The 113,114-nt window shown below is 63.8% G+C and carries 103 protein-coding genes (1 of these 103 running past the window's edge); 54 read left to right on the top strand and 49 right to left on the bottom strand.

Features of this window, described 5'->3' with window-relative positions:
• On the top strand, positions 1–547 hold the 3' portion of the coding sequence (locus IVB46_RS44315; protein ID WP_247315158.1) for a LysR family transcriptional regulator. The gene continues 359 nt to the left of window position 1, outside the view; only the last 547 of its 906 coding nucleotides appear in the window; the start codon falls outside the window, past its left edge; its stop codon occupies positions 545–547.
• Between the two features lie 303 nt (positions 548–850).
• On the opposite strand, the gene IVB46_RS44310 is transcribed toward IVB46_RS44315, so the two are convergent.
• Entirely contained in the window at positions 851–1,600 is a 750-nt protein-coding gene (locus IVB46_RS44310) for a DUF4239 domain-containing protein (RefSeq protein ID WP_247315161.1), read from the bottom strand.
• 33 nt (positions 1,601–1,633) lie between these two features.
• Positions 1,634–2,971, bottom strand: coding sequence for a TAXI family TRAP transporter solute-binding subunit (locus IVB46_RS44305; RefSeq protein WP_247315163.1), 1,338 nt, complete (start codon positions 2,969–2,971; stop codon positions 1,634–1,636).
• A 355-nt stretch (positions 2,972–3,326) separates the two neighbouring features.
• Here IVB46_RS44305 and IVB46_RS44300 point away from each other — a divergent pair, with 355 nt between their 5' ends.
• The 3 genes from IVB46_RS44300 (at position 3,327) to IVB46_RS44290 (ending at position 5,523) form a co-directional block, all read left to right on the top strand.
• Positions 3,327–4,664: a metallophosphoesterase gene (locus tag IVB46_RS44300; protein WP_247346172.1), complete on the top strand. Its 1,338-nt coding sequence runs from the start codon at positions 3,327–3,329 to the stop codon at positions 4,662–4,664.
• A gap of 62 nt (positions 4,665–4,726) precedes the next feature.
• Complete coding sequence (locus tag IVB46_RS44295) at positions 4,727–5,161, top strand: hypothetical protein (protein WP_071909693.1); 435 nt, start codon at positions 4,727–4,729, stop codon at positions 5,159–5,161.
• Positions 5,158–5,523 carry a DUF1446 domain-containing protein gene (locus IVB46_RS44290; RefSeq protein WP_247315169.1) on the top strand — a complete coding sequence of 122 codons (366 nt, stop codon included), beginning with the start codon at positions 5,158–5,160 and terminating at the stop codon, positions 5,521–5,523. Before IVB46_RS44295 ends, IVB46_RS44290 begins: the two co-directional genes overlap by 4 nt.
• A gap of 91 nt (positions 5,524–5,614) precedes the next feature.
• Here IVB46_RS44290 and IVB46_RS44285 read toward each other — a convergent pair whose 3' ends face one another.
• The 6 genes from IVB46_RS44285 to IVB46_RS44260 all read right to left on the bottom strand — a co-directional run bounded on the left by IVB46_RS44285 (position 5,615) and on the right by IVB46_RS44260 (position 10,412).
• A complete protein-coding gene (locus IVB46_RS44285; RefSeq protein ID WP_247346277.1) occupies positions 5,615–6,292 on the bottom strand; it encodes a hypothetical protein in 678 nt (225 codons plus the stop codon).
• A 181-nt stretch (positions 6,293–6,473) separates the two neighbouring features.
• Positions 6,474–7,037, bottom strand: coding sequence for a hypothetical protein (locus IVB46_RS44280; protein WP_247315172.1), 564 nt, complete (start codon positions 7,035–7,037; stop codon positions 6,474–6,476).
• A gap of 20 nt (positions 7,038–7,057) precedes the next feature.
• Positions 7,058–8,644: a hypothetical protein gene (locus IVB46_RS44275; protein ID WP_247315173.1), complete on the bottom strand. Its 1,587-nt coding sequence runs from the start codon at positions 8,642–8,644 to the stop codon at positions 7,058–7,060.
• A 202-nt stretch (positions 8,645–8,846) separates the two neighbouring features.
• A complete protein-coding gene (gene greA, locus IVB46_RS44270) occupies positions 8,847–9,329 on the bottom strand; it encodes a transcription elongation factor GreA (RefSeq protein WP_063985411.1) in 483 nt (160 codons plus the stop codon).
• Between the two features lie 92 nt (positions 9,330–9,421).
• Positions 9,422–9,907: a hypothetical protein gene (locus IVB46_RS44265; RefSeq protein WP_247315174.1), complete on the bottom strand. Its 486-nt coding sequence runs from the start codon at positions 9,905–9,907 to the stop codon at positions 9,422–9,424.
• Positions 9,908–10,073: 166 nt separating this feature from the next.
• Complete coding sequence (locus IVB46_RS44260) at positions 10,074–10,412, bottom strand: hypothetical protein (protein WP_247315177.1); 339 nt, start codon at positions 10,410–10,412, stop codon at positions 10,074–10,076.
• Between the two features lie 254 nt (positions 10,413–10,666).
• On the opposite strand from IVB46_RS44260, the gene IVB46_RS44255 reads away from it, so the two are divergent.
• Together IVB46_RS44255 and IVB46_RS44250 are read left to right on the top strand one after the other, a co-directional pair.
• Positions 10,667–10,900, top strand: coding sequence for a DUF3551 domain-containing protein (locus tag IVB46_RS44255; protein ID WP_028151247.1), 234 nt, complete (start codon positions 10,667–10,669; stop codon positions 10,898–10,900).
• A gap of 337 nt (positions 10,901–11,237) precedes the next feature.
• On the top strand, positions 11,238–12,776 hold the full coding sequence (locus IVB46_RS44250) for a heme peroxidase family protein (RefSeq protein ID WP_247315179.1): 1,539 nt from the start codon (positions 11,238–11,240) through the stop codon (positions 12,774–12,776).
• A 95-nt stretch (positions 12,777–12,871) separates the two neighbouring features.
• On the opposite strand, the gene IVB46_RS44245 is transcribed toward IVB46_RS44250, so the two are convergent.
• Together IVB46_RS44245 and IVB46_RS44240 are read right to left on the bottom strand one after the other, a co-directional pair.
• Positions 12,872–13,390, bottom strand: a complete 519-nt coding sequence (locus IVB46_RS44245; protein WP_247315181.1) for a hypothetical protein — start codon at positions 13,388–13,390, stop codon at positions 12,872–12,874.
• A gap of 38 nt (positions 13,391–13,428) precedes the next feature.
• A complete protein-coding gene (locus IVB46_RS44240; protein ID WP_247315183.1) occupies positions 13,429–14,976 on the bottom strand; it encodes an acetolactate synthase large subunit in 1,548 nt (515 codons plus the stop codon).
• Between the two features lie 270 nt (positions 14,977–15,246).
• On the opposite strand from IVB46_RS44240, the gene IVB46_RS44235 reads away from it, so the two are divergent.
• Positions 15,247–15,825, top strand: coding sequence for a L,D-transpeptidase (locus tag IVB46_RS44235; protein ID WP_247346169.1), 579 nt, complete (start codon positions 15,247–15,249; stop codon positions 15,823–15,825).
• 84 nt (positions 15,826–15,909) lie between these two features.
• Positions 15,910–16,725 (top strand): DUF2927 domain-containing protein, encoded by an 816-nt coding sequence (locus tag IVB46_RS44230; protein ID WP_247315184.1) that lies wholly within the window; start codon positions 15,910–15,912, stop codon positions 16,723–16,725.
• Positions 16,726–16,774: 49 nt separating this feature from the next.
• Here the strand turns inward: IVB46_RS44230 and IVB46_RS44225 are convergent, their stop codons facing one another.
• Positions 16,775–17,902, bottom strand: a complete 1,128-nt coding sequence (locus IVB46_RS44225; protein ID WP_166349612.1) for a threonine synthase — start codon at positions 17,900–17,902, stop codon at positions 16,775–16,777.
• Between the two features lie 383 nt (positions 17,903–18,285).
• Between IVB46_RS44225 and IVB46_RS44220 the strand changes: the two genes are divergently transcribed.
• Genes IVB46_RS44220 through upp form a run of 3 tightly spaced genes read left to right on the top strand, consistent with a single transcriptional unit; the run spans position 18,286 to position 21,475 of the window.
• Positions 18,286–19,542, top strand: a complete 1,257-nt coding sequence (locus IVB46_RS44220) for a GTP cyclohydrolase II (RefSeq protein WP_014492301.1) — start codon at positions 18,286–18,288, stop codon at positions 19,540–19,542.
• A gap of 7 nt (positions 19,543–19,549) precedes the next feature.
• Entirely contained in the window at positions 19,550–20,788 is a 1,239-nt protein-coding gene (locus IVB46_RS44215; protein WP_247315186.1) for a URC4/urg3 family protein, read from the top strand.
• Positions 20,789–20,845: 57 nt separating this feature from the next.
• On the top strand, positions 20,846–21,475 hold the full coding sequence (gene upp, locus IVB46_RS44210; protein ID WP_014492299.1) for a uracil phosphoribosyltransferase: 630 nt from the start codon (positions 20,846–20,848) through the stop codon (positions 21,473–21,475).
• 66 nt (positions 21,476–21,541) lie between these two features.
• Here upp and IVB46_RS44205 read toward each other — a convergent pair whose 3' ends face one another.
• Entirely contained in the window at positions 21,542–22,654 is a 1,113-nt protein-coding gene (locus IVB46_RS44205) for a M48 family metallopeptidase (RefSeq protein ID WP_247315189.1), read from the bottom strand.
• A 3-nt stretch (positions 22,655–22,657) separates the two neighbouring features.
• Complete coding sequence (locus IVB46_RS44200) at positions 22,658–23,803, bottom strand: YjgN family protein (RefSeq protein WP_247315870.1); 1,146 nt, start codon at positions 23,801–23,803, stop codon at positions 22,658–22,660.
• Between the two features lie 399 nt (positions 23,804–24,202).
• On the opposite strand from IVB46_RS44200, the gene IVB46_RS44195 reads away from it, so the two are divergent.
• Together IVB46_RS44195 and IVB46_RS44190 are read left to right on the top strand one after the other, a co-directional pair.
• The gene (locus IVB46_RS44195) at positions 24,203–25,468 is read left to right on the top strand and encodes a cytochrome P450 (protein ID WP_247315191.1); all 1,266 of its coding nucleotides are present in this window, start codon (positions 24,203–24,205) and stop codon (positions 25,466–25,468) included.
• A gap of 54 nt (positions 25,469–25,522) precedes the next feature.
• Entirely contained in the window at positions 25,523–26,797 is a 1,275-nt protein-coding gene (locus tag IVB46_RS44190; protein ID WP_063985423.1) for a cytochrome P450, read from the top strand.
• A 237-nt stretch (positions 26,798–27,034) separates the two neighbouring features.
• On the opposite strand, the gene IVB46_RS44185 is transcribed toward IVB46_RS44190, so the two are convergent.
• On the bottom strand, positions 27,035–27,955 hold the full coding sequence (locus IVB46_RS44185; RefSeq protein ID WP_247315193.1) for a LysR substrate-binding domain-containing protein: 921 nt from the start codon (positions 27,953–27,955) through the stop codon (positions 27,035–27,037).
• Between the two features lie 125 nt (positions 27,956–28,080).
• Here IVB46_RS44185 and IVB46_RS44180 point away from each other — a divergent pair, with 125 nt between their 5' ends.
• The 4 genes from IVB46_RS44180 to mdlC all read left to right on the top strand — a co-directional run bounded on the left by IVB46_RS44180 (position 28,081) and on the right by mdlC (position 32,992).
• On the top strand, positions 28,081–29,250 hold the full coding sequence (locus IVB46_RS44180; protein ID WP_014492293.1) for an acyl-CoA dehydrogenase family protein: 1,170 nt from the start codon (positions 28,081–28,083) through the stop codon (positions 29,248–29,250).
• Between the two features lie 9 nt (positions 29,251–29,259).
• A complete protein-coding gene (locus IVB46_RS44175; protein WP_247346166.1) occupies positions 29,260–30,363 on the top strand; it encodes a CaiB/BaiF CoA-transferase family protein in 1,104 nt (367 codons plus the stop codon).
• A gap of 15 nt (positions 30,364–30,378) precedes the next feature.
• A complete protein-coding gene (locus IVB46_RS44170) occupies positions 30,379–31,230 on the top strand; it encodes a MaoC family dehydratase N-terminal domain-containing protein (protein ID WP_247346162.1) in 852 nt (283 codons plus the stop codon).
• Positions 31,231–31,369: 139 nt separating this feature from the next.
• Entirely contained in the window at positions 31,370–32,992 is a 1,623-nt protein-coding gene (gene mdlC, locus IVB46_RS44165) for a benzoylformate decarboxylase (RefSeq protein WP_247315202.1), read from the top strand.
• Positions 32,993–33,165: 173 nt separating this feature from the next.
• On the opposite strand, the gene IVB46_RS44160 is transcribed toward mdlC, so the two are convergent.
• On the bottom strand, positions 33,166–33,942 hold the full coding sequence (locus IVB46_RS44160; protein WP_247315205.1) for a glucose 1-dehydrogenase: 777 nt from the start codon (positions 33,940–33,942) through the stop codon (positions 33,166–33,168).
• A gap of 75 nt (positions 33,943–34,017) precedes the next feature.
• Here IVB46_RS44160 and IVB46_RS44155 point away from each other — a divergent pair, with 75 nt between their 5' ends.
• Positions 34,018–34,479: a MarR family winged helix-turn-helix transcriptional regulator gene (locus IVB46_RS44155; protein WP_247315208.1), complete on the top strand. Its 462-nt coding sequence runs from the start codon at positions 34,018–34,020 to the stop codon at positions 34,477–34,479.
• Between the two features lie 123 nt (positions 34,480–34,602).
• Here the strand turns inward: IVB46_RS44155 and IVB46_RS44150 are convergent, their stop codons facing one another.
• The gene (locus tag IVB46_RS44150; protein ID WP_247315210.1) at positions 34,603–35,397 is read right to left on the bottom strand and encodes an SDR family oxidoreductase; all 795 of its coding nucleotides are present in this window, start codon (positions 35,395–35,397) and stop codon (positions 34,603–34,605) included.
• Positions 35,398–35,490: 93 nt separating this feature from the next.
• A complete protein-coding gene (locus tag IVB46_RS44145; protein WP_247315212.1) occupies positions 35,491–36,186 on the bottom strand; it encodes a hemolysin III family protein in 696 nt (231 codons plus the stop codon).
• 179 nt (positions 36,187–36,365) lie between these two features.
• Between IVB46_RS44145 and IVB46_RS44140 the strand changes: the two genes are divergently transcribed.
• The 4 genes from IVB46_RS44140 (at position 36,366) to IVB46_RS44130 (ending at position 39,812) form a co-directional block, all read left to right on the top strand.
• The gene (locus tag IVB46_RS44140) at positions 36,366–37,835 is read left to right on the top strand and encodes a YcjX family protein (RefSeq protein ID WP_247315214.1); all 1,470 of its coding nucleotides are present in this window, start codon (positions 36,366–36,368) and stop codon (positions 37,833–37,835) included.
• Entirely contained in the window at positions 37,832–38,857 is a 1,026-nt protein-coding gene (locus IVB46_RS44135; RefSeq protein WP_063985433.1) for a TIGR01620 family protein, read from the top strand. The genes IVB46_RS44140 and IVB46_RS44135 overlap by 4 nt, the downstream gene beginning before the upstream one ends.
• Positions 38,858–39,443: 586 nt before the next feature.
• On the top strand, positions 39,444–39,578 hold the full coding sequence (locus IVB46_RS45005; RefSeq protein WP_256461605.1) for a hypothetical protein: 135 nt from the start codon (positions 39,444–39,446) through the stop codon (positions 39,576–39,578).
• A 27-nt stretch (positions 39,579–39,605) separates the two neighbouring features.
• Positions 39,606–39,812 (top strand): hypothetical protein, encoded by a 207-nt coding sequence (locus IVB46_RS44130; protein ID WP_247315215.1) that lies wholly within the window; start codon positions 39,606–39,608, stop codon positions 39,810–39,812.
• A 295-nt stretch (positions 39,813–40,107) separates the two neighbouring features.
• On the opposite strand, the gene IVB46_RS44120 is transcribed toward IVB46_RS44130, so the two are convergent.
• A complete protein-coding gene (locus IVB46_RS44120; RefSeq protein ID WP_166081584.1) occupies positions 40,108–40,350 on the bottom strand; it encodes a hypothetical protein in 243 nt (80 codons plus the stop codon).
• 257 nt (positions 40,351–40,607) lie between these two features.
• Complete coding sequence (locus tag IVB46_RS44115) at positions 40,608–42,137, bottom strand: glycosyltransferase family 39 protein (RefSeq protein WP_247315873.1); 1,530 nt, start codon at positions 42,135–42,137, stop codon at positions 40,608–40,610.
• A 416-nt stretch (positions 42,138–42,553) separates the two neighbouring features.
• On the opposite strand from IVB46_RS44115, the gene IVB46_RS44110 reads away from it, so the two are divergent.
• From IVB46_RS44110 to IVB46_RS44095, 4 genes are all read left to right on the top strand, one after another.
• On the top strand, positions 42,554–44,284 hold the full coding sequence (locus tag IVB46_RS44110; RefSeq protein WP_247346159.1) for an adenylate/guanylate cyclase domain-containing protein: 1,731 nt from the start codon (positions 42,554–42,556) through the stop codon (positions 44,282–44,284).
• 217 nt (positions 44,285–44,501) lie between these two features.
• On the top strand, positions 44,502–45,701 hold the full coding sequence (locus tag IVB46_RS44105; RefSeq protein ID WP_028151513.1) for a molybdopterin-dependent oxidoreductase: 1,200 nt from the start codon (positions 44,502–44,504) through the stop codon (positions 45,699–45,701).
• 12 nt (positions 45,702–45,713) lie between these two features.
• Positions 45,714–46,022 carry a sulfite:cytochrome C oxidoreductase subunit B gene (locus IVB46_RS44100; RefSeq protein WP_071917135.1) on the top strand — a complete coding sequence of 103 codons (309 nt, stop codon included), beginning with the start codon at positions 45,714–45,716 and terminating at the stop codon, positions 46,020–46,022.
• A gap of 208 nt (positions 46,023–46,230) precedes the next feature.
• On the top strand, positions 46,231–46,431 hold the full coding sequence (locus IVB46_RS44095) for a cold-shock protein (RefSeq protein WP_008134691.1): 201 nt from the start codon (positions 46,231–46,233) through the stop codon (positions 46,429–46,431).
• Positions 46,432–46,601: 170 nt separating this feature from the next.
• On the opposite strand, the gene IVB46_RS44090 is transcribed toward IVB46_RS44095, so the two are convergent.
• On the bottom strand, positions 46,602–47,063 hold the full coding sequence (locus IVB46_RS44090; RefSeq protein WP_038954741.1) for an Lrp/AsnC ligand binding domain-containing protein: 462 nt from the start codon (positions 47,061–47,063) through the stop codon (positions 46,602–46,604).
• Positions 47,064–47,177: 114 nt separating this feature from the next.
• On the opposite strand from IVB46_RS44090, the gene putA reads away from it, so the two are divergent.
• From putA to IVB46_RS44075, 3 genes are all read left to right on the top strand, one after another.
• Complete coding sequence (gene putA / locus IVB46_RS44085; RefSeq protein ID WP_247346156.1) at positions 47,178–50,177, top strand: bifunctional proline dehydrogenase/L-glutamate gamma-semialdehyde dehydrogenase PutA; 3,000 nt, start codon at positions 47,178–47,180, stop codon at positions 50,175–50,177.
• A 116-nt stretch (positions 50,178–50,293) separates the two neighbouring features.
• Positions 50,294–51,499: a CoA transferase gene (locus tag IVB46_RS44080; RefSeq protein WP_247315221.1), complete on the top strand. Its 1,206-nt coding sequence runs from the start codon at positions 50,294–50,296 to the stop codon at positions 51,497–51,499.
• Positions 51,500–51,839: 340 nt separating this feature from the next.
• On the top strand, positions 51,840–52,487 hold the full coding sequence (locus IVB46_RS44075) for a glutathione S-transferase family protein (RefSeq protein ID WP_247346152.1): 648 nt from the start codon (positions 51,840–51,842) through the stop codon (positions 52,485–52,487).
• 11 nt (positions 52,488–52,498) lie between these two features.
• Here IVB46_RS44075 and IVB46_RS44070 read toward each other — a convergent pair whose 3' ends face one another.
• The 6 genes from IVB46_RS44070 to IVB46_RS44045 all read right to left on the bottom strand — a co-directional run bounded on the left by IVB46_RS44070 (position 52,499) and on the right by IVB46_RS44045 (position 57,924).
• On the bottom strand, positions 52,499–52,666 hold the full coding sequence (locus IVB46_RS44070) for a hypothetical protein (protein ID WP_014492272.1): 168 nt from the start codon (positions 52,664–52,666) through the stop codon (positions 52,499–52,501).
• Between the two features lie 80 nt (positions 52,667–52,746).
• Positions 52,747–54,297: a hypothetical protein gene (locus IVB46_RS44065; protein ID WP_247315225.1), complete on the bottom strand. Its 1,551-nt coding sequence runs from the start codon at positions 54,295–54,297 to the stop codon at positions 52,747–52,749.
• Positions 54,298–54,390: 93 nt separating this feature from the next.
• Positions 54,391–55,362 carry a hypothetical protein gene (locus IVB46_RS44060; protein WP_247315228.1) on the bottom strand — a complete coding sequence of 324 codons (972 nt, stop codon included), beginning with the start codon at positions 55,360–55,362 and terminating at the stop codon, positions 54,391–54,393.
• 397 nt (positions 55,363–55,759) lie between these two features.
• The gene (locus tag IVB46_RS44055) at positions 55,760–56,257 is read right to left on the bottom strand and encodes a TPM domain-containing protein (protein WP_247315233.1); all 498 of its coding nucleotides are present in this window, start codon (positions 56,255–56,257) and stop codon (positions 55,760–55,762) included.
• 5 nt (positions 56,258–56,262) lie between these two features.
• The gene (locus IVB46_RS44050) at positions 56,263–57,183 is read right to left on the bottom strand and encodes a YgcG family protein (RefSeq protein WP_247315236.1); all 921 of its coding nucleotides are present in this window, start codon (positions 57,181–57,183) and stop codon (positions 56,263–56,265) included.
• Positions 57,184–57,315: 132 nt separating this feature from the next.
• Positions 57,316–57,924, bottom strand: coding sequence for a LemA family protein (locus IVB46_RS44045; RefSeq protein ID WP_063985447.1), 609 nt, complete (start codon positions 57,922–57,924; stop codon positions 57,316–57,318).
• 171 nt (positions 57,925–58,095) lie between these two features.
• Between IVB46_RS44045 and IVB46_RS44040 the strand changes: the two genes are divergently transcribed.
• From IVB46_RS44040 to IVB46_RS44030, 3 genes are read left to right on the top strand one after another with little or no spacing between them, the layout of a single operon-like run.
• On the top strand, positions 58,096–58,950 hold the full coding sequence (locus IVB46_RS44040; protein ID WP_247315239.1) for an enoyl-CoA hydratase: 855 nt from the start codon (positions 58,096–58,098) through the stop codon (positions 58,948–58,950).
• 4 nt (positions 58,951–58,954) lie between these two features.
• Positions 58,955–60,094: an acyl-CoA dehydrogenase gene (locus IVB46_RS44035; protein WP_247315242.1), complete on the top strand. Its 1,140-nt coding sequence runs from the start codon at positions 58,955–58,957 to the stop codon at positions 60,092–60,094.
• Positions 60,095–60,109: 15 nt separating this feature from the next.
• Positions 60,110–61,306, top strand: a complete 1,197-nt coding sequence (locus IVB46_RS44030; RefSeq protein WP_247315246.1) for an acyl-CoA dehydrogenase family protein — start codon at positions 60,110–60,112, stop codon at positions 61,304–61,306.
• A 211-nt stretch (positions 61,307–61,517) separates the two neighbouring features.
• Here the strand turns inward: IVB46_RS44030 and IVB46_RS44025 are convergent, their stop codons facing one another.
• From IVB46_RS44025 to IVB46_RS44015, 3 genes are all read right to left on the bottom strand, one after another.
• The gene (locus IVB46_RS44025; protein WP_247315249.1) at positions 61,518–63,842 is read right to left on the bottom strand and encodes a xanthine dehydrogenase family protein molybdopterin-binding subunit; all 2,325 of its coding nucleotides are present in this window, start codon (positions 63,840–63,842) and stop codon (positions 61,518–61,520) included.
• 227 nt (positions 63,843–64,069) lie between these two features.
• Entirely contained in the window at positions 64,070–64,948 is an 879-nt protein-coding gene (locus IVB46_RS44020; protein WP_063985452.1) for a dihydrodipicolinate synthase family protein, read from the bottom strand.
• Between the two features lie 64 nt (positions 64,949–65,012).
• Entirely contained in the window at positions 65,013–65,978 is a 966-nt protein-coding gene (locus IVB46_RS44015; RefSeq protein ID WP_247315252.1) for a VOC family protein, read from the bottom strand.
• 200 nt (positions 65,979–66,178) lie between these two features.
• Between IVB46_RS44015 and IVB46_RS44010 the strand changes: the two genes are divergently transcribed.
• Both IVB46_RS44010 and IVB46_RS44005 read left to right on the top strand, forming a co-directional pair.
• A complete protein-coding gene (locus IVB46_RS44010; protein WP_247315254.1) occupies positions 66,179–67,045 on the top strand; it encodes a S1C family serine protease in 867 nt (288 codons plus the stop codon).
• Positions 67,042–67,413 (top strand): helix-turn-helix transcriptional regulator, encoded by a 372-nt coding sequence (locus tag IVB46_RS44005; protein WP_166349534.1) that lies wholly within the window; start codon positions 67,042–67,044, stop codon positions 67,411–67,413. The genes IVB46_RS44010 and IVB46_RS44005 overlap by 4 nt, the downstream gene beginning before the upstream one ends.
• 12 nt (positions 67,414–67,425) lie before the next feature.
• Here IVB46_RS44005 and IVB46_RS44000 read toward each other — a convergent pair whose 3' ends face one another.
• The 4 genes from IVB46_RS44000 to IVB46_RS43985 all read right to left on the bottom strand — a co-directional run bounded on the left by IVB46_RS44000 (position 67,426) and on the right by IVB46_RS43985 (position 72,530).
• Positions 67,426–68,502 carry a HAMP domain-containing sensor histidine kinase gene (locus IVB46_RS44000; protein ID WP_166349531.1) on the bottom strand — a complete coding sequence of 359 codons (1,077 nt, stop codon included), beginning with the start codon at positions 68,500–68,502 and terminating at the stop codon, positions 67,426–67,428.
• Positions 68,489–69,181: a response regulator transcription factor gene (locus tag IVB46_RS43995; RefSeq protein ID WP_063985457.1), complete on the bottom strand. Its 693-nt coding sequence runs from the start codon at positions 69,179–69,181 to the stop codon at positions 68,489–68,491. Before IVB46_RS43995 ends, IVB46_RS44000 begins: the two co-directional genes overlap by 14 nt.
• Before the next feature lie 100 nt (positions 69,182–69,281).
• Positions 69,282–69,851 (bottom strand): hypothetical protein, encoded by a 570-nt coding sequence (locus tag IVB46_RS43990; RefSeq protein WP_247315257.1) that lies wholly within the window; start codon positions 69,849–69,851, stop codon positions 69,282–69,284.
• A gap of 342 nt (positions 69,852–70,193) precedes the next feature.
• Positions 70,194–72,530, bottom strand: a complete 2,337-nt coding sequence (locus IVB46_RS43985) for a Tex family protein (protein WP_247315259.1) — start codon at positions 72,528–72,530, stop codon at positions 70,194–70,196.
• Between the two features lie 247 nt (positions 72,531–72,777).
• Between IVB46_RS43985 and IVB46_RS43980 the strand changes: the two genes are divergently transcribed.
• Together IVB46_RS43980 and IVB46_RS43975 are read left to right on the top strand one after the other, a co-directional pair.
• Positions 72,778–73,896, top strand: coding sequence for a ring-opening amidohydrolase (locus IVB46_RS43980; protein ID WP_247315260.1), 1,119 nt, complete (start codon positions 72,778–72,780; stop codon positions 73,894–73,896).
• Positions 73,897–74,008: 112 nt separating this feature from the next.
• On the top strand, positions 74,009–75,478 hold the full coding sequence (locus IVB46_RS43975; RefSeq protein WP_247346148.1) for an amidase: 1,470 nt from the start codon (positions 74,009–74,011) through the stop codon (positions 75,476–75,478).
• 38 nt (positions 75,479–75,516) lie between these two features.
• Here IVB46_RS43975 and IVB46_RS43970 read toward each other — a convergent pair whose 3' ends face one another.
• A complete protein-coding gene (locus IVB46_RS43970) occupies positions 75,517–75,834 on the bottom strand; it encodes a hypothetical protein (protein ID WP_028151536.1) in 318 nt (105 codons plus the stop codon).
• A 161-nt stretch (positions 75,835–75,995) separates the two neighbouring features.
• On the opposite strand from IVB46_RS43970, the gene IVB46_RS43965 reads away from it, so the two are divergent.
• Positions 75,996–76,904, top strand: coding sequence for a PaaI family thioesterase (locus IVB46_RS43965; protein WP_247315262.1), 909 nt, complete (start codon positions 75,996–75,998; stop codon positions 76,902–76,904).
• A gap of 68 nt (positions 76,905–76,972) precedes the next feature.
• Complete coding sequence (locus IVB46_RS43960; RefSeq protein ID WP_247346145.1) at positions 76,973–77,338, top strand: hypothetical protein; 366 nt, start codon at positions 76,973–76,975, stop codon at positions 77,336–77,338.
• Here the strand turns inward: IVB46_RS43960 and poxB are convergent.
• The 3 genes from poxB to IVB46_RS43945 form a co-directional block, all read right to left on the bottom strand.
• A complete protein-coding gene (gene poxB / locus IVB46_RS43955) occupies positions 77,335–79,071 on the bottom strand; it encodes a ubiquinone-dependent pyruvate dehydrogenase (RefSeq protein WP_247315264.1) in 1,737 nt (578 codons plus the stop codon). The two genes, IVB46_RS43960 and poxB, sit on opposite strands and share 4 nt — an antisense overlap.
• Positions 79,072–79,151: 80 nt before the next feature.
• Entirely contained in the window at positions 79,152–79,784 is a 633-nt protein-coding gene (locus IVB46_RS43950; RefSeq protein WP_247315266.1) for a 2-dehydro-3-deoxy-6-phosphogalactonate aldolase, read from the bottom strand.
• A 13-nt stretch (positions 79,785–79,797) separates the two neighbouring features.
• Entirely contained in the window at positions 79,798–80,712 is a 915-nt protein-coding gene (locus IVB46_RS43945; protein ID WP_247315268.1) for a 2-dehydro-3-deoxygalactonokinase, read from the bottom strand.
• Between the two features lie 240 nt (positions 80,713–80,952).
• On the opposite strand from IVB46_RS43945, the gene IVB46_RS43940 reads away from it, so the two are divergent.
• A complete protein-coding gene (locus IVB46_RS43940) occupies positions 80,953–82,050 on the top strand; it encodes an LLM class flavin-dependent oxidoreductase (RefSeq protein WP_063985464.1) in 1,098 nt (365 codons plus the stop codon).
• 57 nt (positions 82,051–82,107) lie between these two features.
• The gene (locus IVB46_RS43935) at positions 82,108–82,662 is read left to right on the top strand and encodes a flavin reductase family protein (RefSeq protein WP_176400474.1); all 555 of its coding nucleotides are present in this window, start codon (positions 82,108–82,110) and stop codon (positions 82,660–82,662) included.
• A 205-nt stretch (positions 82,663–82,867) separates the two neighbouring features.
• Here IVB46_RS43935 and IVB46_RS43930 read toward each other — a convergent pair whose 3' ends face one another.
• The 4 genes from IVB46_RS43930 to IVB46_RS43915 form a co-directional block, all read right to left on the bottom strand.
• A complete protein-coding gene (locus tag IVB46_RS43930) occupies positions 82,868–84,724 on the bottom strand; it encodes a sigma-54-dependent Fis family transcriptional regulator (protein ID WP_247315270.1) in 1,857 nt (618 codons plus the stop codon).
• Positions 84,725–84,819: 95 nt separating this feature from the next.
• The gene (locus IVB46_RS43925) at positions 84,820–88,122 is read right to left on the bottom strand and encodes a carboxyl transferase domain-containing protein (protein WP_247315272.1); all 3,303 of its coding nucleotides are present in this window, start codon (positions 88,120–88,122) and stop codon (positions 84,820–84,822) included.
• 127 nt (positions 88,123–88,249) lie between these two features.
• Complete coding sequence (locus IVB46_RS43920) at positions 88,250–88,426, bottom strand: hypothetical protein (RefSeq protein ID WP_346016167.1); 177 nt, start codon at positions 88,424–88,426, stop codon at positions 88,250–88,252.
• A gap of 97 nt (positions 88,427–88,523) precedes the next feature.
• Positions 88,524–90,206, bottom strand: a complete 1,683-nt coding sequence (locus IVB46_RS43915) for a cache domain-containing protein (RefSeq protein WP_247346142.1) — start codon at positions 90,204–90,206, stop codon at positions 88,524–88,526.
• A gap of 297 nt (positions 90,207–90,503) precedes the next feature.
• On the opposite strand from IVB46_RS43915, the gene IVB46_RS43910 reads away from it, so the two are divergent.
• Positions 90,504–91,004, top strand: coding sequence for a hypothetical protein (locus IVB46_RS43910; RefSeq protein WP_247315278.1), 501 nt, complete (start codon positions 90,504–90,506; stop codon positions 91,002–91,004).
• An 11-nt stretch (positions 91,005–91,015) separates the two neighbouring features.
• The gene (locus IVB46_RS43905; RefSeq protein WP_247315282.1) at positions 91,016–91,489 is read left to right on the top strand and encodes a hypothetical protein; all 474 of its coding nucleotides are present in this window, start codon (positions 91,016–91,018) and stop codon (positions 91,487–91,489) included.
• A 142-nt stretch (positions 91,490–91,631) separates the two neighbouring features.
• Here the strand turns inward: IVB46_RS43905 and IVB46_RS43900 are convergent, their stop codons facing one another.
• Complete coding sequence (locus IVB46_RS43900; protein WP_247315286.1) at positions 91,632–92,231, bottom strand: TetR/AcrR family transcriptional regulator; 600 nt, start codon at positions 92,229–92,231, stop codon at positions 91,632–91,634.
• A 171-nt stretch (positions 92,232–92,402) separates the two neighbouring features.
• On the opposite strand from IVB46_RS43900, the gene IVB46_RS43895 reads away from it, so the two are divergent.
• The gene (locus IVB46_RS43895) at positions 92,403–92,780 is read left to right on the top strand and encodes a tautomerase family protein (protein WP_247315289.1); all 378 of its coding nucleotides are present in this window, start codon (positions 92,403–92,405) and stop codon (positions 92,778–92,780) included.
• Between the two features lie 121 nt (positions 92,781–92,901).
• Positions 92,902–93,297, top strand: a complete 396-nt coding sequence (locus IVB46_RS43890) for a GFA family protein (protein ID WP_071917132.1) — start codon at positions 92,902–92,904, stop codon at positions 93,295–93,297.
• Positions 93,298–93,345: 48 nt separating this feature from the next.
• Here the strand turns inward: IVB46_RS43890 and IVB46_RS43885 are convergent, their stop codons facing one another.
• Together IVB46_RS43885 and IVB46_RS43880 are read right to left on the bottom strand one after the other, a co-directional pair.
• The gene (locus tag IVB46_RS43885) at positions 93,346–94,275 is read right to left on the bottom strand and encodes a GTP-binding protein (protein ID WP_247315292.1); all 930 of its coding nucleotides are present in this window, start codon (positions 94,273–94,275) and stop codon (positions 93,346–93,348) included.
• 3 nt (positions 94,276–94,278) lie between these two features.
• On the bottom strand, positions 94,279–95,769 hold the full coding sequence (locus IVB46_RS43880; RefSeq protein ID WP_247315296.1) for an amidohydrolase family protein: 1,491 nt from the start codon (positions 95,767–95,769) through the stop codon (positions 94,279–94,281).
• A 185-nt stretch (positions 95,770–95,954) separates the two neighbouring features.
• Between IVB46_RS43880 and IVB46_RS43875 the strand changes: the two genes are divergently transcribed.
• The 3 genes from IVB46_RS43875 to hflX all read left to right on the top strand — a co-directional run bounded on the left by IVB46_RS43875 (position 95,955) and on the right by hflX (position 99,901).
• Complete coding sequence (locus tag IVB46_RS43875; RefSeq protein WP_247315298.1) at positions 95,955–97,049, top strand: tetratricopeptide repeat protein; 1,095 nt, start codon at positions 95,955–95,957, stop codon at positions 97,047–97,049.
• A 956-nt stretch (positions 97,050–98,005) separates the two neighbouring features.
• On the top strand, positions 98,006–98,335 hold the full coding sequence (locus tag IVB46_RS43870) for a hypothetical protein (RefSeq protein ID WP_247315302.1): 330 nt from the start codon (positions 98,006–98,008) through the stop codon (positions 98,333–98,335).
• A 162-nt stretch (positions 98,336–98,497) separates the two neighbouring features.
• Complete coding sequence (gene hflX / locus IVB46_RS43865) at positions 98,498–99,901, top strand: GTPase HflX (RefSeq protein WP_247315303.1); 1,404 nt, start codon at positions 98,498–98,500, stop codon at positions 99,899–99,901.
• 157 nt (positions 99,902–100,058) lie between these two features.
• Here hflX and IVB46_RS43860 read toward each other — a convergent pair whose 3' ends face one another.
• The gene (locus tag IVB46_RS43860; RefSeq protein ID WP_247315306.1) at positions 100,059–101,081 is read right to left on the bottom strand and encodes a class I SAM-dependent methyltransferase; all 1,023 of its coding nucleotides are present in this window, start codon (positions 101,079–101,081) and stop codon (positions 100,059–100,061) included.
• A 693-nt stretch (positions 101,082–101,774) separates the two neighbouring features.
• Between IVB46_RS43860 and IVB46_RS43855 the strand changes: the two genes are divergently transcribed.
• From IVB46_RS43855 to IVB46_RS43845, 3 genes are read left to right on the top strand one after another with little or no spacing between them, the layout of a single operon-like run.
• Positions 101,775–102,884, top strand: a complete 1,110-nt coding sequence (locus IVB46_RS43855) for a GNAT family N-acetyltransferase (RefSeq protein ID WP_247346139.1) — start codon at positions 101,775–101,777, stop codon at positions 102,882–102,884.
• Positions 102,862–103,272, top strand: coding sequence for a hypothetical protein (locus tag IVB46_RS43850; protein ID WP_247346134.1), 411 nt, complete (start codon positions 102,862–102,864; stop codon positions 103,270–103,272). Before IVB46_RS43855 ends, IVB46_RS43850 begins: the two co-directional genes overlap by 23 nt.
• On the top strand, positions 103,253–103,831 hold the full coding sequence (locus IVB46_RS43845) for an ATP-binding protein (RefSeq protein WP_249807814.1): 579 nt from the start codon (positions 103,253–103,255) through the stop codon (positions 103,829–103,831). The genes IVB46_RS43850 and IVB46_RS43845 overlap by 20 nt, the downstream gene beginning before the upstream one ends.
• Here the strand turns inward: IVB46_RS43845 and IVB46_RS43840 are convergent.
• Positions 103,784–104,323, bottom strand: a complete 540-nt coding sequence (locus IVB46_RS43840; RefSeq protein WP_247346123.1) for a GNAT family N-acetyltransferase — start codon at positions 104,321–104,323, stop codon at positions 103,784–103,786. The two genes, IVB46_RS43845 and IVB46_RS43840, sit on opposite strands and share 48 nt — an antisense overlap.
• A gap of 2 nt (positions 104,324–104,325) precedes the next feature.
• Complete coding sequence (locus IVB46_RS43835) at positions 104,326–105,366, bottom strand: hypothetical protein (protein ID WP_247346120.1); 1,041 nt, start codon at positions 105,364–105,366, stop codon at positions 104,326–104,328.
• 313 nt (positions 105,367–105,679) lie between these two features.
• Between IVB46_RS43835 and IVB46_RS43830 the strand changes: the two genes are divergently transcribed.
• The 3 genes from IVB46_RS43830 to IVB46_RS43820 all read left to right on the top strand — a co-directional run bounded on the left by IVB46_RS43830 (position 105,680) and on the right by IVB46_RS43820 (position 108,590).
• Positions 105,680–106,747, top strand: coding sequence for a DUF4062 domain-containing protein (locus tag IVB46_RS43830; protein ID WP_247346117.1), 1,068 nt, complete (start codon positions 105,680–105,682; stop codon positions 106,745–106,747).
• A 32-nt stretch (positions 106,748–106,779) separates the two neighbouring features.
• Positions 106,780–107,760, top strand: a complete 981-nt coding sequence (locus tag IVB46_RS43825) for a DUF4238 domain-containing protein (protein ID WP_247346114.1) — start codon at positions 106,780–106,782, stop codon at positions 107,758–107,760.
• Between the two features lie 128 nt (positions 107,761–107,888).
• Positions 107,889–108,590, top strand: a complete 702-nt coding sequence (locus IVB46_RS43820) for a recombinase family protein (RefSeq protein WP_247346111.1) — start codon at positions 107,889–107,891, stop codon at positions 108,588–108,590.
• A 1,476-nt stretch (positions 108,591–110,066) separates the two neighbouring features.
• On the opposite strand, the gene IVB46_RS43815 is transcribed toward IVB46_RS43820, so the two are convergent.
• Both IVB46_RS43815 and IVB46_RS43810 read right to left on the bottom strand, forming a co-directional pair.
• The gene (locus IVB46_RS43815) at positions 110,067–111,779 is read right to left on the bottom strand and encodes an IS630 family transposase (protein WP_247346108.1); all 1,713 of its coding nucleotides are present in this window, start codon (positions 111,777–111,779) and stop codon (positions 110,067–110,069) included.
• A 53-nt stretch (positions 111,780–111,832) separates the two neighbouring features.
• A complete protein-coding gene (locus tag IVB46_RS43810; protein WP_247346105.1) occupies positions 111,833–112,447 on the bottom strand; it encodes a glutathione S-transferase N-terminal domain-containing protein in 615 nt (204 codons plus the stop codon).
• A gap of 242 nt (positions 112,448–112,689) precedes the next feature.
• Here IVB46_RS43810 and IVB46_RS43805 point away from each other — a divergent pair, with 242 nt between their 5' ends.
• Entirely contained in the window at positions 112,690–112,875 is a 186-nt protein-coding gene (locus IVB46_RS43805) for a hypothetical protein (RefSeq protein ID WP_247346103.1), read from the top strand.
• Positions 112,876–113,114 lie beyond the last annotated feature (239 nt).

The raw sequence follows: 113,114 nt of genomic DNA, 5'->3' as shown, positions 1-113,114 counted from the left end.
GGCGCTGCGCATGGAGGTCGGCAACTGGGTGCAGTTGCTGGAGAGCTTGCGTACCGAAAGCATCGAGTTCTTTGCTGCCGATGTCCGTGACATGCCTGGGGATGCCGCGCTGGACATCCAGTTGATCGGGGGGCAGCAGGCCGGCCTGTATGTGCGGGCAGGACATCCGCTGGCCGGGCGCGAGCACATGCTGCAGGACGTCTGGGCGTACGGTCTCGCCGCACCGAAGTTGCTGAGCCCCTCAAAGGTGGAGCTCGCCGCCCTGCTGGGCCTGCCTGCGGGCCAGGAGGCCGCCATTGCGCTCGAGTGCGACAACTACGGCCTGCTCAAGACGGTCGCGCTCACCACGGATACCGTTCTGGGTGCGACGAACGCGGCGGTACGGGGGGAGCTGGAATCCGGCGCGCTTGTCCGGCTTGTCGTACATGGCTGGCAGTCGCCGCCGTCAAGCACGGGCATCGTGTGTTTGCGAGGGAGAACCTCGTCGCCGGCAGCCAAGGCAACCGTGACAGCGATTGTGCAGGCAGCGGCCGAGATCAACGTCTAGGCGCCTTGTCGCACTCGACGCATCGTCCGGTGCGGATTACCGGCCTGTCCATTATGACGACTGTTTCGAAGTGATCGACCAGACGCCGGAGTCTGCTTGTGGCCCTTAGCGGACCTCGCTAATTTCCCAAATGTCCGCTTTGCCCTCGCAAGCAGAAATCAGGCAGCCGACCGACATGGGCCAGATTCGGACATCGCAGCACAATGCGCATCTTGATCAACTCGAACAACCGCTGCAGCAGGTCGCGACGACCACGATAGCAGTCGGGGCTCGCTCTGGCCGGCAACCTCGATCATGCGAACGTCAGGGACCGAGCGGCGTGAGGGCGCTGCGCAGTGGCGCGCTGGAAATCTGCATCAAACCCGCAAATGGCTGCCCCAGCTCCAGGACCAGGTAGATCGCCCCGGCGGCCGACAGTGCAAAAACGAACAGCGAGCCGAAAACGGTTGCGCTGGGTTTGGCAAACAGGCCGAAGCTTCCAAAGATGATGGTGAGCCAGAAAATCAGCACCACCAGGAACGGCATAGGGATCGAGTTGTTCGTCTGTGCGAACAGCGACAGGCGGGTTTGCGCAATGTCGGTGGCGATCTGTATGGCCCTGGCTTGCAGGGAGCGCTGGGAATCGTTCTGCGGCGAAAGCTCCTGAAGCTTCGCAAAGAATGCTTCGCTTACCGCGCTGGCCTCGAAGGGGTTCGCCTTGGCAACCTCGGAACTTTTCTCGCGCCACATTCGATCGGCTAAAACAACGATGGCGCGCCGCAACAGATTGCGTTCGCCATTCGCCTCCGGTCCGTACTGCGCCAGCAGATTGTCGAGCAGGACAACATTACTCGTCATCTGCGTGACTTGAGTGCTCTGCGTGTCGTAGGAGCCCTTCGCCGAGGCGATCAGCAGACCGAGGACAAGCGCGGCTATCGTCCCGATGAGGCCCGTGCCCAGCCTGACCACATCCTTGTCATCCGTGCTCAGGTGATGCCCAGGAAGGAACATACCGAGCAGGGCACCGCCTGAGATGCATAGAAACGTGATGCACGATAGCGCGATTGCATTCATGATTCACCACTGTGTTGCGAGGCGTGTCGTGACTTAGCGCTGTGTCGCCTTCGCCGCGGAGGCAACTGCGGGTCCCTTGGCGATCAATGTGCGTCGGTCGTGAATCAAGCTCTCCAGCCGGTGGGCTGCCACGTTCAATGTGGCATCATCCACCGCGCTCTCGTCTCCAGCAGCGGATTTGGCGAGCTCCGCCTTTAGAATGCGGTCGATTTCGTCTTCGATATCCGAAAGTTCAGCCTCTGTATCGACTTTCCGAATCCGGCGCGCCAGGGCGTAGAGAGAATCGAGCGGGCCTTCGGCTGCGCGGCTGCCGAGGCCCAGGAATTTCCACGCCGCCGCAAGCATGGTGGCAGCGCCACCCAGTACCATCGGCGTCAAATAGATCCAGTTGCCGTATTCATCCATGAAGCTTTGCGTGGTGCTGTTGTAGACGGCTGCCGCGCCAGGATGCAGCGGAAGGTAGGCATCCTGGTCGGTGCTGGGCGCGGTGATCTGCGCGAAAATCGGCTGCTCGCGCAGCAGATTCCTGCGCGCGCTCATGATCGCCTCCGTGAGGTCGGTTACCAGATCAGTGCCAAGCTTCTTTTGCGCAACCAGGTATAGCGAGGTCCTCAGGGTCGTCAGGTCATCTTCCGGGACCGGCGGCGATCCCCGCAGCGTGCCCTTCGGGACGTCGAAGCTTTCAAAAGCGCGCTCATTCTCTGCAATTGCCCCCGCGGACTCGATTGGGATCAGTACCGGGGTCTTTTTACGGTCAAGCTGAAAAAATCCGCGAACGAGCGAGAGGTATTTTTCGGCGAGCGGGATCACGACAAGCAGGACGCTGACTTGCTTTGACTGAATGGCTTGCCGGACATCCGTCAAAGCAAGGTTCTTGAAGACAACTTTTGCGCCCGCCAGATCGTATCCCTTGGTCAACACATCGACAATTTTGGCGTTCACTGCTCCGCCGACCACGCCGACCGTGCGTCCCTTCAGGTTGGCAATGCTGTCGATGGACGATCCCGGCGGCGCGATGATCAGTACGGCCATATGGCTGACGACGACGACGGCTTGCGCCTGCGACAAGTCGCCGACATCGCCGCGAACCACAGCGAGATCGACCTTACCCGCGGAGAAAGCCGCAGCGGCCTCGAGCGCGGTGCCGCTGTCGATAACCTTGAGCCGGACCGGCGCGTTCGCTGAAACGAACTCGCCTGCTATCGCTGACATTGCCTTCGCTGCCTCGCCGTCGAGCGACCCGACCGCCACAGTCAGCGTTACCGGGCGGCTGTAGTACCGATAGGCAAGGAGACTTGCGCCTGCTGCAAAGGCGACGACGCCGACGAGCAGGAAAAAGCGAAGCCACAGCGGCAATTTCATCGACATCATGCTCGCCACTCCAGACGCGTCGGCCGATGGACATCGCTGCATGCCCTAATTGCAGCGCGTATAACCGCAATACCAAAGCCTCGTAGCTCCAACTATGCGAAAGCCGGCGGGCTCCTGTGTGAGTTTGCCACGTCCTTGCCGCTGTATTTCTGCGGACCTGCGATGCCCGCAAACGTCCGCGGCCAGAATAGCTGCCAGCCGCCGCTCTACGTGCTCGCTGCTACGGCAGGTGAAGACGTTGATCTATATCAAGCTTACCCACCGCTGAAGGTCTACGGGAAACGGCCGGCAAATTGGGCTGTTTGCGCGCCCGATACGGCGGCTCATTCCCTCTCCTCGATCAGGGGTGATCATCATGCAATCCTCTTGGCCTAACGAGCCCAGTCGTCGCCTGGTTCTAGGCGCACTCGCAGCACTGCCCGCATTCTCCGTGCCACTCGTTGCCGATGCCCAGACACAGACAACGCCCGCGCAAGCACCGCTTCCCGCAGCCGGTTTTTCATTCGCTGCGGTCGGCGATACCCGACCGATGATGTACCTCCCATTGAAAGAGGGACAACCGGACCTCAGCAAGTTCTTCGTCGAGATGTTCGGATTGGTCATGCCGGAAAAGGTCGCCGAGGCCGTCGTAGCGAAGGATGTGAAGATGATCTTCGATCCGGTCACAAAGGACCTGATCAAGGTCGTCATGCCGTTTACATCCAAGACGGAAGTGATGACCCTGACGGTAGATAAAGGTTGGGTCACTGAGGCATCCGTTGAAGACGTGAAACTGCTTCCCGGAGTGCATCGAACCATGTTCCGGCTTCAGGGCGGCGAATGGGTGACGCGCGAAATCGTCAAGGACGTTCAATCCGGTCGCGCCAAATTCGTGGTCAATAGCGGTGACGCTGTGTGGTGGGGCAATCAGGGCTTGACCGTGAGTGACAGCCCATACTGGAAGCGCGTGAACGAAACAATGTTGAAGAAGCTACCCGCGCCGGATGACGAGATGCGCGCGGCCGGTCTGGATGGGCGCTTTTTCATGAGTGTGGGGAATCATGAGGTGTGGGCCGACCCAAAGATTGAGGGCGTACTTTCGGCTGTGCCGTATCTGAAAAAATTCGGCGTCACGCCGGAAAACCTCATCTACAAATTCGACTTCAAGGGCACCCGCTTCATCTATCTCTGGAGTGGCAAGTACGATTACCGTTCGCCGTCGCTGTGGGACGCTGATCGGCCAAAATATGCCGAGCAGATGACCCAGCTTCAAAAGTGGATGGACGAGGCGAAGGCCAACGGCATTCGGAAGGCGTTTATCGTCTTCCACTATCCCGTGTTTGCGCGGTCAGGCTTAGGCCCGATCCCGGCTCCCGATAACCCGCACAAGGTGATTGCGTCGTATGCCAAGGACATGGAGGTGATCGTGTTGAACGGGCACGTCCACACCACGGAAATCTACGATGTAGATGGGGTAAAGTATCTTCTGTTGGGCGGTGGGGGCGCAGAACAAGACCCAATCCTGCCGGGGCGAACCAGCATCAAGGTGCCCGCCGACTATCCGCGGGACCTTTACTGGAAGGGCCAGCCTCCGCAAGAGGAGTACAACTACGTGCTGGTGGACGTTGAACCCGGCCAGAAGACGAAGTTCACCCTCAATCGCTTCCGGCCGTGGTCGGCGGAGCCATTCGGGACTGAGGAACTCTTCACGTGACAGCAAGCGGGCAATAGGCCGGGAGTGAGGTTCTGGCGACAGTACTCCTGATTATTCACGGCTTGGTCGCCGTTGCACTGCTTGGCGCGATTACGCACCAGACCTTGGCGACGTGGGCGACTGTGGGAACGCGCCCCAGTTCGTTTTTCGGCCGCTTTCGCTCCGTGTCATCGGCCCGGTTCGCCGACGCCGTCGTCGTCTTGTATGCCATCTCCATCCTGCTCGGTGGGATCATCTATCTGTATTTTCGCGTCGACATCAGGCCAGAGTTAGAGCGCGCCGGTCATTGGCCAGCCCTGGGCTTCTTCGACCTCAAGGAGCACTTCGCCGCTATCGGTTTTGCGTTGCTACCAGCCTACTGGGTTTGCTGGCGACGGCCGCGTGCCGACGAGCCTGCTCAGACGCGCACTATGCTCACCTCGATCCTCGCCTTTGTCATCTGGTGGGGCTTCCTAACTGGCCACGTCGTAAACAACATCAGGGGTTTCGGCGCATGACGTTATCGGCTGCGTTCCGCCGCTTTGCATTCACGTTCGGGACGACATTTGGCTTCCTCTACGTGGTTGCACTCGCAAAGGACCTTGCTCTTTTCACCGTTTTCCCGTCGCTCGGCATCGTGCTGGCGGGCACGCATCATTCGCGAGACGTTGCTGACCCTGCGATGGGATTTCTAGCTCCAGCGATGTACTGGTACGGGTGGGCCGCGACGGCCGCGCTCGGGGCACTGATCGTCGCCCTCGTTGCTGCGTCGTTACCCGGACGTTCAGTGCGAAACCTCTGGTCGGGATGGGTGTGGGTAATTCCCATCCTCTCGATGGTCGCTTGCGTCTATCTCACCCTGCCTTGGTTTAGGCTCTGATTTGGGTGCTTCCGCACATGGATCATGACCGACCAAGCTCAAAGCAAGGTCTCGGTTCGGAAAACCGCTTCGCGCTCTTCCGGATCAAGCTTCAAGCAGCCCGATCCGGCCGCAAGGCCGCGTAGAGACCGACGAGGGTCCCGATGGCGACCAGGCCTGCCGCCAGCAGCACCTGCAATTCCCCGTCATCGGTGGCGCCTGCGGACGACACCAGCCTGGTCACGACGACGAACAGAATGCCCACGGAAGCCGCTGCACCCACGCAAAGATGGGCAAGCTCTCGCGTCAGGTTCCGGCCGAGAAGTCCGAGCGCCGTGAAATACATCGCGCAAGCGTTGGGATGAACGAACAAGGCAACGCGCGCATAAGGACCATAGGAGTCAAGGAGGGACTCACATCGGCTCAGTGCCGCTTTTGAGGCAACCCGCTGCAACATCGGTCTGAAAAAGCGAGCCTGTCCGTAACTCAGAACGGCGCCCACGATGATGGCCGCCCACGCCACGATGAAAACGGAGACATCCGCAGGCTTCGGATTGAGCGCCACGGACATCAGGATGAGGGCGGTTCCGGGAAAATAGCCAAAATACGGAAAGACCGACTCCAGGAGCACACAGGCGAACATGAAGACCGGAAACCATGCCGAACCGGTCGCACCCTGGACGATGGCGTTCAAGTCGAACAGGTTCGTCTTGTACAGGACGAGGTACATGCACATGGCCAATCCGGCCAGCGCGTAGAACGGCAACGCCCCCGACAAAAACCGTCTCATCCAGCCGCCGCGCTTTGTTTCGCGGACACGGCGGAGACCTTCGATATCGGGACAAGACAACGGAAACGCATGGCTCATGTTTAGGCGAATGAGATTGCCCCTGTCGATAGCAATCCTTGCCCCAGCTGCGCGGGCCATTCGCCGCATTGAAAATGCTCGCTGATCGGGAAGGACCGATCAATCACAGACCCAGTGTGACCTCAGCCCAGTGCATCGCGGTGCTCCCGCCCAGAAACTCGATCACGCGGGGTTCGATGGTTTCCGGCCGATCGTGGCCAATGACAGCGGTCGCCGCGATCATGTCGCAACGTTCGTTGTAGACGACCGACACCAGCGTTTTGCCGGGAGCGCCACGTGAGTTGAGCGTGTAGGCGCGGCTGCGACCGTTCATCGACGCAATCCTGACGGGATGGCCGGAACCGCGTGGAGAGACCTCGCCCAGGAGAACGGTATCGCCCATACGATCGAGGTCCTCGTCATCGGCGACGCCCGTCGTGCAATTGCAAAAACCTATCTTGGCGCGCAGGTACAGCGTCACCTCGACGCCGCAGTCGGCCGCCTTGCAGCGGAACGCCTTTCCATTGCCCCATTGGTCAATCGAGAAGGGCCAGGTCACCTCGTGCCACACCGGCGTGGCGGAATTCGCGGCGGCATGCCGTGGCACATGGAGCCACACGAGCGATGCCGCCAGCGCGCTTCCCAGCACGATAGCTGCGACGGCGATGGCGGCTGCCCTTCTCATCATTCCACCGTTCTCGTTCCGGGTCAGTTGCTGGCGAGGTATTGCTTCGCCGCCGCGACCTCGGGGCGTTCCGAATCGGCACTGGCCGTCAGCGTTACGAGCTGCTGACAGTTCTGTCGTGCCGCTTCCCTGTCACCAAGGGCTTCGGCCGCCTTGGCCGCTCCCGCGAAAGCGTGCAAGCGGTTCGGCTCCTTCGCCTTGGTTGCCTCGAATGCAGCAAGCGCCTCCCTGGCCATGCCGCGATCGAGCAGCATGAAGCCGTAAAGCTCGCGCGCCGGCGCCAGCGGTCCGGGCGTGATCACGTGCTTTTCCGTCTTGTCCTCTGCATCCGCCGCGGCACTCATCGCATTGAGTGCCTCGTCATACTTGCCCTCGGCGTAAAGCACCCAGGCGACGGCGACCTGACGCTGGATGTCGACGATTCCGGACCAATAATTGTCCTTGGCGTCCTGCAGCTTGTCGCGCAATTCCGCCAGCTTCTGGATGTCGGCCTTGGCGGCTTCCGGTTTGCCGGAGCGCGCCGCGCCGAGAGCCCGGGCGAAATGCGTTACCGCCATCGCAAAGTTGAGGTTGCTCGGCCTGACCGGCAGCTGCGAGGCCCCCTCCCAATCGCCACGGTCGATCGCATAACGCGCCGGCGAAGCCGCCAGCGCGTAGTCTGCCGCCGCGACCGTCGCCTTGAAGTCGGTCTCCTTGATCATGTCGTCGATGACGGCACGCGCCTGCTTGTCCTGGCCGAGCTGCAGGTAAGCATAGACCATGTAGTCCTGCGCATGCAGGTAGTTGCCGACCGACTTTTCGGCCATCGCGGCTTTCACGGAAGCGACGTTGGAGTCGATCGATTCCTTCCAATAGCCGACGCGCGTGTAGATGTGGGAGGGCATGTGCTGGGCGTGCGGCGCGGCCGGCGCGATCTTGGCGTAACGATTGGCGGCATCGAGCCCTTTCTGCGCCAGCGCCGGGTAGTCGTAGAGATGGATCAGATAATGCGTCACGCCCGGATGCATCGGCAGCCGCCTGGAGATCGGCTCGAGAATCGCCGCGCCCTTAATTTGCTGCGCGTAGGTCTTGTCGTTCAGATCCGCCGACGTATTGAGCGTAATGGCGTAGGCGATCTGGGCTTCGTCGTCGTCTGGATATTTTGCCGCGACGCGCGCCTGCGCGTCACGCAGCATGCGCATCCGCTGGACGTGAGGGATCTTGTCGTAATCGGCATACATCACCATCAGCGCATCGATGTAGTCGCGTTCCCGCTCGGTCGCGGCGCCGATCTCCTTGGCCTTCATGATCGCGGCGAGGCCCGGCGCCAGGTTCGGCTTTGGAATCGCATTGTGCGGATTGTCCATGTAGGTGAGCGCAATGCCCCAATAGGCCATGCTGCATGTCGGGTCAGCCTTGATGGCTTCCTCGAAGATCTCCTTGGCGTTGGCGTACCAGTAGGAATGCTGATAGCGCATCCCGCGATCGAAACGACGCTGGGCCACATCGTTGCAAGAGGTCTGGAAATGAACGCTGCCGAGCTGCTGATCTACATCGTCTTGCGCGACCAGAGCTTGTGGTCCTGATAGGCCGAGACCGGCTGCGATGACGAAGTATAGGGACTTCCGCATGGATCGCTCCCTTGGCCTGACACGCAATGAATTGGTCTTGATACCCCCTCACTATATGACCTTCGCGGCTTTTGAACAGCGAAGTGAATCGCGGCAGCGCAACTGACCCAGCGGCGCCTCGAAGTTGGCGAAACCAATCCGAAGCCAGAGCCGTCGGAGTTGGATCCTCACGCGCGCATCATTCTGGCCTCGGATCGCATCGCTACGCGATCGACAGAATCTCGATCTCTTGCGCGCCCGAACCCACGACATCTCCGACCGCCTTCCCGATCAGCGACTTCGCGACCGGCGCCACGAACGAGATCGATCCGGCCTTTGGATCCGCTTCGTCCTCGCCGACGATGCGATAGGTCTGCACGCGGCCGTCGGTGCGGCTGAAGGTCACGGTGCTGCCGAAAGCGACGACATCGGTCGACGCCGGATCGGGAATGACCTGCGCCGTGCGCAGCCGTTCGGTCAGATAGCGAGCATCGCGCAAGGGCACCGCCGACTGCCGGCGCTTTTCGTTGACGTCCTCGATGGCTTGCGCGGCTTCATAGGCCTCGCGCGCTTCGCGAAGCTGCGCCTGCAGCGCCTGCAAGCCGGCTTCCGTCACGAGGTTTGGATGCGGCGAGATCGGGCGATCCGGCAGCAGCGTCTCGGACGCGGTTTCGGCGCTTTCTTCCTTGGTAAAGGCGACGCTCAATTCAAGATCCTGTCGAACTGTTTCGGACACCCGCTCGCGCCTCGCCCCACAACGGGGAATCGCGCCGAACAGCAGCCGGTGATTGTCCCGGACTATATCTCAAGTTCGACGAAACGGCGCAGCTTGAAGACCAGGTCCGGTACGGCCTGGCGGAACCGCGTCGCGTTCTGGAACGTGGTCGAGAACGGCGCGAAGGTGATCATCGCATTCCAGTGCTTGTAACCGTAGACCGTGACGGAGGCGCCGGTCGCCGGAAAATTCTCCAGCTTGCGCAGCTCGCCAAGCACCAGATCGGCAATCGCCTCGGCGGGAAGCAGCTTCTTGCCATCAGGCGTCGTCGTGATTTTCGCCGGCCGCTCGACCGGCTTCGCGGCAGCCGGCACGGCATCGGGCGCAGCGTCGGGTTCGGCCGGTGCAGGATCGGGGGTGGACGGCTCGACCAGGTCGAACCCGTTCGTCGGCGCTGTCGGCGGAACCTCGGTGAGCGGCGGCGGAGCACTGCTGTCTGCGCGCTTGTTGCCTCCCAGGATGCTGCTGATCATGGCCACAAGGCCAGCATCCTTCACGTCGTCGCTCATTTCTCCCCCCGGGGCTTCGGCCTACTCTAGCACCGCTCTCGCAGACCGCCACTGGGGATGTATGGCCGGATTCCGCCTGGCCAAGGCGCTACGACAAGGCGTCACACCAAGGCCACGATGGCACCGGCGGCCCGACGTCCGATCACGTCGCCCGCCGTGAGACCCGTCACCGCTTATCGAACGGAATGTACTGCTGGTACTGCCTGGGCACAGAGCTGCGGTAGCGCGCGGGCACGGTGCCGCTGTCGACCGAATGATCGATTTCCTGCTGCCGCGTCATCTTCTTCTTCGCCGGCTGCTTCGATGCGCTCTTCTTGGAGTCGGCCGGCTGGCTGGAGGTGTCGCCGGTCGCGGCCGGCGTTGTCGTCGTCGCTGCCGGCGCAGTGGTTGTCGCGGCCGGCGCTGCGGTTCCACCGGCGGCCGGCGCACTCTGGGCCAGCGCGAGCGGTATTTGCATGAAAAGCGCCAGCGCTGCTGTCGCAGCCAGCAAATATGACCTTTGCATTAGAACCTCCAAAATACCTGATCCGAATGAGACAAGCCTAGTTCTCCGGGATCGACGCGCGCAAGTCGGCCACGATAGGCCCGGACCCCCACCGCGAACTGTGGCGTAGATCACATTGCTGGCCGCCGGCTGCGTCATGATGTGCCACGTCGCGAACGCACGGCATTCCGCCGACACCAAGATAGGCATGACATGCCTCAGACGAGCCTTGGCTCGCTGACGTTCCCGTCCACCCGCTCTCGAAGGAGATTGAAATGCGTCGCATCATCCTCACTCTCGCATCGTTCGCCGCCCTGGTCGCCGTAGCATCCCCGGCCGCCCAGGCACATCCTGCAAACGATCGATATTGCCTGCAGGGACGCATGTGGGGCTATCCCGGCAACTGCCAGTTCGCGAGCTATCAGCAGTGCCTCGCCACCGCCTCCGGCACGTCGGCCTCTTGCGGCATCAATCCGCGCTACGCGTTCTCGCAGCAGTATGCCTACTGACGACATCGCGGCGTGCGCGCATGACGCGCACGCCGCCACACTTATTACGTGAAGACGATCCGCTTCGCCGACAGTCCGGCGAACTCACTTGCGCGAAGCCGCTTTGCGCACGCCGATGACGAGAATGTTATCCGTCATCGCTTCGGGAAAAATTTGCAAAGCGCGGCCGCAGCTTGCTCGTAACGCTCCCTCCCGGAACAACATTGATGTCGCGCAGTGTGTGAAGCAGATCGCTTGTGGCACCCAATCGCCTGATCTAGCGTCGCATGCATATTCTGTTGCGAACAACTTTAGCTTTATTCGTTGCACGTCGTGACTTTTCAGGGAGGTGTTTTCAATGAGCAGCCGCCACAGCATTGTTCCGCGCGGTCTGAACGCAACGCGTTCGCCGCTTTCCCAAGGCCGCTTCGGACGCATGTTCCGCAAGCTCACGCCGGCGAAATTCGGTCCGAACGACGCCGACAATGTTGCGAACCTTTCGGCGCTGGCCGACAAGATGGTCGCCGACTTCGATGGTCCGAAGGACGGGCCGGACGCGGAGGAGAGCGGCATTCCCGCGCTCTACACCTATTTCGGCCAGTTCATCGACCACGACATCACCTTCGATCCGGTCAGCTCGCTGACGAAACAGCAGGATCCCGACGGGCTCGTCGACTTCCGCACGCCGTCGCTCGATCTGGACAATCTCTACGGCCGTGGTCCGAACGATCAGCCCTACATGTATGACGGCATCAAGTTCCGCCTCGGCGAGAAGCTGACCGGCGCGGGCGTACCCGATGCCAGCGACCTGCCGCGCTTCAAGGGCCGCGCCCTGATCGGCGACCCCCGCAACGACGAGAACAGCATCGTCTCGCAGTTCCAGGCCTTGATGCTGCGCTTTCACAACCGCATGGTCGACGATAACGACAGCCTGTCGTTCGAGGACGTGCAGCAGCGCGTCCGCTTCCATTATCAATACGTCGTGCTGAACGACTTCCTGCCGCGAATCGTTCACGCCAGCGTGCTGGACGAGTTGAGGACCGCGGGCCAATACGACCGCAGCAAGCTCGCTCACTACCACTGGAAGACCTATCCGTTCATGCCGGTCGAATTCTCGGTTGCGGCCTACCGTCTCGGCCATTCCATGATCCGCCCCGGCTATCGGCTGAACGATGCGGACAACATGCTGTTGCAGATCTTCCCCGACCCCCACAATCCCGACAAGAACGCGCTGACCGGCTTCCGCGCCATGGGCCCGGGACGCGCCATGGACTGGGGCCGTTTCATCGATCTGGACACGCGCCCCTATGGCGTCGAGGACGACGACACCAATCCCGACAACAAGAAGCGGCTGCAGTTCGCCTACCGCATCGACGCCTCGCTGGTCGATCCGCTGCGCAAGCTGCCACCGGAGGTCGCCTCCAATCCGTCGTCGCTGGCGTTGCGCAATCTCGAGCGCAGCTGGCGGCTCGGCCTGCCCTCAGGCCAGGCCGTCGCCAAGGCGATGAACCTGACGCCGCTGACGGATGATCAGATCATCATCGGCAAGGCCGTCGACGAGCCCGGCGCGGGCGATCCGCAAACTGGGATCGCGACCATCGCGAACGGCGTGTTTGCCGGCAATTGCCCGCTCTGGACCTACATCCTGGCCGAGGCGCGGCAATTCCAGACCGCGGTGACGATCCCGGCCACCGGCGCGCCGGCGGCCGGAATCAACACGCCGCAGCTCGGCCCCGTCGGCGGTCGCATCGTGGCCGAGGTCTTCCTCGGCATGATGTTCGGCGACCATTCCTCCGTGCTGTCGCTCGACCCGCAATGGACGCCGGTGACCGGCTCCAGCTTCGCGCTGAAGGACCTCGTCGCCTACGCGCTCGGCCAGGGCGATCCGCTGCACTGAGCTTGATACGATGAGGCTGGACTGACGCTTAGAAAAAAGTGCGTTCCCTCCCTGCAAGGGGGGAGGGAACGGAGAGAGCGGTGCTCGTGACCGCTCTAATGCGCAGTCCCTAGACCGCTCTCCTCCAGCCGCGCCGCAAACCATAGCGACAGCGGTTGATCAACGACGCCGCTGACATAGACTTCCGAAATCGTCACATGCTGCCTGTCCAGCACCAGGAGCAAGCCGATCCAGTACGCGAACCAGACATGCGCGTCGGTCAGCGCCATCAGCTTGTGCTGGTCGTGGTCGAGCGAGGTGTGATTGCTCGCCTTGCGGATCTCGACCGCGAGCAGATTGTTCGGGATCTCGCGCTGATGCACGACGACGTCGGGGTAGATCGATTTTCCCAGATGATCGTCGGTGGAGACGATCGTGCCGTGCGGCAGATGCAGCGTGCGCTCGCCGAGGCGATCGTAGTTGCAATCGACTGACCAGCCGGAGAATTGCCGCTCCAGATAGACGGCGAAGCGGTGCGTCACCGCCCGCTCGCCGACGTCCTTCTCGAACAAGAATCCTTCGTGGGCGTAGAAGTCCCGAAGCGCCGCGATCACCTTGTTCAGCTCGGTCTGCATCTTGCCCCCCGGCTCTCGGCGCTCCCAGATGCTGCGCCCTACATCTGGACTTCGATCAGCCGCGGCCCGGGCTCCGCGACGGCTTCCGCCAGAGCCTTGTTGAACTCTTCGGCATTGGTGACGGCGCGGCCGGGCACGCCCATGCCCTTCGCCAGCGCGACGAAGTCTAGCGTCGGACGGTCGAGCCGCAGCATGTCGTTGGCGCGCTGGCCGGGCTCGCCGGCGCCGACATTGTCGAACTCGCCGCGCAGGATCTGGTAGATGCGGTTGGCGAACACGATGGTGACGATGTTGAGGTTCTCGCGGGCCTGCGTCCACAGCGACTGGATCGTGTACATCGCGCTGCCGTCGCCGACCATGGTGATCACCTTGCGGTCCGGACATGCGATCGCGGCGCCGATCGAAAGCGGCGTGGAGAAGCCGATCGAGCCGCCCATGTTCTGGAGCCAGTCGTGCGGAGCGGCCGCCGCCGTCGGCGGGAAGAAGCCGCGGCCGGTGGTCAGGGATTCGTCGACCATGATCGCGTTCTCGGGGATGGCGCATGCGATCGCCTGCGCAATCGAGGCGAAGGTCAGCGCGCCGGTCGGCTTCACCAGCTCAGCCAGGGCCTGCGGCTTGACGTCCTTCGCGCTCGCCTTCACCGCGCCGGCCAGTGCTTCGAGCGCCGCGACCGAATTCTCGCCCCAGGAGGTCATGCGATGCACCTCGCAGCCCTCGGGCTTGAGCATGCTCGGCTTGTTCGGATAGGCGAAGAACGCCACCGGATCATCGGACTCGACCAGCACGATGTGCCGGAACTTCGCCAGCATCGGCAGCGCGTTCTCGATCACGTAATGAATGCGGTCGATCGAATAGCGGCCGCGGCCGCGCGCCATCTTGGGACGGAAGGTCGGGCCCATCACCGTGCAGCCGGTCTTGCCGGCGATACGCTCGGCCAGCGCCAGGCCCTGTTCGCTCAGCGCGCTGCCGGTCATCAGCAGCAGCGTACCCTCGCCGTCGCCGTGCAGGATCTTCGCGGCCCGCTCGACCGCCTGCGGCGAATAGCTGGCGCGCTGCTGCTCGGCCGGTACCTCGGCGATGCCATCGGCCTCGTTCCAGGCGGTGTCGGCGGGCAGGATCAGGGTCGCGATCTGTGGCGGTGCGCTCTTGGCGGCGGCGATCGCCGCGGCGCCGTCAGCTGCAACCGATTTGGAGTCCGGCGAGGTGCGGACCCAGGACGACATCGGCCGGGCCAGGCCCTCGATGTCGGAGGTCAGCGGCGCGTTGTAGTCGATGTGGTAGACCGCATGCTGGCCGACGATGTTGATGATGCCGGAATTCGCCTTCTTGGCGTTGTGCAGATTGGCCAGGCCATTGGCCAGGCCAGGGCCGAGATGGAGCAGCGTCGAAGCCGGCGTGCCCTTCATGCGGAAATAGCCGTCAGCGGCGCCGGTCACCACGCCTTCGAACAGGCCGAGCACGCAGCGCATGCCCGGCACGCGGTCGAGCGCCGCGACAAAATGCATCTCGGAGGTGCCTGGGTTGGTGAAGCAGACATCCACCCCACCCTTGACCATCGTCCGCACCAGGCTTTCCGCACCGTTCATCCCAAAGCTCCCTGCAACCGGCAATATTCAAATGTCCGCTCGATCAATCATTGTTCGCCGCCTCCGTCAAAGCAATAGCCGGCATCGCCGGCCTGCCCCGCGCGACGATCCGCTTGTTTGGCTAATGCTTTCAGGCAAATTAGCGTGGTTGCCGGTTTGGTAACGCCAGACGTTAAGGATGATCTCCCTCACGGGCCCGTGGCTTGCGAAATGCCCGCAAATATGGCCTGTGACTTCAGTTGAATCCGATTTTTTTACTGGGGGAAACAAATGATCCGATTTTTTGCCGCGCCGATTGCCGCCATCGCATTGCTGTCGGCCACCGCCGGCGGCGCATTCGCCGAGGGGTTCGACTCGCGCGAGATCATGGGCTTCGGCCCGAGCTTCTTCCGCGGCGGCTCTAGCCCGATCCCCCGCACCACCATTATGTACAACGGCAATTACGCCCCCGGCACGATCGTGGTGAACACGAGCGAGCGCCGCCTGTATCTGGTGCTCCAGAACGGCCAGGCGCTGCGCTACGGCATCGGCGTCGGCCGCGACGGCTTCCGCTGGGGCGGAGTGCACAGGATCACCGCCAAGAAGGAATGGCCGGACTGGACGCCGCCGTCGCAGATGCTGGCCCGCCGGCCCGACCTGCCGCGCCACATGAAGGGCGGCATCGAGAATCCGCTCGGCGCGCGCGCGATGTATCTGGGCTCGACGCTCTACCGCATCCACGGCTCCAACGAGCAGGAGACGATCGGCCAGGCCGTGTCCTCGGGCTGCTTCCGCATGACCAACGAGGACGTCAGCGATCTCTACAGCCGCGTCTCGGTCGGCACCAAGGTGGTCGTGCTCAACAACTAGCCGTCGGCGAACTGCGGGAACCCGCAGGGCGCGTGAATATGCGGTCTTGTGCGTCGCTGCCGAATACGGCAGCGTCGGGTCGTAATGAGCGCATTGGCCCCGCCTTCGTCAGGCTTTCGCATCGCCCTGCTGGCGCTCGCCACTTTCGCGTTCGCCCCTGACACCGCTATCATCGCCGTCGCGGGCGAATTGCCCGCGATCGCCTCGCGCCAGCGCGCCGAGAAGAAGAGCTTTACCGACGGCGAGATCGTCGAAGGCTTTCTGAAGACGGCGTTCGGCGCCGAATACCACCTCGCCGGCCGCGTCGACCGCATCCGGAAATTCGACGGGCCGGTGCGCGTCTACGCCGAGAGCGAGCGCGCCGACCGCAAGACGCAGCTCGCCAAGGTCGTGGCCGACATCGGCAGGCGCGTGCAGCATCTCGACATCGCCATGATCGACACCAGCGAAGCCGCGAACGTGCGGGTGAAGCTGGTTCGCGACCGCGACCTGTTTCGGACGATTTCCAGCTTCTACGGCGCGGAGAAGGCGCGCGAGATCCGCACCTCGCTCGATCCGCAATGCCTGTCCGGCTTCCGCAAGAATGACAATTTCGAGATCGAGCATTCCGACGTGATTCTCACCGTCGACAACGGCGATTTCACCTTCCTCGACTGCGCCTATGAGGAACTGCTGCAATCGCTCGGCCCGATCAACGACACCGCGAGCGTGCCGTGGACCATGTTCAACGACAATGTGTCGATGGGCTATTTCGACGTCTACGACCAGTACATCCTCAACCTGCTCTACGATCCCCGCATCAAGCCCGGCATGACCGTGCAGGAGGTCAGGGCGGTGCTGCCCCAGGTGCTCGCCGATGTGCGCGCCTGGGTGAAGCGCGTGAATGATCTGAAGGAATGAGGTACTGCTTACCCTCCCCTGGAGGGTAAGCGGCGCGCCTCCTCCGCCTCTACTGCACGAGATCGGCGACGGTGGTCGCGGCTTTCAGGCCCGTGCCGGTGAGGACCGCAACCGTGGTCTCGTTCGCCTTGATCGATCCGGCGCCGGAGAGTTTCTCAAGCGCAGCGGCAGCGCTGGCGCTGGTCGGTTCGGCAAACAATCCCTGCCGCGCAAGACGCCGCAACGCGGCGACGATCTCGTCCTCGGTCAGCGCAACGGTGCCGCCGCCGCTCTCGCGCAAGCTGCCGATGATCTCGCGCAGGCGCAGCGGATTCTTGATGGCGGTGCCCTCGGCGACGGTCTTGTTCACCTCGCGGGCGACCGGCGTGTCGACACCCGCCTTGAAGCTGGCATCGATCGGCGAGCAGTTCAGCGGCTGCGCCGCGAACAGGCGCGGCAGCTTCGCGATCTGCCCGGCCTTCAGAAGCTCGCGGAAGCCGAAGGCGCAACCGAGCAGGCTGCTGCCTGCGCCAACGGGAACGATGACATTGTCCGGCGCGCGAAAACCGAGGTCTTCCCAGATTTCATAGGCGAGCGACTTGGTGCCCTCGAGGAAAAACGGCTGCCAATTGTGGCTGGCATAGAAGGTCTCGCTCGACTGGCGGATGGCCTCGGCCTCCGACTCCTCGCGCGGGCCCTCGACGAGTTGAACCGTCGCGCCATAGGCCCGCACCTGCGCGATCTTGGCCGGCGACGTCGAGGCCGGCGCCAGGATCTTCACCCGCATGCCGCCGGCGGCACCTAACCCCGCCATCGACGAGCCGCCATTGCCGGAGGAGTCCTCCAGTATCGCGTCGACGCCGATCTGCCGCAGGAACGACAGCATCACCGCAGAGCCCCTGTCCTTGAAGCTGCCGGTCGGGTTGAACCATTCGAGCTTGAAGAACGGACGCAAATCGCCCCAGTCCTGCTGGACCAGCGGCGTGCAGCCTTCGCCAAGCGTGATCGGCTTCTTGATCTCGACCGGCAGCGCCGCCCGGTAGCGCCAGAGCGAGCGCGTGGCGCCGTCGATGTCCGCGCGCGATATGCCTGGTCCCGGCGTCACCAGCAGCGGCGTGCGCTCGTCCGAGCACCAGCGCGGCTGGTCCAGCGGATAGAGCTGTCCGTTGCGGGGGTCGATGTAGCTGGCGGTGGGCATGGCGTTCTCCAGGCGAGAGGCGACCTATTTGTCCGATTATGTGGGTCCGGTCCAGCCCACGGCACCGCGGTGGCGCAACTTGCGGGACACCCTCTTGAAAACATAAAAAATAAAACTATTTCAAATCCTTAGACCTATCGCGCGGATCGAATAGCAAGGTTCGGCCGGGGCGAAGGCGCGGCATCCAGGCGAGCCGGACCGGCCCATCGGCGACGGGAATTTGGCCAGGGTCGCCTGCCCGGCGGGGAACCATTAACTTGTCTGTCGTCGCCAGCCGCTACAATATGTTGGATTGAGCTCGCGTCGCCGGTGTTCGGCACCGGTAACGCAAGTGAGCCAGGCCCGTCCGAGCGGCGGGCCGTCGGCTTTTTGGGAGCCTGGACATGAGCCGCGCGAACCGTACCGATCACATCCGCCTTACCTCCCATCCGGAGCCGGGCAAAAAGGCCGCGTTTCCAATTCACTGGGGCGCAGCCGACGCGCGCGCCCGGGGGCCGATCATCGGCACGGTATCGCGCGCTGGGGATCGCAACGTGATCGGCAGCCATGGCGGCTCCTACGCGATGTACCGGGCTCTCGCGGTGTCCGCAGGCGCGCTCGATCCGATCCGCCGGCCCGACCTCACCAACACCTTTCCGGCCGCGACCATCGGGCCGTTCGAGCAATGGCGCGATCCCGACAAGATCGTCGCGCTCGATCCCTGGGGGCATCTCGTCGCGGAGAATTTCGGCAAGGACATCGCCGAGGGCGTCGACATCCGCCCAAGCATCGCGGTGACGCGCGCGCGGCTCGACCTGCCTGAGATCCGCGAGGCGCTCGCCGCAAAACGGCTGCGCGCCGACGGCGAGGTCGTGCACGCCAATGGCAGCGTGTCGGTGGTGAAGATCGCGATCGATCCGGTCTGGTACCTGCCGGGCCTTGCGACGCGCTTCGGCACCGGCGAGACCGAGCTGCGGCGCACGCTGTTCGAGCAGACCGCCGGCATGTTCCCCGAGTTGGTCACCCGGCCGGACATGAAGGTGTTCCTGCCGCCGATCGGCGGCACCACCGTCTACATGTTCGGCGACGTGACAAAACTGCCGGACCACCGCACCAAGATCACCTGCCGCGTGCATGACGAGTGCAACGGCTCCGACGTGTTCGGCTCCGACATCTGCACCTGCCGCCCCTATCTCATCCACGGCATCGAGGAATCCGCGCGCGGCGCGCAGGAGGGCGGGCTCGGGCTCGTCATCTACAACCGCAAGGAAGGCCGCGCGCTCGGCGAGGTCACCAAGTTCCTGGTCTACAATGCGCGCAAGCGCCAGGAGGACGGCGACGCGGCGGCCGCCTATTTCGAGCGCACCGAATGCGTCGCCGGCGTCCAGGACGCGCGCTTCCAGCAATTGATGCCGGATACCATTCACTGGCTCGGCCTGAAGCGCATCGACCGTTTCCTGTCGATGAGCGACATGAAGCATGACGCACTGACCTCGCAGGGCATCGACATCGTCGAGCGCGTGCCGATCCCGCCGGAGCTGATCCCGGCCGACGCCTATGTCGAGATCGCCGCGAAAAAGGCTGCCGGCTATTACTCGACCGACATCGCGCCGGAGAAGGACGTGAACGGCGTGGTCGGGCGCTCGCTGGAAAAGTACTGATCGCGCGATGGCGGAGGCTTTGGAACAACAAGCCCGCTCCCTGCTCAGCGCAGGAGCGGTTCGCGCGCGTGCCGCAAAAATGCTCGAGATCGGCCTCGCCGGCGGGCTCCGGCACTTCACGATCGACCTCGACCGCATGGATGGTGTGGCGGAGGCCGTGATCGCTGTCACGCGCAAGGCCTATCCGACGCTGGACATCCCCTTCCATGCCCGATGGCGGCATTTCGTGCTTGGCGGCGTCGATCGCTGGGCGGGCCTTGCCGACGAGGTATCGTGGCCGGATCGCGCGGCACGTGCGCGCGCCGAGTTCGACCTCGCCATCGTCAGCGTGCTGCTCGACGCAGGCGCGGGAGCCATGTGGCGCTACCGCGACGCCCGGACCGGCGAACGTATCGGCCGATCCGAGGGACTTGCCATCGCAAGCCTCGACATGTTTGCAGGCGGCCTGTTCTCCGGCGATGCGCGTGCGCCGTTCAGGGCCGATGCAGACGTGCTGGCGAAACTACCGCTGGCCTCCCTCATCTCGGCCTTTCAGGCGAGCGATGCCAATCCGCTGCTCGGTCTCGACGGACGCACTGATCTGCTGCGACGTCTGGGCAAGCTGGTTGCCGAGCGCGCGGACATCTTCGGCCTGCACGATACGCCGCGGCCAGGCGGCCTGTTCGATCACATCGCGGCACAGGCTGTGGGCGGCGCGGTCGCCGCGCCCGCCATCCTGTCGGCAGTGCTGAACCAGCTTGGACCGATCTGGCCGTCACGGCTCGAGCTCGCCGGGATTCCGCTCGGTGATTGCTGGCGTCACCCGGCGATCGACGCGGACGACGCAACGGCAGGCCTCGTACCCCTGCACAAGCTGTCGCAATGGCTGAGTTATTCGCTGATCGAGCCGCTGCAGCGCGCCGGCTTTGACGTCACCGACATCGACGGCCTCACCGGGCTCGCCGAATACCGCAATGGCGGCCTGTTCGTCGATCACGAGGTACTGCGCCTGCGCGATCCCGGCGATGCCGAGCGCGCGCATGCGGTGGATTCCCTGCTCGTCGTGGAATGGCGCGCGCTCACCGTCGCGCTGCTCGACCGGCTTGCGAGCAGCATCCGCGCCAGGCTCGGCCGCACGCCCGAGACCTTGCCCCTCGCGAGCATTCTCGAAGGTGGCAGCTGGGCTGCCGGCCGCGCCATCGCCTTCGCGCGCCGGCCGGACGGCGCACCGCCGCTCAAGGTGATCAGCGACGGCACGGTTTTTTAATCCATTCGTCCGCAGCGTAACCCATTGCGTATCGATGAATTTCAGGAGCATCCCATCATGGAAGGCGTCACGATCGTCGATCATCCGCTGGTGCAGCACAAGCTGACGCTGGTGCGGGACAAGTCCATCTCGACCAAGTCCTTCCGCGAGCTGATCAAGGAGATCGGCATGCTCCTGTGCTACGAGATCACGCGGGATCTGCCGCTCGCCGATACCGTCATCGAGACGCCGCTGGCGACGATGCATTCGGCCAAGATCGCCGGCAAGAAGCTGGTGTTCGTGCCGATGCTGCGGGCCGGCACGACCTTCGTCGACGGCATGATGGATCTGGTGCCGACCGCGCGCGTCGCCCATATCGGCCTCTACCGCGAGCCGCACAGCTTTGCCGCGGTCGAGTATTTCTTCAAATCGCCGTCCGATCTCAGCGAGCGCCTGGCGATCGTGGTGACCCCGGTGGTCGCCACCGCCAACACGGCCGTCGCCGCAATCGACCGGCTGAAGGAGCGCGGCGCCAGGGACATCCGCCTCGCCTGCCTGATCGCGGCCCCTGAAGGGCTCGAACGGCTGCGCGGACTGCATCCCGACGTTCCGATCTGGACGGCTGCGGTGGACGAAGGTCTCGACGAGAACGGCTTTATCCTGCCGGGCCTCGGCGATGCCGGCGACCGCGCTTACGGGACGCGGTAGGCGAAAAGCTCTTTTTTTGACGCGTTTTCTTCACGCGAACCGGTCGCCACTTCGCTCGAAAACGCTCTAGATCTTCCCGCTGCCGCAAATCAGCTTGAGCGACTGCCATTCCTTGTCCGTCAGCAGCGGCGGGCCGCTGGCGGGACGATCTTCCCTAGTCATGCGCGCGAGGCGGTCTTCGGTGAGCGGGTGGCTCGCCAGGATCGTGGTGAGGCCGGAGCCGCCTTCCTTGCCGGTGATGCGGAACATCAATTCGGCCGCGGGTTTCGGCGAGCGGCCGAGCTTGTGCATGATCTCGATCGCAAACGTATCCGCGGCGGTCTCGGCCTCGCGCGAATAGGAGGCCTCGACCACGCTGCGCGAGGCGAAGATCACGGCGCTCGAGCCGGTGACGTCGCCGAACAACAGGCCGATCAGGAACGATGTGCCGCCGTTGTAGATCAGCCCGCGCATGTTGTCGTAATGCTTGAGATGGCCGAGCTCGTGGGCAAGGATGCCGGCGAGTTCGTCGGGGTTTTCGGCCTTGTCGACCAGGCCCCTCAGCACGTACACCTTGCCGCCGGGCAGTGCGAATGCATTCGGCACCGAGGTCGGCAGCACGCCGGCCGTCATGGAATCGTCGTCGAGGCCGGCGGCATCGCGCAGACGATTGACCAGTTTTGTGAACGCGGCCTTGCCCGCGGGGTCTTCGCACGCTTTGCGGCCGAAGATGGTTTTCACCTGGACTTCGGAGGCGTCGCCGATGCGCCGTTCGATCGGCTTGGGCACCAGCGGCGCGAGCCGGTCCGCAGCGAGCGGTACACCGAACAGCACGACGCAAACGATGGAGACGGCGGCGGCCACCGACCAGCCGACGATCTTTGCGACACCGCGGCGCGACGTCTGGTGCTCGTCGAGACGCATGCAGCGGGCGGTCACGTCGGCGGCGAGCGCGGCGTCGCGAATTTCAAGCCGCGCCAGCGGCGGTGCGGATGTCGAGGCCAGGCGCAATATTCCTGCCGGACTGTCGGCGCGGCGAATGTCGGCATAGGTCCAGCGAACCGGCGCTCCGCCCTCCTCGACGATATCGAGCGCGTCACCGAGCGCCAGCGACACCTCCCGCCTGCGGCTCGACACGCCGTCGAAGAAGATCGTCGGCTTGGCGGACTGCGCCGGAACCTCGGTGGACAACTCACTCACAGATCAGAATCCCGCGACATCGAGCCCATCGGCAAAGCCTTCGCCGAGCGCGCTCGCAAGCTCACCGCTGCCGCGGACATCCGCCGCGGCCCCGATGTTGTGCACCTCGACGGTTTCCAGCACCTTGGCCCAGAGATCGCGCTGCAGATAGACCCGCATGACGATGTTGATCGCTAGCGCCACGGCGAAATAGCCGATGACCATCATGACCAGCATCGGGATGCTCTTGCCGGCATTTCCGGGGCCGAACACCTGATCAGCCGGAACGCCACTCAGCTGGACGATGAGCAAGGCGCCACCGCCCATATAGGCGGCGAAAATGGTCGAAAGCAGCATCCACCAGCCGATCACTTTCCAGTACAGGCCGTAGAACGCGTTGTGCGGCAACTCCGAGGACAGGCTGACACCACCGATGCGGATGCCGTCGAGCCACCAGCGCCATTCGCGCGCCTTGAACTCGGCATAGAAGAACGGAGCGAGCGGGAAGATCACGATTGCGATCGGGCTCAAGAGCCACAGCCACCAGCCGCGCTTGAAGAAGGTCCAGCCGTCGCCTTCGAAGTCGCCGGAGAGATCGCCGTAATGGGTGTGCCGCATCTTGTAGCGTTCGAGCGACGCCTCGCGCCAGGGCAGCGCCAGGCCGAGGGTGAGGAACACCAGCAGGCCCCACGCCATGGCGCGGAACGAATAGGCCCAGCCCGAGCCGTCCATCCAGAACCGGACGCCGCGCCAGACCGTGCGCGTCAGGCGATAGCGCCGCGCGCGAAAAATCGCGAACTGGCCGAAGGCATAGAAGCTGATGAACAGCGGCGTCGAGGCAAAGCCCTGCCAGCGCTCGAACTCGATGCCGATGAGAAAATAAGCGAGGTAGATCGGCACCAGGATCGCGAGCGCGAACAGGAAGCCGACCAGCAGCTCCTTGGCTCGCCCGGTGTATTCGGCCGCATCGCCGTCGACCGCGGTGTTCGTCCACAAATGACGGCGGATGTCGGTGACCAGCCAGAACCGGTAGAAGCCGAAGGTGACGAGCTCAAGCATGGCACCCTTGGTGACCAATTTGCGGAACTCGGAGCGGTTGCCGGTGAAGTCGACCCGCGTGGGCGGCAGCGGCGGGGGTAAGGGTTCGGACCCGATGGGGGCCCATTGCATGTCGTTCACGGCGGCAACCTCGGGGTGCGGACCTGATACGGTCAAACTATAGATCAGAGATTTGGTCGATCCCCAAGATGGCTGGGTTCGATTTACCTCGATTTCTCGCATGATTCCGCAGGCGCGGGGGTGCGGGAGATCACGTTGACACATCTGCGTGACGGTTGCTGATCCGTAGCCCGGATGGAGCGGAGCGTAATCCGGGACAGCGCCAATGGAGGCCTGAATCCCGGATTTCGCTCCGCTCCATCCGGGCTACGCATCTAGCCACCTCTCGCAAAGGTTGGATGTGGCAAAAGTCTCCCTTGCTCCGACGCAGACAACCGGCTGTAATTGCAAATCAAATACCGCAGCGCAGAATTCAACGAGAACGCGCGGTTCATGTCAGGGAGAGCGGTCATGCATGGGACCATCGAGAGCGCGGCGAAGCTCGACGAGCTACGCGCGCGCGCCACGTCACTCCCGCTGGAGCAGTTCGATCCGGGCGATCCCGAGTTGTTCAGGACCGATACGTTCTGGCCGTATTTCGATCGGCTGCGCCGCGAAGATCCCGTGCACTATTGCAAGGACTCGATGTTCGGGCCGTACTGGTCGGTGACGCGCTACAACGACATCATGGAGATCGAGACCAACCATTCGGTGTTCTCCTCGGCCTCCGCGCTCGGCGGCATCACCATCCGCGACATCGACCCGGACCTGCGCCGCGAGAGTTTCATCTCGATGGATCCGCCGCGCCACGCGGCGCAGCGCAAGACCGTGGCGCCGATGTTCACCCCGACGCATCTGGACAATCTCGCGCTCAGCATCCGCGAGCGTTCGGCCGAGTGCCTGGACAATCTGCCGCGCGGCGAGGTGTTCGACTGGGTCGATCGTGTCTCGATCGAGCTCACCACGCAGATGCTCGCGGTGCTATTCGACTTCCCCTGGGAAGACCGCCGCAAGCTGACGCGCTGGTCCGATATCGCCACCACCATTCCCGGCCCCGACGGCCTCGTCGCGACCGAAGACGAGCGGCAGGCCGAGCTGACGGAATGCGCGGGCTATTTCGCGCGGCTGTGGAAGGAGCGCATCGAGCAGCCGCCGAAGAGCGACCTGCTCTCGATGATGGCGCATGGCGCCGCGACGCGCGACATGGATGCAAAAAACTTCCTCGGCAATCTCATCCTTTTGATCGTCGGCGGCAACGACACCACCCGCAACACGATGTCGGGATCGATCTACGCGCTGAGCCAGCATCCGGAGCAGTATCGCAAGCTGCGCGAGAACCCCGGCCTGCTCGACAGTTTCGTGCCGGAGGTGATCCGCTGGCAGACGCCGCTGGCGCATATGCGGCGCACCGCACTTGCCGACTTCGAGTTCCGCGGCAAGCAGATCAAGCAAGGTGACAAGGTCGTGATGTGGTACGTCTCGGGCAACCGAGACGAGGAAGCGATCGAAAAGCCCTACGATTTCATCATCGACCGCGCCCGCCCGCGCACGCACCTCTCTTTCGGCTTCGGCATTCACCGTTGCGTCGGCTTGCGGCTTGCCGAACTTCAGCTCAAGATTATCTGGGAAGAGATCCTCAAGCGCTTCGACCATATCGACGTGGTCGGCGAACCCAAACGGGTCTATTCGAGTTTCGTAAAGGGACTTGAAACCTTGCCGGTGAAGATCACGGCGTGAGATCACTCCCTCTCCCCGCTTGCGGGGAGAAAGAGAAACACTGGAGCTACGACCATGAACATCCAGACTCCGGTCAAAACCGACAACGCCGAACGCATGCGCAGGGCCCGCGAGGAGGCCTATGCGACGCCGCTGGCGCAATTCCACCCCGGCGCACCCAGGCTGTTCCAGGACGACACCTTGTGGCCGTGGTTCGAGCGGCTGCGCAAGGAAGAGCCGGTGCATTACTGTACTAATGCGCCGATCGAGCCGTACTGGTCGGTGGTGAAGTACAACGACATCATGCATGTCGACACCAGTCACGGCATCTTCTCCTCGGACTCTACGCTCGGCGGCATCGGGATCCGCGACGTGCCGCAGGGCTATGACTGGCCGAGCTTCATCGCGATGGACCAGCCGCAGCATTCGGCGCAGCGCAAGACGGTGTCGCCGATGTTCACGCCGACGCATCTGGACGAGCTGGCAAAACTGATCCGCCAGCGCTCGCAGACCGTGCTCGACAATCTGCCGCGCAACGAGACCTTCAATTTCGTCGAGCGCGTCTCGATCGAGCTGACGACGCAGATGCTGGCGACCCTGTTCGACTTCCCCTGGGAAGAACGCCGCAAGCTGACGCGCTGGTCCGATGTCGCGACCGCGCTGCCCAAGAGCGGCATCGTCGCCTCGGCCGAAGAGCGCCGCCGCGAGATGGACGAGTGCTACGCCTACATGTCCAAGCTCTGGAACGAACGCGTCAACTCCGCGCCGCGCAACGATTTGCTGTCGCTGATGGCCCATAACGACGCGACGCGCTTCATGGACCCCGACAATCTCATGGGCAACATCATCCTGCTCATCGTCGGCGGCAACGACACCACGCGCAACACCATGAGCGGCTCGGTGCTGGCGCTGAGCGAGAACCCGGACCAGTTCGACAAGCTGCGCGCCAATCCGGAGCTGATCGATTCCATGGTGCCCGAGGTGATCCGCTGGCAGACGCCGCTGGCGCATATGCGGCGCACCGCGCTCGCCGACACCGAGATCGGCGGCAAGCATATCAAGAAGGGCGACCGCGTCGTGATGTGGTACGTCTCGGGCAACCGCGACGAGGAGATGTTCGAGAAGCCGAACGACTTCATCATCGACCGCCCGCGGCCGCGTACCCACCTCTCCTTCGGCTTCGGCATCCACCGCTGCGTCGGCATGCGGCTGGCCGAGCTGCAGCTGCGGATCGTCTGGGAGGAGATGCTGAAGCGCTTCGACCGGATCGAGGTGGTCGGGGAGCCGAAGCGGATCTATTCGAGCTTCATCAAGGGGTATGAGTCGTTGCCGGTGAGGATTCCGGGGTAGGCCCCACTGTCATGCCCCGCGAAGGCGGGGCATCCAGTACGCCGCGGCTTCTCGGTTCTAGCCGCGCCGCCTCTGGAATACTGGATCGCCCGCCTTCGCGGGCGATGACACTGAGGGTGAGGCTGGGAGCGCACGCTCCTCACTCTTCATCCGGTCCAGCTATAGAATTCCGGCATGACAGGTCGCGCCAGATGCGAAGGCAAGTTGGCGCGCGACTGTTCTAGGACACGCGTGCATCTAACTCAACTTGATGTCCCACAGGCCTTCCTTGCGGCAGGCCGCGACTTCCTCGCGCAGAAGCGTCGTGACGGCGAGCGACGCCGTCGAGGCCGGGCGGTCGATCGGAGAGGCGAAAATGAGCTCGCGCGTCATCGGCTTGGATACGGGCGCGGTCTCCAGCCGTCCGTCGGCGACCTCGCCGTGGACCGACGAGGGCGGCAGCAGCGCGAAGCCGAGGCCTTCCTCGACGAGGCTCGTCAGCACGCGGAACGAATCCGCCTCGAGCTGGACGTCGAGCTTGATCTTGCGCTGGGCGGCGGCGTGCTCGATCAGCGCGCGGAGACCGTGGGAATGACTGGGCAGCACCAGCCGCTGGCGCAGCAGCCAGCCGACATCGACGCTCTTCTTGCGCGCGAGGCCGCAGCCGCGCGGGCCAACCGCGACGATGTTGTCGCGGCCGAGGCTCTCCACGTTGAGATGCAGATCGGCGGAGCGGCCGTAGAGAATGGCCAGATCCATCTCGCCGCGATGCAACCATTCGACGAGATGGCCGCTGTAGCTCTCGACGATGCGCAACGAAATGCCGGGAAACTTTTCGACGCAGCGCCGCGCGAAGCGCGCCGACAGCACGCAGCTCACGGTCGGAACCAGGCCGAGCACGACCTGGCCGGACGGCGGCCCCTTGGTCGACTGGATGTCGTCGCGGATCTGGTCGATCTGCCGCACGATGCCGGAGGTGCGGGCCAGCAGGAGACGGCCGGCTTCCGTCAGCACCATGCCGCGACCATTGCGCGTGAACAATTCGGTACGCAGCTCGTGTTCCAGCAGCTTGATCTGCCGGCTCAGCGCCGGCTGCGCCACGCGCAACGTGTCGGAGGCCTTGGAGAGGCTGCCGAGCTCCGCCACGCAACTGAAGGTCCTGAGCTGCCGGAAATCCATGCTTGCCAATCCTGGAAGGCTACTTCATACGCTATAACAAATGAGCATAGGGGGCTGGCGATGTTTTCACAACGCCAGAGGATCGGCCGGCGTTATCTTGACTGCCGCTATCGATGGAAAACGCCATGAGTGAACAACACCACACCGAAGATCACGCCGACATCCGCGAGGCCGTCGCAAAGCTCTGCGCGCAGTTTCCCGGCGAATACTGGCGCAAGCTCGACCGTGAGATGGCCTATCCCAAGGCCTTCGTCGACGCGTTGACGCAGGCCGGCTATCTCTCGGTGCTGATCCCCGAGGAATATGGCGGCGCGGGCCTGAAGCTGTCCGCGGCGGCTGCGATCCTCGAAGAAATCCAGCGTGCGGGCTGCAACGGCGGTGGCTGTCACGCCCAGATGTACACGATGGGCACCGTGCTGCGGCACGGCAACGACGAGCAGAAAGCGAAGTACCTGCCGAAGATCGCCAGCGGCGAATTGCGGCTTCAGGCGTTCGGCGTCACTGAGCCGACCAGCGGCACCGACACCTCCTCGCTGAAGACCTTTGCGCGCAAGGAAGGCAACGACAGCTACATCGTCAACGGCCAGAAGATCTGGACCAGTCGCGCCGAGCATTCCGACCTGATGGTGCTGCTGGCGCGCACCACGCCGAAGGAGCAGAGCAAGAAGCGCACCGATGGTCTCTCGGTCTTCATCGTCGATATGCGCGAGGCCAAGAACAACGGCCTCGAGATCCGTCCGATCCGCACCATGATGAACCACGCCACCACCGAAGTGTTCTTTACCGACATGAAGGTGCCGGCGGAGAATCTGATCGGCGAGGAAGGCAAGGGGTTCCGCTACATCCTCTCCGGCATGAATGCGGAGCGCATCCTGATCGCGGCCGAATGCGTCGGCGACGCAAAGTGGTTCATCGCCAAGGCCACGAACTACGCCAAGGAGCGCGCGGTGTTCGGCCGGCCGATCGGCCAAAATCAAGGCATCCAGTTCCCGATCGCCAAGGCCTACGCCTCGATGCGCGCGGCCGAGCTGATGGTGAAGGAAGCGACGCGCAAATACGAAGCCGGGCTCGACTGCGGTGCGGAGGCCAACATGGCAAAAATGCTCGCCGCGGATGCGTCGTGGGAAGCGGCAAACGCCTGCATCCAGACCCATGGCGGCTTCGGCTTCGCCGAGGAGTACGACGTCGAGCGCAAATTCCGCGAGACGCGGCTCTACCAGGTGGCGCCGATCTCGACCAACCTGGTGCTGTCCTACGTCGCCGAGCACGTGCTCGGCATGCCCCGCTCGTACTGAGGTCGCATCATGGGAGCATTGGACGGGATCAGGGTGATTGCGGTCGAGCAGGCGGTCGCGGCGCCGTTCTGCTCGTCGCGGCTGGCAGACGCCGGCGCAGAGGTGATCAAGATCGAGCGGCCCGAGGGCGATTTCGCCCGCGGCTATGACGCGGCGGCCAAGGGCCAGAGCAGCTATTTCGTGTGGCTCAACCGCGGCAAGCAATCGGCGGTGGTCGATCTCGCCACCAAGGAAGGCTGCGCCGAGCTCGAGAAGCTGATCGCGAGCGCGGACGTGCTGATCCAGAACCTCAAGCCGGGCTCGATGGACAAGCTCGGCTTTTCGCGCGAGCGGCTGCTGAAGGACTATCCGAAGCTGATCTCGTGCACCATCACCGGCTATGGCGACGAAGGTCCCTACGCCCACCGCAAGGCCTATGACCTGCTGATCCAGGCCGAGAGCGGCCTCGCCTCCATCACCGGCAATCCTGACGGCGCCTCGCGCGTCGGCATGTCCATCGTCGACGTCGCGACCGGCGCGACCGCGCATGCGGCGATCCTGGAAGCGCTGATCGCGCGCGGGCGCACCGGCAAGGGCTGTGACATCCGCATCTCCATGTTCGACGTGATGGCGGACTGGTGCACCGTGCCGCTGCTCAATTCCGAAGCCGGCAATCCGCCGAAGCGCATGGGCCTGCGCCATCCCTCGATCGCGCCCTACGGCGTGTTCACATCGAAGGACGGCAAGGACATCTTGATCTCGATCCAGAGCGAGCGCGAGTGGAAGACGCTGTGCGTCAAGGTGCTCGACCAGCCCGATTTGCCGGCCGATCCGCGCGTCGCCAACATGGTCGAGCGCGTGCGCAATCGCGACTTCACCGACACGACGGTCGCAGACATTTTCGGCAAGATGACGCGCGACGAGCTGTTGAAGCGGCTGTCGAACGCCGACATCGCGTTTGCCGAGGTCAACACCATGGCCGACCTCACCAACCATCCGCATCTGCGCCGGATCGAGGTTGATACGCCACAGGGACGCGTCAGCTACCCCGCGCCGGCGCCGATCATCGTCGGCGAGACCCGCAGCTATGGCGCCGTGCCAGGCATCGGCGAGCGGCCGGCCAAGAAGTCATAACAAGAGCGAGGCGTCATGGCCGAGAAGCTCGACATCGATCACTTGCGGCAATGGATCGGCCGCAGCACCGAGGCCACCGACATCGTCACCGCGCAGCTCGTCAAGGGCCTGCGCGCGACGCTGTTCCAGGAGGTCGGCGAGCCCAAAAAGGGTGATGCCGCGCCGTTCACGGTGCACTGGTGCCTGGCGCAGCCGGTGTTTCCGATGTCGATGCTGGGACCCGACGGCCATCCGACCCGCGGCGGCTTCCTGCCGCCGGTGCCGCTGCCGCGCCGGATGTGGGCCGGCGGCGAGATCGAATTCCTGCAGCCCTTGCGCGTCGGCGATGAATCGACGCGGACCTCGCGCATCGCCGATGTGCAGGTGAAATCCGGCTCGACCGGCACGCTGTGCTTCGTCTCGGTCGAGCACAGCATCTCCTCGCCGCGGGGCGTTGCCATCCGCGAGCGGCAGGACATCGTCTATCGCGAGATGACGACGAGCGCGCCTGCGACGGCAAAGGCCCCGCCTCCGCCGCCCAAGGCGCAGCGCCGCGAGACGCACGTGTCCGATCCCGTGCTGCTGTTTCGTTATTCCGCGCTGACCTTCAATGGCCACCGCATCCATTACGACCGCGACTACGTCACCAAGGTCGAGGGTTACCCGGGCCTGATCTTCCACGGGCCGCTGCAGGCGGCGCTGATCGTGGAGATGGCGGCGAAGCTGCACGACGGCAAGGCGCCGAAGAAGTTTTCGTATCGCGGCCTTCAGCCGCTGTTCGAGGGCACCGAGTTCTCCATCAACGCCAACGAGACTGAGGCGGGCCTGGAGCTGTGGACCGCGAATGCGGAGGGACAGCCGACGATGAAGGGCACGGCGGTGTGGTAGGCACCGTTATTAGACCCTCACCCTGAGGAGCGCGCCCCTTCGCGCGCGTCTCGAAGGGCGAGGCCACCAGCCGGGCCTTCATCCTTCGAGACGCGCGTTCCGCGCTCCTCAGGATGAGGAATAAAGAGGGACGGAAACCATGGCCAAGAACGGCAAGAGCGGCAGCAAGTCCGTCACCGTGAAGCAGGCGACGCTCGATCTGCTGCGCTCGCTGGGCATCGACAGGGTGTTCGGCAATCCCGGCTCGACCGAGTTGCCGTTCCTGAGCGACTGGCCTGATGACATCGACTACGTGCTGGCGCTGCAGGAGGCCTCCGCCGTCGGCATGGCCGATGGTTACGCGCAGGCGACGCGCAATGCCGGCTTCGTCAATCTGCATTCGGCCGCCGGCGTCGGCAACGCGCTCGGCAATATCTACACCGCGCACCGCAACCAGACGCCCCTCGTGATCACCGCGGGCCAGCAGGCGCGCTCGATCCTGCCCTTGCAGGCGTTCCTGTATGCCGAGCGCGCCTCGGAATTCCCGCGGCCTTACGTCAAGTACAGCGTCGAGCCGGCCCGGCCCGAGGACGTTCCGGCCGCGATCGCGCGGGCCTATTACACCGCGATGCAGCCGCCCTGCGGGCCGACCTTCGTGTCGATCCCGATCGACGACTGGGCCCATGCGACCGCACCGGTCGAGGCCCGCAAGGTCAGCCGCGAGATCGGGCCCGAGCCGGACGCGATGACGGCGCTGGTCGCCGCGCTCGGCTCTGCAAAACACCCTGCCCTCGTGGTCGGCCCCGGCGTCGACCGCGCCGGCGCGGTCGATTTGATGGTGCGCGTCGCCGAGAAGGCGAAGGCCAGCGTCTGGGTCAGCCCGTTCTCCGCGCGCTGCTCCTTCCCCGAGCGTCATCCCCAGTTCGCGGGCTTCCTGCACGCCTCGCCCGCACAACTGTCCGACGCGCTGCGCGAGCACGATGTGGTCGTGGTCATCGGCGCGCCCGTGTTCACCTTCCATGTCGAGGGCCATGCCGCGATCTTCGACGGCGGCGCGACGATTTTTCAGATCACCGATGATCCGGACGCGGCGGCGGTGACGCCGGTCGGCACCAGCATCATCGCGACCATGACGCCGGCGCTGAGCCTGCTGCTCGACCTGCTGCCGGAGAGCAAGCGCGCGACGCCGAAAGGCCGCACGCTGCCGTCGGCGCCGCAGGCCGCCGATCCGCTGCCGGTGGAATTTTTGCTGCATTCGCTGTCGCAGGCGATGCCGGACGACGCGTCACTCGTCGAGGAAGTGCCCTCGCACCGGCCGGCGATGCAGAAGTTCATGCCGATGCGCGGCCAGGACAGTTTCTACACCATGGCAAGCGGCGGCCTCGGTTACTCGCTACCCGCGGCGGTCGGCATGGCGCTCGGCAAGCCGAAGCAGCGGACGGTGTGCCTGATCGGCGACGGCTCGGCGATGTATTCGATCCAGGCGCTGTGGACCGCCGCGCAACGAAAGCTGCCGCTGACCATCGTCGTCATCAACAATTCCGGCTACGGCGCAATGCGCTCGTTCAGCCAGGTGATGCAGGTGAGGAACGTGCCGGGATTGGAGCTGCCGGGGATCGATTTCGTCAGGCTCGCCGAGGGCATGGGGTGCCATGCGGTGCGGGTGAGCAAGGCCGCGGAACTGGGCGAGGCGCTCGAGCGCGGAATGGCGTTCGACGGGACGAGCCTCGTCGAGGTCGTCGTGGATTCGGCGGTGCCGGTGCTGTACGGGCAGAAGCATTAGCTTTGTCGTCCCTGCCTAGTGCGCAATTGCGCACGGGGCGCAGGGACCCATACCCACAGGGAGAAGTTTGACGAGGACTCGTGGTGGGCAGCTTCGCGCCACGATTACTCCCTGTGGTCATGGGTCCCCGCGTCCGCGGGGACGACACCGAATTTGCCGCGACATCGCGCCAACTACGACGCCAAAAATCCCCCGTCCGCCGCCAGCACATGCCCGACGACGTAGGATGACGCGTCGGACGACAGCCACACCACGGCCTCCGCCACTTCCTCCGGACTCCCCATCCGCCGCAGCGGCAGGCCCGCACTGACGGTTGCGACATCGCCGACGCCGGCGCGCAGCATCATGTCGGTGACGACGCGGCCGGGCGCGATGGCGTTGATGCGGATGCCGCGCGGGGCGTTCTCCATCGCGGCCGAGCGTGTCAGCGAGATCGCGGCGGCCTTCGAGGCCGAGTAGAGCGAGAAGCCGGGATTGGGATTGCGCACGCCGCTGACGGAGGCGTTGACGACGATGCTGCCGCGCCCCTGCGCCAGCATCGCCGGCAATTGATGGCGCAGGCACAAGAACAGCGCACGGACATTAGTGTCGAACACCGTGTCGTAGATCTCCGTGCTCTGCTCTTCCAGCGGCGCGCGGCGCTCCTGGAATCCGGCATTGTTGAAGGCGACATCGAGCCGACCGCAGCGCTCGACCGCCGTGCGAACCAGACGTTCGACGTCGTCCTCTCGCGTGATGTCGGTTTGGATCGCTATCGCTTCAGCGCCGAGCTCCCGGCACGCTGCGGCGGTGTCCTTGATTTCGGCTTCGCGCCGCCCCGCAACGACGATCGCCTCCGCGCCTTCCGAGGCCATCCGCAGCGCCGTGGCGCGGCCGATGCCGCTGCCGCCGCCCGTGACGAGGCAGACCTTGCCTCTCATCCGCATCCCGGCCGGCAAAGTTCCGCTCATGGCTCACTCCAAAACGCTTGCGCGCGACGTTGCGTGCATTTCGTTGTATGATACAACTATATGCCGGGAGTCAAGATGGCCGAGCCTTCGCTGATCGACGACATCCGCGCCGCCTCGCGATTGATGGTGCGGGAGCTCGGCTTCATGGATGCGACGGTGGCGGCCTCGGACTATCCGCCCTCGGCCGTGCACACGATCCTGGAGATCGGGATTCGCGGCCCGATGAACTCAGGCGAGCTGGGCGATTTCCTGCGGCTGGAGAAATCCAGCGTCAGCCGCATGGTGCGCAAGCTGGTCGATTGCGGCGAGCTGCGGGAGACGCCTGACGAAGCCGATGCGCGCAGCAAGCTGTTGTCGCTCACGGCGAAGGGCCGGCGCACACTGGAGGCGCTGCACGCGTTCGGCCGCCAGCAGGTGCGCGGCGCGCTGACCGCGCTGACAGAGGCCGAGCAGCGCACGGTGCGCGAGGGCATGATGCTCTATGCGCGGGCGCTGCGGCAGAGCCGGATGGAGGATGAGGGGGAGTCGGCGGCGTAACTAGGTGTCATCGCCCGCGAAGGCGGGCGATCCAGTATTCCGAGACGGATGTGGTTGAACCGACAGGCCGCGGCGTCCTGGATGCCCCGCCTTCGCGGGGCATGACAGCGTCAAGTGCGCCGGCTACTTCCCGAACTCCTCCCGCATCTTGGCCTGGATCTTGGCCATGCCGCCGATCCAGCGGTCGTAATTCTCGGTCTTCTTGCGCATGTAGCCGAGCACCTGGGGGTGCGGCAGGATCAGGAAGGTCTCCTGCGCGAGGCCGGCGAGCACGTCTTTCGCAACCTGCTCCGGCGTGAGATCACCATCGCCGGATTGCGGGCCCTTCGGGATCGAGCGCAGCATGTTGGTGTCGACGCCCTGCGGGCAGAGGATCGAGACCTTGATATTGTCCGCCTTGTGCGAGATCGCGAGATTTTCGGCAAAGCCGACCGCGGCGTGTTTGGTGGTGGAATAGGCCGGGCTTCCGACCTGCGACAGCAGACCCGCCGCCGAGATCGTGTTGAGGAAATAGCCGCCGCCGCGCGCCTTCATGCGGGGAATGAGATACCGCGCCGCATAGACATGGGCCATGACATGGATCGCCCAGCTCCGCTGCCACGGCTCGTCGGAGGCGCCGCCGGCATTGACCGACATCGGATCGAAGCCGCCACCGATGCCGGCATTGGAGCAGAACAATTCGATCGGGCCGAACTGCCGTTCGGTCTCCTCGATGACGTGGGCGACCTCTTTTTCCTGCGCGACGTCGCATCTGAAGGCCGCGCCATCCACCGTGGCGGCGACGGCTCTTGCATTGGCGGCGTCCATGTCCGCGACGACGACCTTGGCGGCACCCGCCTTGTGGAAGGCCTCGCACAGCGCCTTGCCGATGCCGTTTGCGCCGCCCGTGACGACCACGACCTTGCCGGTCACCTGCATGCGACGTCTCCTCTTTGTCTTGTAGCGCTTCTCTTTTCGGATAGCGCTTCGCTATCTTATACCGCTTCGCTTATTCCGCTTCGCGGATCTTGCTCAGCTCAACACGAGGTCGAGCACCGCGGTATAATGGCACGCCGCGCCGGCCAAGACAAAGCCGTGCCAGATCGCATTCTGGAAGCGCAGCCGCCGCCAGGCATGGAAGATCACGCCAAAGCTGTAGAGCAGGCCGCCCGCAAGGATGAAGCCCAGCACCAGCGCAGGCAGCGCCTTGACCACGGCGTCGTAGACCATCACGCCGCTCCAGCCCATCGCGAGATAGATTCCGACTGCGACGCGGTCGAACCGGCCGGGATAGAGAAGTTTCAGCACGATACCGAGGATCGCGACGCACCAGACGCCGCCGAGCAGCACCAGCGCGAACACACTGTCCCTCACCTCGAGGATGAACGGCGTATAGGTCGCCGCGATCAGCAGATAGATCGCGCAATGGTCGAACCGCCGCAGCAGCCATTTGGCCGGCGAGACCGGCCAGAGATTATAGGTCGCCGACAGCACCAGCATCGAGAGCAGGCCGGCGACATAGATCGAGACCCCGACGATGTTGGTGGCGTCGGCATAAACCGCCGTCAGCACCACCAGGACCGTGGCGGCGACGATGCCGCAGAACACGCCGATCGCGTGGATCACGCCGTCCGCGATCAATTCGGCACGGTCGTAGTTCCAGCCGATCGCGTCGGCCGCGGCGTGGACGGAGGTGGATGCGAGCTGTTTCAGCGGGAAGACGGTCATGGCAATCCGCAAGGCTAAGACAATGCCCTCTTGTAGGGTCTTTCGCGATCGGCGCATCGTTCAAACGGCTGATTTGCCGACAAAGGCGGTGGAAGTATGAAGCTTGATTTTCCCTACGCAATTGCCACTTTTGTGAACGGCTTCACTGTTCCGCCCGCCCCGAGATCAATCACGTTCATATGGCATTCAGTTTCCAGGATATGGTCGAAGAAGCGCGGCTGTCGGCCAGGGCGCTGATCGACTATGGCGAGCACTTCTTCAACCCGACGGTGCGTCTCGGGGTCACCGGCCTGTCACGGGCCGGTAAGACCGTATTCATCACCGCGCTGATCCATGGCCTCACCCGTGGCGGCCGCTTTCCGGTGTTCGAGGCCTATGCCTCGGGCCGGATCGCGCGGGCGCATCTGGCGCCGCAGCCGGACGACGCCGTGCCGCGCTTCGCCTATGAGAACCATTTGCGCGCGCTGCTCGAGGAGCGGCGCTGGCCGAACTCGACCGTCGACATCAGCGAACTCAGGCTCGTCATCGACTATCAGCGCCAGAACGGCGCCGACCGCACATTGACGCTCGACATCGTCGATTATCCCGGCGAGTGGTTGCTCGACCTGCCGCTGCTCCAGAAGAGCTATGAGCAATGGTCGGCCGAAAGCCTCGCGCTGTCGCGCGAGGCGCCGCGCGCGCATCTTGCGGCGGATTGGCACGCGCATCTCGCGACGCTCAAGCCCGAGGCGCGCGAGGACGAGCAGGCGACGCTGACGGCGGCAAAGCTCTTCACCGGCTATTTGCGCGCCTGCCGCGACGAGCGGTTCGCGATGAGCCTGCTGCCGCCCGGCCGCTTCCTGATGCCCGGCAATCTCGCCGACACGCCGGCGCTGACTTTTGCACCGCTCGACGTGCCCGTGGGCGGCCAGGCACCGGACGGCTCGCTGTGGGCGATGATGGTCCGCCGCTTCGAGGCCTACAAGGACGTCGTGGTGCGGCCGTTCTTCCATGATCATTTTGCCCGGCTCGATCGCCAGATCGTGCTGGCCGACGCGCTCGCCGCCTTCAACTCCGGCCCCGAAGCGCTGCACGATCTCGAAGCCGCGCTTGCCGGAATTCTCGACTGCTTCCGCATCGGCCGCAGCACCTTCCTCTCCAGCCTGTTCCGGCCGCGTATCGACCGCATCCTGTTCGCGGCGACCAAGGCGGACCATCTGCATCATTCCAGTCACGACCGGCTCGAGGCGGTGCTGCGCCGCGCCGTCACCCGCGCGGTGGTGCGCGCGGAAGATACCGGCGCGGAGATCGACGTGGTAGCGCTTGCCGCAGTTCGCGCCACGCGCGAGGCCCAGGTCGCGCATGGCCGCGACAAATTGCCGTCGATCCTGGGAACGCCGGCGGCCGGCGAAAGCGCGGGCGGCGAATTCTTTGACGGCAACATGGAGGTTGCGACGTTTCCGGGTGACCTGCCGCAGGACCCCGAGCCGCTGTTCAACGGCACCGACGCATTCCGCGGCCTCTCGACCGAGGCCGCCGAGAAGAGCGATTTTCGCTTCCTGCGCTTCCGTCCGCCAAAGCTCGAACGCGAGGGCAATGACGAGCCGGCGCTGCCACACATCCGCCTCGACCGTGCCCTGCAGTTCCTGATCGGAGACAAGCTGTCATGAACGACCGATCCAAGCCGCGGCGGCCGGCGACGTTCCGGCTCGACGATCCCGGCGTCGTCGTCACCGAAGCCGACGAAGCGGCGCGGCTTGGCCGCACCACGATCCAGATCACGCCCGAGCACGATCCGCAGGCATTGCCGGTGCCGATCGAGGCGGCGCTCCCCGCGCGGCGCGGCTTTCCCTGGGGCACGCTGTTCTGGTCCGGACTCGGCGGGCTGACGCTGCTCGGCACCGGGCTCGGCGTGGTCCGTCTGATCGAGGATCTGTTTGCGCGCAGCGAAACGCTCGGCTTCGTCGGCCTCGCATTCGCCTTCGTCACCGCACTGGCGCTCGCGGTGGTGATCGGGCGCGAGGCCTTTGGTCTGGCGCGCCTTGCAACCATCGAGAAGCTGCATGCGCGCGCCGCGGCAGTCCTTGCCAGTGACGACCGCAAGGAGAGCCGCGTCATCGTGCAGGACCTGCTCAAGATCGCGCACCAAAATCCGCAGCTTGCACGCGCTCGCGCGACGCTGGAGAGCCACACGGGCGAGATCATCGACGGCGCCGACATGATCCGGCTTGCCGAGCGCGAATTGATGTCGCCGCTGGATGCGGAAGCGCGGCGGCTGGTGTCGTCGGCCGCGCAAAAGGTCTCGATCGTGACCGCAGTTTCGCCGCGCGCGGCGATCGACGTGTTATTCGTGTTCGTGGCCGCGTTGCGCCTGATCCGTCAGCTCGCTTTTCTCTATGGCGGCCGCCCCGGCGCGCTCGGCATGATCCGCCTGCTCCGCCACGTGATCGCCCATCTCGCCATCACCGGCGGCATGGCCGCGAGCGACAGCCTGGTGCAGCAGATGCTCGGCCATGGGATTGCGGCAAAGCTGTCGCAGCGGCTCGGCGAAGGTGTGCTGAACGGATTGCTGACCGCGCGGCTGGGTCTGGCCGCGATCGACGTGACGCGGCCGCTGCCGTTCGCGGCGCTGCCGCCGCCAAAACTGTCGGACCTCGCGACGGATCTGTTGCGGAAGAAGGACGAGGAGTAGCGGCGCTATTCGCGCCATCGTTCGCGCCATTCGCCGGACCGACACATGGCGCGCCGCCTGAATGAGCGAAGCTTAAGCTCGCGGTTCATCGGGAAAGTCAAAGCTGACAATGATAAACCCGACCGCACCAAACACCAACAACGCCAGGAACAGTGCCGCAACAGCAAAGGACCACACGAAAGGCTCCGAGCAGCTGATGCCACCCAATCGAGCCAACGAGCGGAATATCATCCCTCGCCGGCTGATCTGAGGCAGACCCGGACGGGGTTAAAGGGCAATTGTCCGGTAAAATGACCTTGCTCAGTCAAGCCGCACCTCGCAAGCGAACTATCGAGTTAGCCCTTTCGAGTATTGGAGGATTATGTGCCGCAGTTAATGGCAACTGAGCACGAGGAGGCGGCAATTCAAGTCGTCGCTTTTAAGTCAGCCTCTGGCCGCCCCATACCACCGCGCGTCACCCCATTAAGAAACTGGTTACCAGTCAATGTCACCATTTGCATATTAGGCCGCCATATGCGGCGCGCATTCTGAGAACGGCTCAATATTTCGACACGCCCGGTTGGCGGTCTCTTTCAGGAGAGGCCCAATGTTTAAGGGCTTAATGGCAGCGCTTGTGGCGCTGATCAGCACACTGCAACTGGATCGATACCTGACCAACGGTCGGTACACCGACGCGGCCATGGATATGCTGCGGCAAATCAGGCGCGCGTTTGGATTTTAAGGTGCACTGGACGATTTGAGGCCGGTGATGAAGGGCATCCCCTGGACTGATCTCGATGCGGAGGAGCAACGCGCCATTGCGATATTGGGCGCCGGGCTCTCCATCGAGCTGTGCGACCCCGTCGCTCTCTCAAGATTGAAGCGGCTCAGGCTGATCGCAGGGTCTCAATTGACCGCTGCTGCACACGAGCTGCGGAGGCGCGTTGTTCTGGAAGAACTCAGTGCGCGGGATTGAGCCGCGTAACCAATTGGCACGATCGATCCTCGCCTGGTCGGGAGTGCCTTGACGGGGCTAACAAGGCGTGGAGAGTTTGATGGTGGCAGGTGCAATTGAGCTGATCGTGGAGGGCTAGGTTTCCCTCAGGGACCAAGCAGCTCTTGATGAGCTTCGAACACAGCGTCGCAAACTTATCGCGGATCTCGATGCATGTACCGGGATCGACTGCAGGAGTACGATCCGGCAGATCGAGGAAGACATCGTCGTGATTGAGGCCGGGCTGGCTCGGTTGCCGGCCTAGTCGGCCGGATGTTCAGAGATTGCCCGGTGTCGTATCGGCAACGCTGCACTCGGTGTGGATCAGGTCCTTCTTGGTCACCCGCACGCTGCCAAGATAATAACCTCGCTCCTGGACGGCTGCCTTGATCTCGTCGCTGACCTTGAGAACTCTCGCTCTGCTCTTGCGCCATTTGTTGGAAGAGTAGAGGGCGGGCATCGGAGAGCCGTTGCTGACGACGAGGAAGTCCCGCTTGCCATTGCGATAGACATCAAACATGTCCGATCCCCGTAGATAATATCAATAAGAGAAAATATGTTTCGTCACGATAGCTCCAGCTTAGTGGCTTAAATGCTTGAGCGGGTGGTAATCTGGGATGGCGGCCTGTGAATGTCGGGAAAAATGCTGGTTTCAGCTAAGCGATCAGCTCAGATTTCTGTTTGTATGTTGTTCTCATGCCACGCCAAGCCGCTTCAACGCGTGGCCTCGTTTGCCTTTGGGACCCCACAAGGGGAGAAGGGAAGAAGGGTGCCTCGCTAGGCGAGCGTACGTTTCTCGAATTCCCCCGCCAGCACCCGCCATTGAAACAGCGGCGAATCCGTTGGCGGCGAGAGTTCCGGCGTCCAGCCGGTGAGCTTCTCAATCACGTAGGTATCCGTCAGAACGCCGCGCCAGCGACGTTCGACCTGGCCGAGCTGCTCGCGCTTCGCCGGGATCGATCCCCACACCGGTGCGCGATTGTCCGGCTCTCGCCCGACATAGATGCCCGCATGCCCGCTGATCCGATCCATGCCGGGATCGCGAAACCCCTGGAAGCGACCGCGTTCGTTGATCTCGATGACGGGCACGCGGCCTCTGAACAGCCAGCGCATCATCGCGTAGGTGCGATAGTCCGTGGTCGCGATCCAGGTCGCGCCGGTCTCATCCAGCGCGGCCTGCGCACGCGCCGCGACCTGCTCGTAGCCGGCCTCGGCGCCGATCGGATCGATCTTGCCGAGGAGATTCCAGGGCGCGGCGACGTAGTACAGGAATACAATGACGACGAAGGCGATCCCCGAGACGACCGCCGTATTGAGCCAGAAGATGCTCAACCGGATCATCCGCGCCGACCAGTGCTCGCGCGACAGCATGACGAGGTTGACCGCGGCGGCGGCAAAGCCGACCGGCCACATGAACATCGGCCAGGTGTCGCCGACCCTGAGCGTCGTCGACTTGAAGAAGAAATAGAGGAACGGCACCAGCACCGCGGTCGACAGCAGGATCGCGACCGGCTCGCGCGTGCGATAGCCGCGCCACGCCGTCATCACGAGGCCTGACAGCACGACCGGCAGCATGACGAAGCCGACCAGGCCGAATTGCAGGCCGATGTAATCGCCGATCGTGCGCAGCGAGATGCCGTAATTGGCGGTGGCCCGCACGCCCTGGAAACGGAACGAGGCCCAGTCGTGCTGCGCGTTCCAGATCAGCACCGGGGAGAACACGGCGATCGCGATCAGCACCGCGAGATAGGGGTAAGGACTGCGCAGCCAGCGCCAGCGCCAATCCGGCACCAGCAAAAACGCGGCGACCGCCGGCGCGAACATGATCGCAGTGAATTTCGACAGCATCGACAGCCCGGCGAACAGGCCCGCCGCCAGCCACCAGCGTCCATCGCCGCCCTGCGCGAGCCGCACCAGGGACCACATCATTGCCACCGCGAACGGGATCATGGCAACGTCCGGCGCGACCTTGGCCATCAGCAGGCCGTAATAGAGCGCAGCCTCCGGCATCAGCACCGCGAACATGATGGCGCGCGCATCATGAGTGAGGCGGCGGACGATGTCGGCGAGCAGCAGCTGCGTCACCAGCATCGCGACGATGCCGCCGAAGCGGACGCCGAGCACGGTGTCGCCGAAGATCGCGGTACCAAAACGGATGAACCAGGCGATCATGGGGGGATGATCGAGGAAGCTGAGCGCTCCCTCCTTCGACCAGGTCCAGTAATAGGCCTCGTCGGTGCGCAGCTCGATGGCGGAGGCGTAGACGATGCGCAGCAGCGTCATCGCGGCGATGACGAACACGGCCATAACGAGAGGACGGCGCGCGGCGCCGGCTGGGGACACGGTGATATCAGGGGCTGTCGTCACGGCCGCGCTTTTCGCCAACCTGGGAGGGGGAGTCAATGCGGGGGGTGGTGCCGCAAACACCGATGTCGTCCCGGGCGCGACGAAGTCGCGAGCCCGGGACCCATAGCCACAGGGAGGAGTCTTGGCGCGAACTGGTAACCACGAGTCTTCGTCAAATCCGATCCTGTGGCTATGGATCCCGGATCGGCGCGCCGCTTCGCGGCGCTTGTCCGGGACGACAGCGGTGGGTGTGGCGCGCGCCTTTGCCCACCCTACGGTTCGGTAACCTTGCCGCGCATGTGATCAGGCCAGCTGTCCGCCCCTGGAATTAAACGCTACGCTGGCTGTTCTCCTTCATGAACTGATACAACCGAATCATGGCCACTGCATCCTCACGATTGTCCGAACTTTCCCGCGCGACCAGCATGCGGCAGGTTCGGCTGGTCTGCGGCGTCATCCTGTTCTCCTACGTGGTGAGCCATTTCCTCAACCATGCGCTCGGCAACATCTCGGTCGATGCCATGGAGATCGGGGTCTACTATCACACGGCGTTCTGGCGGTTCCTCCCCATCGCGATCGTGTTCTATACGGCCGCGCTCACGCATATGGGGCTCGGCATCTACGCGCTCTATCAGCGCCGCCAGTTCCGCTGGCGGACGATCGAGCCGCTCCAGCTCGTGCTGGGCCTGAGCATCCCCGCCCTCGTCATGGCCCATGTGATCGGCGTCCGCCTCGGCTACACGCTGTACGGACACCAGAAGCTCTATCCGCAGGAACTCTATCTGTTCTTCGTCACCTCGAACCGGATCTGGACCATGACGGTCCTGCTGATCATCGCCTGGGTCCATGGCTGCATCGGCATCTATTTCTGGCTGCGCCTGAAACCGTTCTTCGCGCGCGCCGCGCCCTATCTGCTCGCCGCCGCCGTGCTGATCCCGACGCTGTCGCTGCTCGGCGTCTACCAGGGCGGACGCAGCGTCCAGGTCGAGGTCGACGACGGCGAATGGCGCACGCACAATCTCACCCGCCGCCAGCTCGGCTCGACCGCGGAAGCGGCGACGCTCGACCGCATCACCGGCGGCCTCACCATCGGCTATGTCGGCCTGCTCGGACTGGCGCTGGCGGCACGCGGCGTGCGCGCCTTGCGCGAGCGGCGCCGCGGCATGATCGCGCTGTCCTACGGCAACGGCAAGACGGTGCGCGTGCCGAAGGGTCTCTCCGTGCTGGAGGCGAGCCTGCGCCACAATGTGCCGCATGCCAGCGTCTGCGGCGGCCGCGCCCGCTGCTCGACCTGCCGCATCCGCATCATCGGTGACCATGCCGCCCTGCCCGAGCCGTCGCAGCGCGAGGCCTTCGTGCTCGCGCGCGTCGGCACTGCCGATCCCTCGATCCGGCTTGCCTGCCAGCTGCGGCCGGACTCCGACCTCTCCTTCTTCCAGCTGTTCACGCCCCACACGCATTCGGCGGACGGGCAGGCCTCGACGTCAGCCAGAATCGGCCAGGAGCGCTACCTCGTCAGCCTGTTCGTGGACATGCGCGGCTCGACGCAGCTTGCCGAGAAGCGGCTGCCATTCGACACCGTTTTCATCGTCAACCGCTTCCTCGGCGCCGTCTCGCGGGCCGTGATCGAGAATGGCGGCCAGCCGAACCAGTTCGTCGGCGACGGCATGCTGGCGCTGTTCGGGCTGTCAGCCGATCCGGAGACCGCCTGCCGGCAAGCGCTGAAGGCTGCCGCCGGCATCGCCACGCATATCGACGAGCTCAACGAGCTCCTGAGCCACGATCTCCGCCAGCCGATCCGCTTCGGCATCGGCATTCACGGCGGCGAGGTCATCATCGGCGACATCGGCTATCGCGATCACATCGTCTTCACCGCGCTCGGCGATGCCGTCAACGTCGCCGCCCGGCTCCAGGACATGACCAAGACGCTGGCCTGCGAAGCAATCGTCTCGGAGGAGGTCCGCCGTACCGCGGGCCTTGCCGACGATGCGCTGCCGCAGCAGGAGGTCGCGATCCGCGGCCGCGACGAGCCCCTGGCCGTGCGCGTGGTTGCGGACACGAGGCAGCTGTCGGCGCTGGTTGACCGAAGCGAGCGCGTCGCAGCTTGATTCTTCACCTCTCCCCGCTTGCGGGGAGAGGGAGTGCACTTTCACTGCGGCTACAGCTCGGCAATCTCGTTACGAACGTAACACCGGCTTGCTGCAACGCAGCGACATGGGCCTGCTGCGAAAGCACGAATTGACTTCATCTCAATCGTTGCGACAGATGAGCGCGGGATCGCGGTGATGACCGCGGTCCAACGAAAAGCTCCGGGAGGAGACGAGAATGTTCGATCGACGCGACCTGCTCAAAGGAGCGGGTCTTGCCGCTATGGCGGCCACACTGAATTCCACCAAGGCGCTGGCACTCGACACCGTCACGCTTCCCTTCGCCAATGGCGAACGGCCGCTGGTGAAATATCCGCAGAAGCGGCCGATGATCGGCCTGACCAGCCGGCCGCCGCAGCTCGAGACGCCGTTCGCGATCTTCAACGACGGTCCGATCACGCCGAATAACGCGTTCTTCGTGCGCTATCACCTCTCGGACCTGCCCTACAATCTCGATCCCGACAAGTTCACGCTCGAGGTCAAGGGCAAGGTCGACAAGCCGCTCAAGCTGTCGCTCAAGGACATCAGGAAAATGAAGGCGACCGAGATCGTCGCCGTCAACCAGTGCTCCGGCAACAGCCGCGGCTTCTCCGAGCCGCGTGTCGCCGGTGGCCAGCTCGCCAATGGGGCGATGGGCAATGCGCGCTGGCGCGGCGTGCCGCTGAAGGCCGTGCTGGAGATGGCGGGCGTGCAGAGCGGCGCCAAGCAGGTCACCTTCAACGGCATGGACGGCCCCGTCAGCGACAAGACGCCGGATTTCGTCAAGGCGCTCGATCTCGATCATGCCACCGACGGCGAGGTGATGCTGGCCTACGGCATGAACGGCGAGGACCTGCCGTTCCTCAACGGCTTTCCGCTGCGCCTGATCGTGCCCGGCTATTACGGCACCTACTGGGTCAAGCACCTCAACGAGATCACCGTCATCGACAATGTCTATGACGGCTTCTGGATGAAGTCGGCCTATCGCATTCCGGACACGCCGAACAATGCGGTCGAGCCAGGCACCGCGCCGAAGGCGACGATCCCGATCAACCGCTTCACCATTCGGTCCTTCATCACCAGCGTTCCCGATGGCGCCAAGCTGAAGGCCGGCGGCACGACGCTGCGCGGCATCGCCTTCGACGGCGGCAAGGGCATCAAGGATGTCCAGGTTTCCACCGACGGCGGCAAGACCTGGGTCAGCGCCAAGCTCGGCAAGGATCTCGGCAAATACTCATTCCGTGAATGGAAGCTGCCGGTGAAGCTCGCGGCGGGCGCCCACGAGCTCAAGGTGCGCGCCACCGGCAATGGTGGCGAGACCCAGCCGGATGCGCCACGCTGGAATCCGGCCGGTTATCTACGCAACGTCGTCGAAACCGTCCGCGTCACCGTGGCCTGAGGGAGAATGATCATGCAGCGCACCGTTCTCCTCGCCATCTCACTCGCCGTCGCCGCAATGGTCGGTTCGGCACTTGCAGCGCCGCTCAACTACAAGACGCCCGACGAGGTCGCCGCCTTCAAGCCGGGCCCCAATCTCGAGGTCGTGCAGGGCAATTGCAGCGCCTGCCACTCGGCCGATTACGTCAACACGCAGCCGCCGATGAAGGACAAGAAAGGTTTTTGGCAGGCCGAGGTGACCAAGATGATCAAGGTCTATGGCGCGCCGATCGACGATGCCGATGTCGGCAAGATCGTCGATTATCTGGCCGCGACTTATTGACGGATGGCGCGCGGCGTGCCGATCAATTGACCGCGAAACGGGCAAAATCGGCAAAAACGCTGCGAAGTTGAGCGGAATTCGGCGAAATGCCGATATGGTTTGAGCTACCAAGCCGGCCACATTCCGCGTATCCTGTTAGGACCGAACCGGCCGGTTGGCGGGGACTGGCGGTTCGAGATCTCGGAGGAAGACCCGCGGAGAAGACGTGATGGCTAAAGGTACGGTCAAGTGGTTCAACCCGACGAAGGGTTATGGATTTATCCAGCCTGCGTCGGGCGGCAAGGATGTGTTCGTGCATATCTCGGCAGTGCAGAAAGCCGGTCTGTCGTCCCTGAACGAAGGACAGACGGTGGAATACGAAGAGATCGCAAACCGGGGCAAGACCTCCGCAGAGAACCTCAAAGTATAAGCCCGGCAGCCTTTGCTGCCTCCCGGATCTGTCCGGGAGCCGGGCCAAAAAAATTTTAGAAGACGGCCAGTGCATTCGACGACGGGCGTTGCGATTGCACACGGAGAGCTATTTTCCCGCGAAGACCGCTCGTTCAACGCCACAGCAATGACAATCGCGACGGCCCTTCGTTAGTCCACCGGCAATGGTGCGTCGCGCTTGATCTCTTCCATCACCGCATAGGTTCGCGTCTCGCGCACGCCGGGCATCGACAGCAACGTCTCGCCGAGGAAGCGTCGATAGGCGGTCATGTCCGCAAGCCGCGCCTTCACAAGATAGTCGAAGCCTCCTGCAACCATGTGACACTCCAGCACCTCGGGTGCGAGTTTCACCGCGCGCGCGAACCGCTCGAAATTGTCCGGCGTGGTCTTGTCGAGCAGCACCTCGACGAACACCAGAAGACCCAGGCCGAGCCGGTGCGGATTGAGCCGCGCGCCGTAGCCCTCGACAAAGCCCTCCCGCTGCAACCGCTTCAGCCGCTCGCCGACCGAGGTCGGCGACAGCCCGATGCGCTCGGCGAGCTCGACATTGGCGATGCGCCCGTCCTGCTGCAGAATCGAGAGGATCTTCCGGTCAATTCGATCGAGTTCCATATTTTATGTGGCCAATGCACCAATGATCTTCATTTCCTAAGGCAAAATGGCTAATTTGTCTATCGAACTACGGTCTAGCGGGCCTTATCCTGAATTTGAGCCACAGGACACGCCATGCCGAACATCCCGCCGCCCTTCACCGCCCCCTATGCGCCCGATGATGCCGAGATTGCCGCGCGACTCTTGCCCGCTTCGCATCTCGGCCCGCCGCAGGAGGCGCGGATCGACCGCACCGCGACGCGGCTGATCGAGGCGATCCGCAAGCGCGACGACCGGCTTGGCGGGGTCGAGGACATGCTGCGGGAGTTCGCGCTCTCGACCAAGGAGGGGCTCGCCCTGATGGTGCTGGCCGAGGCGCTGCTCCGCGTGCCCGACGCGCGCACCGCCGACCAGTTCATCGAGGACAAGCTCGGCGAGGGCGACTTCATCCACCACGAGACCAAGTCCACGGCCTTCCTGGTCAACGCCTCGGCCTGGGCGCTCGGCCTCTCGGCGCGGGTGATCCAGCCCGGCGAGACGCCCGACGGCACCATCGGCCGGCTGGTGAAGCGGCTGGGCGCGCCGGCGGTACGCACCGCCACGCGCCAGGCGATGCGGCTGATGGGCAATCATTTCGTGCTGGGGGAGACCATCGAGCAGGCGCTGGAGCGGGGTAAGCCCCGCTCCGGTCAAAAGACGCGCTACTCCTTCGACATGCTCGGCGAAGGCGCGCGCACCGCAGCGGACGCCAGGCGCTATTTCGACGCCTATGCCAGTGCGATCGAGACCATCGGCAAGGCAGCGGGCAGCCATCCCCTGCCCGACCGTCCCGGCATCTCGGTCAAGCTCTCGGCGCTGCATCCGCGCTTCGAGGCGATCAGCCGCGCGCGCGTGATGGCCGAGCTGGTGCCGCAACTGTTGGACCTGGCGCAGCGCGCCAAGGCCCATGATCTGAACTTCACCGTCGACGCCGAGGAAGCCGACCGGCTGGAGCTGTCGCTCGACGTGATCGCGGCGACGCTCGCCGACCCCTCGCTCAGCGGCTGGGACGGCTTTGGGCTGGCGATCCAGGCCTATCAGAAGCGCGCCAGCGCCGTGATCGACTATGTCGACGCGCTCGCCCGCGCGCATGACCGCAAGCTGATGGTGCGGCTGGTCAAGGGCGCCTATTGGGACACCGAGATCAAGCGCGCGCAGGAGCGCGGGCTGGACGGCTATCCCGTGTTCACGCGCAAGGCGATGACGGATCTGAACTACGTCGCCTGCGCGCAGAAGCTGTTGGCCCTGCGGCCGCGCATCTTCCCGCAATTCGCCACACACAACGCGCTGACGGTCGCGACGGTGCTGGAGCTTGCGCAAGATGGCGGCGGCTTCGAATTCCAGCGCCTGCACGGCATGGGCGAAGCGCTTTACGAACAGCTCGCCAAGGATCATCCTGATATCGCCTATCGTACCTATGCCCCGGTCGGCAGCCATCGCGACCTGCTCGCTTATCTGGTGCGGCGGCTGCTGGAGAACGGCGCCAACTCGTCATTCGTGGCGCAGGCGGCCGACTATCGTGTGCCGGTTGTGGCGTTGCTGCAGCGTCCGGCCGATGCCATCGTCCGGACGCAAGCGGCGGCCCATCCCAGAATTCCGCTGCCGGGCGATCTGTTCGCGCCGGAGCGGCGCAATTCGCGCGGCGTCGAATTCGGCGCGCGTGCGGCGCTCGACCAGCTGCTGGCAGACGTGAAGGCCGAGGCAGCCAGCCTCAAGCCGATCGCGGATGCAACGGCGGGTCAGGCCAATGCGGCGGTGACTGCTGCGCGCGCCGGCTTTGCCGCCTGGAGCCGGACGCCGGCGGCTACGCGCGCGGCCGCACTGGAGCAGGCCGCGCATCTCCTGGAGAGCCGAAGCGCCCATTTCATCGCGCTGCTGCAAGCCGAGGGCGGCAAGACGCTGGACGATGCGCTGTCGGAGCTGCGCGAGGCCGCCGACTTCTGCCGCTATTATGCCGCGCAGGGTCGAAAGCTGTTCGGCGTTGCTGCCGCCATGACAGGCCCGACCGGTGAGAGCAATGCGCTCGCCATGCGCGGGCGCGGCGCCTTCGTCGCGATCTCGCCGTGGAATTTTCCGCTGGCGATCTTCCTGGGCCAGGTCACGGCGGCGCTGATGGCCGGCAACAGCGTCGTCGCAAAACCGGCCGAGCAGACGCCGCGCATCGCCCGCGAGGCCGTAGCCCTGCTGCACGAGGCCGGCATTCCCAAGAGCGCGCTGCATCTCGTCACCGGCGACGGCCGCATCGGCGCCGTGCTGACCGCACACCAGAACATCGCCGGCGTCGTCTTCACCGGCTCGACCGAGGTCGCGCGCCTGATCAACCGGACGCTCGCCGCCAATGACGGGCCGATCGTGCCGCTGATCGCGGAGACCGGCGGCATCAACGCCATGATCGCGGATGCGACCGCGCTGCCCGAGCAGGTCGCCGACGACGTCGTGACCTCGGCCTTCCGCTCCGCCGGCCAGCGCTGCTCGGCGCTGCGGCTGCTGTTCGTGCAGGAGGATGTCGCCGACCGCATGATCGAGATGATCGCGGGCGCGGCGCGCGAACTCAGGATTGGTGATCCCGCAGATGTCGCGACCCATGTCGGTCCGGTGATCGACGCCGAGGCCAAGCAGCGCCTCGATGCGCATATCGCGCGGATGAAGAGCGAGGCGCGGCTGCACTTTGCCGGCACTGCGCCCGACGGCAGCTTCGTCGCCCCGCACATTTTCGAGCTCAAGGACGCCGGCCAGCTCACCGAGGAGGTGTTCGGCCCGATCCTGCACGTCGTGCGCTATCGCGCGGAAAACCTCGACCGCGTCCTGCAAGCGATCGAGCGCAGCGGTTATGGACTTACGCTCGGCGTTCACTCCCGGATCGACGACACCATCGAGGCGATCATCGATCGCGTGCAGGTCGGCAACATCTATGTCAACCGCAACATGATCGGCGCCGTGGTCGGCGTGCAGCCATTCGGCGGCAACGGGCTGTCCGGAACCGGCCCGAAAGCGGGCGGCCCGCATTACCTCGCACGCTTTGCGACCGAGCAGACCGTGACGATCAACACCGCGGCAGCCGGCGGTAATGCCGCGCTGCTTGCGGGAGAGGAGTGAAGCCCTGCGCCTGGCGCCGTTGCATCCCGGCAAAACATCGGTCTAATGCTGCCATGACTTGGCCCGCGCCAATTCCAGCGCGCGGGAAACAACAAGAGCGAGGGAGCTACGCCGCGATGGAAAAGGGCATTTTTGCAGGGCTCAAGGTTCTGGACTGCGCGAGCTTCATCGCAGCGCCCGCGGCCGCGACCGTGCTGTCGGATTTCGGCGCCGACGTCATCAAGATCGAGCCGCCCGGCGCCGGCGACCCCTACCGCAATCTGCCCAACATTCCGGGCTATCCGACCAGCGAGCACAATTTCGCCTGGCTGCTGGAGGCCCGCAACAAGAAGAGCATCGCGCTCGACCTCGCAAAGCCGGAGGCGCAGGCCGTGCTCTACAAGCTGGTCGAAGAGGCCGACGTCTTCATCACCAACATGCCGCCGCCGGTGCGCGCCAAGCTCGGCATCACCTATGACCACCTCGCCCATCTCAACGACCGGCTGATCTACGCCTCCTTCACCGGCTATGGCGAGAAGGGCGAAGAGGCCAACAAGCCCGGCTTCGACAGCAACGCCTATTGGGCGCGCTCCGGCCTGATGGACCTCGTCCGCGCCGACACCCACACGACGCCGGCCCGCTCGGTCGCCGGCATGGGCGACCATCCCTGCGCCATGGCGTTCTATGGCGCCATCGTCACCGCGCTGTATCAGCGCGAGAAGACCGGTAAGGGCTCACATGTCGCCTCCAACCTGATGGCCAACGGCGTGTGGGCCGCGGGCACGCTGGCGCAGGCAAAGCTCTGCGGCGCCAAGTTCGCTGAGAGACGACCGCGCGAGCGCGCGCTCAACGCGGTCGCCAACCACTACCAGTGCAAGGACGGCCGCTGGCTGATCCTGTCGCTGCTGAGCGAGGAGAAGCAGTTTCCGACGCTCGCCAAATGCCTGGGACGCGAAGACCTGATCACCGATCCGCGCTTTGCCACCAAGGCTGACCGCCACGCCCGCTCGGTCGAGCTGATCAAGATTTTTGACGAGACGTTTGCGACCAAGGATCTCGCCGAATGGCGCAAGATCCTCGACGGCAACGGCCTCGTGTTCGGCATCGTCGGCATTCTCGACGACATCCCCAACGACAAGCAGATGCTCGACAACGAGGTGCTGGTGCCGTTCGAGAACGACACCATGCTCACCATCTCCAGCCCGATCTGGATCGACGGCGCCAAGAAGGTCCAGCCGCGCAAGCCGCCGGCCGTCGGCGAGCACAGTGACGAGATTTTGCGCGGGGCGGGATACGACGAGAAGGCGATCAAGCAGCTGCGGTCGTCAGGAGCTGTGGGGTAAGGCGGCGCCACAAACTCCCCTGTCGTCCCGGGGCGCGCATAGCGCGAGCCCGGGACCCATAACCACAGGGAGGAGTCGTGGCGCGAACTGGTAACCACGAGTCTTCGCCAAACACCTTCCTGTGGTTATGGGTCCCGGATCTGCGCTCCGCTTCGCTGCGCTTGTCCGGGACGACGTTGAGGAGATAGCTCGCCCTACAAACTCCGTCATTGCGAGCGAAGCGAAGCAATCCAGAATCCCACCGCGGATGCATTGCTCGATTGCTTCGCTTCGCTCGCAATGACGGCGTGGGACGATCTCGCTATAAACTCACGGCAACATCGCGTCTCGTGAGGCCCCCATGCCCAGCTACCGCCTGCACTACTTCCCGGAATCCGGCAACAGCTACAAGCTGGCGTTGATGCTGACGCTTTGCGGCGAAAGGTTCGAGCCGGTGTGGACCGATTTTGGCGGCGGCGTCACGCGCACGGCGGAATGGCGCAAGGCCGTGAACGCGATGGGCGAGATTCCCGTGCTCGAGGTCGACGGCGTGAAGATGACGCAGACCGCGCCCTTGCTGCTGAAGCTTGCCGAGCAGTACGGCCGTTTCGGCGCCGAGACGGAGGACGAGAAGTTCGAGCTGCTGCGCTGGCTGTTCTGGGACAACCACAAGCTCACCGGCTACATGGCGACCTATCGCTTCATGCGGGCGTTCACTGAGAAAAACGATCCGCAGGTGCTGAAGCATTTTCGCCGGCGGCTCGAGGACTTCCTCGGCATTCTCGACGGACATCTCCAGCATAATGCCTTTGCGATCGGGGCGAAGCCGACGATCGCCGATATCTCGATGATGGCCTACCTGCACTATCCGAGCGACGAGCACGGCTTTGATTTCGCGGCGAGCCACCCTGCCATTCACGCCTGGCTCGGCCGCATGGCCGCGCTGCCCGGCTGGAAGCCGGCCTATGAGCTCTTGCCCGGCAAGCGGATGACGAACTACGCGAAGTGAGAGCGCTGGTACTAACCCCTCAGCGCCAGCCAGCCGAGCGTGAACAGAATCCCGCCGACGATGACGACCACCGCGACCGCCCAGGTGCTGACGCGGATGCTGCCGGTGACCTGCTTGGCTTCCTCGTTGCGCGCGATCTCGCGATTGCGCTCCTTGTCGGCGTCGCTGGTCTCAGTCATGGGTCATCCAAACCGGTTGCTGGTTTTATCTGGCGCGTGATCTTTTCGAAAAACCGCTACACACTTTTCCGGATCACGCGCTAACGCGTCTTGATGAAGCACATGCCGATGCGGCTCGATGCCGCGGCAGCCTGACAGGTGAGACCTTTAGCACAGCTCCATGACGTAAAACTCTTATCCGGCGCTCCCGATCCCGCATTTTGCAGGGAACAATGGGCGCCCCAGCCATCCTGATATTCGGTGCCGGCCAGCTCGCCGCTGCCGCGGGTCTGCGGCCGGCTGGCAAATCCACGTGAGAAATCAGGGCGTTTGCCCGCGGCGAATGCGGTCAGGATGTCGCGGCGGCGGACCTGGTCGCCGAAGAAATGCGGCGAAGCCGGCACGATGGTGGAGTTCGACGGCTTGTCCGCAAGCCAGTCGACGCCGGGGAAGTGGAAGCCGCCGATACCGCGGGTCTGGTGGCAGCCGGCGCAGGTGACGTCGTTGAGGCGGCGCTGGAAGCCCGCGACCGAGCGGATGTTCTGCATGTCGATGCCACGCGCCGCCGCCTGCTTCAGCGCGCCGACCACGTCGTTGTCGGTGAAGACCGGCTCGCCCTTATTGTTGTCACTGTCCTCCCCTTGCACCATGCCGAACTCCGGCTGCAACGGCGAAGCGTCAAGGCCCGCCGGCGTGGGCACCACCGCGGCCTTGGCCAGGAATGTCTCGGGGATCAGCACCGTGCCGCGATCGAACTCGCGGAGATTTTCCGGCACAAGCAGCCAGGCCTTGAAGTCACGTCGAAGATCGTTGTCGGCGAGGACGCGGTCGCGATCGATCTGGTTCTCCAGCGTCGATTCCTCGAACGTCTTCGTCGCGGCGTTATATTTGAACACCTTGAGCAGATAGTCGGAGCGGAAATCGTGCAGTGCCGATTTCGGCGCGATCGAGATCTGGATATTGGTCTCGATGCGGTCGAACATGGCATCGGAAGGGGAGATGCCGCTGCCGATTAGCCCCTGCCAGTCGCCATTGTCGAGCCAGCGCCGCGCGACCTCGGCGCAGGTGACCGGCTTGCCGTTCGCATCGGTCTGGCGCGCATCGCGTGCCTTCATCACCAGATTGAACGTCATCGGCAGGCGCGTTGCGGTCTTGCCACCTTCCGGCTTACTCTCGAAACGCACCAGCCGATAGATCAGCCTGATCTCACCGCACGCCTCCTCCGAGACATAGGCGCGGTCCATGCGATTGACGATGCCCGCCAGCACGAAGCGGGTGTCGCGGGATTTGAGATTGGCCCGATCGAACAGCTGCACGTCAAAGCCTTCGCCGACGCCGATGGTCTCGGTCGGGTACGCCGCCTTCTGCCTGATGACGTAACGGTCGAACTCCGCGTCGATCGCCGGCGGAATCTCCTTGAGCTGGGACAGCGACGAGAACAGCAAATTGGTCGTCAGCGGAACGTTTGCGTTCCGCTCCGGCCATAGCAGGCGCGAGATCGTAAGCGAATCGTTCTGGTCGAGCTTGCGGAGCAGATCGGGATCGATGATCGCCGTGCCGCGCGTCAACGGCGCGTTCTCCGCTGCGAAAAGCGAAACAGTCCCGCCAAGCAAGACGGCGGCAGCAAGGAGAATTCGCAACGCGCGGCTCATGCCTTCAGTAACACCGCGTAAGCCGGCCTATTCAAGTCAAAAGGCGCCTCACATGGTGGTGAAGCGCCTCTTTCGAAGTCGGATATCGAACGCTCAGCGCGCGACGATCAGGCCCTTGCTGGTGACGACGACCCAGCGGCCGTCCTGACGGCGGATCGCATCGACGCGGCCAATTCCGGGGATGGGGTCACCGGCATAGACCTCGTAGAGGCCGCCGCGGCCCTCGATCAGCGCGCCGCCATTGGCGACGTCGCGCAGAACCCAGCCGTCGATCGTCGGCAACCGGCCGACCTCGGTCTTGGGCGCGGCAGGGGCCGGAACCGGTGCGGCGGCGGCGGTCGCAACCTGGGTCGGCGCGATCGAGCCGGTGGTCTCCTTCGCGGCGGCTGCCGCGGCCTGCGCGGGGGCCGCGGGCGGCGTGGCGCGGAGCTTGTCGACGGTCTCGGACAGCTTTGCGATTTTGGCCATCGGCTCGGCCTGGGCCTTCTCGAGCTTGTCGAGGCGGTCATTGGACCGGTTGAACTGGCTGAGGCCAGTCTTGGAGGTGTGCTCGACATTCGCCTTCAGTGCGACGACATCGGCATCGATCCGGGCAACCGAGGATTCCAGCGCGCTGGTGTCGGCGACCTGCGCCGGCGCGGGGGCCGGGGCTGCGAAGTGCATCATGCCGGCGGTCGCGAGCGCGCCGCTGATGGCGCCGACGCTGGCTGCAATCGCCACCACCGCGGCCATCGCCGACAGGCGGCGCTTGCCGCCGGTCTCGCGCGGCTCGTCAGCCTTCACATGCGGGGCAAACTCCTCGCGCTCCCAGGAGCGCTCCGACGGTGCCATGACGATGAGCTTGCCGGGCTTCGGCTCGGGCTTGGTCTCGGCCCTGGTTTCGAACTTCGGCACCTCGATCCGGGGCGGCTCGACCTTCGGGGCCTCTGCCTTGACTGGATCAGGCTTGGGCGGCGACTCATGGTCGGGGGCGATCGAGGGGGCCTCGATGCCGGCAGCCTCGACGGCCTGCGACGCGGTCGCAGCTTCCACGACGCTCGTATCCTGGGCAGCCTGCTCAGCCATTGGTTCGCTCACAGTTCGAATACTCCACTCTGGATTGACCTTTTGGTAACTTTCATTGCTTGCGAAATCCTTACTTCGGGACCCGCTTACCGAAATTTTAGGAAGTCATCCGGGGCCGAATTTGGCCGGGAACGTGGAACCGGTGTGGCGGGCGTGAAACAAATTGTAAGCGGGGGAAGATGAACGGCCGCGGAATGGCTGCGCCGTTGCTCTTCGAGGCGACGGTCATGGAGCTGGGTGCACGCCGCCTCCACGTCGTCATTGCGAGCGCAGCGAAGCAATCCAGGCTCTCTCCGCGGCGGCAGTCTAGATTGCTTCGTCGCAAGAGCTCCTCGCAATGACGGAGTGGGCGGCGCCCGCTCCGTTCACGTCACCGCTCCGCCCACATCACGATCCGTCACATCACGACCGGCGCATCCGGCAGCTCGTTCGCATGCGGGCCCTGCGGCGGGAAATGTCGCGACAGCTCGCGCGACACCGCCGCGATGCCGCCGATCACGCCGCGCTCGAACTGGCCGGAGGCGAACTCGGCCTCCATCGCGCGGCAGATGTTCTCCCAGCCCTCGTCACCGACCTTCGCGTGAATGCCGCGGTCGGCAACGATTTCGACATCGCGGTCGGCGAGCAGGAGATAGATCAGGACACCGTTGTTGTGCGCGGTATCCCAGATGCGCAGATGCGAAAACACGTCGAGCGCACGCTCACGGGCCGGCTGGTTGCGGAACAGCGGTCGCCCGTCGAGCGCGCCTTCGACGACGAAGCGGACTTGGCCGGAATGCGTGCTCTCACCCTGCTTGATCGCCTGCTCGATGCGGGCGAGCACGGCTGGCGGAAAGATCTGCTTCGCCCGCCAATGATGCTGCACGAGATGTCTGGCAATGCGCTTGATGCTCATGACCGCTACCAGCTCCCCGAGGCGCCGCCGCCACCAAAGCTGCCACCACCGCCGCTGAAGCCGCCGCTGTCGCTGGACGACGATCCGCTGCTCCAGCCACCTCCCGAGGAGCCGCTCGACCACGAGCCGCCGCGCGACGACCCCGAGCTTGGCGCCATCGCCGCAAACAGATCGGCGATGAAGCCGATGACGAAGCCCAGCGCTCCGAGCGCGAGCGCGATTGCAAAGGACCCGAGAATGAGCCAGGTCAGCGCTGCGATGATGCCGCCGGTCGCCAATGAGCCAAGCAGCCGCCCCAGCATAGCCCGGAAGAAGCCACCGACCCCGATCGAGGCGAACAGCGTCACAATGAACAGCGGCGCAATATCGTCCAGATTGCCGAAATTCACAGTCGGCGAAGGTACTGGCAGCGGCTCGCCGTCGATCACCCGCATCATGCGCTCGACGCCATCAGTAATGCCGCCCGAAAAGTCGCCCGTCCTGAATTTCGGCGTGATGATCTCGTCGATGATCCGCCGTGAGGTGACGTCGGTGAGCGCGCCCTCGAGGCCGTAGCCGACCTCGATGCGCAAATGGCGGTCGTTCTTCGCGACGACGAGGATCGCGCCGTCGTCGACTTTCTTGCGGCCGACCTTCCAGGCGTCGGCGACCCGGATCGAGAACTGCTCGATCGTCTCCGGCTGGGTGGTCGGCACGATCAGGACGGCGATTTGGCTGCCCTTGCGCGTCTCGAAATCACGCAGCTTTTGCGACAACGCGGCGATGTCGGCGCTCGACAGCGTGCCGGTCTGATCGACCACGCGACCGGTGAGTTGCGGCACGGCGACATCGGCAAGGGCGGAGAAGGCAAAGGTAAGTGCAAGCGCGAGCAAGAGGGCAACGCACAATGAAACAGCGGAACAAGCGCGCCACAACCTCGCTGTCATCGCCCGGCTTGACCGGGCGATCCAGTATTCCAGAGACGCCGGCGGATCACGGAGAAGCTGCGGCGTACTAGATTCCCCGCTTTCGCGGGGAATGACAACGGAGGATGTGGTGCGCATCGGGGCTGAGCGCGCTTATTTCGACGGCGCCGGCGCCGGGTTGAAATCGACCTTCGGCGCGGTCGAGATCTCCTTTTCGTTCTCGACCGCGAAATTCGGCTTCTCCTTGTAGCCGAACATCATTGCGGTGAGGTTGCTCGGGAAGGAGCGAATGGTGACGTTATAGTCCTGCACCGCCTTGATGTAGCGGTTGCGCGCGACCGTGATGCGGTTCTCGGTGCCTTCGAGCTGCGACATCAAATCCTTGAACAGCGCATCGGACTTGAGCTGCGGATAGTTCTCGGTGACGACCAAGAGACGTGACAGCGCGCTGGAGAGCTCGCCCTGGGCGGCCTGGAACTTCTGGAAGGCGGCGGGGTCGTTCAGCACCTCAGGCGTCGCCTGGATGCTGCCGACCTTGGCGCGCGCATTAGTGACGCCGAGCAGCACGTCCTTTTCCTGCTGCGCAAAACCCTTTACCGAGTTGACGAGATTGGGCACGAGATCGGCTCGGCGCTGATACTGGTTCACGACCTCGGACCAGTTGCCCTTGATCTGCTCGTCCTCGCTCTGGATGGCGTTGTAGCCGCAATTGGTCAGGCTCAGCGAGGCCAGAGCCGCCAGCACGGTCAGGATCTTGCGCATCAAATTCCTCCCGGTGAAATCTGGCGTAAACTATCAGATTGAACGCGCGCGGTGCCAGACATCTTGTGCCGGCGGCGCGAAAAGCAGCCGACTGACGCAAGCCCCTTGCCTATCCCTGGCCGACATAGTCAACTTGAGCAAAACAAGAACGGAAACGCCAAGGGGAACGCGATGAGCTCGTTCGAGACCATCCTCGTGGAGCGGCCGGAGCCAGCGATTGCCCGGATCGTGATGAACCGGCCCGAGGCGCGCAACGCGCAGAACCTGCAGATGACCTACGACCTCAACGCCGCCTTCGACGAGGCGGTGCAGGACGACGCGGTCAAGGTGATCATCCTCGCCGGCAACGGGCCGCATTTCTCCTCAGGGCACGATCTGCGTCCCGGCGGCAAGAACGCCGCAGGCGTCGATTTTCCGCCGGTAGGAAATTGGGGTGGCTTCGCCGAACCGGGCGCGCATGGCCGCTTCGCGCGCGAACAGGAAATCTATCTCCAGATCACGCGACGCTGGCGCAACCTGGCCAAACCGACCATTGCCGAGGTGCACGGCAAGTGCATCGCCGGCGGATTGATGCTGGCCTGGGCCTGCGACCTCATCGTCGCCAGCGACGATGCGCAGTTCTGCGATCCCGTGGTGACCATGGGCGTCTGCGGGGTCGAATGGTTCGTGCATCCCTGGGAGCTCGGCCCGCGCAAGGCGAAGGAATTCCTGTTCACGGCCGACGCATGGAGTGCGCAGGAGGCGCATCAGCTCGGCATGGTCAACCGGGTCGTGCCGCGCGCGGAGCTTTCAGCGTCGGTGCTGGAGCTGGCGCGCCGGATCGCATCAAAGCCGTCCTTCGCGCTGAAGCTGACCAAGGAGGCGGTGAACCGCTCGGTCGATGTGATGGGGCAGCCCGCCGCGATCGACCAGGCCTTTGCGCTGCATCAGCTCTGTCACGCCCATAACCTTCAGGAGTTCGGCATGGTGGTCGATCCATCCGGACTGCATCCCTCCGTGCGCAAGCCGCCGGCGGCCGCGGAGTAACGACATGGACCTCAACCTGAGTGACGAGCAACGGCTGCTGCGCGAAAGCGCGGAGCGCTTCGTGGCCGAGAGCTACGACGCCGATCATCGCCGCAAAATGGCGAACGATCCGTCCGGCTTCAGCCCTGCGGTGTGGAAGCAATTTTCCGAGCTCGGCTGGCTGGCGCTGCCGATTCCCGAGGAGTTCGACGGTCTCGGCGGCGGCGCGGTCGAGATCGGCATCTTGATGGAAGCCTTTGGCCGCGGGCTGGTGTCGGAACCCTATATCGCGACGGTCGTGCTCGGTGCGGCGCTCATCGACAAATGCGGCAGCACCGCGCAGAAGCAGGCGCGGCTGCCGAAGATCGCGGATGGATCGCTGAAGCTCGCCTTTGCCCATTCCGAGCGCGCCGCGCGCTTCGATCTCGCCAAGGTCGCGACCGTCGCCCACAAGACGGCGCAAGGCTGGCGCCTTGCCGGCAGCAAGATCGCGGTGCTCGACGGCCACGCCGCCGACGAGATCATCGTCTCCGCGCATATCCATGATCATCAGGGACCGTCGGGGCGGATCGGCCTGTTCCTGGTCCCGGCGAAGACGCCGAGCCTCGCCATCAGCGACTATGAGCGTCTCGGCGGCGGACGGGCCTGCAACATCGAACTGTCCGACGTGCAACTGCCGGAGGATGCCCTGCTCGGCGACGGACACGACGCCCTGCCCGCGATCGAATGGGCCGTCGACCGCGCCATGGCCGCGTTAGGTGCCGAAGCCGTCGGTATCATGCAGACGCTGCTCGACACCACCTTGGAATACACCAAGATCCGAAAGCAGTTCGGCCGGCCGCTCTCGGCCAACCAGGTGATCCGCCACCGCCTCGCCGACATGGCGATGCAGGTCGACGAGGCGCGCTCGATGGCGCTGCGCGCCGCGCTGAAGGCGGACAGTACGCCGATCGAGCGCGCGCGGGCCGCCTCCGGTGCGAAAGCGAAGATCGGCAAATGCGCGCGCTTCGTCGGCGAGCAGTCGATCCAGCTTCATGGCGGCATGGGCGTCACCGAGGAGCTCGAGGTCGGCGCCTATTTCAAGCGGCTGGTCGCCTTCGACACGCTGTTCGGCGGCAGCGCGCACCATTACAGCCGCCACGCCCAGCTCGGCCGCACGGCCTGACACAAGGAGCGCATCATGGACCTCTCGTTCAACACCGAGGAGCGCGCTTTCCAGGACGAGGTGCGCGGCTTCATCGCCAAGAATCTCACCGAGGAGATGAAGCGCGCAACCGCGCTGACGCCGTCGGTGTTCTCCGACCCTGATATCGGTATGGCCTGGCAGCGCGCGCTGCACCGGCAGGGCTGGGGCGCACCGGGCTGGCCGGTCGAATATGGCGGTCCGGACTGGACGCCGGCGCAGCGCTGGATTTTCGAGACCGAATCCGCGCGGGCCGGCGTGCCCAATGTCAACGTGATGGGCGTGAAGATGGTTGGGCCCGTCATCATCGGCTTCGGCAGCCCTGAGCAGAAGAACTTTTATCTGCCGCGGATTCTCTCCGGCGAGGATTACTGGTGCCAGGGCTATTCCGAGCCAGGCTCCGGCTCCGACCTGTCCTCGCTGAAAACGCGCGCGGTCCGCGACGGCGACGACTACATCATCAACGGCACGAAAATCTGGACCACGCATGCGCACCACGCCAACCGCATGTTCGCGCTGGTGCGCACCAGCGACGGACCGCGGCAGCAGGACGGCATCAGTTTTATTCTCATCGACATGACAACGCCGGGCATCACCACGCGCCCGATCCTCACCATCGGCGGCGACCACGAGGTCAACCAGGTGTTCTTCGACGACGTGCGCGTGCCCGTGGCCAACCGCGTCGGCGACGAAGGCAAAGGCTGGACCTACGGCAAATATCTGCTCGAGTTCGAGCGCGGCTCCGGCATTGCGTCGGCGAAGCTGCGCGAGGGGCTGAAGGCGATCGCGGAGCTGGCCGATTCGGACCTGACCGGCCGCGCGATCGACAGCCCCGATATCGCCACGCGAATCTCCGAGGTCGAAATCGACATCGACGCGCTGGAGATGACCGAGCTGCGCGTGCTCTCCGCACTTCAGACCGGACAGAATCCCGGCGCGGTGTCGTCGATCCTGAAGCTGCGCAACAGCGAGATCCGCCAGGCCGTGACCCGGCTGGGCGTCGACGTGATCGGCCAAGATGCCCTCGCGGTCGAGCCGATGCGCCCGCTCTACAAGCTCAACCACGCGCCGGCGACGCCTGAGGAGATGCTGACAGTGGTGCCGGAATATCTCAACGGCCGGGCCTACACGATCTTCGGCGGCACCTCGGAGATCCAGCGCGACATCATTGCGAAGATGATGCTGGGGATTTGAGCCACGCTGGCGCCTCGCACTCGCTGTCGTCCCGGACAAGCGAAGCGCAGATCCGGGACCCATAACCACAGGGTGAGGTTATGGCGCGAGCTGGTCACCACGAGTCTTCGCCAAACCACTTCCTGTGGTTATGGGTCCCGGGTTCGCGCTTTGCGCGCCCCGGGACGACAGCTGGGTGTGTGGCGACAGCCTGCGCAACAACGCGCCGCGCTTAGCCCGTCACCTTCGCGTCCCGGATCGCCTTCCAGATCTTCTGCGGCGTCAGCGGCGTATTCAGCTGGGTGATGCCGAGCTCGGCGAGCGCGTCCATCACGCCGTTGGTGACGCAGGGCGGGCCGCCGATGGCGCCGGATTCGCCGCAGCCCTTGGCGCCGAGCGGATTGGTGCGGCAGGGCGCGGAGTCGTCGAGCGTAACCTCGATCGGCGGTACGTCGTCGGCGCGCGGGATGCAGTAGTCCTGGTAGCTCGCGGTGAGGAGCTGACCGTCGGCATCATAGGAGACGCCCTCATACAGCGCCTGGCCGATGCCCTGCGCGACGCCGCCATGGATCTGGCCGGTAACCAGCATCGGGTTCACGGCAACGCCGACGTCGTCGACGGTGGTGTAGCGCACGACCTTGGACACGCCCGTTTCGGGATCGATCTCGACCTCGCAGATATGCGTGCCGTTCGGCCAGCTTGGGCCATCGACCTCACCTTCGGAATCGACGCTGAGCTTGGCGCCGCCCTCCTTCTCGGCGAGATCGAACAGGCTGATGCGGCGGTCGGTGCCGACCACGGTGAGCATGCCACCTTGGTATTCGATGTCCTCGACCGAGGTCTCCAGCGCGTTCGCGGCCTTCTCACGCGCCTTCTGGATCAGATCGTTGGACGAGACGGCCACCGCCGTGCCGCCGACGAACAGCGAGCGCGAGCCGACGCTGCCAAAGCCCATGGCGAGATCCGTGTCGCCTTGGACGACGTCGATCTTGTCCATGGCAATGCCGAGCGTGTCGGAGATCATCTGGGTATAGGTGGTCTGCAGCCCCTGCCCCATCGCCATGGTGCCGGAATGCAGCACGACGCGGCCCTGCGACGTCGCATGCAGGCTGACCTTCTCGGTGTGGGCGCGGCCGCCGGTCCATTCGATGTAGGACGTGAGCCCGCGGCCGTAGAGCAGGCCCTTCTTCTTCGCCGCCTTCTTGCGCGCGGCAAAGCCGTCCCAGTCCGCAAGCTTCACGGCGCGATCGAGCATGTGCGCGAAGGCGCCGGAATCGTAAACTTGGCCCGCAGCGTTGGTGTAGGGCAGCTGCGTCGGCTTGATGTAGTTCGCTTTACGGATCGCACGCGGATCCATGCCGATTTTTCGCGCGGCGGCGTCGAACAGGCGCTCGACGATGAACACCGCTTCGGGCCGGCCCGCGCCGCGATAGGCGCCGACCGGCGCGGTGTGAGTCATCACCGACTGCACCTCGAAATGCACCAGCGGCAGATCGTAGACGCCGGTCTGCACGAACGGCCCGAGCACCAGAGGGATGATGTTCGCCGCGCCCGACGAGTACGCGCCGGTGCAGCCGATCGACTTGACGCGATAGGCCAGCACCTTGCCCTTCTCGTCGAGCGCGAAGGAGGCCGTCGAGGTGAGATCGCGGCCATGGGTGCCGCCGACGAATTCGTCGGTGCGGTCGCCGCGCCAGCGGATCTTCCGGTTCAGCTTGGTCGCGGCGTAGGCGACGATGCCGTCCTCGGGATAGAGGTTGGTCTTCTGGCCAAAGCCGCCGCCGATGTCGCCGACCAGCACGCGGACGCTGTCCTTGGGGCGCTTGAGCACGGCTTCCGCGAGCACGTCGCGGGTCGAGGCCGGGGTCTGTGACTGCACATGCAGGAGAAGACGGCCGGTCTTCTTGTCGATCTCGGCAATGGTCGAACGCGGCTCCATCGCCGACGGCACGAGACGCTGGCTGACGATGTCGAGCTCGACGGTATGCGCGGCCTTGGCAAACGCTTCGTCCGCCTTGGCGGCATCGCCATAGCTCATCGCGCCGACGATGTTGTCAGGCGCCTCGGGCCACACCGCGGGTGCGCCGGGCTTGACCGCCTCGACGGGATCGACCACCGCGGGCTGCACGTCGTATTCGATCACGATCGCTTCGGCCGCGCTTTGCGCTTCCGCACGGGAGGCAGCCACCACCGCCGCGATCGCTTCGCCGGCGTAGCGGACGATCTCATGGGCGAGCAGGCGGCGCGGCGGCACCGTCATCGGCTTGCCGTCGGGGCGCTTGAAGATGCTCAGGGTCGGGATGGTGCCGATATCGTCCTTCACGAGATCCGCACCGGTGTAAATCGCGGTGACGCCCGGCATCGATGCCGCGCCGCTGGTGTCGATCGAGACGATCTTCGCGTGCGCATGCGGCGAGCGCAGCACATGCAACCACAGCGCGCCCTCCTCCGGCTTGTCGTCGATGAACTGACCCTTCCCGGTGAGCAGCCGCTGGTCTTCCAAACGCTTGACGGGCTGGCCCGCTCCGAAACGCAAATTGCCGGGAAGAATGTTCATTCCGTGGGGTCCTCAGGGTCTTTTCGAAACTGCGGGCAGCCTTTTAGCGGATCGATCGGAGGCATACCAGCCGCGGTTTTGGGCGGGATATCCACGATTTCGGCATGCCGTCCCGCAAATCCACGATTCCGTAGGGTGGGCAAAGGCGCGCTTGCGCCGTGCCCACCATCTCTCAACGGATGATCGGAATGGTGGGCACGCTACGCTTTGCCCACCCTACGGCACTGCTACGGAGAAAGCTCCCTCAACGCCGCTTCCACGACCTTGCGCGCCTCCACGGTCAGTGCGGCCTGCGGCGGGACGGGATCGCCGACGTCGTAGCCCTGGATCGCCAAGCCCGCCTTGATGCAGGCGGCGAGGTTGAAGCGGGCGAAAGCCTCGTTGATCCGCCACAGTCTGCGCTGGAGCGCCATGGCCTCGTCCCAGCGGCCGGCCTTGCAGAGGTCGTAGAGCGCGACGCTCTGGCGCGGGATGATGCAGGCCGGTCCCGCCATCCAGCCGAGCCCGCCGATCAGCATCACCGCCGCCGGGATATGGGCGGAAGCCGAGAACACGCGCAAGGCATCGCCGCAGCGGTTCATGATCGAGAGCAGCCGGCCGGTATTGGTCGAGGCGTCCTTGATGTAGCCGATGCGCGGATGTTCAGCGAGGCGCGCGATGATGTCGAGGGTGAGGTCGGAGCGCTGGAATTGCGGATTGGTGTAGATGACGACGGGGATGTCGACGGCATCCGCGATGCTGCGGAAGTAGGATTCGACCTGGGCGTCGGCGAGCGGAAAGTACGCTTCCAGGATCGCCAGGATGCCGTTGGCGCCGAGCCTCTGATAGGCCCTCGCCTGCGCCACTGCGTCCGCCGTCGCGGTGGAGGCGACGCCGGCCACAACCGGCACGCGGCCCTTCGCGGCCTCGATGGTGGTCTGCACGATCGCGGTGCGTTGCGCGGCATTGAGATAGGCGAACTCGCCAGTCGAACCCAGCGGCGTCAGCCCGTGCACGCCTGCGCCGATCAAATCGTCGCAGAGCTTGCCGAGGACTTCGGTGCGCACCGTGCCATCGGCATCGACGGGCGAAACGAGATAGGGAAAGACGCCGTGAAAATCGGGCATGTCAGGCTGAACCCCGGAAAATTGGCTAGCGCCTGACCGGTCATAGCAATGCCCGCGCTAGCGATCAAACCCTGATCAGGCGCACCCGCGTGCCCCAGGGATCGACGGCCTCCAGACCGTTGGCGAGCGCTGTGACCTGCGCACCGCCTTTGCGCAGGCGTTCCTCCTGCGCGGCGAGAATGTCCTGCTTCGCCATCACCAGCGAGAACCAGGCAAGCCCCGTCGTCTGATCGTCACGTTGGCCGGCCCCCTGGCTCTGCCAGACGTTCATGCCGAGGTGATGGTGATAGCGGCCCGACGACAGGAACGCGGCGCTGCCACGGCGGCGGGTCGGATCGAGGCCGACAGCGCCGTGATAGAACCGTTCGGCCTCGGCGAGATCGCCGACGCGCAGATGCATGTGGCCGACGCGCAGACCGTCCGGCGCATTGGCATAGTCTGTGACGCGCGTGTTGGTGAGAGACAAGAGGTCAGGGATGTTGAGCTCGTCGCTCGCCATCTTCACGCTGCCCTCGCTCCACTGCCATTGCGAGGGATCGCGGTCGGCATAGACCTCGATGCCGTTGCCTTCGGGGTCGTCGAGATAGACGGATTCACTGACGAGATGATCGGCGAAGCCCGACAGCGGCACGCGATGCGAGGCGGCGTGCACCAGCCAGCGCGCGAGATCTTTTCGCGACGGCATCAGGAATGCGGTGTGGTAGAGGCCCGCGGCGTTGCGCGGCTCGATCGCGGCTTCGGGACGAGCTTCCAGCACGAGCAGCGTGATACCGGCCGTGCCGAGCGTCGCGCCGGTCGCGGAGCGCTCCATCACGGTGAGCCCGATCACGTCGCGGTAGTAGTCCGCGACCTTGTCGAGGTTCTTGACCCTGAGCGTCACCATGCCCACCCGCATCGGCGTGCGGCTGGCATAGGTCGGCCCCCCGGCTTGCGGCATGCCCTCGGCCCGAGCGGCGGCGGACGCCGCCATCGCGAGCGAGGTCGCGCCGGCGAGTTGAAGCAGGGTGCGGCGGGTGAGGTCGGCGGTCATCGGTCGGGGCTCGCTGGAAACGCTTAGGGACGTGCGGTGCAATTCCTGGATCGCTACACGTTCCCGTGAGGGCGTCCCAATCACATGTTCGTCGGCCGCGGTCCTGCGGAGGCCGGTCCGCCCCGTCTGTCCTGGCCACCCGGCCAGTTTCGCAATCGCCCGCGACATCCCAGATTGAGGGCAACTTACAGGAGCCTTCCATGACCGACCCCACTCCTCTGTCGTCCCTTTCGTCCGCGCTCGCGGATGTCGTGACGCGCACCGCGCCATCCGTCGTCGCCGTGCATTCGCATCGCTCCCGCGCCACCGGCTTCGTCTGGAAACCCGGCTTGATCGTCACCGCGGACGAAGCGCTGGCCGACGAGGGCGATATCCAGATCAGCCTCCCCGACGGCAGCACCGCGGCCGCCACAATCGTCGGCCGCGACCATACGACCGACATCGCGCTGTTGCGCACCGATGCCAGTCTTGCGCCGGTCAAGCTGGCCGCGACCGTTCCGCCCCTCGGCACGCTGTCGGTCGTCGTCGCCACCGATCGCGATGCGCCGAGCGCGGCGCTCGGCATGGTATCACTGTCCGGCAAGAGCTGGCGCTCCCTGCGCGGCGGCGACATCGATGCGCGTATCGAGCTCGACGTGCGCCTGCGCTTCGCGCAGCAAGGCGGGCTCGCACTCGATGCATCAGGCGACGCCTTCGGCATGGCCGTGCTCGGGCCGCGGCGGGTCCTGGTGATCCCGACGGCGACAATCGAGCGGGTCGCGGCACAACTCGAGACGCGCGGCCGCATCGCCCGCGGATATCTCGGCCTCGGGCTCCAGCCGGTGCGGCTCGACGATGGCATCGGCGCGATGGTGATGAATGTTGACAAGGCCGGCCCTTCGGCTGCGGCCGGCATCCGCCAGGGCGACGTCATCGTGGCGGTCAACGACCAGAAGCTCTCCGGCGTGCGTGCGCTGTCGCGGACGCTGGGACCTGCGAGCGTCGGCACGGTGGTCGATGTCGCGGTGCGCCGCGGCGGCGAGCCGGTCAGCTTCAAGGTCACGATCGGCGAGAGGCCGGAGGCGTGAGCGAGGACAACGCGCCCGAGATCGTGCTCGCCCTGGAGATCGACGATCCCGCCCTCGCCGATCGCCTGGCGATCCTGCTCGGCAACATCGCCGGGCTTCGGCTCGCCGCGCCCGGCGAGGCCGCCACGGCGACGGTCATGGCCCGCGATCCGCGCAGCATGCCGGAAGACATCGCGCTGACACAGCGCGAGCTCGATGTCCTGGCGCTGATGGCGGAAGGCGCGTCCAACAAGCTGATCGCGCGCCAGCTCGGCATTTCCGTGCACACGGTCAAATTCCACGTCGGCTCGCTGCTCGACAAGCTGGATGCCACCGGCCGCACCGACGCGGTCGCGCATGCGGCACGCCGCGGCGTGATCGAGCTATGACGCCGTCAGCTCCTATCGCGCTGATGTCGCCGGGAAGCTGAGCCGGACCGTGAGGCCCGGCGCATTGTCGTGCAGTGCAATCTCGGCGCCATGGAGACCGGCAACGGCCGCGACCAGGCTCAAGCCCAGACCGTTGCCCGGCGTGTAACGGCTCTGTTCGAGCCGGTAGAAGCGCTTGAAGACGTGATCGCGCTCTCCGGTAGGAATGCCCGGACCATCGTCGGCGATCGCGATCACCGCCCCGGCGCCGGCGCTGCGACAGGTCACCGTGACCTGCCCGCCCGCGCGGCCGTGCTTGATCGCGTTGTCGACCAGATTGGCGATGGCGTCGAACAGCAAGTCGCGGTCCCCCGTAATCGCAACCTCGCGGTCGCCGTCAAGGCTCAGGCGGGTCGCGACCTGCTCGGCCGCGGCGTCGTAGAGCTCGACGACCTCGCCGGCAATCTCGGTGAGGCTCAGCGTGCGAAACGCGCTCCGGCGGGCGCGGGTCTCGATCTCCGAGATCCGGGTGATGGAAGCGAACATGCCGAGCACGGCGTCGAGATCGGCGATGGTATCGCCAATCAGCGTCGCATCGGCCTCGCCATTTCGCGGGGTGTGATAGGCCTTTTCCAGCCGGCCGCGCATGCGCGTCAGCGGCGTGCGCAGATCGTGGGCGACGTTGTCGCTGACCTGCTTGACCTCACCCATCAGCGTCTCGATGCGGTCGAGCATCTGGTTGAGGTTTTCGGCGACGCGGTCCCACTCGTCGTGACTGCCGCGCAAGGGAATGCGCCGGTCGAGCCCCGACAGCATGATGGCGCGGCTGGTCGCATTGATCTCCTCGATCCGTCCGACCGTGCGCCGCGTCACCAGCACGGCCGCGACCCCGGCCAGCACGGCCAGCAGCACGGCGACGGCGACCATCGCGAGCTCGATCATCGCGGTGAAGCCGCTGTGATCGCCGGCGTCGCCGACCCGGCCCTGCACATAGGCGATCGTGCCGAAATAGACATAGGCCATGATCGCCGCGACGATCAGGCCGAACGCCGCGATCGCGATCAGTGCCAGACGGAAGGTGGAGGAGCGGAGCGTCTTAGCCAGGAGCACGGATGCAATATCCGATGCCGCGGATCGTATGGATCAGCGGATAGGCCTGGGCATCGTCGACCTTGCGGCGGACCCGCCCGACATAGACGTCGATGATGTTGGTGGAGGGATCGAAATGCAGGTCCCAGACATGCTGGAGCAGCATCGCCCGGGAGACGACGCGGCCTTCGTTGCGGACGAGATATTCGAGCAGCTGAAACTCGCGCGGCAGCAGCGGAATTTTCCGGCCGCGCCGGCTGGCGTTGCGCGCGATCAGGTCGATGGCGAGATCGCCGACCCGCAGGATGGTTTCCTTGGCGACGGTCTCGCTGCGGCGACCGAGCGCCTCGAGGCGCGCCAGCAGCTCGACGAAGGAGAACGGCTTGACGAGATAGTCATCGCCGCCGGCGCGCAAACCGCGCACGCGGTCGTCGACCTCGCCGAGCGCGGAGATGATCAGGAAGGGTGCGGCGATGCCGTCGTCGCGCAACTGGCGCATCACGGCGATGCCGTCGATGTCGGGCAGCATGCGGTCGATGGTGATCACGGCATAGTCGCGGGCGACGCCGTGGCTCAGGGCTTCACGACCCGTCGCGGCAAGATCGACGTCGTAGCCCGAGGTGGTGAGTTCCTCGACGAGCTGGCCTGCGGTTTCCGGATCGTCCTCGACGACCAGAATGCGGCGGTGACCTCCGGTCATGCAAAACTCCGCGCGACGATCGCCACCAGACTATCCCGTTCCGGGGCTGAGCGGAACCGCCCGGTGGCGATCGCGACAATGGTGCGGTACCGCGATGCGACTACCAATAGTCTCCGCACACATTGACCCATTGCCATCCATAGGGCGTCAAGCTCCTGCGCCAGCAACCATCGTCGTAATAGTTGGCATAGTTGGCATAGAAGAACGGCGCGCCGACGAAAGCGAACCGGTTGAAGCGGTGACGGTGGAAGAAGGCATGGCGGCCAATGAACGGCCTGCCGTGCCAGCCCGGGCCAGCAAACCGCGGGCCGAAAGCGGCGCGGGTCGCTAATGGTGCACCGGCAAAGCGCGGCCCGATGGCGGCGCGGGCATTCATTGGCGAGCCGACGAAGCGGGCGCCACCGAAACGAGCACCGCCGATGCCGCCAAATCGCATGCCGCCGCCACCCATACCGCCGACGTGCATACCGCCGCCGAAGCCACCCGCATGCATTCCGCCGCCACCGAAGTGTCCACCACCGCCAAAGCCGCCATGTCCGCCACCGCCGAAGCCGCCACCGCCGTGGCCACCGCCACCGCCACCGCCGCCACGCGCGAGCACAGGTGAAGCGAGCGCCATCATTGCGGCGAGCGTCACCGCAGTGACGCCTTTGAGAAGCCTGTTGTCCATCGAAGCATCCTCCGTGCTGCGCGGCGATCTTTCTGCCGCGCGAGGAGGATCAGATGAGAGGAAGGGACAGGCACCTTCAACTTACAAACGCGCCAGATTCTGACGCAGGTGTTAGGGACGAACGCTCTTTCGCTCCCTGGCCCCGTTCTTGCGGGGAGAGGGTGGGGTGAGGGGCTGCGCCCGCGAATGCGATCGAAAAAGTGATCGCAACGCTTGTGCCGTGCACCATCAAGTTACGAGCCGTAGGGACCTTTGATCCGGTCAGCCGCATGCCTTGCCCCTCACCCGGATCGCTAGCGCGATCCGGCCTCTCCCCGCAACGAGCGGGGAGAGGTTAAAATATCACGCCCGCTTGCCGCCGTTCTTCTCGGCTGCGCGGCGCATGGCCTCCGCGAGGGCACCGCCGCCGGAGGATTCCTGGTTGCGCGGGGCCGACGACGTCATGCGCGCGGGGTTTCGCGAGCTGTTGTCCCGCTGCATGCCGGGCGCGTCTTTCTTGGCGCCGACCTCGTCGTCGAGGCGCAATGTCAGCGAGATGCGCTTACGGGCGACCTCGAAGTCCAGCACTTTCACCTTGACGATGTCACCGGGCTTCACCACCTCGCGCGGATCCTTGATGTAGTTCCTGGACATCGCCGAGATGTGAACCAGGCCGTCCTGATGCACGCCGATATCGACGAAGGCGCCGAAGGCGGCAACGTTGGTCACGGTCCCCTCGAGGATCATGCCTTTCTGGAGATGCTTGATCTCCTCGACGCCCTCCTTGAACACCGCGGCCTTGAACGCCGGACGCGGGTCGCGGCCGGGCTTCTCGAGCTCGCGCAGGATGTCGGTGACGGTCGGCAGACCAAAGGTCTCGTCGACGAAATCCTTGGGCTTCAGCGTGCGTACGATCTCGCTGCTGCCGATCAGCGCCTTGATGTCGCTCTTGGTGGCGCTGAGAATCCGCCGCACCACGGGATAGGCTTCCGGATGCACGCCGGAGGCATCGAGCGGGTCCTCGCCGCCGAGGATGCGCAGGAAGCCGGCACACTGCTCGAACGCCTTCGGGCCGAGGCGCGGCACGTCCTTGAGCGCCTTGCGCGACTTGAACGGGCCATTGGCGTCGCGGTGTGCCACGATGCTCGAGGCAAGGCCGGAGCCGACGCCCGACACGCGGGCCAGCAGCGGTGCCGAGGCGGTGTTGACGTCGACGCCGACCGCGTTCACGCAGTCTTCGACCACGGCATCGAGCGATTTGGCGAGCTTGGCCTGGCCGAGGTCGTGCTGATACTGGCCGACGCCGATCGCCTTGGGCTCGATCTTGACGAGCTCGGCGAGCGGATCCTGGAGCCGGCGGGCGATCGAGACCGCGCCGCGCAGGGTGACGTCGAGACCCGGCAACTCCTCCGAGGCGAAGGCCGAGGCCGAATAGACCGACGCGCCGGCTTCCGACACCACGATCTTGGTCATCTTCAGCTCGGCCAGGCCCTTGACGAGATCGCCTGCGAGCTTGTCGGTCTCGCGCGAGGCGGTGCCGTTGCCGATCGCGATCAGCTCGACACGATGCTTCAGGGCAAGCTTGCCGAGGATCGCGAGCGCCTCGTTCCACTGCCGCTGCGGCTCGTGCGGATAGATCACGGCAGTATCGACCACCTTGCCGGTCGCGTCGGTGACGGCGACCTTGACGCCGGTGCGGTAGCCGGGATCGAGGCCCATGGTGACGCGGGTGCCGGCGGGTGCCGCGAGCAGCAGGTCGCGCAAATTGGAAGCGAACACGCGCACGGCCTCGGTCTCGGCGGCGTTCCACAGCCGCATGCGCAGGTCGATGTTGAGATGCACCTGGATCTTGGTGCGCCAGGCCCAGCGCACGGTATCGATCAGCCAGCGGTCGCCAGCACGCTTGAGGTCGGCGATGCCGAACCGCTTCATGATCTTCAATTCATAAGCGCTCGGCACGCCCGGCGGCGGCGCTTCGGCTTCGGCCTGGATCTGGAGATCGAGGATCTCTTCCTTCTCGCCGCGAAACATCGCGAGGATGCGGTGCGACGGGAGCTTCGTCAGCGGCTCGGAGAACTCGAAATAGTCGGCGAACTTCTCACCCTCGGTCTTCTTGCCGTCGCGCACCTTGGAGGCCATGCGCGCGTTGGTCCACACCTCCTCGCGCAAAGCACCGATCAGGTCGGCGTCCTCGTCGAAGCGCTCGACCAGGATGGCGCGGGCGCCATCGAGCGCGGCAGCGGCATCGGCCACGCCCTTCTCGGCGTTGATGAAGGTTTCGGCCACGACCTTCGGATCGTTGCCCGGCTCTGCCATCAGCTGGTTGGCGAGCGGCTCGAGCCCGGCTTCCCTGGCGATCTCGGCCTTGGTGCGGCGCTTCGGCTTGAACGGCAGATAGATGTCTTCCAGACGCGCCTTGCTGTCGGCGGCGAGAATGGAGGCTTCCAGCGCGGCATCGAGCTTGCCCTGCTCGCGGACCGATTCGAGGATCGCCTTGCGGCGGTCTTCGAGCTCGCGCAAATAGCCCAGGCGCTCCTCCAGGGTGCGCAATTGCGCGTCGTCGAGCGCACCGGTCGCTTCCTTGCGGTAGCGGGCGATGAAGGGAACCGTGGCGCCGCCGTCGAGCAACGTCACCGTCGCCTCGACCTGCTCCGCCCGTACCCCAAGCTCCTGCGCAATTTTCTGGTTGATATTTGCCACGCGAGAATCCCTCTATCCAAGCACGCGACGCGGGGGCGAACCACCGGCAGCGGGACGCCGCTTATGGACCAACCGAGGTTGATTCATCAAGGTGCGGCGCGCAACCGTCGACAGAGGATTTTTTTGTTGAACCGGATGCGATCTCGCCACATTCGTGGGTGCCTGCACCCCCGCTGTGCCTTGACATGCGCCTCCGTTCCACGGCTGGTTGACCCGCCTGACCACCGAACTCCACACGAGGACTGCAATGCGGACAGCATCGGTCGGCGTCTTCAGGGTCGCCACCACCGGCCCGGGCGACGTCTCCGGCCTCATGGCCATGATCGGTTCCGGCGCGATCGACCCGACAACGATTTTGGCCATCCTCGGCAAGACCGAAGGCAATGGCGGCGTCAACGATTTCACCCGGGAATATGCCGTTGCTGCGTTGTGCACTGCGCTGGCACCGGAACTCGGCCTCTCGTCAGAGGCGGTCGAGCAGCGCATCGCCTTCGTGATGTCGGGTGGCACCGAAGGCGTGCTCAGCCCGCATATCACGGTGTTCACGCGGCGCGAGGCTGAGCGCCCGGCAGGCATGTCCGGCAAGCGCTTGAGCATCGGCATGGCGCACACGCGGGACTTCCTCCCGGAAGAGATCGGCCGCTCCGCACAGATCATGGAAACGGCCAAGGCGGTGACTGCCGCGATGGCGGATGCCGGCATCACCGATCCCGCCGACGTCCATTTCGTGCAGATCAAATGCCCGCTGCTCACCAGCGACCGCGTCGAAGCAGCAAACGCGCGCGGCAACAAGACGGCCACGACCAGCGCCTACAGCTCGATGGCCTATTCGCGCGGCGCCTCCGCGCTAGGGGTCGCGGTCGCGCTCGGCGAGATCGCTTCCGATGTCAGCGACGACGACGTGCTGCGGCGCTACGATCTGTTCTCGTCGGTTGCGTCCACCTCGTCTGGGATCGAGCTGATGCACAACGTCATCATCGTGCTCGGCAACTCGGCGTCTTCAGCGAGCGAGTTCGAGATCGGCCACGCCGTGATGAACGATGCGATCGATGCACCGGCGGTGGTGTCGTCGCTGAACAGCGTCGGGCTTGGTGTTGGCCTTGGCGTCGCGCCGCAAGCCACCGAGGGCCGCGAGCTCGTCAATATCTTCGCCAAGGCCGAGGCCTCGCCTGATGGCAGCGTGCGCGGCTTCCGCCACACCATGCTGGAGGATACCGACATCAGCTCGACGCGCCACGCCCGCGCAGCCGTCGGCGGCCTGATCGCCGGCCTCGCCGGCACCGGCGCGGTCTACGTCTCCGGCGGTGCCGAGCATCAGGGGCCGGCCGGCGGCGGCCCGGTTGCGGTGATCGCGCGGCTGTCTTAATGACGCGGCGACCTCTCCGCCCGGCGCAACCCTGCCCTTCGCGCCGGCTCAGTTGATTCACGCGGGCCCTTGCGAAAAAGGTGACGCCGCTACCCACGGGGATTTGGACTTCATGACTTTGCCGATGAGCTGGAACGAATGGGCGCAGCACGATGGCGTCGGACTGGCAGCGCGCGTCCGCAAGGGCGAGCTGACGGCGAAGGAGCTGGCGCGCCAGGCCGCCGCGGGCGTGGCCAAGGTCAATCCGGCACTGTCGGGCGTGGTCGAGCTGTTCGAGGACGTGATCGCCGATCCGGCCAAGGACGGCGCCAATCTCGCGGGCCCGTTCGCCGGCCTGCCCTTCCTGATGAAGGACCTCGGACCGACCATGAAGGGCCGGCTGCAGGAGATGGGCTCGCTTCTGATGCACGGCAATCGCGCCGCGGCCGACACGTTCCTCACCGGTAAATTCCGCCAGGCAGGCCTCAACCTGATCGGACGAACCACGACGCCGGAATTCGGCGTGTGCAGCTCGGCCGACAATCCCGCCGTCTACGTGACGCGCAATCCCTGGAATACCGACTACACCACCTGCGGCTCGTCGGCGGGCAGCGCGGCGATGGTCGCGGCCGGCGTCGTCCCGATCGCGCATGCGACCGACGGTGGCGGCTCGATCCGCATTCCCGCCGGCGTCAACGGCAATATCGGGCTGAAAGTGTCGCGCGGCGTGTTCTCGCTAGCCCCGCACATGTCCGACCTCACCGGTCTCGTCTCGATCCAGGGCTGTCAATCGCGCTCGGTGCGCGACACCGCTGCCTTCGTCGATCACGCGCGCGGGCCTGCGCCCGGCGAGTTCATGCCGTTCTGGACCACGGCGCAGCCCTATTCCGAGATGATCAAGCGCGACCCGTCAAAGCTTCGCATCGCGCTGTCGCACACCTGGGGCGACTACACTGCGACGCCGGAGATCGCCGCCGAGCTGGAGAAAACCGGTCGCTTCCTCGAAGGCCTCGGCCATCACGTCGAATACGCGCTGCCCGAGCTCGACTTCCGCGCCGCGTTCGCTGCGCAGACCACCTGCTACATCAGCAATTTTGCCGTGGTGATCTCCAACATGCTCGCCGCACGCGGGCTGGAAAAGCCGCCGGAAGATCTGATCGAGCCCATGAACATCAGGATCTGGGAAGCCGGTCGGCACACGAGCTTCGCCGAGCGGGCAAAAATGCAAGGCGTGTTCAACACGACCTCGCGCGGCTTCGGCGCGTTCTTCGAGCAGTGGGACGTCATCCTGACGCCGATCACCGCGTTGCCGACGCCGAAGGTAGGCACCAAGGAATATCTCACCATCTCCGACAACCCTGACGTCCTCGACTGGTTCGGCAATCTCTGGCGCTTCTTCGCCTTCACGCCGCTCGCCAATCTCTGCGGCATGCCGGCGATCTCGATGCCGATGGCAGAGCAAGACCACGGCCTGCCGCTCGGCATCCAGGCCATCGCCAAGCAGGCCAATGACGGCCTGCTCCTGCAACTCGCCGCCCAGATCGAGCGCGCGCTCGACGGCAAGTGGAACGGCGGCAAGAAGCCGAAGGTGCATGTGGGCTGAGAGATTGCGATCGCATTCACAAGCGATCGCCCGCGATCTCAGTTCTTCACCGTCGGGATCACCTCCGCCGGCTGCTGCTGCCCCTGCCTGTACATCGCCAGCGCCTTGTCGAGGGCTTCCCGCAGCGCCAGCGCTGCGGCGACGCTGCAACGCAAGTGCGCGGTCTGGACCACGTCGACCCTGACGGCGGCACCGACCGGCATCAGCAGGTTCGCGGCGAGCTCGATCTGGATCGCGCCGTTGTGGTGTCCGAAGCAGGATGCGCCGTCGAAATAGATGATCGGTGCCCGTTCCGAGCTGGAGCTCGAAATGGTCACGGGCCCCTGATTGGTGGCGGGTGTTTCGGGGTCGGCCATGGGCACTCCTTGGGGCTAGTCGACGGACGAAGCGCCCACCATCGTTGCTTCGGCACGCCGTGTCGAGGCCAAACCGGCCCAGACGGACCTGCCTGCAGACCTGCCTGATGAGGCCCTTTCGGGGTTTTGCGCGGCGCCCGACACTGGTCTAGAACGTCGTCATGTCCACTTCACCCACCACACTTCCGTTCGAGGAACTCGCGGAGGCGATCAAGGGCCGCCGCTCCGACTACGGCCATATCAGCGGGCTCCAGCTCGACCGCTTCGCCCCCGCCGAGGCCTGGTCCAGCCTGCCCTATCGTCCGGCCTTCGTCGGCGACACCGAGACCGGCGTGCTGCATGGCGGCGTCGTCACCGCGATGCTGGACGAGAGCTGCGGCATGGCGGTGCAACTTGCGCTCGACGGCACGCGCGCGATCGCAACCCTGGATCTGCGCATCGATTATCAGAAGCCGGCAACGCCGGGCCTCGACATCAAGGCGCATTCGGTCTGCTACCGCACCACGCGCTCGATCGCCTTCGTGCGCTCCACCGCCTATCAGGACTCCGAGGACGATCCGGTCGCAACCGCGACCGCCTGCTTCATGATCGGCGCCAACCGCACCAACATGCTCGCGGACCGCAGGATGGATTCGCGCAGCATCCCGACGCTGGAGGCGCCCGACGATCCGGACGGCCCGTTCGCCAACAGCCCGTTCGCGCGCTGCCTCGGCATTCGCGTCAATGACGACGGCACGCTGACGATGCCGTTCTCGCCGCAGATCATCGGCAATCCGATCCTGCCCGCGATCCATGGCGGCATGACCGGTGCGTTCCTCGAGACCACCGCGATCCTCGGCGTGAGGCGCGAGCTCGGCATCGCGGCGCTGCCCAAGCCGATCGGACTCACCGTCAACTATCTGCGTTCCGGCCGTGCCCTCGATACCGTCGCCAATGTCTCGATCGTGAAACAGGGCCGGCGTATCGTCGCCTTCGAAGCGCGGGCCTGGCAAGACGATGCGAACAAGCCGATCGCCACCGCTTTCGGCCATTTCATGCTGCGGCCAACGCCGGGAAGTGACGAGGAATAGGCGTATTTTCCCTTGACGACCGGAGTTCCGGCCACAACGATAGCGCGGTTCCTGCGAGAGGTATTGGATTGCGGCATCCGCTCGACATCATCGCCATGTTCGCCGCGCTCTGGCTGCTGGCGTCGATGGTGCTCGACGCGCTGACGCCGAAGGAGCTGACCGCGGTGATGATCGGCATCGCGATCGGGCCCGCCATCGTCATCACCGCCGTGTTCTATTATTTGCGCTGCCCGCGCACCGATTTCGCGGTGATGTTCGCAGCGCTCTGGCTGATCTCCGATATCGCCATTGCGTTCATCTCGCCGACGCAGCTGCCGTGTTTCCTGATCGCACTCGGCTTCGTGCCGGCCCTGCTGATCGGCATCGTGCTGCACTGGCAGCGCTTCCAGCACCGCCACGAGAGGCTGCCCGCGCCTTCGGTGAAGCGGGGCTAGCGCGGTAGCAGATTTGTTTTAGCGAGATCGAGCACCTCGTCGCCACGACCGTTCATCACCGCGCGCAGCACCCAGAGGCTGAAGCCCTTGATCTGCTCGGGCGTGATGGTCGGCGGCATCGACAGCTCCTGCTTCGCCGTGACGACATCGAGCAGCGCGGGTCCGTCATGGGCCAGCATCTCCTTCACGGCGCCGGGGAGCTCGCCGGGGTCCTCGACGCGTTTAGCGAAAATACCCATTGCGCGCGCCATCGCCGCGAAATCGGGATTCTCGAGATCGACATTGGTGTCGACGAAACCGGCCGCCTTCATCTCCAGCGCAACGAAGCCAAGCACGCCATTGTTGAAGACGACGATTTTCACCGGCAGCTTCATCTGCGTCAGCGTAATGAGGTCACCCATCAGCATGGTGAAGCCGCCGTCGCCGGAGAGCGAGATGATCTGGCGGCCGGGCTGCGAGGCCTGCGCGCCGATCGCCTGCGGCATCGCGTTGGCCATCGAGCCGTGCACGAACGAGCCGATCAGCCGGCGGCGGCCATTCATGTCGAGATAGCGCGCGGCCCACACCGTGGGCGTGCCGACATCGGCGGTGAAGACGGCGTCGTCGGAGGCATGGTCGCTGATGACTTTTGCCAGATATTGCGGATGGATCGGCTTGCTGCCCGGTGTCCCCTTCGCAAGCGAGTCGAGCCCTTCGCGCGCCTTTTTGTAATGCGCGATGGCGTCGTCGAGATGCCTCCGCTGCGTCTTGGCCTTGAGCAGCGGCAGCAGCGCTTCGATGGTGAGCTTGACGTCGCCGACGAGGCCGAGATCGATCCTGCAGCGCCGTCCCAGATTTTCCGGGCGGATATCGATCTGCGCGACCTGCGCATCGGTGGGGAAGAACTGCTTGTAAGGGAAATCGGTGCCGAGCATTACCAGCGCGTCGCAAGCGTGCATGGCGGCGTAGCCCGACGAAAAGCCGATAAAGCCGGTCATGCCGACGTCGTAGGGGTTATCGTACTCGACATGCTCCTTGCCGCCGAGCGCATGCACGATCGGGCTCTTCAGCGCTTCGGCCAGCTGCATCAGCGGCGCATGCGCGCCGGCGCAGCCGCGGCCACAGAACAGGGTGATGCGCTCGGCGCCGTTCAAAAGGTCCGCGAGCGCCTTCAGCTCGTCGACCTGCGGCACAACCTTCGGCGCCGACAGCGCAAGCCCGCGCATCGTCGACAGCGAGCGCTTGGGCGGGCTGCGGAACGCGACGTCGCCGGGCATCGCGATCACGGCGACGCCGCGCAGGCCTACGGCCGCACGGATGGCGTTCTCGATCACGTAAGGCAGCTGGCTCGCATCCGACACCAGCTCGCAATAATGGCTGCACTCCCTGAACAGGTTTTGCGGATGGGTTTCCTGGAAGTAGCCGCCGCCGATTTCCGCCGACGGTATCTGCGCCGCGATCGCAAGCACGGGGACGCGACTGCGATGCGCATCGAACAGGCCGTTGATCAGATGCAGATTGCCCGGGCCGCAGGAGCCCGCACACACAGCGAGGCTTCCGGTCATCTCGGCTTCGCCGGCGGCGGCGAAGGCCGCGACCTCCTCGTGCCGGACATGGATCCATTCGATGGTGCCGCGGCGGCGCAGCGCCTCGGTGAGACCGTTCAGACTGTCGCCGACGATGCCGTAGATGCGCTTGACGCCGGCCTGCTCGAGCGTTGCCACGAACAGATCGGCTACGTTGTTGATCGCCATGTCGGTCTCCTGATCTCGCTGGTGCAGCAAGATAGGATAAAGCGCGGCTATGACGGGATCACGGCTTGTTTATTGCTGGGTCAGTCTTTCACAATCGCCCGATCATAGGCCGCGATTGTCACCTTTGCGCGAGCGGCGACATCGGCGGCCGACATGCCGGGCTTGTAGAGGCTGGAGCCGAGCCCGAACGCGGTCACGCCGCCCTTCATGTACTCGGCAAAATTCTGGTCGGAGACGCCGCCGACGGCGGCGATCATCACGCCCGTCGGCAGCACGGCGCGGATCGCGGCAATACCGGACGCACCGAGCACGCTGGCCGGAAAGAATTTCAGGCCCGATGCTCCGGAGCGCGCCGCGAGCAGCGCCTCGGTCGGCGAGAACACGCCCGGCAACGTCACCATGGCGTACTGATGTGCACGCGTGAGCACCTGCGTATCCACATTCGGCGAGACCATCAACTTGCCGCCGACGTCATTGAGACGATCGACATCTGCGGCGGTCAAGACCGTGCCGGCGCCGATCAGGACGCTGGCCGGCGCGAGCTTCGCGGCAATCGCGATCGAGCGGAACGGCTCCGGTGAATTGAGGGGGATCTCGATCGCGGTCATGCCGGCCTCGATCAGCACGCCGACGATCGCCTCGGTCTCATCGGGCTTCACACCACGCAGGATCGCGACCAGCGGCCGCTGCATCGGCGGAAAGGGAACGCTCATCTCAAGATTCCTCTCATTTCGTCCAGATCGCGGCAGCGGCCATCGACAGGCCGCGGCGAACGGCTTCATCGGCATCGATCGGCTGCACGGTGACCGACAGCGCATCGAAGGCGAGCCGGTACAGCATCGCGAGGCGCCCGGAAGCAATCAGCGTGATGCCCGCTTTCGGCACCGTGCCGGAGAGCCCTGCCGCCAGCTCGACGCCGATCAACGTGCCCGACAGCGTCTCGCGCGCGGCGGCTGGCGTGCCGCCGAACAGGAGCTGCCGCGACCGCGCAGTGAACAGAAGGTTGGCCGCGAAGGCCGGCGCTTCATACGCGGCTTTCACGGCCGCCTTGAAGCTCGCGACATCCTCGGCGTCATCGGCACCGGCGACCGCGAGCGACAAGATCGTCTCGCGCGAGACCACGCTGAAGAGCTCGCCGGTCATGAAGGTGGAGAAATGCGCGACCGTGCCGTCCTTCACGCGCACCCATTTCGAATGCGTGCCGGGCATGCAGACCAGCGCTTCGCCTACGGCCTCGAGGCCGAGTGCGCCGAGCAGCTGCGTCTCCTCGCCGCGCATCACGTCCGGCGCCCTGGTATCGCGCTGCGCGATCCCGGGCAGGATGCGAATATCGCGCGTCTCGCCGGGCACAAGCGCGGCCTGCTTCAGCACGGCAGAGAGCGGCGCAGGTGTGTCAACATAGCCGGCCTCGACCCAGCCGGTCTTGGCGCCGGCCATACCGCAGACAAGCACCGGCAGCTGGGCCGGGGCCTCGACAGCTGTGAGATGCGACTGCAGCACACCGGCAAAGCCGGCCTTGGCCGCCGCCAGCATGCCCTCATCGCTGCGACGTTCAGCCAGCACCTTGCCGGCACGGTCGATCAGCCAGAGGCGGAAGCTACTGGTGCCCCAGTCCACCGCGACATAGGCGGGTTCGGTCATCTCAACGGGTATCCTTGGTCTCACCGGCAAGACGCCGTCTCGCGACAATGAGACGGACGCTCGCAAATCAGCCCCGGGATATCGGCTATTGCCGCCTCAAACCAGCGATTTTTCGCGGGTCTGAGGCGCTCGCCGCGCTGGCACACGGCTTGCGATGCGGTGGCACACCGCTTGCTAAAGCTGTCCTGTTCAAGTCCGGGAACGCGCAACAAGACGCGTCAACATCAGATGAGGAAACCCATGGAGATCGGCTATTTCACGATGCCTTCGCATCCGCCGGAGTGCGGCCTGAAGGAAGGAAACGACTGGGACCTGCAAGTCATGCGCTGGCTCGATGAGCTCGGCTATCAAGAGGCCTGGGTCGGCGAGCACCACACCGCGCCCTGGGAACCCAATCCCACGCCGGACCTTCTGATCGCGCAGGCGCTGATGCAGACCAAGAATATCCGCATCGGGCCGGGCGGCTTCCTGCTGCCCTATCACCATCCGGCCGAGCTCGCCAACCGCGTCGCAATGCTCGACCATCTCTCCGAGGGTCGGCTCAATTTCGGCGTCGCAGCTTCGGGCCTGCCGAGCGACTGGGCGATGTTCAACGTCGACGGCATGAGCGGACAGAACCGCGACATGACCCGCGAGGCGCTGGAGATCATCCTGAAGCTGTGGTCCGATCCCGCGCCCTTCACCTACAAGGGCAAGTTCTGGACGGTGACCAAGCCGGACACGATGTTCGACTTCCTCAAGCCCCACATCAAGCCGCTCCAGGCCCCGCATCCGCCGATCGGCGTTGCCGGGCTCTCGAAGAACTCGGACACGCTGAAGCTCGCCGGCGAGCGCGGCTTCATTCCGATGAGCCTCAACCTCAATCCGGCCTATGTCGGCAGCCATTGGGATTCGGTCGAGATCGGCGCCGCCAAGACCGGCCGCAAGCCGAACCGCGCGGATTGGCGCCTCGTACGTGAGGTGTTCGTCGCCGACACCGACGAGGAGGCCTGGAAGCTCTCGACCGGCGACATGATGGGCCGGATGATGGGCGAGTACTTCCTGCCGCTGCTCGGCCATTTCGGCTTCAAGGACTATTTGAAGCACGCGCCCGACGTGCCCGATAGCGACGTCACCGTCGAATATTGCGCCAAGCGGAACTGGATCGTCGGCTCGCCCGCAACCGTCGCCGAAAAGATCGAGAAGATCTACGACGAGGTCGGCGGCTTCGGCGTGCTGCTGGTGTTCGGCTTCGACTACAAGCACAAGCCGGAGGCCTGGCGCCATTCGCTCTCGCTGCTCAGCAAAGAGGTGATGCCGCGCCTGAAGCATCTCGGCTCCGCGAAGAAGGCCGCTTGACGCGCGGCGGGTGCGGCGCAATCGTGTCGCACCCGCCCCCGTTTCGGAGATTTCGGCGTGAGCGTCGACGCAAAGGATTTCAAACTTGCAATGCGCCAATGCGCCGGCGCAGTTGCACTGGTCACGGTTGGCGCCGAGCACGGCAAGCGCACCGGGCTGACTGTGACATCAGCCTGCTCGCTATCGGACAATCCGCCGTCCCTGATCGTCTGCGTCAACCGCAACGCCAGCGCACATGCCCGCATCCGCGAGGAAGGCGCCTTCGCGATCAACTTTTTGCACGAGGACCACGCCCTGCTCGCGCTCACCTTCAGCGGCCAGAAGGGCGTCAATGGCGACGACCGATTTGCGTTCGGACAGTGGACGCGCGGGGTGACCGGCGCACCGGTGCTGACGGATGCGGTCGCCGCGTTCGACTGCGTGCTGGCGCAGGAGTTCGAGACCAAGACGCATTCGATCTTCGTCGGCGAGGTGCGCGGCGTCTCGCATTCCGACGAGGCCGCGCCGCTGGTGTATCTGCGCAGCAGCTTCCACGTCCCTCACGAGATCCGCGGCACCGTTTCAGTCGGCGACCTCGATTCGCGGCATCTGAGCTGGAGCGATTTTTCGTAGGGCGCGCCCTAGTCTCGGTGCCCCTTCCTTCTCCCCTTGCGGGAGAAGGTGGCGCGAAGCGCCGGATGAGGGGTATCTTTCCGCGCACGCAAATGGCGAGGTGAATCCGCGGAGGCAGACCCCTCACCCGTCTCGCCGCTTCGCGGCGAGCCACCCTCTCCCACAAGGGGAGAGGGGAAGAAAGAACGCCGCATGCGACTGGATGCTACTGCGCCGTCTCGATCTTCAACTGCTTGATCTTGCGATACAGCGTGGCACGACTGAGCTTCAGCGCCCGCGCCGCCTCGGTGACGCGGCCGCCATGCTTGCGTAGCGCCTCGACGATCGTCGCGCGCTCGGCCGTTGCGAGATCGGGCTCTGCCGTCCACCCACCGAACGGCGGCAGATCGAGATCGGCATCCATGATGACGCCGTCCTCCGCGGTGCAGCCGGCAAGCCGCAGCACGTGGCGGAGCTGGCGCATGTTGCCGGGATAGGGATAGGCCGAGAGCAACGCCCAGGCCTCGTCCGACAGGCGGCAATCCGGCGCCTCCTCGCGCGCGATCTGGCGGATGATATCGTCTCTATCGGCGCGCTCGCGCAACGCCGGCAGTCGCACCTCCATGCCGCGCAGGCGGAAGTAGAGATCGGCGCGGAAGGCGCCCTCCTCCGCCATGCGGCCGAGGTCGCGATGGGTCGCGCTGATCAGGCGGATGTCGACCGGCACCGGCTTGAGCGCGCCCAGCGGCCAGACCTCGCGGTTTTCGAGCACGCGCAAGAGGCGGGTCTGCAGCGCGATCGGCATGTCGCCGATCTCGTCGAGAAACAGCGTGCCGCCGTCGGCCTGCACGATCAGACCCTTAGAGCCGTCGCGGCGCGCGCCGGTGAAGGCGCCGGCCTCATAGCCGAACAGCTCGGCGTCGATCAGGCTCTCCGGCATCGCCGCACAGTTCAGCGCGACATAATGGTTGCGGGCGCGGTTGCTCGCCGCATGAATCGCGCGCGCGAACACGTCCTTGCCGACGCCGGTCTCGCCATGCAGCAGCACGGGCAGATTGTGGTCGCCGATGCTTCTCAGCCGTTTGACGCTTTTGATCAGGCCGGGATCGCGACCTGCGAGCCGATGCAGCGAATCGAAACGATCGACGGCAACGTCACGACGCTGAGTGGACGGCCTCGCCCGCAGCGGCGGCGCGACATGTCCCTGCCCGAGCGCGCTGCCGTCGGCGCGGCGCAGTTCGACGACCTCGTCCGCACCACGCGCCGCGTGATGATCGAACTTGATATAGCGCGACAGATCGATGCCCGATGCGATCAAGCCGTCTGTGAGGCCCAGCAGCGCGCGCGCCGAACGGCAGGCGCCGACGATGCGGCGATCGTCGTCATAGGCGAGCAGGCCGCTGCCCCCGTCGCCCGGCACGGTGGCGATCCAGGCGTTGCGGAAATGGCCGCGGAAGATCGCGCCCTCCATCCGCCGCGTCGCCTCCATCGTCACCGCGAGCGCGAGCTGATGCGCGGCGCGTTCGAGATCCTCGCGGCAGGAAGTGATGTTAATGGCTCCGGCGAGCCGGCCGGCTTGGTCGAACAGTGGCGCCACGGCGCAGGAGAACATGTGCCATTGCGCGCGGAAATGCTCGTCGCGATGCACCAGGATGGGCTTCTCTTCGGCAAGCGCGGTGCCGAGCCCGTTGGTGCCCTCGAAGGTCTCGGCGAAATTCGAGCCGGTGTAGATCTTCCAGTCCAGAAACATCTTTGCGTCGGCTTCGCCCGGCAGGCGGCTGAACAGCATGGTCGCATTCGTGTCCGCCAAATTGACGCAATAGCCGGCGTCGCGAAGCACGCGGGCGAGATCGTCGAGCTCGGGGGTCACGAGCCTGATCGTCTCTTCCATGGGCTCGGCGACATGGCGAATCTCGGCTTCGGTGAGCGTCTGCGGCGGGCCCTGGCGGGCGGGGTCGAGCTTGTGGCTCACCAAGCAGCGCCGCCAGGAATTGGCGATGCGCGACGAGGCATCGACGTCGGCCACGTGATTGGCGACGGACAAGACACGGGCGACATGGTTCGAGGCCGAAAGGCTGGCCATCGCGGACGTCTCCACCCTGCATTATTGTGCAAAGTCTGGCAGCACAGGCGGGGATGTCAATCGGGAACCGGGACGCAGCTATTGCTGCACTGCGCTCACCACGTATCGATGCACGGCCGCTTCTTCTCCGTCCTCGCGGGCGGCTTCGGCACCGAGCGCACGCCCGCCATGATCCAGCGCCGCGTCTCGGCGGGGTCGATGACGTTGTCGATCTCGAACACCGAGGCGATCGAGACCGCCTTGCCGTTGGCATAGAGCTCGGCGACCTTGTTCCGATAATAGGTCTCGCGCTCCTCGGGGTCGGCGATCGCCTCCATCTCCTTGCGGAAGCCGAGGCGGACATAGCCCTCCAGACCCATGCCGCCGAATTCGCCGGTCGGCCAGGCCGCGGTGAAGAAGGAGGCGTGGAAGCCGCCGCCGATCATCGACTGCGCGCCGAGACCATAGCCCTTGCGCAGCACGATGCCGAACAGCGGCACGGTGAGGCTGGCACCTGTCACGAACATGCGCGAGACGTGGCGCACGATCGCGGTCTTCTCGGCCTCCGGGCCGACCATGAAGCCGGGCGTATCGCACAGCGAGACGATCGGCAGATCGAAGGCGTCGCAGAGCTGAAGGAAGCGCGCGGCCTTGTCGCCGGCGTCGGCATCGATCGCGCCGCCGAGATGGCGCGGATTGTTGGCGATCAGGCCGAACGGCTTGCCCTCGATGCGGATCAGCGCGGTGATCATGCCGACGCCGTAGTCGCGGCGCAGCTCCAACACGGAATCCTTGTCGGCGACGAGATCGATCACGCTGCGGATGTCGTAGACGCGCAGGCGGTTCTCCGGGATCGCACGGCGAAGCAGGCGCTGATCGGCGGCCTGCCACTCCGTCACCGCGCCCTGGAAATAGGACAGATACTTTTGCGCTACCCGTGTCGCCTCCTCCTCGTCCTCGACGAGGATGTCGATCACGCCGTTCGGCGACTGGAACGTAACAGGGCCGACCTCCGCCGGGTGATAGACGCCGAGACCGCCGCCTTCGATCATCGCCGGACCGCCCATGCCGATCGAGGCATCTTTCGTCGCGATGATGACATCGCAGCAGCCAAGCATCGCGGCGTTGCCGGCAAAGCAGTAGCCGGAGACCACGCCGATAACCGGCACGAGGCCAGAGAGCTTTGCGAACTGGACGAAGGACGGGCCGTCCAGGCCGGTCATGCCGAGCCGGTCTGTGTCGCCGGGCCGGCCGCCACCGCCTTCGGCATAGAACACCAGCGGCACGCGCCAGTCTTCCGCCAGCGTCAGCATGCGGTCGATCTTCTTGTGGTTCATGTGGCCCTGCGTGCCCGCGAGCACGGTGTAGTCGTAGGCCACGACGATGCAGCGGCCACCCTCGGGGCCGAACTTCTCGGCATTCACCGTCGCAACACCCATCACGAGGCCGTCGGCCGGTGTGCTCTTGATGAGATCGTCGAGCTTACGGCGGCGCCGCTGCGCAGCAATCGCAAGGCTGCCATATTCCATGAACGAGCCGTCGTCGACGAGCTGCGCGACGTTCTCGCGCGCGGTGCGCTGATTGGTGTTGCGGCGGCGCTCGACCGAGGCCGGCCGGTTCGCATCGAGCGTATTGGCCTGGCGCGCGATCAGCTCGGCAAGATCGGGGCGGATGTGGTCGAGATCGACATCGGCTTCCGCCGCCGACGCATCGGCCGCGACGTCGAGCGGCTCCAGATACATGATCGGTTCGCCATGCATCAGGGTAACGCCATCGCCGGCGACGAGCTTCATGACGCGGCCGCCCTGCTCGGCCATGACCAGATGCTCCATCTTCATGGATTCGATCACGGCGAGCTGCTGGCCCGGGCGCACGATCTCGCCTTCCTTCACCTGGATGGTGACGATGGTTCCCTGCAAGGGCGCAGCGACCATCACCGCGCCTTCGGGCACGATCTGCGCGACGTGCGTCTCCGCGCCATGGCCGCTTCGCTCGGTCGCGGCAAAATAGAGCGGCTTTGCCGCGCCATCGGCCGCCTCGACCAGCTTTGCGATGTTGCGATCGATGAAATCGGTCGCAATGCGGTTGGTCCTGAAATCGGGATGTGCGAGCACGGCCTGGAGGAACGCGATGTTGGTGACGACGCCATCGATCCTGAACTCGCGCAGGGCACGCGAGGCTTTTGCCACGACATCGTGCCAGGCTTCGCCCGGCGTGTGCACGATGACCTTGGCCAGCAGGGAGTCGAACGCCGCGCTGGTTTTATAGCCGGCATAACCAAAACTATCGACGCGGACGCCGGGCCCCGACGGCGGCTCGAACACGGCGAGCACGCCGCCGGTCGGATGCGTCGCCCCCAGCTCGTCCAACGTCTCCATGTTGACGCGGAGCTGCATGGCATAGCCACGCGGCTTTCGGATGGCGCCCTGTGCCAGATCAAGGGATGCCAATGTTGCGCCGGCGGCGACCGCAAGCTGGGCGCGGACGAGGTCGAGGCCGAGCACTTCCTCCGTCACGGTGTGCTCGACCTGAAGCCGCGGATTGGCCTCGATGAACGCAAAGCTGTCCTCGGCCGTGCCGTCGACCAGGAACTCGAAGGTGCCGAGATTGTCGTAAGCCGCCGCGGTCGCGAGCTGCCTCGCAGCCTCGATGATGCGGCCGCGCAAGGCGTCGCTGAGCGACGGGCTCGGCGCCACCTCGATCAACTTCTGGTGCCTGCGCTGGATGGTGCATTCGCGCTCCCAGAGATGGGAGATCGCACCATGGCGATCGCCGATGATCTGCACCTCGATGTGGCGGGCCTGGCGGATCAGGCGCTCGGCATAGACGCCGTCGAAGCCGAACGCCGCGCTGGCCTCGGATTGGCAGCGCGCGTAAGCTTCCGCGAGATCGGCGGCATTCTCCACGACGCGCATGCCGCGGCCGCCGCCACCGGCCATCGCCTTGATCACGATCGCCGCGCCCTTGCCGAGGGATTCGAAGAATGCCGTGATCTCCTCCAGCGACGAGGGCCCGCTGGTGCCGGCGATGATCGGCACGCCGCAACGCTTCGCCAGTTGCCGCGCCGCGACCTTGTCGCCGAACAGTTCAAGCGCGGCCGGCTTCGGCCCGACGAAGGCGATGCCCGCATCCGCGCAAGCCTTGGCGAACGCGGCGTTCTCGCTGAGGAAGCCATAACCGGGATGCACCGCGTCGCAGCCGGCGCTCTTCGCCGCCTTCACCACCGCTTCGATATCGAGATAGGCCCGTGCGCCGCGGCCGGGGATTTCGACCGCCTCGTCGGCAACGCGTACGTGCAGCGACAGCGCGTCATCGGCCGGATGGATCGCGACCGTCGCGATGCCGGCATCGGCCGCCGCGCGCGCGATGCGGATGGCGATCTCGCCACGGTTGGCGATCAGGAGTTTCTTGAACGACATGCGGCGTCTCCATGCCCGCGGGCCGAGGCGCGGGTCGGCAGGTTCGATGATCCTGCTTCTTCACTTTAACCGCGCTCGTCAAGAGCGAGAAAGCCTGTCGCAATAGCCGGTCCCGCAGGCCGGAATATCAGTTGCCAGCGCGCGCCGCGACGAGGCGCATAATCCGCGCCACGGCAAACGGGATCGGTGCGATGACCGGCACCGTGAACATCGATTGAAACTCGCGCGCGGCCTCGCCCTTAGGCCCGCCGCCGATGATGACGGCCGACGATGTCGAAGCCGTCGGCGGCGACAGACTTCGCAATGGCCACCATCATTGCGGTGGTCGCCCCGGAACTGTTCGGATTGATCAGGAGGATGCGCGCGCGCCGACGGGAATTTTGGCCCATCCTCCGGCTATACTAGGCGGCCCGCACGCCCGCAACGAAGGTGCTGACCTCGTTCTCCAGCGATTGCAGCTTCTGCGACAGCCGGCCGCTCGATTGCAGCACGAGGCCCGCGGCCTGGCCCGTTTCCGCCGTGGCGTCGGTGACACCGGAGATGTTCTGCGAGACCTGGTCGGTGCCGGACGCCGCCTCCTGCACGCTGTGGGCGATCGCCTGCGTCGCGGCGCCCTGCTCCTCGACCGCGGCTGCAATCGACGAGGAAATCTCGTTGACCTCCATGATGGTCTTGCGGATGCTCTCGATGTTGCCGACGACCTGATTGGTCTCGGCCTGGATCGCGGTGATCTGCGCGCCGATCTCGTCGGTCGCCTTCGCGGTCTGGCTCGCCAGCGATTTCACCTCGCTCGCGACCACGGCAAATCCCCTGCCGGCCTCACCGGCGCGCGCCGCCTCGATGGTGGCGTTGAGCGCGAGCAGGTTGGTCTGCGAGGCGATCTGGTTGATGAGGTCGATGACCTCGCCGATCTTGTGCGCGGCGGCGGCCAGCCCCTGCACGGTGTCGTTGGTGCGCTGACCGTCCGCGGCCGCTTTGTCGGCCACGTTTGCAGCCTGCGCGACGCGCTGGCTGATCTCGGTGATCGAGGACGACAGCTGGCCGGCGGCGGACGCCACCGTCTGCACATTGCTCGACGCCTGCTGGCAGGCGGTCGCGACGAAGCTTGCGCGGTCGGTCGCCTTGTTCGCGGTCTCCGACATGCCTTGCGCGGCCTGCTGCATCGCGCGCGCCTCGGTGAAGACGTCGCGGACGACGGCCTGAACGCTCGCCTCGAACTTGCCGGCGAGATCGGCCATCGTCTTGCGTTTCTCGTCGTCGGCCCTCTGCTTGGTCTCCTGCTGCTCGGCATGCATGCGGCTCACCGCCGACGCATTGTCCTTGAACACGGCAAGCGCCTTGGCGAGCCCGCCGACCTCGTCGCTGCGGCCGGTGTAGGGCACCTCGAACGCGCTGTCGCCGGCGGCGAGGCGCTCGGTCAGCGCGGTGATGTTCGCGAGCGGCCGGGTCACGCTGCGGCCGATCACGAAGGAGCAGGCCAGCACCAGGACCAGGACGGCCAGACAAATGTAGGCGAATGTCGTCGCATTCTGGCGAAAAACGGCATCGACGTCGTCGAGATAAATGCCGGTACCGATGATCCATCCCCAGGGCGCAAAGCCCTTCACATAGGAGATTTTTCCGACCGGCTGCTCGAAGCCCGGCTTCGGCCAGAGATAGCTGTAGAAGCCCGCGCCCTGCTTGTTGACGACGTCAACGAAGCCCACGAACAGCGCATTGCCGGCAGGGTCCTTCATGCCGGAGAGATCCTTGCCGTCGAGCTCGGGCTTGATCGGGTGCATGACCATCTTGGGCGCCATGTCGTTGATCCAGAAATACTCGACCTTGTCGTAACGCAGGCTCTTGATCGTTGCGATCGCGGCGGCCTGCGCCTGCTCGCGCGGCAGCTTCCCCTCGCTCTCGAGCTTCTGATAGTGCGCCAGGATGCCGTAGCCGACATCGACCATGTGCTGCGTCTTGGCCTGGCGGTCGGCAATCATCTGCGCGCGCAGGGTCGAGAGCGCGATCGGCGCCAGAGCGATCATGCCGAGGAGGCTGATGCCGACAATCAGGACCAGCTTGAAACTGATGCGGGAGAAAAACATCGGAGCTCGCAAGAATTGGAAGGGCTGATATGCCAGTTTATCCCGCACCCCTTAGCGAAGCTTTAAGCATTCGGGTTCCCCAAATCCCCGCAAAATTGCGTCGGTGGCCGCCGGCGCGCCGCGTGCGGCTTTGCAGGCTGGCGAGGTTTGGCTGCATCCGGGATCCCGGCTCTTTAGATCTAGAAGACCTCGATATCGGCGCTCCGAGCGTTGACTTGCGGTCGGCTCTGGCGGAACGATCGGCGCAGATCATCAGCGCAAGCTGTGGCGTGAGCTGCACAGAAGGCCAGAGGCTCAATGCATCAATCGACATATGGCAAGTCCCTCGACCTTCCCGCGCTGTGCGCAGCGGAGCGGCTCTTCATCTGGGGATTTCGGGCCAAGGCACGCAGCGGAAGCGCCGTTCCGACCGCGGCCGATATCCAGCAAGTGTACGACCACTTTCGCGTCGGCGACGCCGTGCCGTCGCTGGAATCCATCATCGAGATCTTCGCGTGCACGGCGCATACGGCCATCGAAGTTCATTGCCCGACCTGTCCGAAGATGTCGGACAGCGAGCAGGGAATCCTGCGGGCGATCGCCGCGGCACAGCAGGAGCGCATCGACGTCGCGCGCGAGCAGTTCGAGAGCTGGCTGCCGCCGGTCGGTGCCGATTGGGCTCTCGCGCCCGTGCGGGGGCTTGCAACGATCTTCCGCATGGCTGGCCTGATCCTGCCCGACCGGCACGTTCAGTCTTTCGACCATGACCGGACGATGGCAATGAAGAGCTGGCTGGTCGGAAGTCCCACGCTGCACTGACGGGATCGTTCATGCTCCACGATACGTGCGGTTCTGCGCCAGTCGAGAAAGCCGGCCAGCCGCGGCTCTGTCCGCTCCAGGCCGCGCTTGCGGCGCGTCCCTGCGTCGAGAGCTACGATGAATTTTCCCGCGTTGCGCTGTCGCTGTTCCGATTCATCGGAGCGGCCTATGCGACCGGCGCCTCCGATTGCTGGGAAGCGGCCTATCGCTTCGCCGACGAGGCGCCGGGCATCGCCGACAGTCCGCTGCTGGTGGCGCGCGCTGCTGCGCTCGTCAGGATCCTGCGCAGCGGCCGGCCGTGCGAACTGTGCTTCATGCCGCCCTCATGCCGGCGCCTGTCGAAGGACGAGGCGGAATTGATGCGACTGCTGGCGGTGGCGCGCCGCAACCAGCCGGGCGAACTCGAATCCATCGTTTGCCAGTTCGTCGGGAACGAGAACGAGATCGCGACAATGCGGGCCGTCAACGCGCTTGCCTTATGCTGACGCTTTGATGGGTTCTAGTCGCATCTCAAGCGACCTTGCGCTATCAACATCGCCATGGAGACGCAGTGCTCGATGCCCTCCATAAAACCTCCAGACGGCCCCAGGGATCACCACCGCTGGGGTCGTCGTTTTGCGGCCTGACCTAACCGCCCTTCTTGCCGAGCACGAGATCGATGGTGTGAGCCGCGATCTTGCGCAGCTGCGGCTCGTCGCCGAAGGCACGTTCGAGCACGCCAAGGCCGCGCGTCACCGTGATGATGTGCAGCGCTGCGGCCGCAGGATTGCCATTGAACTCGCCGCGCTCTGCGCCTGCCGCCAGCGCCTCTTGAACCAGCATAGTGATGCGCGAGATGAGGCCCGCAAAGGCCTGACGCGCGTCTTCATCCAGGCCCTCGCCTTCGGCCGCGCCGAGCTCCATCAATCCGCGCGTGGTCGGACATCCGCGCGGCGGCGAGCCGGAGCGGAAGTTGGAGATGGTCAGGTCGAAGAACGTGGTGAGGCGCTTTCGCAATGAGCCCGCGCCGAGCGCCTTTTGCAGGGCGAGGAGATAATCGCCCGCATAACGCTCATAGGCCTGGAGGAACAGCGCCTCCTTGCTGCCAAAGGCATTGTAGAGGCTGCCGCGCTGAACACCGGCATCGCGCGCGATGTCCGACAGCGACGTGCCGCGCACGCCCTTGCGCCAGAACTGGTCGAACGCGATGCGCAGGACGTCGTCGTGGTCGAATTCGCGCGGCCTCAAATCCTGCTCCTCCGCATGGCAAAAATATTTGACACGATGTCAAGAACGTGATTTCTCGACACCACGTCAAAAACTAATTGGGATTGATAGCCCGTTCCGTCAATGGGCCCAACGGCCGGTGCTTGCGTGCGCCCTGGCCGATCGGGCCCGCTTGCCAAAAGGGACCAGCTCATGCCTCTCCTTCACATCTCGATGCGCGTCGGCAAACCGGAAGCCTATCGGCAGGCGATCCTCGATGGTTTGTACCGCGCTATGCGCGAGGCGCTGAACGTGCCCGAGGGCGACGAGTTCATGACCATCAGCGAGCATGACGCCTCGAACTTCCGCTGCGGCAACGCCTATGGCGTCAAACGCAGCGACGACGCCGTGCTGATCCAGATCACCGTATTCGCTTCGCGCACTCCGGAGCAGAAGAAGGCGCTGTACCGGCGGATCGCGGAGCTTCTCGGCGAAAACCCGGGCATCCGCTCCGAGGACGTGTTCGTCAACGTGCTCGACGCCCCCGCGGAGAACTGGTCCGTCGGAAACGGCATCGCGCAATTTGCCTGACCCTGCCAGACCTGCAGATATCCTCTTGAGAATTCCCGGCCCGGAGGGTCTGATGAAGTCCGGAGCAAACCTCCGCTGAAGGAAGCGATCGCGAAGCCGGCCGAGCCGGATGGAGAGTGAGATGGCCGCATTCCGGGGAAGCTGCCTGTGCGGCGAGGTCGCGTTCGAGGTCGAGGGTCCGTTCGATCGCTTCCTCAACTGCCATTGCTCGCGCTGCCGCAAGGCGACCGGGACCGCGCATGCCTGCGAGGTGATCGTGAAGGCAGGAGCGCTGCGATGGTTGCGCGGTGAAGCATCCGTCGTGCGCTTCGACCTGCCCAACGCGCGAAGCTTTGCGACCGCGTTCTGCAAGATTTGCGGCAGCCCGATGCCACACCTCACACGCAGCGGGCGCGAGGCGATCATCCATGCCGGCGCATTCGACGAGCCCCTGGGGATGACACCGGACCGGCATGCGCATTGGACGTCGCGCGCGGAGTGGTATGTGCACGGGGACGGGCTGCAGGTGGAGGATTGAAGCGCCGCCCGATTTGATCGGGCGCGCCTATGCGCGCTGCAAAGCACGCTACCCATCGGCAATGCACGCCGCCATGATCCCGTCGAGCTCGGCCTTCGAGAGCACGCCGAGCTCGGCGATGAAGACGATCCGCGATCGCGGCACGCCTTCCGCCGGTGCATCGCCCGGCGCGAGCGTCGCGCGGCCGGCGGCGAACTGAAGCACCATCTGGCGCCCGGGTTGCTCGACGGTCTCGAACAGGCCTTTTGCGCGCGCAAGCTTTGGCGCCAGGCGGCCGATCGCCTGCTGCATGCGCGGCAGCGACAGCGGCTGGTCCGAGGTCCAGCTCAGCGTCTCGAAGCGCTCTTCTGCCGGGCGCTTCGGCCCCGGCTCGCGCGGCGCGGGCGCACGATCAACAGCCGCGGGAAACAGTAGCGCGGTCGGAATCTCGCCGTGCCTGGCATCGACCACCACGGCGGGGACGCGCTGCGCGCGGATGGCTTCGCGCATGCGGGCGCCTGCGCTCTCGTCCGCCAGATCGAGCTTGCTCAGCGCCACGATATCGGCGACGCGCAGCTGCGACCGCATCAGCGCATCATCCAGGGCCGCCGGTAGCGTCGCCGCATCCATCACGCAGAGCACGGTTTCCAGCGGCGCCTCGCGCAGGATCACGGGGTCCATCAGGTTGCGGACGATGTCGGCGGGATCGGCGACGCCGCTGGTCTCGATGACGATGTATTCGGGCTTCGGATCGCGCCGAAACAGCGTCGAGAGCGTGCGCAGGAGATCGCCTTCGAGCGAGCAGCAGATGCAGCCATTGGCGAGGCTGACCACGCCGTCGCTCGCACCCGCGATCAGCTCCGCATCGATGTTGATCGCGCCGAAATCGTTGACGATTGCGGCGATCCGCCGCCCCTCCGCATTCGCCAGCAGATGGTTGACGACCGTGGTCTTGCCCGCCCCCAGAAAGCCCGTCACCAGGAGAATGGGGACCGGCATGGATCAGCTCTCGACGACGGGACGGCGAACGGGCTTTCCGGGCCGCGCGGTCACATCCAGCACGCCATCGCTGATCAGCGGCTGGCCGCTGACCACGAGATGCCGCACGCCTTCCGACGGACGGTTCATCGCCGTGAAGGTCGCGCGGTCCGAGAGCTTCTCGTAGTCGAACACGACGATGTCGGCATCGGCGTCCTTTGCGAGCCGGCCCTTGGCGCGCATCGCCGGCGTGCTCTGCGACAGGATCCCTGCGGGGATCAGCGCGCATTTGCGCACGCCTTCCAGCAGCGACACGGCCTTGCGCTCGCGCACCCATTCGCGGATGAACTTTGTGAAGCAGCCAGCCGAGCGCGGATGCGAGGTGGCGTCATCCGGCAGCGGCCAGGCATCGCCGGTGTAGGTCTTGCCGTCCGACGTCGTCCACGGCATCGCATCGGACGCGATCGCGCCGCCGGGATACAGCACCGACATATCGAGCAGATCGCGATGATGCGCATTGTTGTCGGTATCGAGGATGTGCCAGAGCACCAGCGAGGACGGCTCTTCGGCCTGCGCCTTCAGCAGCTCCTCGCGATCGCGGAAGCGGTGACCGTCGGTCACGCGCTGCACTGAATCGTAACCGGTGCCGTTGCGCTCGACGAACTGGGGATCACTGAAGAAGGCCGCGGCCAGCACGGTCGAGCCGGTGCCGTAGGGATAGGCCTCGACCGTGATCGGGAGGCCCTGCGCCTGCGCCTTTTCGACCAGCACACGGCAGCGCTCGATGTCGGTCTTGCTCGACGAGTTGAAATGGCAGATATGCATGTGCGCGCCGGTGGCGCCGGCATAGCCGATCAGACGGATATAGGCTTCCGCCGCACTTTCGGGGTCGACGCGCGACATGTAGGCGACGTGGGTGAAGGTCGGCACGTCCTGCCTCGCCGCGAGCTGGCAGACCGCGGTCAGCTCCTGCACGCCGGCGCCCGGCGCATAGGCGTTCAGGATGCCGATGCCGATGCCGCCCTCGTTCAGGCCGCGCGAAAGACGCTCGAGGATGCCGGCGACCTCCGCATCGCTCGCCACGTTGTCCATCCAGCGGCGATCGCGCATGGCGTTGCCGAACGCCTCCAGCGAGCTCTCCGCATTCGAGCCGGTCATCGCGCCGATGCGCGCAAACGCCCAGTTGGTGGCGGCGCCGTAGTTCAGCACGCGCCCCTTCCGCGCCTGGCGCTCATACCAGGAGGCGACCGGCAGCACGCCGGCCTCGAGATCGAGCGTCGTCGTCACGCCGTCGAACGCCTGCATGCGGTCGGCCGGGATCGACTGGCCATGCGCGTGCAGATCGATGAAGCCCGGTGCGACCACGAGCCCTGTCGCGTCGATCACCCGCTCGGCGCCGCCGAGGCCCGTGCCGACCGCGGCGATCTTGCCGTCCACCACCGCCACATCGCCAATGGCATCCATCCCGCTCGCGGGATCCACCACCCGGCCGCCAGAGATCACCAAGCCGCTCATGTCGTCACTCCGCATGCTATTGCCAGAACCTCCGAAGACCCGGCAGTAGCTCCGGAGGCGCGGAGCGCATAGTGCAGATTTTGGGGAGAACGACTACCGCCACTGATGCCGATGCTGCATGCGCTCGCGACCTCGCGGCATGTCTTGCCCGACGGGCAACGGCCCAACAAGCCTCCGGTAGAACGATGGAAAAGATCGCTATAAGGTTGCCGTCGCGGCCGGTCGCGTTGCCTGCGTCGGGATCATCGGCCAAGTGTGTCGTGCAAGGGGGCGAAATGTCCGCAATGTCAAATCAGGGCCTGCGCATCGGCTGCAGGGCAGCTTTGATCATCTCCATCGTCGTCTCGGCGGCAAGCGCGTTGGCGGCCACCCCACAAGACCTGAACGATTGTCAGGACAACAGCGATGTCCCGCGCATGATGGCAGCGTGCAGCAGCCTCTCCCAGGACGCCAGATTGCCTCCCGATGCAAGATCCATGGCGCTGCTCAAGCATGGCTTCGGAAATTTTGCACTCGGCAACATGGGGGCGGCTCAAGCCGACTTCACCGAGGCGGTCAGGCTCAACCCGAAGAACAACTACGCTCATCACGAGCTGGGACTGACCTTGGCGAAAAAGGGCGACACCACACGCGCAATCGCTTCTCTCACCGAGGCCATCAATCTTGATCCCTCAGGTGCCGCCAGCCGGTTCATTCGCGGGCAGATCTATATGTCCGAGGACAGGCTGGACGAGGCGATCCGGGATTTCACCGATGCCATCAGGCTTGGACCCGACAAGAACACCACCTTTGCCAAAGACCAGGAGGTGAGTCGTCCGGAGGCCGATCGCGTCGCGACTGACTACTACGCGGCCCGGGGAGATGCGTACTATCGGAGAGGCGATTTCAGGGATGCCGCTTCGGACTACGACCGGGAGGCGCGGTTTTCCGATCCCGATGGCTACGGCGTGATTTGGGGATCGGTGGCGCGGATGCAGGGACGATCTGCCGATGCGGACATCGCGCTGTCCGCTGCACTCGACAAGGGCCAGCTCAGGGATTGGCCGAGAACCGTTGGCGAATTGCTTGTAGGCCGGATCACGCCCGCCGCAGCCCTGGCTTCGGCCAGAAATTCAGATCAAACCTGCGAGGGGCACTATTACGCTGGGATCGCTCAGCTCAAGAGCAAAGATACAGTCGCGGCCCGGAACGAGTTTGCAGCCGCGCGAGACGGATGCCCGACCTCGTTTCGAGAGTATCGTGCCGCCATTGCCGACCTGAAGCGATTGCAGTCGCAGTGATCGCAGAGGCGGACAGATTCCCAGTCGCAATTCCCATGTTAGCGGTCTCGATCAGGACGTCATTGTTATGAGGCGCGTCAACTGGTCTGTGAGATGGGAATCCAGGATACCGGCGGCCACGATGGGCTTGGCCACGGTCGCAGCCTTGTTCCGAGATGGATTTGCCTTCCTACACCAAATGGGGATCGGTGCCGTTCAGCCGGGGAAGGTTCTCGGACAGCAAGCGGAGATAGAGCTCTCGCGCAAAAGAAATGGCGCTCCCTAGGGAAGAGTGAAAAGCCTTGGATTTCAATGGGCTTGCCAGCTGTTCAGCGGTCAAACAGCACATTGAAACACAATGGGTATTTTCGCGATTGGCAAACCTTCGCGCGCTCAGTCGTTCCAGTCCATCATGGGCTAACTTGAGCAAGCTTCAGCAAACAAAGTCCGACGAGATCACACCCTAGATGATCATCTGACCATGGAAATGGCTGGTTCGAACAAGACACGCGACTACTATATCGTGGCCGTTTCGTCCGTCTCGTTTCTTTATGTCGTTTTGCCTATCTTGCAGACGCTGTCGTTTACGTCTGCTTCTCAAGCGAGATGGTGTCATGTCGTTCCAACCCAGGCGCGCTGGCCCTTCGATCGCATCGAGACGAGACCGGCGCCCGGAGACCTTCACTCCAGGTAGTGATCGCGGCCACCGGCATTCCTGAAATCAACATGAGTGCGCAGGCCTCACGGCAGCGACTGCTGCACGTTCAACGTTCAGGCCTCGCCTGAGCGAGACGCCGGTCGAGGGCCAGCCAGCCCGTCCTGCGGCAGCTTCAAACAATCGTCAGACCCGATGGTGACATCATGACTCTTACTCTCGCCACTCCGGCACGCGATCGAATCATCGAACCGATGATCGCGCTTGCACATTGCACGAAACAGGACCGGATCGTCGTAGCCGGCTCCAGGGCATCGAACTGATGTTCGAGCTGCAACGCCTCGGCTACGCTCACGCAGCCGCTACGGCAAACTGCGGCCGTCCGGCCGGCCAATACGACGTAGCGTTGGTCGATTGGCGGCGGCGCACGTTCAATGCGCTTGAGCCGGCGCTTGATTGGCTGGCGGACTTCTTGCGTCCCAACAGCGTGCTGGTCGTCTGGGTTGATCCGCAGAAGGCCGCCTCCAACCAGGCCCTTCGCCAGTCGTTGGAAAGGCGCGGCTTTGTCATCGAGGCGGGAACCGTCCATGAATGCGGCTGCGCCGTTTCAGCGCGGCGCAGAGCAATGAATCCGGTTCGCAAGGCGGCGTGACCTGTCTGATCCCACCGCTGCGACACGGGCGCCACGGCCGCCTGCGTCGTCGCAGCAACCTGTCCGGCACAGGCCGGACGCAAGAGACGACCGCCGCAGCATGGGCCTCGCACAAACCGCCAGGTGCCACCGCAGCGGCGGCCATGTACAAGAGGATGCCAAATGGCAAAAACGGAAGCCTGGCACGCTGCCGGCGAGCGCCGCACCGTGGAAACCAAACCGCCCGTTCCGCGCGCGATCCTGGTCGGCGTCCAGCTTCCGGGCGTCGATGACGTCGCGCACGCCGCAAGCATCGAAGAGCTGGGCCGCCTGGTGAATACGCTCGGTTACGAGGTCGTTGGCACGATATCGCAGAAGCGCGACGAGATCGACGGCGCGACGGTGCTCGGCAAGGGGCGGCTCGAGGAACTCGCGGCGATGACCGGCGGCACGGGCGTCGTCGGATCGATGGCGGTACCGCGGAAGTCGAAGGCCCGCGAACGCTTTCAGGACGGCGACGGCAAGAAGCCGAACGCCAGGCAGCCGGAGCCTGATTCGGAGGTGCAGCCGAAGCCGGAGTGTGTGATCTTCGATCATGAAATCTCCCCAGGTCAGGCCCGCAACCTGGAGCGCGCGACCGGCGCGCAGGTGCTCGATCGGACCGGCGTGATCGTCGAGATTTTCCATCGTCACGCCCACAGTCGCGAGGCGAAGGTGCAGGTCGAGATCGCGCGGTTGAAGTACGTGTCGCCGCGCTTGCGGGAAGCGCCGGGCAGCGGACGGCAGCAGGGGCCCGGCTCGGGCGAGTCCGATCTCGAACTTGATCGCCGCAAGATCCGCGATCGCCTCGCGGAACTAAAGGAACAGCTGGATGATATCCAGCGAGACGGCGACCAGCGTCGGTCCGCGCGCCGCGATCAGCTTCGGGTCGCACTCGTCGGCTACACCAACGCGGGGAAGTCGTCGCTCATGCGGGCGCTCACGGGCAGCGAGGTGCTGGTCGCGAACAAGCTGTTCGCGACGCTCGATACGACGGTGCGCGCCCTGCAGCCCGAGATGAACCCGCGCGTGCTGGTCTCGGACACCGTCGGGTTCATCAAGAAGCTGCCGCACGATCTCGTCGCGCCATTCCGTTCCACGCTCGCCGAAGCGCTCGAAGCGTCGCTGCTGTTGTTCGTCGTCGATGCGTCCGATCCGGCGTACGAATCGCAGCTCGAGGTGAGCCGCAGCGTGCTGCGCGAGATCGGCGCGGAAGCCGTCCCGTCGCGTCTGCTTTTCAACAAGATTGATCGCGTCAGCGAGGCGGACCGGGCCGCCCTCCACGCAAAGCACCCGGACGCGATCCTGCTTTCCGCAATGTCGCCCGCTGACGTGGCCTCGCTACGCGAGACGATCATCGCGTTCTTCGAAGCTGCAATGGTGGAGGACCAGTTGGTACTGCCCTACGCGAAGCAGGGGCTGCTCAGCGACGTGTTTGAGCATACGTGCGTACTCTCCGAGGACTACGATGCCACTGGCCGGATCATGAGGGTACGCGGCCTGCCCGACGCGATCACGCGGCTGCGAAGAACGCTCGCCGTCCCATGAGTTCGGCCGCCGACCCGTCGGGTACAAGGACGATTCAGACAGGAATCAGCGATGCTAGAGCCCTTTCCGTTCCGATGGAATCGGAACGGGGCTCTGGATTCTTGATTTTGACGCGTTTTCTTGACGCGAACCGGTGTCCACTTCGCTAGAAAACGCTTTAGGTCGGCACCGCGACGCAGGCTGTTGGCGCAACGGCTCGCCGGCTGCGCACCACGAGCAGGAGATGGGTGGCGCGGTCCATGAACTCCGTGCGCGAGGCATACGCCTTCTCGAGCCGCTCGAGTTCATCCGCAAGCTGACCTTCGCCCGTCGGAGCGCGGGGATTCCACCGCGAATCCGGCATAAATCGACTGTGAAAGAGGTCGAGGCCCCGCACATCCTCGATGTCGAAACAGCCGGTGAGATAATTTCGCAATTCAACCGCGGTAAACAAATGAAAGCTGAATGCAATCTGCCTGCCGTCGCTGAGGTCGATTTCGCAGCGGTCCCTGACGTGATCCTGTTTCAATCGGCGGACTTTCTCGATCGAGTCCACAAAGGCCGTTGGCATACTGCCGATCGGACGTACCGTGGTTATGAAATATCCCGATGTGACGCGTGCGATCTCTCTCGAGATTTCCGGCAGGCGTGCGACGGGCAGATGGCTCAGCGCGCTGTACAGGCAAAGAGTCAGATCAACCGAGGCATCCGCTTCCGGCAGCCGGTCCGCAAGGTCGGCGACGTCGAATGTGACACTTACGCCTGGAAGGCTGGAGAGATTTCGCGCAGCCCATTGTGCCCGCTGTACTTGCGCCTGTGCGATGTCGAATCCGCGCGCGGTAATGCTGCTGAATCCGAGCACGTGCGCGCGGATGACCAGTCGGCGCAGCCAGGTACCGGGTCCGCAACCCGCATCCAGGAACCTGACTGAGCTTGCGCCGGAAGCCCGTAGGTCGGTCAGTTTCTTCTCCAATACGGCCCAGACGCAGCGGTCTGCGTACGCGTGCATTCCGTCAAAGGCAAAGAGCCGCGAGGGATCCCCGTCAGCGTAAGAGACATAATCGTCACCAGCCTGGTTGTAGATATCGGCAACGTCATCAGTTGCCTCATTATCAACTGCCTGGACAGAATGCCCAACGCTATGGGGGACGGGCAAATTTGACGCCCATTTCCGCGCAGGGATTGAATCGTGGTCAAACATGTCCGGCCTGCCAGATATGAAATGGGGTTTCCACTTTTGCGGCTCATACGGCTTGAGAGCCGGCCGACGCGCAGAAGGTGTGCCGGGGGCGATATGAAATCGAGACTGATTGCTGTTGTGATTAATAAGCGCTTCATATACGGCTGATTCAACTCAGCCAGTTTGTCGCCGTTCACCGGCGAAAATTCGCCGCTTGCCGATCGAGACCACCCCTCCCGAAACATCGACCTGTCACTGACACGGCAACTCGTTCAGTTGCTGTGCAAATTGGCAAACCAACATCGCGCAAAGTGGCAAACCTGCCGAGCGGCTTGTGCGATCAATCGATTAACGCACGGGGTCGCGCTCCAGAAGCGGAGCGGCATCGTACAAGATCGCAGAGTATCGTGGATTTGGCGCTCCCTAGGGGAGACGAAGGGCAACATGCGAAGACACTGAAAAGACGGGACAAATCAGCTCAGCTGCGGAGCACTTGCTACCACGTAGTGCTACCATCATCAAGGCAATCGACAGCGACCATCAAGCCAGTCTCGGTGCTGCCCGGCGGGCCCTTCGACAGTTCCTTTTTTGGAAGAGGCCGAGAACGTGTCCCACTAAAGCTTTGCCAACGGTGAAGAACGACCGATGAAGGACCTCCTGCTCCGGTGTTGATCTCTGTGCCGAAAGCCGCCCTCGCGCCTTACATAAGGTTGTGTGACCGCAGCAAATCAGTCTAAAAGTTGTGATAACTCGCAGCTGGGGGGCAGCGTGGCAGGTAGGCAGCTTCGACTAACGAAATTTCGAGACCTTCGCCTTAGTGACCCGTTCTTTGACAGCCTCAAGAGCGCCTATGTCGAATTTGCGGATTGGTTTGCTCGAAAAGCTGACACAGACGTGTACGTGGTCGAGGACGACGCTGCCGTTCTAAGCGGCATGATTTACCTGAAGCCCGAACAAGGCGCTGTTTCTGACGTTACTCCTCCGCTTGCGGATCTCAAATGGCTGAAGGTCGGCACCCTAAAGATAGAGGGTCGGGGTACTAAATTGGGCGAGCGCGTGCTCAAGAAAATCTTCGATACAGCCATCGACGAAAATATGGATGGGATCTACGTGACCATCTTTGATGTGCACGAAGACTTAATCCGGCTATTCGAACGTTACGGGTTCCAGAGGGTCGGCACTAAGACAACACAAAGCGGCGAGGAATTGGTTTACGCGAGGCGCTTGGATCAGTTTTCGGGCGACATGATCAGTGACTACCCTTTCGTGCATATTGCTGGAAAGAAGGCTTGGCTACTTGCGGTGTACCCCGAATACCACACGCAGCTACTGCCTGATTCAATCCTGAAAAACGAACCCCGAGAAATTGTTCGGGATGTCTCGCACACCAACACGATCCATAAGGTCTACATCGGTAAAATACCGTTGACCCGCATGTCCCCGGGAGACGCGGTAGTAATCTATCGAACAACAGACCACCAAGGGCCAGCATTCTACCGTTCCGTTGCATCATCCATTTGCATCGTAGAAGAAATTCGTCGTAAGAGAGACTTCGCGAACATCGAGGCGTTTTTGGAATACACGGCCCCGCATAGCGTTTTCACTGAAGACGAACTGCGAGACCAGTATGTGGAAAGCCCCCGCTTGTATGTCGCGCGCATGACATACAACGTTGCGTTCAATCGGCGCATCACTCGTGGCCGATTGATCGAGGAAGCCCATGTCACAGCACAGCCGAGATGGGATCTTCGAGAACTTACGTCGACACAGTTTCGCGACATTGTAGAAATGGGAGACGTAAATGCGCGTATTGTTATCGATTAAGCCCGTTCACGTCGAGAATATCCTATCAGGTGCGAAGACGTTTGAATTTAGGCGCAAGATATTCTCACGACGGGACATCAAAACGGTGCTTATTTACTGCACCCGTCCGGTCGGCCGACTGGTAGGAGAATTTGATATCGCGGAGATTTTGGAGGGGCATCCCGAGCAGCTGTGGCTCAAAACTCGTTCAGGCTCAGGTATCTCAAAGGAATACTACGATGGATACTTCTGCGGGCGAACGCAGGCCTATGCTCTTAAAATTGGTGCTGTTAGACCATTTGCAGAGCACATCAACCCCTCCCAGGTGATGAAGAATTTCAGTCCGCCTCAGTCTTTTATGTACGTCGGCCATCAACGAGCACCCCTCTTTGAACACGCCCATATCTAGAATCGGGATTGTACTAGTCTTCGGCATCTCCGGTGTGGGGAAGTCGACCGCTTGCGCGTCCTACGTGGCCCGGCATCCATCGGTTTTGCACACGAGCGCCGGAGCGTTATTGCAAGCCGCCAAAAACATCGACAGCGCCATTTTGCGAACGGACGTCGCAGGCAATATTTTGCAGAATCAAAATCTGCTCGGCGAGGCGCTTAAGCATTTTAGGTTGGGCCGCGAAACGTCAGACGTATTAATCGACGCACATAGCGTCATCGACAATGATTATGAGCTGATTGAGGTACCTATTGATGCAGTCCGAGCAATGAGCCCTGACGGGCTAGTGCTTCTCGAAGCTCCGCCCGAACTGGTGGCTGAAAGACGAAGAAAGGACGCTCGCTTACGCCCATCTCGAACGGCTGAAGAACTTCAGTTTCAAACAGGCGTAGCCCGTCGAGTCTGCGAAAGTTACGCTAGCGAACTCGGTTTGCCTCTCGAGATCGGAACAGCGATGCACGATGGCGATCTAGAACTGCTCATCCAGCGGATGATATCCCGCAGGCGGATCGGCTAATGGGCCGAAGCGACGCTCTGCCGCGACATGTTCATTGAATGCAATTTCTGCGGTGTTCGGCAGGTACAATCCTTGCTGAACAGACGTCAGGTTAAATCCATAGAAATCGAAGATGCGTTCGAATGCTGGCAACCGATTCTCACTCACCGTCAGATGTGGCTTATCGTCGTTGAGCCAGCGAAGCACTTCATCAAATAAGCGAACACCAATCCCACGCCCAAAGTAGCTGGGCGCAATCCGAACAGTGCAAATCTTGTTCTCTCCGGGCTCACGTTTTCCAATGGCTAATCCGACGAGTTGTCCGTGTCTCTCGACCCGAAGCAGTATTCGGCTCTCGTTTCGAAGGCCTGGAACGACCTTTGTCCGAAACCAAGCCTCAATCCCCGGATAATCGCGGGAAAGTGGAATCAGGAAGGCCAGCGCCTCACTCTCCTGAGTGGTGAGAGGCGCTGCCACTTGGCGGCCGTTCAGAAGGACATTTGCTCGAGTCATTGTCATTTTCCAAACGAAGAAGCCAGAAACGAAAGCGCACTCGTCAGGGAAGGCTCAATCGCGGAAGCTGTAAGATTACCCAAGACGCCAAATGCAAAGGCGATGATCAAGTAGTTCTTCAAAATCTGGCGTCCGGTACGCCGCGTCTGCATCTTCACGAATGCGGAGAAATCTTTGATTCCGGCCGGGTCTATCTCTCGCCAGTGGTAAACCATCATACCATCTGGGATTCCACTTGGAACATAATCATTCCAGAAATTATGCTCCAATAGGCGACTTTTATGCAGGAGCCGACTACTGAGCGTCACGTCTGCAAGCACAGGAACAGCCGTCAGAAACGCAACCCTCGTAAGAGTCACCGGCGGCCTATCGGCGGCATCGGCGAGCATGAGGTTCTCTACCCGATTAGGCAATGTACGTGCCTCGTTGAGTCTTAGGTCAACGTACTCCACCTCATCAAACCCGCTTTGAAATAGACGATCACGCGGAGTAATTGTGCGGACAAATGGCTCCTTGTTTTCGATATACATCCGAAGTCGAAAATAGACGGGCGACCCGGCCGCGAGATTTGTACAGACCTCATCGATGGCCTGCCTTGTGATCGTGAGCAAAGTGCCACCTGAATTCTCCGATACGGCGAGCTGTTTCTCATCCAGCGCTCCATTTTTCGTCATGAAGATGTGGACGCGACAAAAAGGAGTTCCCTCCTTGATCAACTCCACGCACTGCGGACCTCTCCTAGAATTGCATGTCAGAGGCTCATTGAAGATGCCTTGCGCGATTTCAACGCGGGCAAAGTACGGCGCGCAATCCTCAATCGCCGTCAGGGGCAACGAGAACGGTAGGAAGATATTTACCTTCGCTACCTGGGCTGGCTCGGATAGCCACACTCCCAATTCCAAAAAGTCGCGAACCCGGCCGTTCTTGCCTTTGAAATCTGCATCCCCGGCCACGCGCCAATAATTGCAGTGGACCTCGGCGGTCGCCTCTCCGTGGCGAGCCCGATGGACGCACCAGACGGCAACACTTCCATCACTACTCATAGATGCCCCTGAGACCGCAGCGAATGAAATGCGCGGCCAAACCCTTCCACGATTTGCGTGAAGATGTCCACGCCCGACGTACAACCAGAAAGACGCATTCACAGCCAAACAAGTAGTCGCTACCGCATCGCGGCGAGACACAGTGCTCAGAGGTCGCCGCCAATAGGCTGCGCGCCGGTGCTCATAACCTGACGCTCATTCCTCCGCGAACGCCTCGCCCGCAAAGCTACCCGACCCGCGAGCTGGGTGCCCCTCACTTGCAGGTAGTTCAGGCCGCCGTAAACTACCGTTTTGACCGATTCTTGGGCATCCCATGACCTTTAACGCGCAAGTCTTCCGGATATTCATTGCCTCCCCGTCCGACCTGACCGAGGAACGCGACGCCGCGACCGAGGTAATAAATGACTGGAACGCCCAGCACGCCGCTGCAGAAGGCGTCGTCCTGTTGCCGGTTCGGTGGGAAACCCATGCCCGGCCGCAAAGCGGAACCCGACCCCAACAGGCCATAAACGACCAGCTCGTATCCAAGTGCGATATCTTGCTCGGGATGTTCTGGACGCGCGTAGGCACCAGCACTGGCGTTGCCGAATCCGGGACCATCGAGGAGTTCGATCAGTTCGTCGCGGTCTCGAAGCCAGCCCTTCTCTACTTTTCGCGGCGACCCATTGACCCCGCCCGGATTGACGCGAGGCAGCATGCGAAGCTCAAGGCGTTCAAAAAGCAAACGCTGACCAATGCGCTCGTCGGCGAGTTTGCCACCATCCAATCCCTCAAAGACCTACTCGTCCGAAACGTCACGGACCAGGTGCGTGAGCTCAAGGTCGATAAGCCGAAGCGCGACCGGCTTGAACAGCAGCGACGGATGACGGAGTTGTTCAAGCTCCACAAAGACGAGAACATCAGTCCAGAAGAGTTTGCGAAATTCAGCGAGCAGATGCTCGGGCCAAAACGCTCAAAAGCCCAAACATCAGATCCTATCAAGCCCGGCGAGACCGGGCCGAACGGCCACCCCATCATCTACCTGAAGAACGGTGACAAGGTTGAAGTGCTGCCCAACGACGAAGACCCGCACGGCGAACCGTGGCACATGATCTTGCGTCGGAACGACAAAGACCTATTGGCTGCACGCGAAGAGTTCTGGGAAAAGATCTGGTGGAACCGGCACATGATTTGGCTAGAGAAGCTGGCCCACGGAGAAGAGAAACTTAAGGCGTCTCAAAAGACCATCTTCGCAACCGCACGGAAAGCAGCTCGACGTATCGAGCGTAAGTACGGCAAAAAGAACCTTGGTTGGGATACGTTCGACTGGGGCATGGTGAACGGGAAGCTATCGGCGCTGAACTGGGTGCTGGGCGACGAGTGGGACTTCCTCGATACCTGACGATCAAGGCCCGCTGAAATAGGTATAGCCCGGTGACAGCACGACGACACCACTTCGTTTCTCAGTGCTACCTGAAGAACTTTGCCGGACCGCACAAAAAGGTGCCGCAGATACACGTGTATGACCGCGTCAGCAGGACCGCATTCCGTACCGGGATCGACAACGTCGGTGCAGAGCGCGACTTCAACCGGTTTGAGGCCGAAGGTCAGCAGCCCGATGCTTTCGAGAACTCGATGGCCGGGTTTGAAGGTGAACTGGACGGCGCACTGGGGCGAGTCATCTCCGCGCGCTCGCTCTCAAACGACGACGACCGGGCCTACCTGTTGAACTTCATCGGGCTGCAAGCGCTCCGTAATCCACGCCTACGCGAGATGATGCGGTCGGCCCTCGAGCAGACAGCAAAGATTGCGATGGACCTCATCCTCTCGTCGCGAGAGTCGTACGAACGGCACGTGAAGTCAGCGCGCGCGGCCGGTTCTGTCGTGCCTGAAGTTGGCTACGAGGAAATGAAAAAATTCTTCAAGTCTGAGCAGTACCGCGTTGAGGCGAACCGTGAGGCTCAGATTGAGCGCGAGATGCGAGTGTTTGAGAACACTCTGCCGTTACTCTTCCGTAGAGGCTGGCGGCTGCTTCGTGCACCGGCCCGTTCGGGTGGATTCATCACATCGGATCACCCATTCACTTTGATGTGGTCGGATCCGAAGATGCGTGGTGGTTTCTACGGCCCCGGCCTTGCTTTACCGAACACGGAAATTGTCTTTCCAATCTCTCCCGCCCTCGCTGTTATCGGTGCATTTGAAATTGAAAACGGGGAGCAGGATGTCAACGACGTGGCTGTCGCCTCATTGAACGGAGCTACCATTGCCCATGCCGAGCGCCAAGTTTATGCGCTCGACCGGAACTTCAAATACTCTATGCAGCACCATGAGCCGCTCCGCACTGAAGCGGACCTGATGACTGACACCCGTTTCCTGAATCGCCGGGCCGAGACGAAGAGCGAGTTGCAGGAATGATCGTGCCAACGAGCCACGGCAAATCGGAATCGCTGAGATTCCAAAACGGGCCTACTGCCTTTGACAGCCCCTGTTACAAATCCTTCTAACGTTCGTTACATTGATTTGTGTTTGACGGGGTCTAGGCTATGGCCGAGGGAAAATTCGTCTCTTATTTAAGAGTGTCCCGCGACAAGCAGGGTAAAAGCGGCCTTGGCCTTGAGGCCCAGCGTGCAGCCGTCGAGAGCTACCTAAATGGTGGTCGGTGGAAAGTGCTCTCTGAGTACGTCGAAGTGGAGAGCGGGAAAAGAAACGACCGTCCTAAGCTTACGGCCGCCCTCGCCCACGCCAAGGTCGCAGGCGCTAAGTTGGTCTTCGCCAAACTGGACCGGCTCACCCGCGACGTTGATCTTCTCCGGGCACTAGCGGCCAGCAGCGTGGATCTAGTGTTCTGCGACCTCCCCAGTGTGCCACCTGGAGCAATGGGGCGCTTCTTGTTGACACAGATGGCCGCCGTCGCTGAGTTGGAAGTCGGGCTCATCGGTGAACGCACCAAAGCGGCACTAGCGGCAGCCAAGGCGCGTGGCATCAAGCTCGGCAATCCCAATGGTGCCCGTGCTCTCCGAGGAAAGCAGGTTGGCAACGAGAAGGCCGTCCAAGCCCTCAAGCAATCCGCCGCACTTAGGGCCACCGACCTTAGGGGCATAGTCGATGACATTCGCAGCTCTGGCGTCACCACGGTGCGCGGCATTGCCCAAGAGCTTCACGCACGGGGCATCAGGGCTCCACGGGGAGACGTTTGGCATCCGACTGCGGTGTCACGCTTGCTCGGCCGCCTCAACGCGCAATAAGAGGAACGACCATGCACCACGTAGCAGACGCGACAGCTCTGATTCTCTTGGCCACAGCGTTCGTGGCGTTCGAAGCCATTTGGCCTGCGGTGCAGTGGGAGGCCTCGGGGGAGGCGACTGCTGCACTGAGGAGAACATTTGATCGGCGAAGGGCATCAGCGCAAAACCTAAAGCCTTTGGGTCCCATCGCGGCCCATGGGACCCTTTTGGACATCGGTCGCAATGCGGTTTCGAGTTCCTTAGATTAAAGGGCCGCTGCCGCCGCCGAGCTTTCGGCTGCAGTGCAAAGACCACGGGAGATGTGCGTCTAACCTGCGTGATCGCGGCGGCTCACGCTCTTTGGAAGCTTATGGTCACCTCCTGCATGTGTCAGCGAAGGGGCGCAAGTAGCTGCCAGAGAGTGCTCTATTAGTGCGAATACTGATCTGCTTTATTCCCGAACCCCACATCACAGGAGGTTCGGATGCCCAATGAACTTCAAGACCAATTTCACGAGCTATCATCTCGGCAGCGAGTGCTAGTCCTGCGTTTCGCCATAGCACTTCAAGTGCTCCGGGAGCTTTACTATCACCTCTCGTACGATCAAGCGTACACCTTCTTGGCCGTTTCGGCTGAGGAAGGACTTTCCGTTTCCGTGCTGGCGCGCCGCTGCGGTATAAAACCGCTCACTGTCTCAATACACGCGCCGACTAACTTCGCGTGTCATAAGACGTAAACCTGGTTTCGACCTTCTTACCGTCGTCGATAACAAGCTCAGTGACCTACGGTTACGTCACGTTTTTCTGACGGAACGTGGGCACCGCCTCGCCGCTCGAATGATTGAGGTCATGGAAAGCAATCCAAGGAAGCGAATTGGACCGATGGGTGAATTGTTCTTTGAGGATGAAGTCCAAGGCTCCATTTGGCCGGAGGAAGCAAGCGATGCTTCGCACTCGCAGTGAACTTCTGCGACGCTGGTACTCCTGCCTCTAGATGATGAGCCACGCCAGCATAGACGGCCCGAGATGCACAAACGCTAACGGGTCCCATACGCGATTATGAGACCCCTTGGCTCACCGGTGGGCAGCCTGATTTCAAGTTCCTCGGCTTCAAGCCGCCGCTGCCGTCGAGGTTACAGCAGCAATGCGCGGGAAATTGGCCAAGCAGCTTGTCCTCAGCGTTTCAGGTGGCCTTTCGCCGCGAGTTCTCTTTATCGTTGCAGGCATTGTTTTCAGCCTGCGTATTGCGGACGGCCTCGGCCAACATATCGCGCAACTGGTCCTTAGTCTTCGCGGGTTCCCGCTTCGGTGGTTGCCATTTTGTCATTAGCATTAGGTGGGGTGCCGAAGGAGAAATGGAAGCCCAATCTTGTCTGCTATGCAGCGTACAACGGACTTAATTGGGACATTGCTGCATGTCCGAAATGTGCCAACAAGAGACTCATGCACCGCAACAAATCGCTGCCGCAAGTACGTCCTTATCGATGAACTATATCGGTCATCTGTAGCGCGGATCTTTGCAGTTATTCGCGTCAGAAAACGCAGATAGCTCCCGCTCACTACCCCAGATTTTTTTCCCGGCTCTCTTTGGATGCTTCCGAAAATGAGCATTCCGATCTTCGAAGTATCGATCGATCGCTCCCTTTGCAATATCCGTAGACTTATAATCGCTGTTGTGAATTATCGCTCGGGCCATGCCACTGAAGACCGACTCGATTACATTCAAGAATTGAGCGCCTGCCGGTAATGGCGCGGTTTCGATGAGCGGTCCGCCCTCGTTGGAGGACGCCGTGTTGTGAGCATTGATACGGGCGAAAAGTTGTTTTGAAATGTGCCAAGACGCAGCGTCCCACGATAAGTAGAGCTTTCGGCGGTCACCGTATCTCTTGATCAAGACCTCCATCATACGGATCATCTCGGTGGTGTTTTTCTTTGCGCTGTAGAAATGTGTGACCTGATTGCCAGATAGTTCGAGCGCCGCCGTCATAATCAGGCATCCACGAGATTTTTGCCACTGAGGGACAGTCGGTTGAACACCGGCCGGAGACAGTGTGCGTCCGGGCTTGGCTTTGATTGCGAATGGGCCGTATTCATCAATCGAAAAGAAGGCTTCGTCGGGCTGCAGATTTGATAGGATATGCCGAATGTGAGCGAGCTTCTCCTTGTAGGCTGGGTCGGTCGAAGTCAGGACGATTTTCGCTTTTCGCCACTTGTAGCCTGCCGCTTTAATTATTCTAGCAATGAGCACGGTGCCAATTTCTATGCCGTTCTTATTCAACACTCGGCGCAGGAGTTCCATTGTCCAAGATGTTCGGTTGATGCCGTGATTTGTGGGCGGTTCGTGAAGAAGGCTGAAAATCGCTTTTCGCAAATCCTCGTTGTCGATTTTGCGGTTCGACTTGATTTGGGGGGCAAACAATCGAGGGACGCCCTCGCTTTCAAACATTTTTCTATATTTGCGAACGAAGGCTTTTCCGACGCCCAGAAATTCAGAAATTGTCCGGTTCGGAATATTTCTTCGGCTTGCCAAGGCTACCATGGCGCGGTTGCGATCCACGAGTCGGCCGTTGTGGAGTTGCAGAAGCAGCGCTGAAAAGCCCGGAGTATCGCTCAAACCGCAGTTGAGGTCGCCCTCATTTAGCTCGTTCTGAAGCAGCCGCCGCATCCATTCGATGTGCAACAGACGGTGACTCTCACGGCTAGACCGCGCCGATAGCATTTGAGGACATGCAGCCTCGCGTATGAATGGTCGAAGCTGTGCAGACGCAAATGGTGGTGGATGACCTCGCGCCAAGCACTTGATGAAGTCAAGCGCAAGAGGTCTTGGAAGACAAACCATCAAGTCATACGCATGTGTCCACGGGCTCTCTTCATCATGTGCCCGGCGATGGATGTAATTTCGTACGGAATCGTAACTTCCATCAAAACCCTCCTCACGGCTTAAATGATGGACGATATCTCGGATCGTCAGCCTGACGCCAAATGGAAACGACTCGCTGTCGCGCAGCAGTCGATCAATCGTTGGAATATATGGGGCCAATTTTGGGTATCTACTTCGCCTGCGGCGGTAGCCCGGAGGTTGCTCATGTGCGAGCATCTTGTTGATCGTTTGTCGGCTAATACCGGTTTCGGCGGACACCCGTTTTTTCGGAGCCCCTTTCTCTAAAATGCGCCGTCGGATTTCACGCCACTGCCGTATGTCGCGATACATGAAACACATCCCCCGCGATCAAATGCGCCAAGAGCGAAAGTTGACGGGGCCGCTTAAAGGTTGATTTTCTCTTTCGCCAGGATGTGTTCTACGGCTGGTCGCTCCAACATTCGATCCTTGAAGGCTGTGAAGTTCTTTAGCTCTTGCATTGGGTAGCCTCTGCGCAATCCCCAAGGGTAAAAGACGAGCAAGTAGGGGTCGGCTACCGAGTATTGGTCCAAGAACCAATCGCGCCCAGCCAGTTTGCTGTCGATCTGCTTGAGATATCCGTCGAATGTCTCTCGACCCCTTTCTTGTATCTGGGGATGCACGGCAGGGTCGGCGGCGTAACGGTCTGGCCTCCACATGTGCGCGACAGAAGGATGAACACTCGCCGCCAAGAACCCGATGAGTGACAGCACTCTCGCCTCTGCAATTGGATCGGTCGGCCAAAGTCCAAATCGCTTCCCCAGATACGGAAGTATCGCAGTGTTTTCCGTCAGAGGCTCACCGTCATCAAGGATCAACACAGGCACGCGGCCCTGCGGATTGATCTTCAAGTAGGTCTCAGAGCGTTGATCTGCATTAGCGAAGTTGACCCGCTGCGACTGAAACTCCTCGCCGCTTTCCTGCAGCACGATGTGCGGAGCCATCGAGCAAGCGCCCGGAGAAAAATACAACGTGAGCATATTCCGTCCCCCCGTTTTAGATTTGTGCCATCAAAACACGATACGCCAGCACCGAACAGGTTGAAATGGCCGCTTTAGGTCATTCGCGTGGCCTCAGGCACGTCCGCCTCAGGTTTGGTTTGGGGACCATACCGACCATTTGCTGGCGACTGCCGAATCAACCTGAGCGCCCTAAAGCGAACTCGCGCATCGGCTTGCACTGGCGTATCGTTTGTGTGGGCAATCAATAGGAGGTCGCGACGATGACACCTAGCGAAGCACTGCAGCACATCGTCACGCTCGTGGAAGCGTCAGCTAAATTGAAGGACGACACTCAGCGCAAGGTTTTGTTACGTGGCGTCGTCGTGGTCGCCCAGAAGGGTCTCGGCGTGGCACCGGATGGGGTGACCGAATACGAACCTAACGTCCTGACGTTCCCTACGCGGTAGGACGAGCGGGCGGCCTCGGTTCTACTGCGGTCCCTCAGCCAGCAGCAGCCTCAGCAAACTTTCGGTGCGCTTCAACGCAGCCTCGGTGACACCACGTGCGGGCGCGTATGGCAAAAGAACTCCTGTGGCCTTGATTGTATGGTACGCCTACGACGAAGGCCGCCTGATTGTCGCGTGCGCGCGGGCACGGCGAGCTATATGTGATGGCGTTGGGTGAAGGTCAGGCGGCTTGCTGATCG

It is taken from the genome of Bradyrhizobium sp. 61 (assembly GCF_023073075.1).
GTDB lineage: Bacteria > Pseudomonadota > Alphaproteobacteria > Rhizobiales > Xanthobacteraceae > Bradyrhizobium > Bradyrhizobium barranii.
Note: the sequence above shows the minus strand (reverse complement) of the source record. Positions and strands in the feature narration are given on the sequence as shown.

What these genes read in the sequence shown, in the direction of transcription:
- IVB46_RS43820 (WP_247346111.1), top strand. Translation starts at nt 107,889, where the DNA reads ATGGCCGAGGGAAAATTCGTCTCTTATTTAAGAGTGTCCCGCGACAAG.
- IVB46_RS44100 (WP_071917135.1), top strand. Translation starts at nt 45,714, where the DNA reads ATGCAGCGCACCGTTCTCCTCGCCATCTCACTCGCCGTCGCCGCAATG.
- IVB46_RS43840 (WP_247346123.1), bottom strand. Translation starts at nt 104,323, where the DNA reads ATGACTCGAGCAAATGTCCTTCTGAACGGCCGCCAAGTGGCAGCGCCT.
- IVB46_RS43930 (WP_247315270.1), bottom strand. Translation starts at nt 84,724, where the DNA reads ATGGCCAGCCTTTCGGCCTCGAACCATGTCGCCCGTGTCTTGTCCGTC.
- IVB46_RS43875 (WP_247315298.1), top strand. Translation starts at nt 95,955, where the DNA reads ATGGAAAAGATCGCTATAAGGTTGCCGTCGCGGCCGGTCGCGTTGCCT.
- IVB46_RS44025 (WP_247315249.1), bottom strand. Translation starts at nt 63,842, where the DNA reads ATGAACATTCTTCCCGGCAATTTGCGTTTCGGAGCGGGCCAGCCCGTC.
- IVB46_RS44035 (WP_247315242.1), top strand. Translation starts at nt 58,955, where the DNA reads ATGGACCTCAACCTGAGTGACGAGCAACGGCTGCTGCGCGAAAGCGCG.
- IVB46_RS44070 (WP_014492272.1), bottom strand. Translation starts at nt 52,666, where the DNA reads ATGACTGAGACCAGCGACGCCGACAAGGAGCGCAATCGCGAGATCGCG.
- IVB46_RS43805 (WP_247346103.1), top strand. Translation starts at nt 112,690, where the DNA reads ATGACACCTAGCGAAGCACTGCAGCACATCGTCACGCTCGTGGAAGCG.
- IVB46_RS44045 (WP_063985447.1), bottom strand. Translation starts at nt 57,924, where the DNA reads ATGCGCAAGATCCTGACCGTGCTGGCGGCTCTGGCCTCGCTGAGCCTG.
- IVB46_RS44170 (WP_247346162.1), top strand. Translation starts at nt 30,379, where the DNA reads ATGGCCGAGAAGCTCGACATCGATCACTTGCGGCAATGGATCGGCCGC.
- IVB46_RS43905 (WP_247315282.1), top strand. Translation starts at nt 91,016, where the DNA reads ATGCTCCACGATACGTGCGGTTCTGCGCCAGTCGAGAAAGCCGGCCAG.
- IVB46_RS44105 (WP_028151513.1), top strand. Translation starts at nt 44,502, where the DNA reads ATGTTCGATCGACGCGACCTGCTCAAAGGAGCGGGTCTTGCCGCTATG.
- IVB46_RS44060 (WP_247315228.1), bottom strand. Translation starts at nt 55,362, where the DNA reads ATGGCTGAGCAGGCTGCCCAGGATACGAGCGTCGTGGAAGCTGCGACC.
- IVB46_RS44280 (WP_247315172.1), bottom strand. Translation starts at nt 7,037, where the DNA reads ATGATGAGAAGGGCAGCCGCCATCGCCGTCGCAGCTATCGTGCTGGGA.
- IVB46_RS44155 (WP_247315208.1), top strand. Translation starts at nt 34,018, where the DNA reads ATGGCCGAGCCTTCGCTGATCGACGACATCCGCGCCGCCTCGCGATTG.
- IVB46_RS43995 (WP_063985457.1), bottom strand. Translation starts at nt 69,181, where the DNA reads ATGACCGGAGGTCACCGCCGCATTCTGGTCGTCGAGGACGATCCGGAA.
- IVB46_RS43810 (WP_247346105.1), bottom strand. Translation starts at nt 112,447, where the DNA reads ATGCTCACGTTGTATTTTTCTCCGGGCGCTTGCTCGATGGCTCCGCAC.
- IVB46_RS43885 (WP_247315292.1), bottom strand. Translation starts at nt 94,275, where the DNA reads ATGCCGGTCCCCATTCTCCTGGTGACGGGCTTTCTGGGGGCGGGCAAG.
- IVB46_RS44130 (WP_247315215.1), top strand. Translation starts at nt 39,606, where the DNA reads ATGAAGGGCATCCCCTGGACTGATCTCGATGCGGAGGAGCAACGCGCC.
- IVB46_RS44185 (WP_247315193.1), bottom strand. Translation starts at nt 27,955, where the DNA reads ATGGATTTCCGGCAGCTCAGGACCTTCAGTTGCGTGGCGGAGCTCGGC.
- IVB46_RS44235 (WP_247346169.1), top strand. Translation starts at nt 15,247, where the DNA reads ATGATCCGATTTTTTGCCGCGCCGATTGCCGCCATCGCATTGCTGTCG.
- IVB46_RS44030 (WP_247315246.1), top strand. Translation starts at nt 60,110, where the DNA reads ATGGACCTCTCGTTCAACACCGAGGAGCGCGCTTTCCAGGACGAGGTG.
- IVB46_RS44265 (WP_247315174.1), bottom strand. Translation starts at nt 9,907, where the DNA reads ATGAGCGACGACGTGAAGGATGCTGGCCTTGTGGCCATGATCAGCAGC.
- IVB46_RS44245 (WP_247315181.1), bottom strand. Translation starts at nt 13,390, where the DNA reads ATGCAGACCGAGCTGAACAAGGTGATCGCGGCGCTTCGGGACTTCTAC.
- IVB46_RS43925 (WP_247315272.1), bottom strand. Translation starts at nt 88,122, where the DNA reads ATGTCGTTCAAGAAACTCCTGATCGCCAACCGTGGCGAGATCGCCATC.
- upp (WP_014492299.1), top strand. Translation starts at nt 20,846, where the DNA reads ATGGAAGGCGTCACGATCGTCGATCATCCGCTGGTGCAGCACAAGCTG.
- IVB46_RS44250 (WP_247315179.1), top strand. Translation starts at nt 11,238, where the DNA reads ATGAGCAGCCGCCACAGCATTGTTCCGCGCGGTCTGAACGCAACGCGT.
- IVB46_RS43835 (WP_247346120.1), bottom strand. Translation starts at nt 105,366, where the DNA reads ATGAGTAGTGATGGAAGTGTTGCCGTCTGGTGCGTCCATCGGGCTCGC.
- IVB46_RS44200 (WP_247315870.1), bottom strand. Translation starts at nt 23,803, where the DNA reads ATGCAATGGGCCCCCATCGGGTCCGAACCCTTACCCCCGCCGCTGCCG.
- IVB46_RS43830 (WP_247346117.1), top strand. Translation starts at nt 105,680, where the DNA reads ATGACCTTTAACGCGCAAGTCTTCCGGATATTCATTGCCTCCCCGTCC.
- IVB46_RS43970 (WP_028151536.1), bottom strand. Translation starts at nt 75,834, where the DNA reads ATGGCCGACCCCGAAACACCCGCCACCAATCAGGGGCCCGTGACCATT.
- IVB46_RS44225 (WP_166349612.1), bottom strand. Translation starts at nt 17,902, where the DNA reads ATGCCCACCGCCAGCTACATCGACCCCCGCAACGGACAGCTCTATCCG.
- IVB46_RS44075 (WP_247346152.1), top strand. Translation starts at nt 51,840, where the DNA reads ATGCCCAGCTACCGCCTGCACTACTTCCCGGAATCCGGCAACAGCTAC.
- IVB46_RS44300 (WP_247346172.1), top strand. Translation starts at nt 3,327, where the DNA reads ATGCAATCCTCTTGGCCTAACGAGCCCAGTCGTCGCCTGGTTCTAGGC.
- IVB46_RS44110 (WP_247346159.1), top strand. Translation starts at nt 42,554, where the DNA reads ATGGCCACTGCATCCTCACGATTGTCCGAACTTTCCCGCGCGACCAGC.
- IVB46_RS43860 (WP_247315306.1), bottom strand. Translation starts at nt 101,081, where the DNA reads ATGTTTGACCACGATTCAATCCCTGCGCGGAAATGGGCGTCAAATTTG.
- IVB46_RS44175 (WP_247346166.1), top strand. Translation starts at nt 29,260, where the DNA reads ATGGGAGCATTGGACGGGATCAGGGTGATTGCGGTCGAGCAGGCGGTC.
- IVB46_RS44275 (WP_247315173.1), bottom strand. Translation starts at nt 8,644, where the DNA reads ATGCGGAAGTCCCTATACTTCGTCATCGCAGCCGGTCTCGGCCTATCA.
- IVB46_RS43850 (WP_247346134.1), top strand. Translation starts at nt 102,862, where the DNA reads ATGCGCGTATTGTTATCGATTAAGCCCGTTCACGTCGAGAATATCCTA.
- IVB46_RS44190 (WP_063985423.1), top strand. Translation starts at nt 25,523, where the DNA reads ATGAACATCCAGACTCCGGTCAAAACCGACAACGCCGAACGCATGCGC.
- poxB (WP_247315264.1), bottom strand. Translation starts at nt 79,071, where the DNA reads ATGGCGATCAACAACGTAGCCGATCTGTTCGTGGCAACGCTCGAGCAG.
- IVB46_RS44140 (WP_247315214.1), top strand. Translation starts at nt 36,366, where the DNA reads ATGGCATTCAGTTTCCAGGATATGGTCGAAGAAGCGCGGCTGTCGGCC.
- IVB46_RS43950 (WP_247315266.1), bottom strand. Translation starts at nt 79,784, where the DNA reads ATGAGCGTTCCCTTTCCGCCGATGCAGCGGCCGCTGGTCGCGATCCTG.
- IVB46_RS44115 (WP_247315873.1), bottom strand. Translation starts at nt 42,137, where the DNA reads ATGGCCGTGTTCGTCATCGCCGCGATGACGCTGCTGCGCATCGTCTAC.
- IVB46_RS44055 (WP_247315233.1), bottom strand. Translation starts at nt 56,257, where the DNA reads ATGAGCATCAAGCGCATTGCCAGACATCTCGTGCAGCATCATTGGCGG.
- IVB46_RS43895 (WP_247315289.1), top strand. Translation starts at nt 92,403, where the DNA reads ATGCCTCTCCTTCACATCTCGATGCGCGTCGGCAAACCGGAAGCCTAT.
- IVB46_RS43915 (WP_247346142.1), bottom strand. Translation starts at nt 90,206, where the DNA reads ATGTTTTTCTCCCGCATCAGTTTCAAGCTGGTCCTGATTGTCGGCATC.
- IVB46_RS44040 (WP_247315239.1), top strand. Translation starts at nt 58,096, where the DNA reads ATGAGCTCGTTCGAGACCATCCTCGTGGAGCGGCCGGAGCCAGCGATT.
- hflX (WP_247315303.1), top strand. Translation starts at nt 98,498, where the DNA reads ATGGCAAAAACGGAAGCCTGGCACGCTGCCGGCGAGCGCCGCACCGTG.
- IVB46_RS44240 (WP_247315183.1), bottom strand. Translation starts at nt 14,976, where the DNA reads ATGAACGGTGCGGAAAGCCTGGTGCGGACGATGGTCAAGGGTGGGGTG.
- IVB46_RS44180 (WP_014492293.1), top strand. Translation starts at nt 28,081, where the DNA reads ATGAGTGAACAACACCACACCGAAGATCACGCCGACATCCGCGAGGCC.
- IVB46_RS44305 (WP_247315163.1), bottom strand. Translation starts at nt 2,971, where the DNA reads ATGATGTCGATGAAATTGCCGCTGTGGCTTCGCTTTTTCCTGCTCGTC.
- IVB46_RS44050 (WP_247315236.1), bottom strand. Translation starts at nt 57,183, where the DNA reads ATGACAGCGAGGTTGTGGCGCGCTTGTTCCGCTGTTTCATTGTGCGTT.
- putA (WP_247346156.1), top strand. Translation starts at nt 47,178, where the DNA reads ATGCCGAACATCCCGCCGCCCTTCACCGCCCCCTATGCGCCCGATGAT.
- IVB46_RS45005 (WP_256461605.1), top strand. Translation starts at nt 39,444, where the DNA reads ATGTTTAAGGGCTTAATGGCAGCGCTTGTGGCGCTGATCAGCACACTG.
- IVB46_RS43940 (WP_063985464.1), top strand. Translation starts at nt 80,953, where the DNA reads ATGGAGATCGGCTATTTCACGATGCCTTCGCATCCGCCGGAGTGCGGC.
- IVB46_RS44015 (WP_247315252.1), bottom strand. Translation starts at nt 65,978, where the DNA reads ATGACCGCCGACCTCACCCGCCGCACCCTGCTTCAACTCGCCGGCGCG.
- IVB46_RS44065 (WP_247315225.1), bottom strand. Translation starts at nt 54,297, where the DNA reads ATGAGCCGCGCGTTGCGAATTCTCCTTGCTGCCGCCGTCTTGCTTGGC.
- IVB46_RS44230 (WP_247315184.1), top strand. Translation starts at nt 15,910, where the DNA reads ATGAGCGCATTGGCCCCGCCTTCGTCAGGCTTTCGCATCGCCCTGCTG.
- IVB46_RS44150 (WP_247315210.1), bottom strand. Translation starts at nt 35,397, where the DNA reads ATGCAGGTGACCGGCAAGGTCGTGGTCGTCACGGGCGGCGCAAACGGC.
- IVB46_RS44020 (WP_063985452.1), bottom strand. Translation starts at nt 64,948, where the DNA reads ATGCCCGATTTTCACGGCGTCTTTCCCTATCTCGTTTCGCCCGTCGAT.
- IVB46_RS43870 (WP_247315302.1), top strand. Translation starts at nt 98,006, where the DNA reads ATGTTCGAGCTGCAACGCCTCGGCTACGCTCACGCAGCCGCTACGGCA.
- IVB46_RS44195 (WP_247315191.1), top strand. Translation starts at nt 24,203, where the DNA reads ATGCATGGGACCATCGAGAGCGCGGCGAAGCTCGACGAGCTACGCGCG.
- IVB46_RS43945 (WP_247315268.1), bottom strand. Translation starts at nt 80,712, where the DNA reads ATGACCGAACCCGCCTATGTCGCGGTGGACTGGGGCACCAGTAGCTTC.
- IVB46_RS44260 (WP_247315177.1), bottom strand. Translation starts at nt 10,412, where the DNA reads ATGCAAAGGTCATATTTGCTGGCTGCGACAGCAGCGCTGGCGCTTTTC.
- IVB46_RS44220 (WP_014492301.1), top strand. Translation starts at nt 18,286, where the DNA reads ATGAGCCGCGCGAACCGTACCGATCACATCCGCCTTACCTCCCATCCG.
- IVB46_RS43975 (WP_247346148.1), top strand. Translation starts at nt 74,009, where the DNA reads ATGACTTTGCCGATGAGCTGGAACGAATGGGCGCAGCACGATGGCGTC.
- IVB46_RS44120 (WP_166081584.1), bottom strand. Translation starts at nt 40,350, where the DNA reads ATGTTTGATGTCTATCGCAATGGCAAGCGGGACTTCCTCGTCGTCAGC.
- IVB46_RS43990 (WP_247315257.1), bottom strand. Translation starts at nt 69,851, where the DNA reads ATGGACAACAGGCTTCTCAAAGGCGTCACTGCGGTGACGCTCGCCGCA.
- IVB46_RS44285 (WP_247346277.1), bottom strand. Translation starts at nt 6,292, where the DNA reads ATGAGACGGTTTTTGTCGGGGGCGTTGCCGTTCTACGCGCTGGCCGGA.
- IVB46_RS44310 (WP_247315161.1), bottom strand. Translation starts at nt 1,600, where the DNA reads ATGAATGCAATCGCGCTATCGTGCATCACGTTTCTATGCATCTCAGGC.
- IVB46_RS44095 (WP_008134691.1), top strand. Translation starts at nt 46,231, where the DNA reads ATGGCTAAAGGTACGGTCAAGTGGTTCAACCCGACGAAGGGTTATGGA.
- IVB46_RS43980 (WP_247315260.1), top strand. Translation starts at nt 72,778, where the DNA reads ATGCGGACAGCATCGGTCGGCGTCTTCAGGGTCGCCACCACCGGCCCG.
- IVB46_RS44090 (WP_038954741.1), bottom strand. Translation starts at nt 47,063, where the DNA reads ATGGAACTCGATCGAATTGACCGGAAGATCCTCTCGATTCTGCAGCAG.
- IVB46_RS44255 (WP_028151247.1), top strand. Translation starts at nt 10,667, where the DNA reads ATGCGTCGCATCATCCTCACTCTCGCATCGTTCGCCGCCCTGGTCGCC.
- IVB46_RS44145 (WP_247315212.1), bottom strand. Translation starts at nt 36,186, where the DNA reads ATGACCGTCTTCCCGCTGAAACAGCTCGCATCCACCTCCGTCCACGCC.
- IVB46_RS43890 (WP_071917132.1), top strand. Translation starts at nt 92,902, where the DNA reads ATGGCCGCATTCCGGGGAAGCTGCCTGTGCGGCGAGGTCGCGTTCGAG.
- IVB46_RS43815 (WP_247346108.1), bottom strand. Translation starts at nt 111,779, where the DNA reads ATGTATCGCGACATACGGCAGTGGCGTGAAATCCGACGGCGCATTTTA.
- IVB46_RS44290 (WP_247315169.1), top strand. Translation starts at nt 5,158, where the DNA reads ATGACGTTATCGGCTGCGTTCCGCCGCTTTGCATTCACGTTCGGGACG.
- IVB46_RS43910 (WP_247315278.1), top strand. Translation starts at nt 90,504, where the DNA reads ATGCATCAATCGACATATGGCAAGTCCCTCGACCTTCCCGCGCTGTGC.
- IVB46_RS44135 (WP_063985433.1), top strand. Translation starts at nt 37,832, where the DNA reads ATGAACGACCGATCCAAGCCGCGGCGGCCGGCGACGTTCCGGCTCGAC.
- IVB46_RS43965 (WP_247315262.1), top strand. Translation starts at nt 75,996, where the DNA reads ATGTCCACTTCACCCACCACACTTCCGTTCGAGGAACTCGCGGAGGCG.
- IVB46_RS43880 (WP_247315296.1), bottom strand. Translation starts at nt 95,769, where the DNA reads ATGAGCGGCTTGGTGATCTCTGGCGGCCGGGTGGTGGATCCCGCGAGC.
- mdlC (WP_247315202.1), top strand. Translation starts at nt 31,370, where the DNA reads ATGGCCAAGAACGGCAAGAGCGGCAGCAAGTCCGTCACCGTGAAGCAG.
- IVB46_RS44010 (WP_247315254.1), top strand. Translation starts at nt 66,179, where the DNA reads ATGACCGACCCCACTCCTCTGTCGTCCCTTTCGTCCGCGCTCGCGGAT.
- IVB46_RS44215 (WP_247315186.1), top strand. Translation starts at nt 19,550, where the DNA reads ATGGCGGAGGCTTTGGAACAACAAGCCCGCTCCCTGCTCAGCGCAGGA.
- IVB46_RS44160 (WP_247315205.1), bottom strand. Translation starts at nt 33,942, where the DNA reads ATGAGCGGAACTTTGCCGGCCGGGATGCGGATGAGAGGCAAGGTCTGC.
- IVB46_RS44080 (WP_247315221.1), top strand. Translation starts at nt 50,294, where the DNA reads ATGGAAAAGGGCATTTTTGCAGGGCTCAAGGTTCTGGACTGCGCGAGC.